The 96728-nt window shown below is 68.3% G+C and carries 88 protein-coding genes, 2 tRNA genes, 4 pseudogenes and 1 riboswitch; of the genes and pseudogenes, 30 read left to right on the forward strand and 64 right to left on the reverse strand.

Annotated features, from left to right (window positions below; genetic code table 11):
- Positions 1 to 62, reverse strand: a 62-nt coding sequence (locus tag PGN37_RS25065; RefSeq protein WP_335333770.1) for a hypothetical protein, incomplete at its 3' end; no start/stop codon positions are given.
- Between the two features lie 289 nt (positions 63 to 351).
- Between PGN37_RS25065 and PGN37_RS25070 the strand changes: the two are divergent.
- Positions 352 to 841 (forward strand): annotated as a pseudogene (locus tag PGN37_RS25070) (M23 family metallopeptidase).
- A gap of 3 nt (positions 842 to 844) precedes the next feature.
- On the opposite strand, the gene PGN37_RS25075 reads toward PGN37_RS25070, so the two are convergent.
- The 3 genes from PGN37_RS25075 to PGN37_RS25085 all read right to left on the reverse strand — a co-directional run bounded on the left by PGN37_RS25075 (position 845) and on the right by PGN37_RS25085 (position 3852).
- A complete protein-coding gene (locus PGN37_RS25075) occupies positions 845 to 1747 on the reverse strand; it encodes a tyrosine recombinase XerC (protein WP_335333686.1) in 903 nt (300 codons plus the stop codon).
- A 33-nt stretch (positions 1748 to 1780) separates the two neighbouring features.
- Positions 1781 to 2941 (reverse strand): lactate 2-monooxygenase, encoded by a 1161-nt coding sequence (locus PGN37_RS25080; protein WP_335333687.1) that lies wholly within the window; start codon positions 2939 to 2941, stop codon positions 1781 to 1783.
- Positions 2942 to 3006: 65 nt separating this feature from the next.
- Positions 3007 to 3852 (reverse strand): siderophore-interacting protein, encoded by an 846-nt coding sequence (locus PGN37_RS25085; protein ID WP_335333688.1) that lies wholly within the window; start codon positions 3850 to 3852, stop codon positions 3007 to 3009.
- Between the two features lie 118 nt (positions 3853 to 3970).
- Between PGN37_RS25085 and PGN37_RS25090 the strand changes: the two genes are divergently transcribed.
- Both PGN37_RS25090 and PGN37_RS25095 read left to right on the forward strand, forming a co-directional pair.
- Entirely contained in the window at positions 3971 to 4603 is a 633-nt protein-coding gene (locus PGN37_RS25090; RefSeq protein WP_335333689.1) for a helix-turn-helix domain-containing protein, read from the forward strand.
- On the forward strand, positions 4600 to 5256 hold the full coding sequence (locus tag PGN37_RS25095; RefSeq protein ID WP_335333690.1) for an enoyl-CoA hydratase/isomerase family protein: 657 nt from the start codon (positions 4600 to 4602) through the stop codon (positions 5254 to 5256). The genes PGN37_RS25090 and PGN37_RS25095 overlap by 4 nt, the downstream gene beginning before the upstream one ends.
- Positions 5257 to 5259: 3 nt before the next feature.
- Here the strand turns inward: PGN37_RS25095 and PGN37_RS25100 are convergent, their stop codons facing one another.
- The 4 genes from PGN37_RS25100 to PGN37_RS25115 form a co-directional block, all read right to left on the reverse strand.
- On the reverse strand, positions 5260 to 5565 hold the full coding sequence (locus PGN37_RS25100; RefSeq protein ID WP_335333691.1) for an MGMT family protein: 306 nt from the start codon (positions 5563 to 5565) through the stop codon (positions 5260 to 5262).
- Positions 5566 to 5631: 66 nt separating this feature from the next.
- Complete coding sequence (gene dprA / locus PGN37_RS25105) at positions 5632 to 6783, reverse strand: DNA-processing protein DprA (RefSeq protein WP_335333692.1); 1152 nt, start codon at positions 6781 to 6783, stop codon at positions 5632 to 5634.
- A complete protein-coding gene (locus PGN37_RS25110; RefSeq protein ID WP_335333693.1) occupies positions 6780 to 8291 on the reverse strand; it encodes a YifB family Mg chelatase-like AAA ATPase in 1512 nt (503 codons plus the stop codon). The genes dprA and PGN37_RS25110 overlap by 4 nt, the downstream gene beginning before the upstream one ends.
- Positions 8291 to 8662, reverse strand: coding sequence for a YraN family protein (locus tag PGN37_RS25115; protein WP_335333694.1), 372 nt, complete (start codon positions 8660 to 8662; stop codon positions 8291 to 8293). Before PGN37_RS25115 ends, PGN37_RS25110 begins: the two co-directional genes overlap by 1 nt.
- A gap of 146 nt (positions 8663 to 8808) precedes the next feature.
- On the opposite strand from PGN37_RS25115, the gene PGN37_RS25120 reads away from it, so the two are divergent.
- Both PGN37_RS25120 and PGN37_RS25125 read left to right on the forward strand, forming a co-directional pair.
- On the forward strand, positions 8809 to 9627 hold the full coding sequence (locus PGN37_RS25120) for a DUF1206 domain-containing protein (RefSeq protein WP_335333695.1): 819 nt from the start codon (positions 8809 to 8811) through the stop codon (positions 9625 to 9627).
- 20 nt (positions 9628 to 9647) lie between these two features.
- Positions 9648 to 12137 (forward strand): non-ribosomal peptide synthetase, encoded by a 2490-nt coding sequence (locus tag PGN37_RS25125; RefSeq protein WP_335333696.1) that lies wholly within the window; start codon positions 9648 to 9650, stop codon positions 12135 to 12137.
- Here the strand turns inward: PGN37_RS25125 and PGN37_RS25130 are convergent.
- The 8 genes from PGN37_RS25130 to rplS are packed head-to-tail and all read right to left on the reverse strand — an operon-like array spanning position 12097 to position 18499.
- Positions 12097 to 12915, reverse strand: coding sequence for an acyl-CoA thioesterase (locus PGN37_RS25130; protein WP_335333697.1), 819 nt, complete (start codon positions 12913 to 12915; stop codon positions 12097 to 12099). The genes PGN37_RS25125 and PGN37_RS25130 overlap by 41 nt on opposite strands.
- Positions 12912 to 14111 (reverse strand): CoA transferase, encoded by a 1200-nt coding sequence (locus PGN37_RS25135; protein ID WP_335333698.1) that lies wholly within the window; start codon positions 14109 to 14111, stop codon positions 12912 to 12914. Before PGN37_RS25135 ends, PGN37_RS25130 begins: the two co-directional genes overlap by 4 nt.
- 22 nt (positions 14112 to 14133) lie before the next feature.
- Complete coding sequence (locus PGN37_RS25140) at positions 14134 to 14907, reverse strand: HAD-IIA family hydrolase (protein WP_335333699.1); 774 nt, start codon at positions 14905 to 14907, stop codon at positions 14134 to 14136.
- Between the two features lie 20 nt (positions 14908 to 14927).
- Entirely contained in the window at positions 14928 to 16202 is a 1275-nt protein-coding gene (locus PGN37_RS25145) for a lipase family protein (protein WP_335333700.1), read from the reverse strand.
- A 2-nt stretch (positions 16203 to 16204) separates the two neighbouring features.
- Positions 16205 to 16510, reverse strand: coding sequence for a DUF2469 domain-containing protein (locus tag PGN37_RS25150; protein ID WP_043407609.1), 306 nt, complete (start codon positions 16508 to 16510; stop codon positions 16205 to 16207).
- 24 nt (positions 16511 to 16534) lie between these two features.
- Entirely contained in the window at positions 16535 to 17311 is a 777-nt protein-coding gene (locus PGN37_RS25155) for a ribonuclease HII (RefSeq protein ID WP_335333771.1), read from the reverse strand.
- Positions 17275 to 18201 (reverse strand): signal peptidase I, encoded by a 927-nt coding sequence (lepB, locus tag PGN37_RS25160; protein ID WP_442933022.1) that lies wholly within the window; start codon positions 18199 to 18201, stop codon positions 17275 to 17277. The genes PGN37_RS25155 and lepB overlap by 37 nt, the downstream gene beginning before the upstream one ends.
- Positions 18158 to 18499, reverse strand: a complete 342-nt coding sequence (gene rplS / locus PGN37_RS25165; RefSeq protein WP_335333702.1) for a 50S ribosomal protein L19 — start codon at positions 18497 to 18499, stop codon at positions 18158 to 18160. Before rplS ends, lepB begins: the two co-directional genes overlap by 44 nt.
- Before the next feature lie 383 nt (positions 18500 to 18882).
- On the opposite strand from rplS, the pseudogene PGN37_RS25170 reads away from it, so the two are divergent.
- Positions 18883 to 19825 (forward strand): annotated as a pseudogene (locus PGN37_RS25170) (serine hydrolase).
- 17 nt (positions 19826 to 19842) lie between these two features.
- Positions 19843 to 20757, forward strand: coding sequence for a serine hydrolase (locus PGN37_RS25175; RefSeq protein WP_335333703.1), 915 nt, complete (start codon positions 19843 to 19845; stop codon positions 20755 to 20757).
- A 14-nt stretch (positions 20758 to 20771) separates the two neighbouring features.
- Here the strand turns inward: PGN37_RS25175 and trmD are convergent, their stop codons facing one another.
- From trmD to PGN37_RS25200, 5 genes are all read right to left on the reverse strand, one after another.
- Positions 20772 to 21458: a tRNA (guanosine(37)-N1)-methyltransferase TrmD gene (trmD, locus tag PGN37_RS25180; RefSeq protein WP_335333704.1), complete on the reverse strand. Its 687-nt coding sequence runs from the start codon at positions 21456 to 21458 to the stop codon at positions 20772 to 20774.
- A 13-nt stretch (positions 21459 to 21471) separates the two neighbouring features.
- Complete coding sequence (gene rimM / locus PGN37_RS25185; RefSeq protein ID WP_335333706.1) at positions 21472 to 21993, reverse strand: ribosome maturation factor RimM; 522 nt, start codon at positions 21991 to 21993, stop codon at positions 21472 to 21474.
- Positions 21994 to 22236, reverse strand: coding sequence for an RNA-binding protein (locus PGN37_RS25190; RefSeq protein ID WP_003928628.1), 243 nt, complete (start codon positions 22234 to 22236; stop codon positions 21994 to 21996).
- An 8-nt stretch (positions 22237 to 22244) separates the two neighbouring features.
- Positions 22245 to 22754: a 30S ribosomal protein S16 gene (gene rpsP, locus PGN37_RS25195; protein WP_335333707.1), complete on the reverse strand. Its 510-nt coding sequence runs from the start codon at positions 22752 to 22754 to the stop codon at positions 22245 to 22247.
- A gap of 155 nt (positions 22755 to 22909) precedes the next feature.
- The gene (locus PGN37_RS25200; protein WP_335333708.1) at positions 22910 to 23329 is read right to left on the reverse strand and encodes a nuclear transport factor 2 family protein; all 420 of its coding nucleotides are present in this window, start codon (positions 23327 to 23329) and stop codon (positions 22910 to 22912) included.
- 97 nt (positions 23330 to 23426) lie between these two features.
- Here PGN37_RS25200 and PGN37_RS25205 point away from each other — a divergent pair, with 97 nt between their 5' ends.
- From PGN37_RS25205 to PGN37_RS25220, 4 genes are all read left to right on the forward strand, one after another.
- Positions 23427 to 24260 carry a D-alanyl-D-alanine carboxypeptidase family protein gene (locus PGN37_RS25205; protein WP_335333709.1) on the forward strand — a complete coding sequence of 278 codons (834 nt, stop codon included), beginning with the start codon at positions 23427 to 23429 and terminating at the stop codon, positions 24258 to 24260.
- A 103-nt stretch (positions 24261 to 24363) separates the two neighbouring features.
- Positions 24364 to 25203, forward strand: coding sequence for a D-alanyl-D-alanine carboxypeptidase family protein (locus PGN37_RS25210; RefSeq protein WP_335333710.1), 840 nt, complete (start codon positions 24364 to 24366; stop codon positions 25201 to 25203).
- Between the two features lie 10 nt (positions 25204 to 25213).
- Positions 25214 to 25771: a hypothetical protein gene (locus tag PGN37_RS25215; RefSeq protein ID WP_335333711.1), complete on the forward strand. Its 558-nt coding sequence runs from the start codon at positions 25214 to 25216 to the stop codon at positions 25769 to 25771.
- A gap of 97 nt (positions 25772 to 25868) precedes the next feature.
- On the forward strand, positions 25869 to 27461 hold the full coding sequence (locus PGN37_RS25220; protein WP_335333712.1) for a diflavin oxidoreductase: 1593 nt from the start codon (positions 25869 to 25871) through the stop codon (positions 27459 to 27461).
- On the opposite strand, the gene PGN37_RS25225 is transcribed toward PGN37_RS25220, so the two are convergent.
- Both PGN37_RS25225 and ffh read right to left on the reverse strand, forming a co-directional pair.
- The gene (locus PGN37_RS25225; RefSeq protein WP_335333713.1) at positions 27458 to 28564 is read right to left on the reverse strand and encodes a metal-dependent hydrolase family protein; all 1107 of its coding nucleotides are present in this window, start codon (positions 28562 to 28564) and stop codon (positions 27458 to 27460) included. The genes PGN37_RS25220 and PGN37_RS25225 overlap by 4 nt on opposite strands.
- Positions 28564 to 30129 (reverse strand): signal recognition particle protein, encoded by a 1566-nt coding sequence (gene ffh / locus PGN37_RS25230; RefSeq protein ID WP_335333714.1) that lies wholly within the window; start codon positions 30127 to 30129, stop codon positions 28564 to 28566. The genes PGN37_RS25225 and ffh overlap by 1 nt, the downstream gene beginning before the upstream one ends.
- Before the next feature lie 112 nt (positions 30130 to 30241).
- On the opposite strand from ffh, the gene PGN37_RS25235 reads away from it, so the two are divergent.
- A complete protein-coding gene (locus tag PGN37_RS25235; protein WP_442933023.1) occupies positions 30242 to 32434 on the forward strand; it encodes a molybdopterin-dependent oxidoreductase in 2193 nt (730 codons plus the stop codon).
- A gap of 4 nt (positions 32435 to 32438) precedes the next feature.
- Here the strand turns inward: PGN37_RS25235 and PGN37_RS25240 are convergent, their stop codons facing one another.
- The 4 genes and pseudogenes from PGN37_RS25240 to ftsY all read right to left on the reverse strand — a co-directional run bounded on the left by PGN37_RS25240 (position 32439) and on the right by ftsY (position 38247).
- The gene (locus PGN37_RS25240) at positions 32439 to 34895 is read right to left on the reverse strand and encodes a [protein-PII] uridylyltransferase (protein ID WP_335333715.1); all 2457 of its coding nucleotides are present in this window, start codon (positions 34893 to 34895) and stop codon (positions 32439 to 32441) included.
- A 76-nt stretch (positions 34896 to 34971) separates the two neighbouring features.
- The gene (locus PGN37_RS25245; protein ID WP_011779408.1) at positions 34972 to 35310 is read right to left on the reverse strand and encodes a P-II family nitrogen regulator; all 339 of its coding nucleotides are present in this window, start codon (positions 35308 to 35310) and stop codon (positions 34972 to 34974) included.
- A 5-nt stretch (positions 35311 to 35315) separates the two neighbouring features.
- Positions 35316 to 36698: an ammonium transporter gene (locus tag PGN37_RS25250; RefSeq protein ID WP_335333718.1), complete on the reverse strand. Its 1383-nt coding sequence runs from the start codon at positions 36696 to 36698 to the stop codon at positions 35316 to 35318.
- A gap of 159 nt (positions 36699 to 36857) precedes the next feature.
- Positions 36858 to 38247 (reverse strand): annotated as a pseudogene (gene ftsY / locus PGN37_RS25255) (signal recognition particle-docking protein FtsY).
- A 39-nt stretch (positions 38248 to 38286) separates the two neighbouring features.
- Between ftsY and fni the strand changes: the two are divergent.
- Positions 38287 to 39348: a type 2 isopentenyl-diphosphate Delta-isomerase gene (fni, locus tag PGN37_RS25260; RefSeq protein ID WP_335333719.1), complete on the forward strand. Its 1062-nt coding sequence runs from the start codon at positions 38287 to 38289 to the stop codon at positions 39346 to 39348.
- Between the two features lie 41 nt (positions 39349 to 39389).
- Here the strand turns inward: fni and smc are convergent, their stop codons facing one another.
- From smc to PGN37_RS25330, 14 genes are all read right to left on the reverse strand, one after another.
- Positions 39390 to 42977 carry a chromosome segregation protein SMC gene (smc, locus tag PGN37_RS25265; protein WP_335333720.1) on the reverse strand — a complete coding sequence of 1196 codons (3588 nt, stop codon included), beginning with the start codon at positions 42975 to 42977 and terminating at the stop codon, positions 39390 to 39392.
- A 26-nt stretch (positions 42978 to 43003) separates the two neighbouring features.
- Complete coding sequence (locus tag PGN37_RS25270) at positions 43004 to 43288, reverse strand: acylphosphatase (RefSeq protein ID WP_335333721.1); 285 nt, start codon at positions 43286 to 43288, stop codon at positions 43004 to 43006.
- On the reverse strand, positions 43272 to 43688 hold the full coding sequence (locus PGN37_RS25275) for an OsmC family protein (protein ID WP_335333722.1): 417 nt from the start codon (positions 43686 to 43688) through the stop codon (positions 43272 to 43274). The genes PGN37_RS25270 and PGN37_RS25275 overlap by 17 nt, the downstream gene beginning before the upstream one ends.
- A gap of 91 nt (positions 43689 to 43779) precedes the next feature.
- Positions 43780 to 44631, reverse strand: a complete 852-nt coding sequence (gene mutM, locus PGN37_RS25280) for a bifunctional DNA-formamidopyrimidine glycosylase/DNA-(apurinic or apyrimidinic site) lyase (RefSeq protein WP_335333723.1) — start codon at positions 44629 to 44631, stop codon at positions 43780 to 43782.
- Positions 44624 to 45325, reverse strand: a complete 702-nt coding sequence (gene rnc, locus PGN37_RS25285; RefSeq protein ID WP_335333724.1) for a ribonuclease III — start codon at positions 45323 to 45325, stop codon at positions 44624 to 44626. The genes mutM and rnc overlap by 8 nt, the downstream gene beginning before the upstream one ends.
- Entirely contained in the window at positions 45322 to 45912 is a 591-nt protein-coding gene (locus tag PGN37_RS25290; RefSeq protein ID WP_335333725.1) for a YceD family protein, read from the reverse strand. Before PGN37_RS25290 ends, rnc begins: the two co-directional genes overlap by 4 nt.
- 68 nt (positions 45913 to 45980) lie before the next feature.
- Entirely contained in the window at positions 45981 to 46718 is a 738-nt protein-coding gene (gene sepIVA / locus PGN37_RS25295) for a cell division protein SepIVA (protein WP_335333726.1), read from the reverse strand.
- Between the two features lie 108 nt (positions 46719 to 46826).
- A complete protein-coding gene (locus PGN37_RS25300; RefSeq protein WP_335333727.1) occupies positions 46827 to 47393 on the reverse strand; it encodes a hemerythrin domain-containing protein in 567 nt (188 codons plus the stop codon).
- Between the two features lie 75 nt (positions 47394 to 47468).
- A complete protein-coding gene (gene coaD, locus PGN37_RS25305; RefSeq protein WP_335333728.1) occupies positions 47469 to 47945 on the reverse strand; it encodes a pantetheine-phosphate adenylyltransferase in 477 nt (158 codons plus the stop codon).
- A 47-nt stretch (positions 47946 to 47992) separates the two neighbouring features.
- The gene (gene rsmD / locus PGN37_RS25310) at positions 47993 to 48559 is read right to left on the reverse strand and encodes a 16S rRNA (guanine(966)-N(2))-methyltransferase RsmD (RefSeq protein ID WP_335333773.1); all 567 of its coding nucleotides are present in this window, start codon (positions 48557 to 48559) and stop codon (positions 47993 to 47995) included.
- Positions 48556 to 51981 (reverse strand): pyruvate carboxylase, encoded by a 3426-nt coding sequence (locus tag PGN37_RS25315; RefSeq protein ID WP_335333774.1) that lies wholly within the window; start codon positions 51979 to 51981, stop codon positions 48556 to 48558. The genes rsmD and PGN37_RS25315 overlap by 4 nt, the downstream gene beginning before the upstream one ends.
- Positions 51982 to 52021: 40 nt before the next feature.
- Entirely contained in the window at positions 52022 to 52660 is a 639-nt protein-coding gene (locus PGN37_RS25320; RefSeq protein WP_335333729.1) for a vitamin K epoxide reductase family protein, read from the reverse strand.
- The gene (locus PGN37_RS25325) at positions 52657 to 53424 is read right to left on the reverse strand and encodes a DsbA family protein (protein ID WP_335333730.1); all 768 of its coding nucleotides are present in this window, start codon (positions 53422 to 53424) and stop codon (positions 52657 to 52659) included. The genes PGN37_RS25320 and PGN37_RS25325 overlap by 4 nt, the downstream gene beginning before the upstream one ends.
- 56 nt (positions 53425 to 53480) lie before the next feature.
- Entirely contained in the window at positions 53481 to 54587 is a 1107-nt protein-coding gene (locus PGN37_RS25330; protein ID WP_335333731.1) for an alpha/beta hydrolase, read from the reverse strand.
- A 134-nt stretch (positions 54588 to 54721) separates the two neighbouring features.
- Here PGN37_RS25330 and PGN37_RS25335 point away from each other — a divergent pair, with 134 nt between their 5' ends.
- From PGN37_RS25335 to PGN37_RS25370, 8 genes are all read left to right on the forward strand, one after another.
- On the forward strand, positions 54722 to 55561 hold the full coding sequence (locus PGN37_RS25335; RefSeq protein ID WP_335333732.1) for an aldo/keto reductase: 840 nt from the start codon (positions 54722 to 54724) through the stop codon (positions 55559 to 55561).
- A 20-nt stretch (positions 55562 to 55581) separates the two neighbouring features.
- Complete coding sequence (locus PGN37_RS25340) at positions 55582 to 56106, forward strand: hypothetical protein (protein ID WP_335333733.1); 525 nt, start codon at positions 55582 to 55584, stop codon at positions 56104 to 56106.
- 127 nt (positions 56107 to 56233) lie between these two features.
- Positions 56234 to 57634 carry a PepSY-associated TM helix domain-containing protein gene (locus PGN37_RS25345; RefSeq protein ID WP_335333734.1) on the forward strand — a complete coding sequence of 467 codons (1401 nt, stop codon included), beginning with the start codon at positions 56234 to 56236 and terminating at the stop codon, positions 57632 to 57634.
- 54 nt (positions 57635 to 57688) lie between these two features.
- Positions 57689 to 57946 (forward strand): hypothetical protein, encoded by a 258-nt coding sequence (locus PGN37_RS25350; RefSeq protein ID WP_335333735.1) that lies wholly within the window; start codon positions 57689 to 57691, stop codon positions 57944 to 57946.
- Positions 57947 to 58095: 149 nt separating this feature from the next.
- Positions 58096 to 58317: riboswitch (cobalamin riboswitch) on the forward strand.
- Positions 58318 to 58434: 117 nt separating this feature from the next.
- Positions 58435 to 60711, forward strand: a complete 2277-nt coding sequence (metE, locus tag PGN37_RS25355) for a 5-methyltetrahydropteroyltriglutamate--homocysteine S-methyltransferase (RefSeq protein WP_335333736.1) — start codon at positions 58435 to 58437, stop codon at positions 60709 to 60711.
- A 67-nt stretch (positions 60712 to 60778) separates the two neighbouring features.
- Positions 60779 to 61669, forward strand: a complete 891-nt coding sequence (locus PGN37_RS25360; RefSeq protein ID WP_335333737.1) for a mycobacterial-type methylenetetrahydrofolate reductase — start codon at positions 60779 to 60781, stop codon at positions 61667 to 61669.
- Between the two features lie 35 nt (positions 61670 to 61704).
- Complete coding sequence (folP, locus tag PGN37_RS25365; protein WP_335333738.1) at positions 61705 to 62454, forward strand: dihydropteroate synthase; 750 nt, start codon at positions 61705 to 61707, stop codon at positions 62452 to 62454.
- 44 nt (positions 62455 to 62498) lie between these two features.
- Positions 62499 to 62864: a (2Fe-2S) ferredoxin domain-containing protein gene (locus tag PGN37_RS25370; RefSeq protein WP_335333739.1), complete on the forward strand. Its 366-nt coding sequence runs from the start codon at positions 62499 to 62501 to the stop codon at positions 62862 to 62864.
- A 79-nt stretch (positions 62865 to 62943) separates the two neighbouring features.
- On the opposite strand, the gene PGN37_RS25375 is transcribed toward PGN37_RS25370, so the two are convergent.
- The 6 genes from PGN37_RS25375 to prpD form a co-directional block, all read right to left on the reverse strand.
- Positions 62944 to 63222 (reverse strand): hypothetical protein, encoded by a 279-nt coding sequence (locus PGN37_RS25375; protein ID WP_335333740.1) that lies wholly within the window; start codon positions 63220 to 63222, stop codon positions 62944 to 62946.
- A 15-nt stretch (positions 63223 to 63237) separates the two neighbouring features.
- On the reverse strand, positions 63238 to 63858 hold the full coding sequence (locus tag PGN37_RS25380) for a superoxide dismutase (protein WP_335333741.1): 621 nt from the start codon (positions 63856 to 63858) through the stop codon (positions 63238 to 63240).
- Positions 63859 to 64097: 239 nt separating this feature from the next.
- Positions 64098 to 67481: a pyruvate carboxylase gene (locus PGN37_RS25385; protein ID WP_335333742.1), complete on the reverse strand. Its 3384-nt coding sequence runs from the start codon at positions 67479 to 67481 to the stop codon at positions 64098 to 64100.
- A 20-nt stretch (positions 67482 to 67501) separates the two neighbouring features.
- Positions 67502 to 68614: a bifunctional 2-methylcitrate synthase/citrate synthase gene (locus PGN37_RS25390; protein ID WP_335333743.1), complete on the reverse strand. Its 1113-nt coding sequence runs from the start codon at positions 68612 to 68614 to the stop codon at positions 67502 to 67504.
- Positions 68611 to 69531, reverse strand: coding sequence for a methylisocitrate lyase (prpB, locus tag PGN37_RS25395; RefSeq protein WP_335333744.1), 921 nt, complete (start codon positions 69529 to 69531; stop codon positions 68611 to 68613). The genes PGN37_RS25390 and prpB overlap by 4 nt, the downstream gene beginning before the upstream one ends.
- Positions 69528 to 71036, reverse strand: coding sequence for a 2-methylcitrate dehydratase PrpD (prpD, locus tag PGN37_RS25400; RefSeq protein WP_335333775.1), 1509 nt, complete (start codon positions 71034 to 71036; stop codon positions 69528 to 69530). The genes prpB and prpD overlap by 4 nt, the downstream gene beginning before the upstream one ends.
- Positions 71037 to 71163: 127 nt before the next feature.
- On the opposite strand from prpD, the gene PGN37_RS25405 reads away from it, so the two are divergent.
- Complete coding sequence (locus tag PGN37_RS25405) at positions 71164 to 72591, forward strand: short-chain fatty acyl-CoA regulator family protein (RefSeq protein WP_335333745.1); 1428 nt, start codon at positions 71164 to 71166, stop codon at positions 72589 to 72591.
- Between the two features lie 2 nt (positions 72592 to 72593).
- Here the strand turns inward: PGN37_RS25405 and PGN37_RS25410 are convergent, their stop codons facing one another.
- From PGN37_RS25410 to PGN37_RS25420, 3 genes are read right to left on the reverse strand one after another with little or no spacing between them, the layout of a single operon-like run.
- Positions 72594 to 73301, reverse strand: a complete 708-nt coding sequence (locus tag PGN37_RS25410) for an HNH endonuclease family protein (protein ID WP_335333746.1) — start codon at positions 73299 to 73301, stop codon at positions 72594 to 72596.
- Positions 73298 to 75535, reverse strand: coding sequence for an ATP-dependent DNA helicase RecG (gene recG, locus PGN37_RS25415; RefSeq protein WP_335333747.1), 2238 nt, complete (start codon positions 75533 to 75535; stop codon positions 73298 to 73300). Before recG ends, PGN37_RS25410 begins: the two co-directional genes overlap by 4 nt.
- Before the next feature lies 1 nt (position 75536).
- Positions 75537 to 77186, reverse strand: a complete 1650-nt coding sequence (locus PGN37_RS25420; protein WP_335333748.1) for a DAK2 domain-containing protein — start codon at positions 77184 to 77186, stop codon at positions 75537 to 75539.
- Positions 77187 to 77399: 213 nt separating this feature from the next.
- On the opposite strand from PGN37_RS25420, the gene rpmB reads away from it, so the two are divergent.
- On the forward strand, positions 77400 to 77594 hold the full coding sequence (gene rpmB, locus PGN37_RS25425; protein WP_014815134.1) for a 50S ribosomal protein L28: 195 nt from the start codon (positions 77400 to 77402) through the stop codon (positions 77592 to 77594).
- Positions 77595 to 77647: 53 nt separating this feature from the next.
- On the opposite strand, the gene PGN37_RS25430 is transcribed toward rpmB, so the two are convergent.
- Both PGN37_RS25430 and PGN37_RS25435 read right to left on the reverse strand, forming a co-directional pair.
- Positions 77648 to 78325, reverse strand: a complete 678-nt coding sequence (locus PGN37_RS25430; protein WP_335333751.1) for a uracil-DNA glycosylase — start codon at positions 78323 to 78325, stop codon at positions 77648 to 77650.
- Positions 78326 to 78352: 27 nt separating this feature from the next.
- Entirely contained in the window at positions 78353 to 79309 is a 957-nt protein-coding gene (locus PGN37_RS25435) for a thiamine-phosphate kinase (RefSeq protein WP_335333752.1), read from the reverse strand.
- A gap of 143 nt (positions 79310 to 79452) precedes the next feature.
- Between PGN37_RS25435 and PGN37_RS25440 the strand changes: the two genes are divergently transcribed.
- Both PGN37_RS25440 and PGN37_RS25445 read left to right on the forward strand, forming a co-directional pair.
- Complete coding sequence (locus tag PGN37_RS25440; protein ID WP_335333754.1) at positions 79453 to 79695, forward strand: Lrp/AsnC ligand binding domain-containing protein; 243 nt, start codon at positions 79453 to 79455, stop codon at positions 79693 to 79695.
- A gap of 9 nt (positions 79696 to 79704) precedes the next feature.
- Entirely contained in the window at positions 79705 to 80253 is a 549-nt protein-coding gene (locus tag PGN37_RS25445; protein WP_335333755.1) for a DUF3515 domain-containing protein, read from the forward strand.
- Positions 80254 to 80256: 3 nt separating this feature from the next.
- Here PGN37_RS25445 and PGN37_RS25450 read toward each other — a convergent pair whose 3' ends face one another.
- The 3 genes from PGN37_RS25450 to PGN37_RS25460 are packed head-to-tail and all read right to left on the reverse strand — an operon-like array spanning position 80257 to position 83480.
- A complete protein-coding gene (locus tag PGN37_RS25450) occupies positions 80257 to 81360 on the reverse strand; it encodes a D-alanine--D-alanine ligase family protein (RefSeq protein ID WP_335333756.1) in 1104 nt (367 codons plus the stop codon).
- Between the two features lie 12 nt (positions 81361 to 81372).
- On the reverse strand, positions 81373 to 82485 hold the full coding sequence (locus tag PGN37_RS25455) for a cystathionine gamma-lyase (RefSeq protein WP_442933024.1): 1113 nt from the start codon (positions 82483 to 82485) through the stop codon (positions 81373 to 81375).
- Positions 82485 to 83480 (reverse strand): NAD(P)H-dependent glycerol-3-phosphate dehydrogenase, encoded by a 996-nt coding sequence (locus PGN37_RS25460; RefSeq protein ID WP_335333758.1) that lies wholly within the window; start codon positions 83478 to 83480, stop codon positions 82485 to 82487. The genes PGN37_RS25455 and PGN37_RS25460 overlap by 1 nt, the downstream gene beginning before the upstream one ends.
- A 53-nt stretch (positions 83481 to 83533) precedes the next feature.
- Here PGN37_RS25460 and cofC point away from each other — a divergent pair, with 53 nt between their 5' ends.
- Genes cofC through PGN37_RS25475 form a run of 3 tightly spaced genes read left to right on the forward strand, consistent with a single transcriptional unit; the run spans position 83534 to position 87439 of the window.
- A complete protein-coding gene (gene cofC / locus PGN37_RS25465) occupies positions 83534 to 84199 on the forward strand; it encodes a 2-phospho-L-lactate guanylyltransferase (RefSeq protein ID WP_442933025.1) in 666 nt (221 codons plus the stop codon).
- A gap of 54 nt (positions 84200 to 84253) precedes the next feature.
- Entirely contained in the window at positions 84254 to 86509 is a 2256-nt protein-coding gene (locus PGN37_RS25470; RefSeq protein WP_335333760.1) for an RNA degradosome polyphosphate kinase, read from the forward strand.
- 33 nt (positions 86510 to 86542) lie between these two features.
- Complete coding sequence (locus PGN37_RS25475) at positions 86543 to 87439, forward strand: NUDIX hydrolase (RefSeq protein WP_335333761.1); 897 nt, start codon at positions 86543 to 86545, stop codon at positions 87437 to 87439.
- Between the two features lie 82 nt (positions 87440 to 87521).
- Here PGN37_RS25475 and PGN37_RS25480 read toward each other — a convergent pair whose 3' ends face one another.
- From PGN37_RS25480 to leuC, 3 genes are all read right to left on the reverse strand, one after another.
- A complete protein-coding gene (locus PGN37_RS25480; RefSeq protein WP_335333762.1) occupies positions 87522 to 88193 on the reverse strand; it encodes an HU family DNA-binding protein in 672 nt (223 codons plus the stop codon).
- Between the two features lie 191 nt (positions 88194 to 88384).
- Positions 88385 to 88978 (reverse strand): 3-isopropylmalate dehydratase small subunit, encoded by a 594-nt coding sequence (gene leuD, locus PGN37_RS25485; RefSeq protein WP_335333763.1) that lies wholly within the window; start codon positions 88976 to 88978, stop codon positions 88385 to 88387.
- A gap of 11 nt (positions 88979 to 88989) precedes the next feature.
- The gene (gene leuC, locus PGN37_RS25490) at positions 88990 to 90435 is read right to left on the reverse strand and encodes a 3-isopropylmalate dehydratase large subunit (protein ID WP_335333764.1); all 1446 of its coding nucleotides are present in this window, start codon (positions 90433 to 90435) and stop codon (positions 88990 to 88992) included.
- A 36-nt stretch (positions 90436 to 90471) separates the two neighbouring features.
- Between leuC and PGN37_RS25495 the strand changes: the two genes are divergently transcribed.
- Positions 90472 to 91173 (forward strand): IclR family transcriptional regulator, encoded by a 702-nt coding sequence (locus PGN37_RS25495; protein WP_335333765.1) that lies wholly within the window; start codon positions 90472 to 90474, stop codon positions 91171 to 91173.
- Positions 91174 to 91223: 50 nt separating this feature from the next.
- Here the strand turns inward: PGN37_RS25495 and PGN37_RS25500 are convergent.
- The 4 genes from PGN37_RS25500 to PGN37_RS25515 form a co-directional block, all read right to left on the reverse strand.
- Positions 91224 to 91296 (reverse strand) — tRNA-Glu (locus PGN37_RS25500).
- Between the two features lie 61 nt (positions 91297 to 91357).
- Positions 91358 to 91432, reverse strand: a tRNA-Gln gene (locus PGN37_RS25505).
- 129 nt (positions 91433 to 91561) lie between these two features.
- Positions 91562 to 93037, reverse strand: coding sequence for a glutamate--tRNA ligase (gltX, locus tag PGN37_RS25510; RefSeq protein WP_335333766.1), 1476 nt, complete (start codon positions 93035 to 93037; stop codon positions 91562 to 91564).
- Complete coding sequence (locus tag PGN37_RS25515) at positions 93034 to 93822, reverse strand: fumarylacetoacetate hydrolase family protein (RefSeq protein ID WP_335333767.1); 789 nt, start codon at positions 93820 to 93822, stop codon at positions 93034 to 93036. Before PGN37_RS25515 ends, gltX begins: the two co-directional genes overlap by 4 nt.
- A gap of 118 nt (positions 93823 to 93940) precedes the next feature.
- Here PGN37_RS25515 and PGN37_RS25520 point away from each other — a divergent pair, with 118 nt between their 5' ends.
- Positions 93941 to 95164: an MFS transporter gene (locus PGN37_RS25520; protein ID WP_335333768.1), complete on the forward strand. Its 1224-nt coding sequence runs from the start codon at positions 93941 to 93943 to the stop codon at positions 95162 to 95164.
- Here PGN37_RS25520 and PGN37_RS25525 read toward each other — a convergent pair.
- Positions 95143 to 95674 (reverse strand): annotated as a pseudogene (locus PGN37_RS25525) (hypothetical protein). The gene PGN37_RS25520 and the pseudogene PGN37_RS25525 overlap by 22 nt on opposite strands.
- A 59-nt stretch (positions 95675 to 95733) precedes the next feature.
- A partial coding sequence (locus tag PGN37_RS25530; protein WP_335333769.1) for a 3-isopropylmalate dehydrogenase occupies positions 95734 to 96728 on the reverse strand: 995 nt, incomplete at its 5' end.

Below are 96728 nucleotides of genomic sequence, written 5' to 3' on the forward strand. Positions count from 1 at the left end.
CGGGTCTGATGCCCGAAGTGGGTGCCGCTGTCGAGCAGCTGCTTCATGGTCACAACAGCCATGGTTGTTCCGTACCTTCAGTTGTCGGTTGTCGTCCGGCATCGGGTGAGCCGGACCCTGGCGACTGCTTCGATGCCGGACCCGATTCATCGGGACCGCCCGGCATACAGGTGACGAACCGCGAGGGGCTCGTGCAGACGCGCGAAGTCAGCCCGCGCAAGCGAGCTGCGGAGAAAAGTTTACACGCTCGGAACGGGTGGTTTGACCACGCCGACCAGGACGCCGAGCGGCCATCCCCAGCCGCTGAACTGGGCCTGGACCATCGGCTCGGCGCCGCGGTGCACTGCTGCGATGCGCGTGCTGGCTGCTCTCGTCCTGTACGCCGTCGCGACGGCCACACCCGCGGCGGCCGATGGTATGCGCCTGGAGTGGCCGCTGCGGCCCCGCCCGGCGGTGGTCCGGGCCTTCGACGCCCCCGAACGGAACTGGCAGCGGGGGCATCGCGGCGTCGACGTCGCCGGTGCGGCGGGCCAGGCCGTGTACGCCGCGGCGCCCGGCACCGTGGTCTTCGCCGGGGTTCTCGCCGGCCGGCCCCTGGTCTCGATCACCCACCCGGGTGGGCTGCGCACCAGCTACGAGCCGGTCCAGGCCGCGGTACGTGTGGGGCAGACGGTCGGTGCGGGCGCCGTGATCGGTGCGCTGCAGCCAGGTCACCCCGGCTGCGCCGTGGCGGCATGCCTGCACTGGGGTGCGATGTGGGGGTCCTGCGGCCCGCGCCGACTACGTCGACCCGGTCGCGCTGGTGGTGACGACGCCGATCCGGCTCAAGCCGCTGCGCTGACCGTCACGCCCGCGGATGTGCCTGGTCGTGCACCGCGCGCAGCCGGGCGACGGTGACGTGGGTGTAGAGCTGAGTGGTGGCCAGCGTGGAATGGCCGAGCAGTTCCTGCACGACGCGCAGGTCGGCGCCGCCCTCGAGCAGGTGGGTGGCCGCGCTGTGCCGCAACCCGTGGGGGCCGATGTCCGGGGCGCCGTGGACGGCGGCCACGGTCTGGTGCACGACGGTGCGGGCCTGTCGCGGGTCGAGACGGCCACCGCGCGCCCCGAGCAGCAACGCCGGGCCCGACGTGGGGGTGGCCAACGCGGGGCGCCCGTCACTCAACCACGACGTCAGCGCCCTGTGCGCCGGACCGCCATAGGGAACGGTGCGCTGCTTGTTTCCCTTGCCGAGGACCCGCAGCACCCGCCGGGAGGTGTCGATGTCGTCGACGTCGAGGCCGCAGAGCTCGCTGACCCGCATCCCGGTGGCGTAGAGCATCTCGACGATCAGCCGGTCCCGCAGAGCGACGGGATCTCCCTGCTCTGCACCGGAGTTCGCGGCGTCCATTGCATCGACCGCCTGGTCCGCACGCAATACCGACGGCAGCGTCCGGCGTGTCTTCGGTGCCTGCAACCGCACCGACGGGTCTTCGTCGAGCAGGCCGCGGCGGGCCGCCCACGCCGTGAACGTCTTGACCGCCGATGCTCGCCGCGCCAGGGTGGTCCGCGCCGCCCCCGCCGACGCCTGCGCGGCCAGCCATGAGCGCAGCACCGGCAGGGTCAGCGCGCGCAGACCCGCGTTGGGGTGGCGACGGTCCAGGAACTCGAACAGCGAGCGCAGGTCACCCAGGTAGGCGCGCCGGGTGTGATCGGAGCGGCCACGCTCCAGCGTCAGGTAGGTGTCGAATTCGGCGAGTATGGCCTCCACGCCGGTCACGGTGGCATCGGACCGGCGCCGGCTCTACAGGACGCGCCGCAGCGTGTCCGGAGTGAGATCTGCCAGGCTCGGATATCCGTCCACTGCCATCGTCAGGTCGGTCTCTGCCAGCAACGAGCGCAGGACGTGGACCACCCCGTCTTCCCCACCGATGGCCAGGCCGTAGGCGTAGGGCCGGCCGACTCCGACTGCCGTCGCACCCAACGCGAGCGCCTTGACGATGTCGGTGCCGCTACGCACGCCTGAGTCGAACAGCACGGGTAGTCCGTCGGCGGCCTCGACGACGTCGGGCAGGCAGTCGATAGCGGGCAGGCCGCCGTTGGCCTGGCGGCCGCCGTGCGTCGAACAGTAGATGCCGTCCACGCCGCCGTCCTTGGCGCGGCGCACGTCGTCGGGGTGGCAGATCCCTTTGAGCACCAGCGGAAGATCGGTGAGCGATCGCAGCCAGGGCAGGTCGTCCCAGGTCAACGGATTGCCGAACAGGCCGACCCACTTGAGCACGGCGGCCTGCATGTTCTCCTCGGGCGGCTGGGCCAGACCGGCGCGGAACACCGGGTCGCTCAGGTAGTTGGCCAGACAACGGCCGCGCAGTTGGGGGAAGTTCGACGTGGAGAGATCGCGCGGACGCCAGCCGGGAATCCAGGTGTCGAGGGTGATGATGATCGCCTTGTACCCGGCCTTTTCGGCACGCTGGACCAGGCTCGCGGCCAGGTCCCGGTCGGTCGGGGTGTAGAGCTGGAAGAAGCCGGGGGTGTCACCGAACGCGGCGGCCACATCCTCGAGGGGGTCTTCGGTGAGGGTGGACACCGCCATCGGCACACCGGTGCGGGCGGCCGCCCGGGCGGCGGCGAGATCACCGTGCCCGTCCTGGCCGCAGATGCCGATGACGCCGACGGGCGCCATGAACAGCGGCGACGGCAGGGTCAGCCCGAAGAGATCGACGGAGAGGTCGCGCTCGGTCGCCCCGACCAGCATGCGCGGCATGAGACCCCAGCGGTCGAACGCGGTGCGGTTGGCGCGCTGGGTGTTCTCGTCACCGGCGCCGCCGGCGACGTAGGACCAGATCGACGGCGGCATGGCGACTTCGGCTTTGGCTTCCCAGCCGGCGTAGTCCATGGGCAGGGTGGGCTGCACGCCCGAGAGGCCCTGCAGATAGATCTCGTACTGGTAGTTGCCGAAGGTCATGGCTCCACCCTGCCATCGGTGTCGGACGAGGACCGCGGTTTCGCGACCCGGTCACCGGTCCTCGCCTACTGGGCTTCGGTGGCGGCGAGGTCGCGCTTCCATTCGCGGAACGTCTCCTCGGTGCGGCCGCGCCGCCAGTACCCGGATATCGACGACGCCCACTTCGGCTCGATACCGCGTTCCTTGCGGATGTAGGGCCGCAGGTTGTGCATCACGGCCTGCGCTTCGCCGTGGATGAACACCTGGACCTGGCCCGGCAGCCAGGGGGCCTCCTTGACGGCAGTGATCAGCGGGGCGTGGTCACCGGCGTTGTCCTCGGGCACGAGGTCAGCTCGTCCACCGCGGTAGACCCACCGGATGTCGACGCCCTCGGGAGCACGCAGTTCGACGATGTCTTCCGGACCGGCCACTTCGATGACAGCTTGCCCGATCGCGCTGTCCGGCAACGCTTCCAGCGCCGCACCGATGGCGGGCAACCCTGCCTCGTCGCCGGCGAACAGGTACCAGTCGGCGGCCGGATCGGGCGCGAAGGCGCCGCTCGGACCCATCACGAACAGCCGTTGACCAGGTTGCGCGGATGCCGCCCAGGGGCCCGCGACCCCGTGTTCGCCGTGCACCACGAAGTCGATCGCGATCTCGCGCCGGTCGGCATCGGCGCGGCGCACGGTGTAGGTCCGCACCGTCGGCCGGTGCTGCGGCGGCAGCGTGGTGAAGCTGTCCAACGTCAGCGGGTGCTCGAGCTCACCGACGTCCACGGTGTCGTCGACGAACACCAACTTGACGTAGGCGTCGGTGTAATCGTTCGGCGTGAACGTGTCGAACCCGTTGCCGCCGAGGATGACTCGCACGATGTGGGGACTGATCTGCTCTGTCCGCACGACCTCGAAGGTGTGCACCGGACGTCCTGCCACCTGACCACCTTTCTGATGTCGCGCGCCGGGTGGCGCCCCATCGACTATACGAGCGGTGCCGACGATGGGGGGCCGTCCGTGGCAGATAACAGAGCGAGCGCTCTGTTATCGTGTCGCCATGCCGCGGCCACGGGTGCACGACCCGGACACCGTTCTCGACGCCGTCGAGCGACTCGCGGCCCGGTCGGGACCCCAGGCGGTCTCCATCCGGGCGGTCAGCTCGGCCGTCGGCGTGTCGAATGGTGCCCTCTATCACACGTTTTCCTCGCGCAACGGGTTGATGGGACACGCATGGCTGCGGGCGGGCCGACGATTTCTCGCGCTGCAGACAACGCTGGTCGACCGCGCACTGCACCCGGACACCGAGGCCTCCGCCGTGGATGCGGTGGTCGCTGCGGCGGACGCGCCGGTTGCGTTCGCCGAGCGTCACCCCGATTCGGCCACGCTGCTGTTGCAGGTGCGGCGCGACGAACTCCTCGCGGGACCCCTCCCGGAGACGATCGGCGATGCCCTGCGCGACCTCGACACCGAGCTGATCGCGTTGATGGTGCGCCTTGCCGACGCGATGTGGAACCGCAGGGACGCCGCCGCCGTGGACGTCATCACCGCCTGCATCGTCGACCTGCCGACGGCGTTGGTACTGAGCCGCGATCGACGTGACAAACCCACGGCACGTGAGCATGTTCGTGCCGCCGTGCGGGCCGTCCTGACCATTCCCCCACCCGAGTACGAACCGAAAGGACGACCATGAGCGTCACCATCACCGTCGACGACAGCATCGCGATCCTCGATCTGGGCGACGGCGAAAACCGTTTCTCTCCAGAGTTTCTGGACGATGTCGACAACGCCATCGATCAAGCGCTGGCTGACGGCGCCCAGGCTCTCGTCACCAGCGCGGGTGCGAAGTTCTACTCGAACGGCCTGGATCTCGACTGGCTGGGTTCCCACAGCGATCAGGGACCGTGGTACGTCGGGCGGGTCCACGGCCTGCTGTCGCGCATCCTCACCCTCGAGGTGCCCACTGCGGCGGCCGTCGTCGGTCACGCGTTCGGTGCGGGAGCGATGCTGGCACTGGCGCACGACTTCCGGATCATGCGGGCCGATCGCGGGTTCTTCTGCCTGCCGGAGGTCGACATCCGCATCCCGTTCCATCCCGGTATGGCGTCGTTGATCCAGGCCAAGCTCACGCCCGCGGCGGCGGTCGCGTCGATGACGACCGGACGCCGTTTCGGAGGCGCCGACGCCCACGCCTACGGCATCGTCGACGCGACCGCCGCCGAGTCCGAGGTCACCAGCAGCGCAGTGGAACTGCTCCGCCCGCTGCTGGGTAAGGACCGCGGCACGCTCGCAGCGATCAAGAACACGATGTTCGGATCGGTGGTGGACGCCCTCGCTGCGGTGTGACCGTCAGCCGGCGTCCGGCCACCAGCGCGCCGCGGCCACGTCAACGATGCCGCGGCGCAGCGGGGTCCCCTCGTGATGCCACTGCGTCTGCGCCTCGATCATCAGGTGCGGCGGCAGCGTCCCGTTGGCACGCACGACGCGCCACCAGGTGACCGCCGCGCCATCGCGTGCCATCACACCACCCACGCCGCGGGGCCCGCCGCGCTGCAGGTACTCAGCGATGTCGCCGTAGGTCATCACCCGCCCCTCCGGGATGCGGTCGACGACCTCGAGGACCTCAGCAGCGAACTGCTCCTGGGCGTCGTTCACCGGCACAGTTTATTGCCGGCGCTCGACGTCAGAGGCGTGTCACAGGCCGGCATTCACCAACGTCGCTCACGGGGCGTGTGACCTGTTGTTCCGCAGGATCTTCCACTCGCCGTCCTGCTGGGTGACCAGACCCCGGATGTCGAGCATGGTCAGCTGCCCGATCACCTCGGTCTCGGGCACACCTGCAGTCAGGGCGATCTGGTCGACCGACCGCGACCCTCGTCCGGGCAACGCCTCGTACACCGCGAGTTCCTCCGGACTCAATCCGTCCACCTCGTTGTGCGGACGCGGCTGCTCGTCCGCGAATTCGCCGTAACTGCCGACCAGCTCGACGATCTCCTCCGCGCGGGTCACCAGATGCACCTCTTCGTCGTTCTTGAGCAGTTCATGACACCCCACTGACGACGCCGACGTGATCGGTCCCGGCACCGCGCACACGTGGCGGCCCAACGCTTTTGCCCACGCCGCGGTGTTGGCCGCCCCGCTTCGGATACCCGCCTCGACGACGACGGTGGCCCCCGACAGCGCCGCGACCAACCGATTGCGCGCCAGGAAGTGACGCCGGCAGGGCCGGCTGCCCGGCGGATACTCCGTCACCACCAGTCCGTGCCGGGCCACCCGATGCAACAGCGCCGAATGCCCCGACGGATACGGCACATCGATCCCCGAGGCCAACACCGCGACCGTCACACCGTCGCACGACAGCACCGCCCGGTGCGCCGCACCGTCGATGCCGTACGCCCCACCTGACACCACGGCCACGTCACGCTCCACCAGTCCGGCCGCCAGGTCGGCAGTGGCGAACTCGCCGTAGCCGCTGGCCGCCCGGGTGCCGACCAACGCCGCCGACCGGCCCGCCACCTCGACCATCGACGACGGACCCACCACCCACAGCACCATCGGTGCATATCCCTGCGGCCGCTTGGCCTTGTCCACCCCGTCGAAGCTCCGGAAGGCCGTGACCGGCCACTCCGCGTCCGTCGAGGTCAGCAAGCGCCCACCGAGCCGATCGAGGGTCTCCAGATCGTCACGAGCACAATCGATCTCGTACCGCGATGCGGTAGAAGACAGCAGCTTCGCATCGGTGAGGTCACGCCGACGGATGCGCTGCTCCGCCTCCACCGGCCCCACCGTCTCAGCCAGCACTGCGATCCTGGGGTTCGGCACCTCCGCCACCCGCGACAGATACGCCCACGCCCGCCTCTCCTCCTCGGTCATGACCGCTCCCCCACCTGCCGGTAGGACAACGCCGAGACCACATGCTCACGAGTCGGCGACATCCCGCCGGCCAGATCACACAACGTCCACGCAACTCGCAGAGTGCGGTCCATGCCTCGGATACTCAGCAATCCGCGGTCGACGGCGGTCTTGACCGGCTTCATCGCGTCAGCGCCGAGGCGAAACCGCTTCCTCAGCAGTGCGCCGCTCACCTCCGCGTTGGTGCTGACTCCGTGCGGATGCCATCGCTCATGCGCGGCCTCGCGTGCCGCCCAGACCCGTTCCCGCACATCTGCTGTCGACTCGCCGGCCTCGTCGGCGAAGGTCCCCGCCCGCGACGCGTGCATCTCGACCCGCAGATCCACGCGATCCAACAGCGGTCCGGACAACCTGCTGCGGTAGCGACGTCGGTCGACGGAGGCGCATATGCAGTCCCGGGGGTCGGGCGGCGCGCACGGGCACAAATTGGCGGCCAGCACGAGTTGGAATCGGCACGGGTAGCTCGCCACACCCTCGCGACGCGCCAGCCGAATCACGCCGTCTTCCAGTGGTGTTCGCAACGCCTCGAGCGCGGAGCTGTTGATCTCGGCGAATTCGTCGAGGAACAGCACGCCGCGGTGGGCCCGGCTCACCGCGCCCGGCCGCGCCATTCCCGACCCGCCCCCGACGAGCGCGGCCACGCTGGAGGTGTGGTGCGGCGCGACGAACGGCGGCCGAGTGATCAACGGTGCCTCACCGGTCAGCAAGCCGGCGACCGAATGTATCGCGGTGACCTCGAGCGCATCGGGTTGCGACAGCGGCGGCAGCAGACCGGGCAACCGCTGCGCGAGCATGGTCTTGCCCACCCCGGGCGGGCCCGTCATCACCAGGTTGTGCCCACCCGCAGCGGCCACCTCGACGGCCCGGCGCGCCTGCGGCTGACCCACGACATCGGCCAGGTCGATCGACACCTCGGGCGCCTGCTCGGGATGGTCGATGCGGGCCTGCAGCTCGCCCTTGCCCGCCAGCCACGCGTGCAACTGACCCAGCGTCGCCACGCCCCACACATCGACACCGTCGATGAGGCTCGCCTCCGCGAGATTCTCGACCGGCACCACCACCGTCGGCCACCCGTGGCGCTGCGCCGCCAGCACCGCAGGCAGCACACCCTTGACGGGCCGCACGCGACCGTCGAGCGCCAATTCCCCCAGCAGGACGGCCTTCTCGAGCTTCGGCCACGCTTTCTTGCCTTCGGCCGCCAGCACTGCGGTGGCCAGCGCCAGATCGTAGACGGACCCCATCTTCGGCAGGGTCGCCGGCGACAGCGCCAACGTCAGCCGGGTCTGGGGCCAGCTGAACCCGCAGTTGTTGATCGCTGCCCGCACCCGGTCCCTGGATTCCTGCAGCGCGGCGTCGGCCAGCCCGACGAGATGCACACCCGGCAGGCCGTTGGAGATGTCGGCCTCGATCTCGACGATGTGCCCCTCCACTCCGCGCACCGCCACCGAGAACGCCCGCCCGAGCGTCATCACCCCACCCCCTGCAGATGGGTGATCTCTGGGGTGCGGGTGCGGCCGATCGTCACCGCGATGACGTCGATCCGCAGCTGCGGCCAGCTGCCACCGCGCGCAGCCAGCCACAGACCGGCGAGCCGGCGCAGGCGCCGCAACTTCGGCGGTGTCACGGCAGCCAGCGCCCCGCCGAACTGATCGCTGGTCCGCGTCTTCACCTCCACGAACACCAGCGCGTGCGCATCCTCATCGGAGGCCACCACGTCGAGCTCCCCGTACCGGCACCGCCAGTTGCGGTCCAGAATCACCCAACCGAGCCCGAGTAGATGGTCGACAGCGAGCTGTTCTCCCAGCGCCCCGATCTCGGCGCGACTGTGTGTCTTCGTCATGTCGCCCACCGTGGCGACGGCCACCGACAGACTCGTCTCTGTCCGCGACGTTCATCCCCAGATCCGGATTCATCCCCAGAAACCGCGGTTTCGTCGGCGTCAAAACCGGGGAACCGGGAGACCAACGCCGCACCCGGAGGACACCCATGACCACACGACCTGCGAACCTGCATGGCGTCGCGCACCGTGCGACCGGCAACGACGCTTTCGAATACGCCGCGCGCGCCGGATTCGCCGCCAGCGGGGTGCTGCACCTGCTGATCGCCTTCATCATCGCCCAGCTCGCCTTCACCGGAGCGGGCGGTAACGCCGACCAGTCCGGTGCGCTGGCCACGTTGGCCGCACAGCCCTTCGGCAAGATCGTGCTGTGGGTCGCAACTGTCGGCCTGGTCGCGCTGGGCCTGTGGCGCGTGGCGGAAGGCGTCATGGGCGCCAAACCGAGCGACGGGTCCCGGGAAGAGCATTCGGGGTGGAAGCGGGCCAAGCCGCTGGCGCTTGCCGTGGTGAGCTTCGCGATCGCGTTCTCGACCGCAAAGTTCGCGATGGGTACCGGCCAGCAGAGCAGCCAGCAGAACTCGGGGATGTCCGCGCAGCTCATGCAGTCCGGCGGGGGCAAGCTGCTTCTGATCGCGATCGGCATCGCGGTCATCGGCGTCGGCGGCTACCACGTCTACAAGGGCGCGACGAAGAAGTTCCTCGAGGAGCTGACCGTTTCCGGCGGTCGCCTGGTCACCGCCACCGGCGTGGCCGGCTACGTGGCCAAGGGCCTGGTGCTCGGCGGTGCCGGCGTTCTCGTCATCATCGCGACGTTGCAGGCCGACCCCGCCAAGGCCAGCGGACTCGACGCCGCGGTCAAGACTCTGGGCCAGGCCCCGTTCGGCAAGTTCCTGCTGATCCTGGCCGCTCTCGGAATCGCCGCGTTCGGTGCCTACAGCTTCATCAGGAGCAAGTACAACCGGATGTGAGCCCAGGTAAGGTCGCCCTTATGCGGCCGCTGATCGACCACCTGCGCCGGTTCGCAGACAACACGGCCGTTCTCACCGCGACAGAAGAGTCGACCTACGGGCAGCTCGCCGATCGGGTCGAGACCTGTGCCCTCACGCTGCCACCCACCCGAGCACTCGTCCTGCTCGAGGCCGACAACGACATCGACACGCTCACGCACTATCTGGCGGCGCTGGCTGTCGGGCACGTCGTGCTTCCCGTGCCCGCCGACGGGGACACCGCCGCGCTGACGGCCACCTACAGGCCCGGCGTCGTCATCGACCGCACGGGCGTCCATCGCCTCGACACGAGCGGCCACGATCTGCATCCGGATCTGATGCTGCTGATGTCAACCTCCGGCAGCACCGGGTCCCCGAAGCTCGTGCGGCTCTCCCGGACCAACGTCACCGCCAACGCCCGGGCCATCGCCGACTATCTCGGCATCCTCGAAACAGACCGGGCCGCAACGACTCTGCCGATGTCGTACTGCTACGGCCTGTCGGTGGTGCACAGCCATCTGCTCGTCGGGGCGGCGCTGATCCTCACCGACCGTTCGGTGTCGGATCAGCAGTTCTGGGATCTGTTCGTCCGGCACCATGGCACTACGTTCGCCGGTGTGCCCTACACGTTCGAACTGCTCGACCGCGTCGGCTTCCCCCACATGACCCTGCCCGACCTGCGCTACATCACCCAGGCCGGCGGACCGATGCCGCCCGATCGGGTGCGACGCTACGCCGCGCTCGGTGAGCGCCGCGGCTGGGCGCTGTTCGTGATGTACGGCGCGACCGAAGCGACCGCTCGGATGGCTTACCTGCCGCCACATCTCGCGCAGACGTACCCGCAGGCCATCGGCGTTCCGATTCCCGGCGCCACTCTGACACTCGAACCGCTCGACGGCTGGTCCGACGACGACGCCGGCGAACTCACCTTCCACGGGCCCAACGTCATGATGGGCTACGCCGAGCGCATCGAGGATCTGACGCTGGGCCCCACGCTCGACGAACTGCGTACCGGGGACGTCGCCCGACGATGCGGGCCCGGGCTCTTCGAGATCATCGGCCGGACAAGCAGATTCGCCAAGATGTTCGGCCTGCGCATCGACCTGCAGCGACTCGAGCGAACCCTGGCTGAGCGCGGCGTGACCGCCCTGTGCACGGAGGCCGACGAGCGGCTCGTCGTCGTCGCCGAAGGCGCCCACGCCCCAGCCGACATACGCCGCCTGGTCGCCGCCGCCGCCAATGTTCCCGTGGGCGCGGTCGACGCCGTCGCCGTGCCCGAACTGCCGCTGCTCACATCGGGTAAGCCTGACTACACGACAGCGCGCACGCTCGTCGCCCCCCGCGCGGAGGCCGACGACGATCTGGCAAGTGTGTTCGCCGACGTGCTGCACCTCGACCCCTCCGAGGTCACCGACGACGCCACGTTCGTCGACCTCGGTGGCAACTCCCTGACCTACGTGACGATGTCGGTCCGGCTGGAGCGGATTCTCGGGCACCTGCCCGCGGATTGGCCACGGCTGCCGATCCGCGAACTCCGGCACCGACCCACCCCGCAGCCACGCTGGTGGCGCTCCTGGGGCAGCACCGTGGAAACCAGTGTCGCGCTGCGCGCACTGGCCATCGTCCTGGTCGTCGCGTCCCATGCCGAGCTGTTCGAGATGTGGGGTGGAGCGCACATCCTGCTCGGTGTCGCCGGCTACAACTTCGCCCGCTTCTGCCTCACGCCGCTCCCCCGCCCGGTACGCGTCCGACACCTTCGGGCCACCATCGGATGGATCGCCCTACCCGCGGTGGCATGGGTCGCCGTCGCGCTCGTGCTCACCGACGACTATCACGCGTCGAACCTGTTGCTGGCCAACAAGTTCCTCGGCCCCCATGACAGCATGACCGCGGGCCGGCTGTGGTTCGTCGAGGTACTGGTGTGGACGTTGGCGGCACTGGCCGTGCTGTTGTGGCTCCCGGTGGTCGACCGGGTGGAGCGTCGGTATCCGTTCGCGTTCGCGGCCGCGTTCCTCGCCGTCGGCATGGCCCTGCGCTACGACGTGCTGGGCATCGGACTGGGCCGTGATGCGTGGTTCACGATGCTCGCGTTCTGGTTCTTCGCCGCCGGTTGGGCAGCAGCGAAGGCGAGCACGCACCTGCAGCGTCTCGCGGTGACCGCGGTGCTGGTCGTCGGCGTGCACGGCTATTTCGGCTCCACCGTGCGTGAACTCCTGGTGACCGTGGGGTTGGTACTGCTGATCTGGCTGCCCGCCGTGCGGTGTCCCGCTGCGGTGGCGGTCGCCGCAGGTGCGGTCGCCGAGGCGTCGCTCTACATCTATCTCACGCACTTCCAGGTGTATCCGTTGTTCGGCACCCACAAGCTCTACGGCGTGATCGCCTCGATCGTCATCGGCATCGCGCTGACCGCGGTGATCACCCAGATCCGGCATCGGATGCGGGACCGCCGCATCACGAAACGGAGTCTGGCGCGGGCTCCCGCTCTGCGATGAGACCTTCCTGGGTCAGGGTGGCGGCGATGGCGCCGTCACCTCGGATCAGTGACGCCGTGACGACACCCCGGCCGCGAGCCGCTGCCGGGGAACGGCATTCGAGCACATTCCACTCGTCGGCCCTCAGCTCGCGATGGAACCACATCGAGGAATCCGTGGTTCCGCTGCGGTGCGTACGTGACCGCATCGAGTACCCGTGGACCCGCAGCGCCGGGTCGATCAGGTACACGTCGGTCACGTAGGCCGCCACCAGCGTGTGCAGCAACGGGTCGTCGCCGAGGTCGACCTCGGCGCGCCACCACAACCGTCGGACGAACTGTTCGCCGGCACCGTCGTCGACGAGTCTGAGGTCGAGTTCGTCGAGCGGCATGGACGGTGCCGGGCCGGCAGGTCCGGTGCGCGGCAACGCCTCTGAACCCTCGCCTACATCCCCGTACCCGTGCTCGGGGCCCGGCAGTGCCGCCGCGAACGAGACCGTCGCCGTCGTCAGCAGCCGCCCGTCCTGGGTGGCGTCCACCCGTCGCGAGGCGGCGGTGCGGCCGTCGAACACGCGGTGCACCGCGTAGTCCACGGTGGCGCCCGCGTCCCCGCCGCGGAGGAACTGCAGGTGCAGGGCGGTCGGCGCCTTCGCAGTCTCGACGGTGCGCGCGGCAGCGGCCAGGCTCTGCGCGACCAGCTGGCCGCCGTAGGCGCGCTTGCCGTCCGGGCCGCTCGCGCGGCCGCGCCAGTGGTCGTCGTCGACGGCGGTGACATCGAGCAGATCCAACAGCCGGCTCATGCGACGGCTCCCGCGGCGCGCAGTGCGGCGACCCGGTCCGCGTCGAGGCCCAACCAGTCGCCCAGCACCGTCGCGGTGTCGTCCCCGAGCGCCGGCGCGACGCCAGGCGGCGGATACGTCCCGTCGATCGCCATGGGCACGCCCGTCGCGGCGTATCGCCCGATGCGTGGCTGGTCGAGCACGGTGAAGAGCGGATTGGCCGTGACCAGTTCCGACGCGGCGGTCTCAGCGAACGTGCGGTAGCGCTCCCACAACACCGAGGTTGCCGCGAGCGCCGCAGCGATCTGCTCACCGGTGTGGCGGGCGAACCACCCGGCGAACAGCGCGTTCAGCGCGTCCCGGTGGGTGTAGCGCTGCCCCTCGTCGGTGAAGTCGGCGCCCAGCGAATCAGCAAGCGCGGCAACATCATCGGCGGTCCCGGTGAGTGCGGTGAGGTCACGGAAATGCCGGTTGGTCAACGCCACGATCATGAAGGCCGAGCCGTCGCTCCCGATGAAGTCACGCCCGTAGGTGCCGTAGACGGCATTACCGATCCGGCCCCGTGACGTGCCGCTGACCATCGCTTCGGTGAGAAGGCTGAGGTTGCTGGCCGTGGCCAGCGCGACGTTCTCCAGCGGGATCGTGACGTGCTGCCCCTCGCCCGTCATGTCACGGTGACGCAGGGCGGTGACCACAGCCAGCGCGGCGTAGAGCCCGCAGGTGACGTCCCAGGCCGGCAGCACGTGGTTGACCGGGGCCGCAGCATCGGGTGCACCCGTGACGAGCGGGAAGCCGATCCCGGCGTTGACCGTGTAGTCGACCCCGGTGCCGCCGTCGGCGCGTCCGGACACCTCGACCTGGATCAGGTCGGCTCGGAGGTCGCGCAGCGTCGCATAGGTATGCCAGTCGCGGCCGGTGACATTGGTGAGGAACACCCCGCTGTCGGCGATCAGGCGGGTCACGACGTCGTGCCCCGCGTCGGAACGCATGTCGACGGCCAGTGAGCGCTTGCCCTTGTTCAGCCCGGCCCAGTAGATGCTCTCGCCCGCGTCGGTCAGCGGCCAGCGGTGATAGTCGGCGGCGCCGCCGATCGGGTCGATCCGGACCACCTCGGCGCCCAGCTGGGCCAGCGTCATACCGGCCAGCGGCACCGCGACGAAGCTGGAGATCTCGACGATCCGCACCCCGGCCAGCGGCCGGTCAACAGTGACAGTCACGGCAGCCAAGTGTAGGGAGCGCTCAGACGAGCTCGATCGCCTCGGCGATCGACGGCAGCACCCGGCTGGGCCGGAAGGGGTAGCGTTCGACGTCCTCGATGGTCGTCGAGCCGGTGAGCACCAGGATGGTCTCCAGTCCCGCTTCGATGCCGGCCACGACGTCGGTGTCCATCCGATCCCCGACCATCACGGTGTTCTCCGAGTGCGCCTCGATCTGGTTGAGCGCGCTGCGGAACATCATCGGATTGGGTTTGCCCACGAAGTACGGCTCGCGGCCGGTCGCCTTGGTGATCATCGCAGCGACCGAGCCCGTGGCCGGTAGCGGACCCTCGGCCGACGGGCCACTGACGTCGGGATTGGTCGCGATGAAACGAGCGCCGCCCAGGATGAGCCGCACCGCTTTGGTGATCGCCTCGAAGGAGTAGGTGCGGGTCTCACCGAGCACCACGAAGTCGGGCTCGACATCGGTCATCGTGTAGCCGGCCTCGTGCAGAGCCGTGGTCAGGCCGGCCTCGCCGATGACATAGGCCGAACCGCCGGGCAATTGATCGGCCAGGAATGTGGCGGTCGCCAGCGCGGACGTCCAGATCGCGGACTCCGGGACGACCAGACCGGATCTCGCCAGCCGGGCTGCGAGGTCGCGTGGAGTGAAGATCGAGTTGTTGGTCAGGACGAGAAACGGTCGCTCGCGGTCGGCGAGGGTCTGCAGGAATTCAGCGGCCCCGGGGAGCGCGTGTTCCTCACGGACCAGCACGCCGTCCATGTCGGTCAGCCAGCACTGCGGTGCGGAGCGCATGCCCCCAGTCTGTCAGGCGCTCAGTGGCGGCGTCGACGCCCCAGTCGCGGCAGCGCGCCGGCGAGATCGCGGTAGGTGCCGGTGTCGAGGACCGCGGGCCAGGTGCTGCGGCCGCCACGATGCTCCCTGTCCAGCCGATGGCCCAACCACCGCAAGCTCATCGGCACCGCAAAGGCGTACAGCAGCAGATGCTCAGCCAGCGGGTCGCGGTGATAGCGCACCGTCGCACCACCGTCGGTGTAGCGGCGCACCAACCCGTCGACGTCCGCGACGTCGACGATCCGGTCGTGCAGCCCTTGGATCACCAGGATCGGCATGCTCGGGATCGCCTGTCCGAGACGCGTCATGTCGAAGATGTACCGCAGTTCGGGAAGGGCGAACAGTTCGTCGAAGGTGAGGTCGACGTAGTCGGCGATGTCCTTGTTACGGAGCCGGCGAATGGCCGAGCCCGTCGACATCTCCTCGATCTCGCGCAGCAGCGCCTTGCCCTCGTCGGTGGCGTGCCTGTCGACCACGGCACGCGCCTCCGGGAACACGTGCACCAGAGACGCGATCATCAGCGCAGCCAGACCCGCCCAGGGCGTCGAGTTCAGCCGTCGCGCAACGTTTTCGGGGTCCACGACGGGCGAGCCCAGCACCGCGCCGGCCACGTCGAGTTCAGGGGCGTAGTCCGAAGCCGCCTCGGCGGCCCATCCTGTGGCCAGCCCTCCGCCCGAATATCCCCACATCGCCATGCGGGCGTCCGGCGCCAAACCGAGCGCCTCATGGGACACGGCGGCGCGGAGCCCGTCGAGCACACGGAAGCCCGCCTCGTAGGGGGCGCCCCACATGCCCTCCAGCCCTTCGTGATCGGGGATCGAGACGGCCCATCCGCGCGCGAGTGCCGAGGAGATCGCGAGGAACTCGGCCTGCACGGATGCCCCGACGAGCTGCGAACCGAGACGCAGGGCATAGGACGGAAAGCAGCGTGCGGCGACGGCGTCGATGGCGCACTGATAGGACAGCACCGGGCAGGTCGATGCGTCCCGGCCTTTCGGCACCACGACCGTCGTCACCGCGACCTCGGGCCGGCCGTGCGCGTCGGTGCTCCGGTACATCAGCTGGGTCGCCGCCCCACGACGGATGCGACCGAAGAAGGCCAGCTGCACACGCCGCGAGCGAACCACCGTGCCCGGCTTCAGTTCGTCGATATCGGGCGGCGGATCGTAGAACGGGTCGTCACCCGGTTGTGGCACCGACGAGGACGAGCCCGTGCGGTCTGTCACGTCCTGCCCGTCGTCCACGCGTCGATCCATCCCTACTCCGGCAGCCGCAGCTCCGGCTTGTCGACCTCTTCGATGTTGACGTCCTTGAACGTGATGACGCGGACCTGCTTGACGAACCGGGCTGGTCGGTACATGTCCCATACCCACGCATCGCCGAGCCGCAGCTCGAAGTACACCTCGCCGTCGGCGTTGCGGGGCACCATCTCGACGCTGTTGGCCAGGTAGAACCGGCGCTCGGTCTCCACGACGTAGCTGAACTGCCCGACGATGTCCTTGTACTCGCGGTAGAGCGAGAGCTCCATCTCGGTTTCGTACTTCTCGAGATCTTCGGCACTCATCGGCTCAGCTGTCCTTCGCGTAGGTCATACAACTCCCGAGTCCACTGAACCCAGTGAACTCATCCTGTCAAAATCGTCGTCGCTGTGCCCCGCGGGTTCCCCCACGACGAGGCGTCGAACGTTGATGAACGAATAGCGGTGTTGGGTCGACGGCCCCAGCCGGGCCAGCGCCGCCCCGTGGGCCTGTGTGCTGTAGCCCTTGTGTTCGGCGAACCCGTAACCGGGATGCTCGTCGTCCATCGCGACCATCAACCGATCGCGACTGACCTTGGCCAGCACGCTCGCCGCCGCGATGCATGCCGCAGCAGCGTCGCCGCGGATCACCGGCAGCGACGGCGTCGGCAACCCGGGCACCCGGAAACCGTCGCTGAGCACGTAGCCCGGACGCAGCGGCAGGCCGGCCACCGCCCGTCGCATGCCCTCGATGTTCGCCACGTGCACGCCGCGCCTGTCGACCTCCACCGACGGGATGAACACGACGTGATAAGCGAGGGCGTAGCGCTTGATCAGCGGGAAGAGCCGTTCCCGCTCGGCCTCGCCCAGCTTCTTAGAGTCGTCGAGCGCGGCCAAGCTCTCCATGCGGTTGGGCCCGAGCACGCAGGCCGCCACGACCAGCGGGCCGGCACATGCACCTCGGCCCACCTCGTCGACGCCGGCCACCGGGCCGAGTCCGGCCCGGTACAGCGCCGATTCCAGGGTGCGCAGACCAGACGACCTGCGGATCACCATCCTCGGAGGCCACGCCGGCACTGTCGAGCCTCCCGCTAGCTCTGCGGATCCACCGAGCTCACGCCACCCCATCGCGACGGCGGCCACGCGATGAAGCGGGCCTTGCCGATCACGTTCTCGACGGGGATCGTGCCCGCGACCGGGTCGCCGGTGCACAGAACGCCGCGCTGCACGTCGGCAGGCTCGTTGGAGCAGTGTGCGCGGGAGTCCGCCGAGTGGGTGCGGTTGTCGCCCATCACCCACAGCCTGCCCTCGGGCACCGTCACCGGGCCGAACTCGTTGCCCAGGCACGGGTACACCGCCGGGTCGGCGTTCATCGTGTTCGGGTCGAGGTAGGGCTCGTTGAGCTTCTTGCCGTCAACCGTCAATCCCGTGGTCACGCGGCATTCGACGGTCTGCCCGCCGACCGCGATGATCCGCTTGACCAGGTCGTTTTCGTCGGGCGGGACGAAACCGATGAACGACAGCGCGTTCTGCACGGTGCGGATGGCCGGGTTCTCGGAACGGATCGACTTGTAGCCGATGCTCCAGTTGGGCGGACCTTTGAACACGACGACATCGCCGGGTTCGGGCTGGGAGAAGCGATAGGTCAGCTTGTCGACCATGATCCGATCGCCGACGCATCCGTTGCAGCCGTGCAACGTCGGCTCCATCGACTCCGAGGGAATCAGATAGGGCCGGGCGATGAACGTCAGCATGACGTAGTAGAGGACCACCGCAACGGTGATCAGGATCGCCGCTTCGCGCAGCGCTCCCCGCTTCTTCTTCTCCGGCTTGTCCTCGCCGGACTCCGGCGGGTCGAGCGTCTCGTCGGCGGACGTGTCGTCGGTCTCGGGGGTGTCCCTGGGTCCGGTCACGAGATCAGCGTAGCCACGAGCGAGCGTGACGCCGCGCTGATCACGGTCCGCCGAAGCGGTGTCAGCGCTTCTCCTTGATCTTCGCCTTCTTGCCGCGCAGCTCACGCAGGTAGTACAGCTTGGCCCGGCGCACATCACCGCGGGTGACGACATCGATGTGGTCGATGTTGGGCGAGTGCACCGGGAAGGTGCGCTCGACGCCGACGCCGTAGCTCTCCTTGCGGACGGTGAACGTCTCGCGGACACCGCCGCCCTGGCGTCGCAGCACGACACCCTTGAAGACCTGGATGCGCTCCTTGGAGCCCTCGATGACCTTCACGTGGACGTTGATGGTGTCACCGGGACCGAAATCCGGGACGTCGTCGCGCAGCGACGTCTGGTCGACGAAATCCAGCGTGTTCATCGGTCACACTTCCTCGGTGTCGGGCGGCTGCTGGCGGCGTCGCGGTGACGCGCGCAGAGCCTGGTGGTTCGGGCGTCTGGGGCCTGTCGTGCAGCGCGGCGACGGAGTACCGGCCGTGCACAGACAACTGCCCAATTGTGCCAGACGGGGCCCCGATCTCCGAAATCGGCGCCGATCCGGGCGGTGCGGACCCGTCACCCACGCTCGACGGGCGCGATGACACGGCGATGACCCAACCATGACCCAGCGGTGACGCCGTACCGTCGGCGAGCTTGCCAAGCAATGCCCAGCGGGTACACAGCCGTTACCCTGGACGGCACGGGTGTGCCGAGCGCCGACCCGTTCCAGGCACCAGGGTAGGCCCACACTCGGGAGGACGAGCGATGCGACCGCGGCCGTGGCAGCTGGCCAAGACCGCAGCTGGCCTGGGCGTTGTCACCGTAGCCCTGGGCGGCTGCCAGGCAGAACTGTACGGGTCGCGCGCGCACCCGGACGGTCCGCAACTGACGGTGATCGCGCCGGCGGGCACCGCCGAAGAGCTTCCCGAGCAGCCCGTCGACCAACCTGCCGCCGCCTTCCGCGGCCTTGCCGACCGTGAGCGGCAGGCGACGGCGACGGCGGCCGATGAGGGTGCCGACATCACCGCCGCGGTGTTGGACCGCAACACCGGCGAGCTGGTGACCAACGGCAACGACCGGCCCATCGCGATCGCCTCGGTGGTCAAGCTGTTCATCGCCGACGATCTCCTCCTCCAGGTGGCCAGAGGTCAGACGACGCTGTCAGCGGACGACCGCGACCTGCTCGACGTCATGCTGCGCTCCTCCGACGACAGCGCAGCCGAGGTGTTCTGGAACCGCAGTGGCGGTACCCGCGATCATCAACCGCGTGGTCAGCCGGTATGGGCTCACCTCGACGCGCCCACCCACCAACGGCCGCTGGTTCAACACGATGAGCACGACCACCGACCTGGTGCGCTATTACGACAAGCTCCTGGCGGGGACGGGCGGCCTGCCCGGCGAACAGGCCAGTGTCATCCTGTCGAATCTCGCCGCATCGACGCCCACCGCGCCCGACGGCATGGTGCCCGGCGGCGTGTATCCGCAACGATTCGGGATACCCGAAGGGCTGCCCGGCGATCCGGTCGCCGTCAAGCAGGGATGGATGTGCTGTGTGAACTCGGACTGGATGCATCTGTCCACCGGCGTGATCGGTCCCGACCGTCGCTATGTGATGGCCATCGGGTCGATGCAGGCATCGGACGCCGCGACGGCCCGCAAGACCATCACCGAGGCGGTCCGCACGATGTTCCCGGACGGCCGGATATGACGACCTCGAGGAGAGACATGCAGAGCTGGCCCCGGCATCGCGTGACGGCCTCGGCGCTGTGCGCCGCCGCGCTCGTGGTCGGCGGCTGCCAGGCGCAGTCGTCGGCACCCGAGCGCACCCAGTCGTCGGCGGTGGCGCCGCAGAGCAAATCGGTACCGCTGCCTGCCGCTCCCCCGACGCAGCCGTCGGCCGGCCTCGTCGATCTGGACGCCCGTATGCAGAAGGCCACCGATGACGCCGCGTCGGCCACGGGTGCAGACATCCGGACCGTGGTTCTTGACCGGACGACGGGGCAGGTGGTCTCCGATGGCGGTGATCGTCCCTTCCCGATCGCGTCGGTGGTGAAGTTGTTCATCGCCGACGACCTTCTCCTGCAGGTGGCCCAGGGCGAGACAACCCTGACACCGGCCGACCGGCAGCAGCTCGACATCATGCTGCGGTCCTCGGATGACAGTGCCGCACAGAACTTCTGGGATCGCAGCGGCGGTAACGCGGTCATCGGGCGAGTGGTGGCCCGGTACGGGTTGACCGGCACGACGGCGCCGTACAACGGGCACTGGGACGTGACGCAGAGTACGGCGAACGACCTCGTGCGCTACTACGCCAAGCTGCTCGACGGCAGCGGTGGGCTGCCCCGCGAGCAGGCCGACATCATCCTCGGCAATCTGGCGCAGTCCACACCGACCGGCACAGACGGATATCCGCAGCGCTTCGGCATCCCCGAGGGCCTCGACGCCGAACCCGTCGCAGTCAAGCAGGGTTGGTTCTGCTGTTGGAACGGCGGCAACCAACTCCATGTGTCGACCGGGGTGATCGGTGCCGACCGCCGCTATGTGATGGCGATCGGTTCGCTGGACCCGACGAGCGAGGCGGGCGCCCGTAAGGACATCACCGAGGCCGTCGAGACGATGTTCCCCGGCGGCAGGATCTAGACCGCCGTCCGCGCTCAGTCCAGCAGGTCGGGCCGTCGTTCCCGGGTGCGTTCGAGGCCCTGCTCCCGTCGCCACGCGGCAATGCGGGCGTGATCACCTGAGCGCAGGACGTCCGGCACCTCGAGATCGCGCCACACAGCAGGCCGGGTGTAGCTCGGCCCCTCGAGAAGGCCGCCGACCGATTCGGAATGCGAGTCGTCCCGGTGGGACTCGGGATTGCCGAGCACCTCGGGCAGCAGCCGCAGAACGGCTTCGATCATCACCACAGCCGCCGACTCACCGCCCGGCAGGACGTAGTCACCGATGGACACTTCTTCGACCCGCATGCGCCGGGCAGCGTCGTCCATCACCCGCTGATCGATGCCCTCGTACCGGCCGCACGCGAACACGAGATGCTTCTCCGCCGTCCAGCGCTGCGCTACCTTCTGCGTGAACAGCCGACCTGCCGGGCTGGGTACCACGAGAAGTGTTTCAGCAGAACAGATCTCGTCGAGCGCCTCACCCCACACGGGGGCTCGCATGACCATGCCGGGACCGCCACCGTAGGGGGCGTCGTCGACGGAGCGGTGGACGTCGTGGGTCCAGCGGCGCAGATCGTGCACCGCCACGTCGACGATGCCGGCGTCGATTGCGCGCCCGGGCAGGGACTGCCGCAGCGGATCGAGGAATTGCGGGAAGATCGAGATCACGTCGATGCGCATGCGGGGTGCCTCTTCAGCTCAGGTCGAGAAGACCTTCGGGCGGGTCGATCACCACGGACTGCTCGGCGAGTGCCACCGACACCACGATCGCGGATACGAACGGCACGAGCAGCTCGCCGCCGTCCTCCCGCGTCACCGCCAGCAATTCGCCTGCGGCAGTGTGCAATACCTCAGCGACCCGGCCGACGATCACGCCGGCGACGGTCGACACGGTGAGCCCCTCGAGTTGGTGGTCGTAGAACTCGTCGGGGTCGTCGATCGGCGGCAACGTCTTCGCGTCGACGAGGAACAGCGTGCCCCGCAACGCATCTGCGGCGTCGCGATCGCCGACACCGTCGAGCCGGATGAGGAGCCGATCGCCGTGACTGCGCACCGACTCGATCCGATACTCGCGCTCGCCTCCCCCGCGCGGCGCCCGGCCGCGCAGGGTGGCGCCGGAGACGAACCGGCCGTCCGGGTCATCGGTACGGACGTCGACGGCGATCTCACCGGTCACGCCGTGGGCCTTGACCACGCGCCCGACCACGAGGTCCATCTACTGGTCGGTGTCCACCACGTCGACGCGGATACCGCGGCCGCCGATACCGGCGACCAGGGTGCGCAGCGCGGTCGCGGTGCGTCCGCCACGGCCGATGACCTTGCCCAGGTCATCGGGGTGCACGTGCACCTCGACCGTGCGTCCGCGGCGGTTGGTCACCATGTCGACCCGCACATCGTCGGGGTTGTCGACGATCCCGCGAACAAGATGTTCGACGGCGTCGACGACGACTGAACTCACGGCTTCGCTCAGCTTTCAGTGGCGCCGGCGACGGTGGCGTCTTCGCCCTCGGCGGCGGCCTCGGACTTGTCGGCCGATCCGGACGGATCCGCGGTGGCCTCGATGTCAGAGGCTTCCTTCTTGGCGGCCGGCGCCTTCTTCTTCTTCGGCGTGGTGGCCTCGGTGGACGGGCCGCCGTCGGCCTCGGCCAGCGCGGCGTTGAACAGGTCCAGCTTGGAAGGCTTGGGCTCCTTGACCTTCAGCGTGCCCTCGGCGCCCGGGAGGCCCTTGAACTTCTGCCAGTCACCGGTGATCTTCAGCAGCGCGAGCACGGGCTCGGTGGGCTGAGCGCCCACACCCAGCCAGTACTGGGCGCGCTCGGAGTCGACCTGGATGAGGCTCGGCTCTTCCTTGGGGTGGTACCGGCCGATCACCTCGATGGCGCGACCGTCGCGGCGGGTGCGCGCGTCGGCGACGATGATGCGGTACTGCGGATTGCGGATCTTGCCCAGACGGGTCAGCTTGATCTTGACAGCCATGAAGAAACACTCCTACTGAGGTGCCACGCTGCAATTCGGCGATACAGGCGGGTTGCCTGATCCGGTTTTGCCTTACGTGTGTGACCGTCGCGGGGCCGGAGTCCCGGACAGACAACCGCTCATTGTGCCAGAGGGCAGGGCGCGAACAGAAATCGTCACAGGAGCTTGTCGAAGCACTTCTCTTCGACCCGCTTGCTCATCCGCCACCCGTCTTCGGTGCGGACGAACTCGTCGACGTACCAGATGCCGACGAAGTAGATCTGACCAGAATCGCCGCCCATCATCATCGGGTTGAAGCAGATCGCGCGCGAGGTGGCGGTGTCACCCGAGATGCGGATGTCGACGTTGCCCAGCATGTGGTAGTAGATCGGGAAGTTCGGCAGCACCTCCTTCAGCCAGGCCTTGACCTCGGGGAAGCTCCCCTCGATACCGCCGGCGACGCTGTAGTCGATGTACGCGTCGGGAGTGAACACCGCGTCGAGATCGTCGAAGCGCTTCTGGTCGATCGCAGTCGAATAGTCGACCAGCAATTGTTGGATCTCCAGCCGATCGGAGATCTCCTCGAGGCTCAACATTCTTCGATTGAACACGATCGAGATGTCCGGTTAGGCTCGGCCGCCATGATGAGGCTTCTTGCGTGCCTGACGGTGATCGTGGGTGCGGTCGGGGGGTGTGAGCGCTCCTCATGCCGCCGCGACGCCGATCGCCGGGGTGAGCCAGCCCGCGGGCAGCGTTCCGATCCCGGCCGGCCCCGCCGAGGCGTGGATCGTCGCCGATATGGACACCGGCGCAGTGCTCGCGGGCCGCGAGGAGAACACGCGGTTCGCACCCGCCAGCACGATCAAGGTGCTGCTGGCGCTGACTGTGCTCGACGAGTTGCCGCTGGACGCGACGATCGTCGCCAACGAGGCCGACACCGCGGTCGAGTGCAACTGCGCGGGCGTGACACCGGGGATGACGTACACGGCTCGCCAGCTGCTGGAGGCGCTGCTGCTCGTCTCGGGCAATGATGCCGCCAACACGCTGGCGACCATGCTGGGCGGCCGCGAGGTGGCGACGGCGAAGATGACCGCGAAGGCCGTCAGCCTCGGCGCGCTGGGCACCACTGCCGGTTCGCCGTCGGGGATCGACGGTCCCGGGATCGACATCTGGTCCACACCGCACGATCTCGCGGTGATCTTCCGCGCCGCGATGGCCAACCCGGTGTTCGCCCAGATCACCTCCCAGCCCACCGCGGTCTTCCCCACCCGCACCGGCAACGTCGTGCTGGTCAACCAGGACGAGTTGCTGCATCGCTACCCGGGCACCTTCGGCGGCAAGACCGGTTACACCGACCTCGCGCAGAAGACGTTCGTCGGCGGCGCAGAGCGCGGCGGGCGGCATCTGGTCGTCGCGCTGATGCACGGGCTCGTCAGGGAAGGCGGACCGACGTACTGGGATCAGGCAGCCGCGCTGCTCGACTGGGGTTTCGCCCTGGGCCCGAACGCGGGCGTCGGCACGCTGTAGCGCGATTTCGGCGTGGTTGCCGTCGCTCAGCGTCGATCAGCACGCCGAAATCGCTACCCGACGGTGACCTGACCGAGTCCTCCCGTGGGTAGCGTCGCCCATCGTGCGGCGTGGATTCGCGGGGCTGGTGTGCGCCCTCGGTACGACGGTGGCCGCGGTGACGCTCGTCGTACCCGCCGCCCCGGTTGGTGCCCAGCCCAGTGCCGAACCCGCAGCGGCACAAGCGCTTCCACAAGGCCCGGCGCAAGCGTGGCTGGTCGCTGATCTGGACACCGGCCGGGTGCTGGCCAGTCGCGATCCGTACGGCCGCTACGCACCGGCCAGCACGATCAAGCCCCTGCTCGCGATGGTGGTGCTCGATCACCTGCGACCGGACAACTTCGCCCGGGCCAACTCGTCACACGACGACGTCGAATGCTCGTGCGTGGGGCTCAAACCCGGGCAGGCCTACACCACCACGCAGTTGCTCTCGGCGCTGCTGATGGTGTCGGGCAATGATGCGGCGAACATGCTCGCGGACATGCTCGGCGGGCAACAGGCGGCGGTGGCGGCGATGAACCGCAAGGCCGCGCTCGTCGGCGCCCGCAGCACGAAGGCCTCGTCACCGTCGGGCCTGGACGGACCCGGCTGGGAGTCGATCACCTCGCCCCACGATCTCGCGGTGATCTACCGTGCGGCGCTGCAGTACCCGCTCATCGCCCAGATCATGCGATCGCCCACCGCGCCGTTCCCGGGCAAGACCCTGCACAACCAGAATGAGCTGCTGAGCCGCTACCCCGGCGATCTGGCGGGCAAGACCGGCTTCACGAACCTGGCCCGCAAGACCTACGTCGGAGTCGCCCAGCGTGGCAGCAAGCGGCTGGTCGTGGTCCAGATGTACGGCAGCGGTGACCTCTACGGACAAGCCATCGACCTGTTCGACTACGGCTTCCGCCAGCCCTAGGCTGACCGGGGTGGACACCGGTGCCGCCGAGCAGATCGATCGGCGCCTCGCGCCGTGGACCGCCCACCTCGGCGCCGACCTGACGGCCTACCGCAACCACGTGCTGCGGGTCCTTGCGTATTGCGATGCGCTGCATGCCATCTCCCCCGCCGCCGGCACCGAGCCCGTGCCCTCGTCCACCGAGACGTATCTGACCGCGGCCGCGTTCCACGATCTCGGCATCTGGTCGGCAGGCACCTTCGACTATCTGGCGCCGTCGGCCGAGCTGGCCCGCACCTGGCTCGCCGAGCACGGCGCGGAGGAGCTCACCCCGCTCGTCACCGAGATGATCGTCGAACACCATCGGATACGGCGCGCCGGACCGCCGACCGCCCCGGTGGAGATCTTCCGCCGCGCCGATGCCGTCGACGTGTCGTTTGCAGTGGTGCGCTTCGGTATCCCCCGTTCGTCCTGCCGCGCCGTCCGCAGACAGTGCCCGGACGCGGGCTTCCACGCGCGGCTCGTCTCGCTGACGCTGGCCCACGCCCGACGTCACCCCAGCTCTCCGCTGCCGATGTTCAGGTGGTGACACCCGGCGAAGGGAGGCCCCCATCGCGCGCTGCCAGCAAGTAAGGTCGCCCTAACTTGCGCCGCGTGGTGTGGTGCGCCGACCGAGGGAGCAGTCGTTGGCCGTCCAGCCCGAGTTCTCGCTGATCGTCGGATATGGCACCGACATGGGCAACGCCGAAGACGCCGCGTTGTCTTTTGCGGAGGCTTGTGTCGCCGCAGGTATCGGCGCCGAGGCTCGCGAACTCAACCAGATCGACATCGACGAACTGGGTGCGGTCAGCCATTTCGTCGCGGTCACCTCGACCTTCGGCGACGGCGAGTTCCCCGACAACGCCGCGCTGTTCTGGGAGTCACTCGCAGTCAGCGACACCCCGCTCGGTCACCTGAGCTTCGCGGTACTGGCTCTCGGCGACATCGGCTACGACCTGTTCTGCAACGCCGGCAAACTGCTCGACGAGAGGCTCGAAGCGCTGGGCGCCACTCGGCTGACCGCACGTATCGACATCGACGGCCCCTATGAGCGCCACGCCGCAGCGTGGACCACCGACGTCGTCAAGCTGCTGCACGCCGCACACACCCCGGCCGCCGCGCCGCCGCCGCCCGGCGAGCTCGCCGGCCGAGATCGGCACCACCCTGTGGCGACCCGGTGCAGGGTCAATCGCGTTCTCTCAGCGGCCGATCCGGACCGCGAGGTCCGCCACTACGAGGTCGACATCACCGGGTCGGGCATCACGTACTGCGCCGGTGACTCTCTGGCGGTGTACGCCCCCAACGATCCCGTGCTCGTCGACGCGCTGCTCGCCGCACTCGCCGCCGGGCCCGATCACCTCGTCGCAGGCTACGACGAACCACTGGGCACCCTGCTCACCGAACGCCTCGAGATCCGGACCCCATCGCGCGCACTGCAGGCCCTCGTCGCCGCGCGCACCCACGACGCGCGGGCGGCCGCGGAACTGCGCGCCGAGCCGACCGCGGCACCGGGCTCGTGGTGCTACGGCAAAGACGTGCTCGACCTGGTGCGGCTGGCCGATCTCGACGTCGACGACGTGGTCGACACCCTGCGCCCCTTGCAGTTTCGCGACTACTCGATCGCGTCGAGTCCGTCGGTGCATGCCGACAGCGTGCACCTGACCGTCGCCACCCTCCGCTACACCTGCGACGGCCGCCGCCACGGAGGTGTCGCGTCGACCTTCCTGGCCGACCGGGGAGACCGGCTCACGGTGCAGCTACGGCCCAATCACGCGTTCCGCCTGCCGGATCCGGACGTTCCCATCATCATGGTCGGTCCCGGAACGGGTGTCGCACCGTTTCGAGGCTTCCTCCAGGAGCGCCAGGCCACGGGTGCGTCCGGTGGGTCGTGGCTGTTCTTCGGAGATCGCAGACGCGCCACCCACTACCTCTACGGCGAGGAACTGGAGGCGTTCGTTCAGGCCGGCACGCTGACCCGGCTCGATCTGGCGTTCTCCCGGGACACGGACACGAAAGTCTACGTGCAGCACCGTATGCGAGAGCGCGGTGCAGACCTCTTCGCGTGGTTGAGCGAGGGGGCGCATCTGTACGTGTGCGGCGACGCCGATCGGATGGCCCGCGACGTGGACGCCGCGCTGCACGAGATCGTCGCCGAACACGGCGGGCTCGACGCCGAGGGCGCCCACGCATTCGTCAACGACCTGGTGAAGTCGCACCGCTACGTGCGCGACGTGTACTAGCGCGTGACGCGCCCGCGCAGCACGACGCGATCAGGCGCCGCTAGCACGCCGGCACCTGTTCTCGGATCGTCTGTGTAACAGACGAAGTCGGCGGACGCACCGTGTTCCAGGCCAGGCCGGCGCAGCCATTCCCTGGCATCCCAACAGGCCGCGCCCAGCGCCTCGGTCGGCGTCATACCGATGCCCTTGAGCGCTTCCACTTCCTCGGCGATACGACCGTGCGCCACGGCGCTGCCCGCATCCGAGCCCGCGTAGATGGGCACGCCCGCCTCCCGTGCGGCCGCGATGCGCTCGCCGCACGTGGCGTAGAGGGCGCGCATGTGCCGCTGATAGCGCGGGTACTTGTAGGCGGCAGCGGCGATGTCAGGAAAGTTCTCGATGTTGATCAGCGTCGGCACCAGTGCCGTGCTGTACTCGACCATCAGGTCGATCGTGTCCTCGGTGAGCCCCGTGCCGTGTTCGATACAGTCGATGCCTGCGCGGATCAGACCGGGCAGCGCGTCCTCACTGAACACGTGAGCCGTCACCCGGGCGCCGTGGGCGTGCGCGGCGTCGATCGCCTCCTCGAGAACATCGTCAGACCACAGCGGCGCCAGATCGCCGGTGTCGCGGTCGATCCAGTCGCCCACGATCTTCACCCACCCGTCCCCGCGGCGCGCCTGCTCGGCGACCGCCTGGGGCAGCTGGTCTTCGTCGGCCAGTTCGGCGGCGAAGCCCCGCTGGTAGCGCTTGGGTCGGGCGATGTGACGCCCGGCTCTGATGATCCGCGGCAGGTCGTCACGCTCGTCGAGAATTCGCGTGTCCGTGGGGGATCCGGCGTCGCGCAGCAGCAGGGCGCCAACCTCACGCTCGACGAGCGCCTGCTCGATCGCCTCGTCGAGCGGGATCTCACCCTCGGGCCCGAGCCCGACGTGGCAGTGCGCGTCGACGAGGCCGGGCAGGATCCAGCCTCCGTCGAAGACCGTCTCGGCGCCGGCGACCGGTTCAGCGGACAGGCGCCCGCGCCGCCCACCCCCTTCGGGCGAGCCCTCATCGACGATCCACCACTCGACGGGTTCCCCGTCAGGCAGCCCACGCCCGCGGACGTGCAGCGCCGCGGCCATCAGTTCTTCGGGAACTTCAGCTTCGACAGGTCGATGTCGGCCAGGCCCGGCGGTAGTTCGTCGAGGCCCTTGGGCATGTTGGACAGGTCGGGGAAGCCGGCGGGCAGGCCGCCCATCCCCGCACCGAGCGGGTTGCGGTTCTTGGCCGGCGTCGGCCCGCGACCACCCTTCTTCTTACCCGCCTGCTTGTTCTTGCCCTTGCCCGCTTTGCGGGTGTTCTTGCGGCCGAACGGCATTCCCATCTGGCCGGCCATCTGCGACATCATCTTGCGCGCCTCGAAGAAGCGGTCCACCAGCTGATTGACCTCGGCAACGGTGACGCCGGAGCCGTTGGCGATGCGCAGCCGCCGGGAGGCGTTGATGATCTTCGGGTCGGTGCGCTCAGCCGGTGTCATGCCGCGGATGATGGCCTGCACCCGGTCGAGCTGGCTGTCGTCGACGGCGGCCAGCGCGTCCTTCATCTGGCCGGCACCGGGCAGCATGCCCAGCAGATTGCCGATCGGGCCCATCTTGCGGATCATCAGCATCTGCTCGAGGAAATCCTCCAGCGTCAGCTCGCCGCTGCCGATCTTGGCGGCCGTCGCCTCGGCTTGCTCCGCGTCGAAATGCTGCTCGGCCGCCTCGATCAGACTGAGCACGTCGCCCATGCCGAGGATGCGGCTGGCCATCCGGTCCGGGTGGAAGACGTCGAAGTCCTCGAGCTTCTCGCCGCTGGACGCGAACAGGATCGGCACACCGGTGACTTCGCGCACCGAGAGCGCGGCGCCACCGCGGGCGTCACCGTCGAGCTTGGTCAGCACGACGCCGGTGAAGCCGACACCCTCGCGGAAGGCATCAGCGGTGGTGACGGCATCCTGGCCGATCATCGCATCGAGGACGAACAGGGTCTCGTCGGGCGTCACGGCGTCGCGGATCGCGGCGGCCTGACTCATCAGCTCCTCGTCGATACCGAGGCGGCCCGCGGTGTCGACGATCACCACGTCGTAGTGCTTGGCCTTGGCTTCGGCCAGACCGGCGGCGGCCACCGCGACCGGATCGGCTGTGCCCTTGACCTCGGCGGCGCCGGGCGCGGTACCCGGATGCGGCGCGAACACACCGACCCCGGCGCGTTCGCCGACGATCTGCAGCTGATTGACCGCACCGGGACGCTGCAGGTCACAGGCCACGAGCAGCGGCGTGTGCCCCTGGCCCTTGAGCCACTTGGCGAGCTTGCCCGCCAGCGTGGTCTTACCCGAACCCTGCAGGCCCGCCAGCATGATCACCGTCGGAGGGTTGCGCGCGAACGCGAGCTGGCGCGTCTGACCGCCGAGGATCGCGATGAGCTCCTCGTTGACGATCTTGACGACCTGCTGGGCGGGGTTCAGCGCACCCGAGACCTCGGCGCCCTTGGCGCGGTCTTTGATGTGGGAGACGAACTGACGCACGACGGGCAACGACACGTCGGCTTCGAGCAGGGCCAGCCGGATCTCGCGGGCCGTCGCGTCGATGTCGGCATCGGTCAGCCGGCCCTTGCCGCGCAGGCCCGACAGGGCACCGGTCAACCGGTCGGACAGGGATTCAAACACCTCGTCAGCCTAACGGTCGCCCGGTCGCTGCGAGAAAGCCGCGCTGAGCTCTGGTCGCGCGCGACCCCCACCCGTTACCGTGAGGGCCATCCGACAAGCCCGCGGAGGTTCTGTGACAGCGATCGACGTGCCCCTCACCACAGCGCCCCGGGACGCCGGCGCCCCCCGGGGCGAGGTCACCCACATCAGCCAGTGCACATTGTGTGAGGCGCACTGCGGGCTGCACGTCACCGTCACCGACGGGCAGGTCACCCGCATCGAGGGCAACCCCGACGACGTCCTGTCCCACGGCTACATCTGTCCCAAGGCCACCGCGATGGGTGGACTGCACCACGATCCCGATCGGGTGCGCACCCCGCTGCGCCGCGTCGGGGACGGCTTCGTGCCGGTCGGCTGGGACGAGGCGTTCGCCGAGATCGGCCGCCGGCTTCGTGCGGTGCGAGCCAGGAGCGGTAGCCACGCGCTGGGCATGTACCTGGGCAACCCGGCCGCCCACAGCTCCGGCTCGGCCTACGGCTTCCTCCTGAGCCGTGCGCTGCGCACCCCCAACTTCTTCACCGCATCGTCGATCGACCAGATGCCGCACGAATTCGCGGCGTGGAAGGTGTTCGGTTCCAACGCACTGATCCCGGTCACCGATATCGACCGCACTCAGCGCCTGGTGATCCTCGGCGCCAATCCCGCGGTCTCCAACGGGTCGCTGTCGATCATGCCGGGCGCCAAACGACGGATCCGGGCGATCCGCGAACGCGGCGGCACGGTCGTCGTCGTCGACCCGCGCCGCACCGAGACCGCGCGCCTGGCCGACCAGCACGTCGCGGTCCGCCCCGGCGGCGACCTGTTCCTCCTGCTGGGGATGCTGCACGTGTTGCTTGCCGAAAAGCTCTGCGACACAACCGCCGTCGCTGTGCAGGCGACGGGGATCGCCGAGCTGGCCGACCTCGTCGCGGAGGCGACGCCGGAGGCGATGGCCCCGCGGGCCGGGGTCGACGCGGAGGTGATCCGCACGCTGGCCCGCGAGCACGCCGCGGCGGAATCGGCGGCGATCTACGCCCGCATCGGCATCTGCCAGCAGCCGACGGGCACTCTGGTCAGTTGGCTGGTGATGGTGCTGAACGCAGTGACCGGCAACCTCGATCGCGCGGGCGGCACCATGTTCACCACCCCCGTCGCGGACGTGCCGAGGCTGGCCAAACGGATACCGTTTCGGCCTGGCAGCTACACCGACCGGTCGGGTCGCTATCGTTCGTTCCGCTCGGAGCTGCCCGCCGTCGTGATGGCCGACGAGATCCTCACCCCCGGCCCCGGTCAGATCCGCGCCATGATCACCTACGCCGGCAATCCGGTGTCGTCGATCCCGCAGCGCGGCCGGCTCGACGATGCGCTGGACTCGCTGGACTTCTACGTGGCGGTCGACATGTACGTCACCGAGACCACCCGGCACGCCGACTTCATCCTGCCGCCGGTGTCGCCGCTCGAGCGTGACGACGTCAGCCTGCTCACACCGGTGTTCCAGGTGCGCAACACCGTTCGCTTCCAACACCGTTCGTTCGACGCGCCGTCCGATGGCATCGAGGACTGGGAGATCCTGACACGCCTGACGCTCGAGCTGCTGCCGCGGCCGCTGCGGTCACTGCCCGGCTCTCTGCGGTCACGGCTGATCTCGGCGATCAACCCGTTGCGCCTGGCGGCAGTCGCCGTGGCGACCGGGCCGCACGGCCGACTCCGCAAGGGCCGCAAGGGCATCACGATGCGGCAGATCCGCTCCAGCTCCGGCGGTGTCGATCTCGGCCCGCTGCGGCCGCGGTTGCGTGAGGTGATCGCCACGGACGACCGTCGCGTGCATCTGGCCCCAGCCGAGTTCGTGACGGCGGCGCGCGCCCACCTGTCGGATACCGACCCGGCGCCCACCGACGGTTACGACCTGCAGTTGATCGGTCGCCGGCAGCTGCGGAGCAACAATTCCTGGCTGCACAACGTGCCGTCGATGACGGGCGGCAGCAACCGGTGCACGGTCCTGATGAACCCCGACGACGCGGCGGCCCGCGGCCTGGCCGACGGCGACACCGTGAGCGTCGCCTCCGCGGTCGGCAGCATCGAGGTCCCGATCGACGTCACGGCCGACATCCGCGCCGGAACCGTTGCGATACCGCATGGTTGGGGCCATCGCGATACCGGGTGGCGCCACGCGCGTACGTTGGCCGGCGCCAACGTCAACGCCCTGCACGACCCCGCTCTCGTCGACACCTTCACCGGCACCGCGGCAGTCAACGGCACGTGGGTGTCGGTGACCACCGCGGGGTGACGGCCTAGCTGGCTTCCTCGACGGCAGGCGGCGGCGCGGGCAGCACCGCGAACAGCTCCCGGTCCAGTGTCTGCCGCACCGCGCCGTCGGGTGGCAGCACGACGCCGAACGCGTCGACGACCGAGGAACCCAGCGTCGTCACCTTCGCCCAGGCGATGTCCACCCCGTTGCGCTCGAACACCGCGGTCAGCGCGCTCAACAGCCCGGCGCGATCGGTGGTCCGGATCTCCAGCACCGTGCGCCCGGCCTCGTCGGTGTCGTGCCACAGCACCCGCGACGGCGCGGCAGGAGCGTGGATGGGCACAGCCGGCCGAATCTCACCGGCACGACCCGCCGCCTGCGGATCACCCTTCTTCTCCAGCGAGGAGACCACGTCGAGATCGCCGTCGAGGGCCAGGATCAACTGCTGGCGCAGCAGCTCGGCGGCCGGCGGCGAACCGAAATGAGGCGAGACGACGAACGTGTTGACCGCAGATCCGTTGTGCCCGTTGACTGACGCCGAATGCACCCGTAGCGAATTCAGCGCCAGCACACCAGCGGCCTTCGACAACAGTCCGCGCTGATCCGTTGCGATCATCGTGACGGTAAAGATGTGCGGACTGTCGCCGGGTGCCAGCTCCACGTGCACCCCGGGTTGGCCGGCCATCTCCAGGAAGCGAGGATCGATCGGATCCGGTTGCGGCAGAGGCTCCCCCGCCATGACCAGTCGGCACCGCCGGACCAGGTCTCCCAGCAGCGAAGCCTTCCAATCACCCCACACGCCGGGACCGGTGGCCAGGGAATCGGCTTCGGCCAATGCATGCAGGAGCTCCAGCACCGTCAGATCCCCGCCCATCGCGTCGACGACGGCCGAGATCGTCGCTGGGTCCTGCAGGTCGCGTCGGGTCGCGGTGTGCGGCAACAGCAGGTGATACCGGACGACGGCAGACAGGATCGTGATGTCCGACGGCCACAACCCCAGCCTCGTGCCGATCTGATGCGCCAGCTCGGCACCGATCACGCTGTGGTCGCCGCCGCGCCCCTTGCCGATGTCGTGGATCAGCGCACCGAGAACCAGCAGGTCGGGCCGGGCGACGCGGGTGGTCAAAGCGCTTGCCCGCGATACGGTTTCGACAAGATGACGATCCACGGTCCAGATGTGCACGACGTCACGTGGCGGCAGGTCGCGCACCGCTCCCCACTCCGGGAAGAGCCGGCCCCACAGCCCCGTACGGTCGAGGGCCTCGATGGTGCCGACCGCCGAGGGTCCTGCGGCGAGCATCACCAGCAGGTCCTTGAGCGCCTGGCGCGGCCACGGTGTGCGCAGTTCTGGCGCTGTTTCCACCAGCCGGCTCAGCGTCGAGGCCGCCATGGGCAGGCCGGTGGTCGCCGACGCGGCCGCCACCCGCAGGATGAGCCCGGGATCGCGTTCCGGACGCGCGTCTCTGGCGAGGATGACTTCGCCGTTGAACTCGATGACTCCCTCGTCGAGCGGCCGGCGCACCGGGCGGCGCAGTGCCGACAGGCCGCGGCGTGGCAGCGCGTTGCCTGCGGTGCGGATGCCGGCGTCGACGTAGTAGCTGACCGTGCGGGCGGCGTCGGACAGCATGCGGGCCAGATCGAATCGGTCCCCGATGCGCAGCGACGCCCCGATCTCGTCGGCGTGCTGGGCCAGCAGCAGCTCCCGGCCGCGTCCGGCGACGCGATGCAGTTCGGTGCGCACGTTCAGAAGAGCTAAGTGCGCTTCGCCCAGGGTCTCGGTGGGTGAAGCCAGTGATCGGCTGGGATACACGTCGGCCAGCTGCGCGATGGCCAGTGCGTTGAGCAGCTGGACGTCGCGCAGACCTCCGCGACCGCACTTGAGGTCGGGTTCGGCACGGTGTGCGATCTGGCCGCTGCGCTGCCACCGGGCCCGGGTGTGTTCGACGAGTTCCTCGAAGCGCGAACCGATCCCCGTCCGCCACTGCCTGCGGGCGCCGCCGATCAGCAGTGCTGAGAGGTCGGCGTCGCCGGCGATGTGACGCGCCTCGAGCATCGCCAGCCCGGCCGACATGTCGTCGGCGGCGACGCGCAGGGCTTCGGGCACCGTGCGCACGCTGTGGTCGAGGCGAATGTTGGCGTCCCACAACGGATACCACAGCAACTCGGCGACTTCGCCCACGATGTCGGCCGGCATGTTGTCGTGCAGCAGCATCAGATCGAGATCGGAGTACGGGAGGACTTCACCGCGGCCCAGACCCCCGGTGGCGACGATGGCGAATCCGCTGCTGGCGGTGATCCCGATGTCGTTCGCCTTGGTGGTGAGCCAGAAATCGTAGAGATCGAGCAGGGCGTCGCGCAGCGCCGCCGAGTCCAAGCGGGCTCCCCCGGCCCGCAGTTGCTCGACGGCCGCTGTCAGATCGGTTGCGGGACTTGACGATCCCGCCGCCGGACGCACCCAACGGGGTGCGCCGGCGGCGGGTCGCGGTGTCTGTTCTGTCATGAGTTGTCCTCCCGGCACTTGACGATCCAGCGCACCCGGCGCAGGCCGGGAGACGACTCGGTGTTCGACTGCTCTGTCAGAGAGCGTCGGCTCCCCTCTCGCCGGTGCGCACCCGCACCACGGTCTCGACCGGGCTCACCCAGACCTTGCCGTCACCGATCTTTCCGGTGCGCGCGGCCTGCACGATGACGTCGACGACCTTGTCCACGGCGGCGTCGTCGACGACGACCTCGACGCGGACCTTCGGCACGAAGTCCACCGAGTACTCCGCCCCGCGGTACACCTCGGTGTGGCCCTTCTGCCGACCGTAGCCCTGAACTTCGCTGACGGTCATGCCGAGGATGCCCGTCTGTTCCAAACCGGTCTTGACATCTTCGAGTGTGAACGGCTTGACGATCGCAGTTATCAGCTTCATATCCCTTATCCCTCCACGCCTGGGTGACGACCGAGTGCCGAGCCTCCGCCGACCGATGCGAAGTCGTAGGCGGTTTCAGCGTGCTCCGATTCGTCAGCCCCGGTGGATTCATCCTCCTCGCTGAGCCGAAGTCCGACGGTGTACTTCACTATCAGAGCCAAGATAGCTGTCCCGATGGCCGAGTAGAGCAGAACCGCTCCCGCACCGACGGCCTGACGCCACAGCTGGTCGAAGCCGCCACCGTAGAAGAGTCCGGCCACACCAGCGCCGGTCTCCGGCGCGGCGACCAGCCCGACGAGCAGGGTGCCGACGATGCCGCCGACCAGGTGGACGCCCACCACGTCGAGCGAGTCGTCATATCCCAGTTTGTATTTCAGGCCGACAGCCAAGGCGCACAGGGCACCGGCGACGGCGCCGATCACGAGAGCCCCGACCACGTTCACCGAGGAGCACGACGGGGTGATCGCGACCAGGCCGGCCACGATGCCCGAGGCGGCACCCAGCGAGGTGGCCTTGCCGTCACGGATGCGCTCGGTGAGCAACCAGGCCAGCATCGCAGCGCCCGTGGCCACCGTCGTGGTGACGAAGGTCGAACCCGCCAGACCACCCGAGGACGTCGCCGACCCGGCGTTGAAGCCGTACCAGCCGAACCACAGCAGACCGGCACCGAGCATCACGAACGGCAGGTTGTGCGGGCGCATCGGGGTGCCCGGCCAGCCGCGGCGCTTACCGAGGATGAGCGCGAGAACCAGGCCGGCGGTACCGGCGTTGATGTGCACCGCGGTGCCACCGGCGAAGTCGACTGCGGCGAGCTTGTTGGCGATCCAGCCGCCCGTCTCGGCGGTGACGCCGTCGAAGGAGAAGACCCAGTGCGCGACCGGGAAGTACACGACGGTGACCCAGAGGGCGGTGAACAGCAGCCATCCACCGAACTTGATGCGGTCGGCGACCGCGCCCGAGATCAGCGCGACGGTGATGATCGCGAACATCAGCTGGAAGGCGACGAACACCGTGGCCGGCAGCGTGCCCACCAGCGGGATGTTCACTGCGTCCACGGCTTCCACGCCGGCGGCCGGGTCGGCCACGACAGCTGCCGCCGCGTTGCCCCCGATCAGCCCCTTGAGTCCGAAGAACTGGGCGGGGTTGCCGAACAGGTTGCCCACGTCGTTACCGAAGGCGAGCGAGTAGCCGTAGAGCACCCACAGCACGGTGACGACACCCATGGCCGAGACGCTCATCATGATCATGTTGAGCACGCTCTTGGCGCGCACCATGCCGCCATAGAAGAACGCCAGGCCGGGCGTCATCAGCAACACCAGCGCGGCGCTGGCGAGCATCCACGCGGTATCACCGGTGTCCGGTATACCCATCGTCGGGAATTGGTCCACTCGCAGATTCCTCCTTCGTCATGCCACGGCCGCGCGAAAATGACGACCGTTGCCTGGGACATGACAATGCGCAGTGGTTGTTTCGGCGAAGACGCGCCGGTGTTTCGCTCGTGTGAACGGATGGACCGGTCAGGTTTCGCTGCTGTTACATCAGGCGATTCAGCCGAGAAGCGCGTCGACGAAGGCCGCCGGCTCGAACGGGGCGAGGTCATCGGCGCCCTCACCCAGCCCCACGAGCTTCACCGGAACGCCGAGCTCCTGCTGCACCCGGAACACGATGCCGCCCTTGGCGGTGCCGTCCAGTTTGGTGAGCACGACGCCGGTGATGTCGACCACTTCGGCGAACACCCGGGCCTGCGGGAGACTGTTCTGACCGATGGTCGCGTCGAGGACCAGGAGCACCTCGTCGACCGCGGCACGTTTGCTGACCACCCGCTTGACCTTGCCGAGCTCGTCCATCAGGCCGGTCTTGGTGTGCAGCCGGCCCGCGGTGTCGATCACCACGACGTCGGCGCCCGACGCGATGCCGGTGTCGACGGCGTCGAAGGCCACCGAGGCCGGATCGGCCCCCTCGGCGCCGCGGACCACCTGGGCACCGACCCGTGACGCCCATGTCTCCAGCTGATCGGCGGCGGCGGCACGGAACGTGTCCGCGGCGCCCAGCACGACACGGCGGCCGTCGGCCACCAGCACGCGCGCCAGCTTGCCCACCGTGGTCGTCTTGCCCGTGCCGTTGACGCCGACGACCAGCAGCACCGACGGCTTGTCCTCGTGGGGCAGTGCCCTGATCGAGCGATCCATGTCGGTCTTGAGCTCGGTGATCAGCACGTCGCGCAGCACCGCCCGGGCGTCGGCCTCGGTGCGAACGTTGGCCGATGCCATTCGGGTGCGCAGCGCGCTCACCACCGATTCGGTGACCACGGGACCGAGATCGGCGATCAGCAGCGTGTCCTCGATCTCCTCCCACGAGTCTTCGTCGAGGTCACCCCCCGCCGAGCAGGCCCAGCATGCTGCGGCCCAGCGTGTTCTGCGACTTCGCCAAGCGGCCACGCAGCCGGTCCAGACGGCCTTCCGCCGGCGCGATGGCGTCGATCTCGGGGGTGACATCCGGGGCCGGGGCGGGCGGCTCGTCGGGAACCACCACGTCCGGTGCCGGAGCGGGCGGCGGGGTCTCCGCACGCGGTGCCGGGGCCTCGGTGACCGGATCGGGCAGCCGGACGTCGGAGATGCGCCGTTTGGGTGCATCCCGCGGGATGGTGGCATCATCGCCGACAGCGGGCAGTCCGGTGGTGTCGATGCGCTCGGGCGCCTTCGGAGCGCGCGGCGCGGGCGTGGCGGTGGGCGGCTGAGGAGGCGCCTGGGTGGGCGCTGACGCCGAGAACGTGATGCCCGAGGCGGCCTTGTAGCCGCCCGACCGATCGACAGGAGTAGCAGTGTCTGGAGCGGACAGGCTGATACGACGCCGGCGGTACCGCACCAGGCCCACCACGAGCGCGACGAGCAGCAGGACGGCGATGACCGCGATGGCGATCCAGAGACCCTCACTCACCCGGCCATTGTCGCAGGGGCGTGGATCGAGCCACAGCCGGTGAGCTTCAACCCGGGCTCGGCCCTGCATCAACGCAAACGTCGCCACATCGACGTTTGCCTCAACGAGGCGGTCGACTACCAGACCGTCACCACCGGCTTCGAGCGCTACCAGCTGCCCTACAACGCGCTGACCCAGACTGACCTGCGCTCCATCGATCTGGGCACCGACTTCCTCGGCCGCCGGTTGCAGGCTCCGGTGCTGATCGGCGCGATGACCGGCGGCGCGGAGCTCTCGGGGATCATCAACCGCAATCTGGCCGCGGCAGCGCAACAACTGGGCATCGGCATGATGCTGGGCTCGCAGCGGGTGATGATCGACGACGAGGGCGCCGCGGCCAGCTTCGCGGTCCGCGAGGTGGCCCCCGACGTGCTGGTGATCGGCAACATGGGGCTGGCGCAGGTGTCCCCGGACATGGTGCCCGGGCTGGCGGCTGCGCTGCGCCGTGTCGGCGCCGATGCCGTGGCGGTGCACACCAACCCGCTGCAGGAGGCGATGCAGCACATGGGCGACACGGATTTCTCCGGGTCACTGCGTCGGCTGGGCGACGTGATCGGCGCACTCGACTATCCGGTGATGATCAAGGAGGTCGGGCACGGAATCGGGGCCGTCGCAGCGGCCGAGCTGGCGCACTATCCCGTCGCCGCCGTCGACGTCGCCGGTGCGGGCGGCACGTCGTGGGCGCGCATCGAGCAGTTCGTCCGGTACGGGGAGATCCGCCACCCCGCGCTGGCCGAGTGGGGCATCCCGACCGCGCAGGCGCTGCAGGAGGTGCGCCGGACGCTGCCGGACCTGCCGCTGGTGGCCTCGGGCGGGATCCGCACCGGCATGGATGCCGCCAAGGCGCTCGCCATGGGCGCCCAGGTCGTCGCCGTCGCCAGACCGCTGCTCGCACCGGCCATCGAATCCGTTGCCGCCGTGGTCGATTGGCTCGAAATCTTCCTCGAGGAGCTGCTGATCTGCCTGCACGGCAGCGGCGCGGCCGACCTCGCAGCACTCCGCGCCGCCGGCGTCACCCCCACCCCCGCCCACACCGACGTTCGGGCGGGAAAGAGCGAGTAGAACCCGCCATCACGTCGATCTCGACGCAGATCAGGACAGCCTCACGACGGGCTGGTGACCAGCTCCTGTCCTCGCATCCGCTGCGAGATGACCGTGGTGATGCCGTCGCCGCGCATCGTGACGCCGTAGAGCGCGTCGGCGACCTCCATCGTCGGCTTCTGGTGGGTGATGACGATCAGCTGGGAGCGCTCACGCAGCTGCTCGAACAGACTGATCAACCGACGCAGGTTGACGTCGTCGAGCGCGGCCTCCACCTCGTCCATCACGTAGAACGGTGACGGTCGGGCCCGGAAGATGGCCACCAGCATCGCGACCGCGGTCAGCGACTTCTCACCACCCGAGAGCAGTGAGAGACGCTTGATCTTCTTGCCCGGCGGCCGGGCTTCCACCTCGATACCGGTGGTCAGCATGTCGCTGGGATCGGTGAGCAGCAGGCGGCCTTCACCGCCCGGGAACAGCGTCGAGAACACCCCCGTGAACTCGCGTTCCACGTCCATGTAGGCCTCGGTGAACACCTGCAGGATGCGGGCGTCGACTTCGGCGACCACATCGAGCAGATCCTTGCGAGCGGCTTTGACGTCCTCGAGCTGAGTGGACAGGAAGTTGTAGCGCTCCTCCAGTGCGGCGAACTCCTCGAGCGCCAGCGGGTTCACCCGGCCCAGTTCGGCCAGCTCGCGTTCGGCTCTCTTGGCACGCCGCTGCTGGGTGGGCCGGTCGTACGGCATCGGCGCCGGCGCAGTGACCTGCTCGCCGCGCTCGCGTGCCTGCTCGTACTCGGCCATCTCGAGCTCGGTGGGCGGCAGCGCCACATCGGGTCCGTACTCGGCGACCAGATCGGCCGCCGCCATCCCGAACTGTTCGAGGACCTGCGACTCGAGCTGCTCGATGCGCAGGGCCGCCTGCGCCTTGGCGACCTCGTCGCGGTGCAGTGCGTCGGTCAGCGCGGCGATCCGGGCGGTGAGTTCGGAGACCTCTTCGCGAGCCTTGCCCAGCGCGGCAGCGCGGACCTGGCGTTCGGCGGCGATCTCGTCACGCACCCGCGAGGCCACGCCCACAGCGCTACTCAGCCGTGCCGCGACCAGTCGGCCCGACTCGGCGACCGCAGCCGCCACGGCGGCAGTACGTACCCGCGCCTCGCGCGCATGCTGAGCGCGCACGCGGGCCTCCCGCTCGGCGGTGGCTGCCCGACGGAGCGAATCCGCCCGTCCGCGAACAGCATTGGCGCGTTCCTCGGCGGTGCGGACCGCGAGACGGGCTTCCACCTCCGCGGCCCGCGCGGCCTCGGCCGCGGCCGTCCATTCCTGGCGGTCGACGGGCTCGGCGTCGAACATCGGCTCCTGCTGGGCGTGGTGCAGCCGAGCCTCGAGCTCGCTCAGTTCAGCGATGGTGCGAGTACGCCCGGCCTCCAGCTCGTCGCGCTGGGTGATCAGCCGCTGCCATTCGTCGTCGGCGGTGCGGGCTTCCTGCCCGAGCCGCCCGAGCTGCTCGTAGATGGCGGAGATCGCGGTGTCCGACTCGTTGAGCGCGGCGAGCGCCTGTTCGGCCGCATCCTGGCGGCTGGCCTGCTCGGCGAGCGCCCCGGACAGCGCTGCGGACAGTTCGGCGACCTGCCGTTCGGCGTCGACGAGTTCGGCGCGCGCCTTGTCGACCTCTGACTGGATTTCCAGCGTGCTGGGTTTGCGGTCCGACCCGCCACTCACCCAGCCCGCCCCCACGAGGTCGCCGTCGGCGGTCACGGCGCGCAGATCTGGTTGTGCGGCAACGACGTCCAGCGCCGTACGCAGATCGTCGACCACCGCGACCCCGGCGAGCATCGCCGTGACCGCACCGTGCAGGCGAGGCGCGGGCTCCACCACGTCACGAGCCCACACCGCGCCGGCAGGCAGTGATCCGGGCACGCCTCCCGCCGGCTGCGGCCAGTCGCCCAGCACCAGCGCCGCCCGGCCGCCGTCGGAGTCCTTCAGGGCGCGCAACGCATCTGCCGCGCTGCCGATCCCGTCGACCGCGAGGGCGTCGGCCGCCGCACCGAGCACGGCGGCGATCGCCGACTCGTGACCGGGCGCCACCTTGACCATCGCGGCCAGAGAGCCCAAAAGCCCAGTGCCGCTGTGGTTCTGCTGCAACCAGGCGGCTCCGTCCTTGCGATCGAGCCCGACGGAGAGCGCATCGATGCGCGCCTGCAGGGAGGCGACCAGACGTTCGGCGGCCCGCTCCGCGGTCTGCAGTTCGGCGACACGCTCGTCAGCGAGCCGCAGTGCGGTCACGGTCCTGTCGTGGTGTTCGTCGAGGCCGACCTCGCCGGCGTCGAGTTCACTGACGCGGGCTTGCACCGTCTCGAACTCAGCCTGGGCCTGCTGCGCTCGGGTGGCAGCCTCGTCGATGCCGGCACTGAGGCGCGCGACGGTCTCGTCGACGGACTCGACGCGGGTGCGCATGGTGTCGACCTGGCCGGCGAGCCGCGCGAGACCCTCGCGGCGGTCGGCTTCGGCGCGCGCTGCCGCCATGTGGGCGCGCTCGGCGTCGGCGGCGACGCGTTCGCGCTCAGCGAGCTCGGCACGGGCGCCGTCCAGCCGTTCGCGTGATTCCTCCAGCTGCTCGAGCAGGGCCCTCTCCTGCTCCGCGATCTCGTCGGCCTGCGCCTCGAGCTCGTCGGGGTCCGGCCCGCTGGACCGCTCGGGTTCGGCGTCGAGGTACTGGGCGCGTTCGCCTGCGATGCGCACCGTGGCGGCCACCCGCTCGGCGAGCGCCGAGAGCCGGAACCACCGCTGCTGAGCACTGTCGGCACGCTCGCTGAGGTCGGCCACCGCGCTCTCGTGGGCGTCCAGTTCGAGGGTGCGGGTCTGCAAGCGCGCGCTGAGTTCGTCGTATTCGCGGCGCAGCGTCGTCTCGGCCTGGTTGGTGTCGTCGAACTCTGACTTGCGGGCGACCAGGTCGTCGGCGGCCAGCCGGAGCCGGGCATCGCGCAGGTCGGCCTGGATGGTCTGCGCGCGCCGGGCCATCTCGGCTTGGCGGCCGAGCGGTTTGAGTTGGCGACGCAGTTCGGTGGTGAGGTCGGTGAGCCGGGCCAGGTTAGCCGCCATCGAGTCGAGCTTGCGGACTGCTTTTTCCCGGCGCTTGCGGTGCTTGAGGACCCCGGCGGCTTCCTCGATGAACGCCCGGCGGTCCTCGGGCCGCGATTCGAGGATCTCCGAGAGCTTGCCCTGGCCGACGATCACGTGCATCTCGCGGCCGATGCCGGAGTCGCTGAGCAGTTCCTGCACATCGGTCAAACGGCAACGGCTGCCGTTGATCTCGTATTCACCCGCGCCGTCGCGGAACATCCGGCGGGTGATCGACACCTCGGAGTACTCGATCGGCAGCGCGTTGTCGGAGTTGTCGATCGTCAGCGTCACCTCGGCGCGCCCGAGGGGCGCCCGCGACGACGTGCCGGCGAAGATGACGTCTTCCATCTTGCCGCCGCGCAGCGTCTTGGCGCCCTGCTCGCCCATCACCCAGGTCAGCGCGTCGACGACGTTGGACTTGCCCGACCCGTTGGGGCCCACGACGCACGTGATGCCCGGCTCGAAGCGAAGAGTCGTCGGCGAGGCGAAGGACTTGAAGCCCTTCAGCGTCAGACTCTTCAAGTGCATGACGCGTTACCCTACCGTCGCTGACCTCAGCGCTCGGTGAAGCCGGGGAGCGCGTCGGACGCCGCAGACCATTCGGTGACGACGGTGTCGACGTGCCCGGGCGTGTCACCGTGTTCGAGCAGGTCAAGGAGCTTTTCGCAGGCTTCCCGCGAGCCCTGTGCGACCACGTGGACGCGTCCGTCGGCCTTGTTCGCGGCGTAGCCGGTCAGCCCCAGTTCGAGCGCGCGTGAGCGCGTCCACCAGCGGAAACCCACCCCCTGGACGTGACCGTGCACCCAGGCGGTGAGGCGGACCTCACTCTCCTCCAACATCTTTCACCTCAAATGTCACGTCAGTCCCGGATTTCAACGTGCGTCCCACTGTGCACACCGAATCGATGGCCCGCTCGACGACGGTGAGCAGCCGGGCTTTCTCCTCGGGCGACAGAGTGGAGAGGTCGATCTCGAGCGACTCCGCGAGGTGCGGGTACCGCTCCTGGTCGCGGTCGGCCGCTCCGGCCACCCGGATCGTGGTGCGGTAGTCGTCACCCAGCCGGCGCCGCAGCGGCTGGTCACTGGACATTCCGCTGCAGGCCGCCAGCGCGATCTTCATCAATTCGCCCGGTGTGAAGACGCCGTCGACGTCCTCGGAGCCGACGAAGACTTCCGCGCCGCGCGTGCTGCGACCCGTGTAGCGCCGCACGCCGGTGCGCTCCACCCACAGTTCTGTCATGCCCTATTTCTACAACCCCGCGCGGAAGAGCATTCCTGGTCGCTCCCGGCGGCCCGGAGCAGCCATGCCTTCTCAACGGCGCAGAACAGCGTCAGCGGGTGCGCGGGCGCGGTTGACACCGCGGGCAGTAGCACGAGGAGCGGTTCATGAACTTCTCCCGCCGCATGATCGCCCCGCACCGCCGGCACGGCTCACCATCTCGGCCGTACGCGTCCAGAGACCGGTCGAAGTACCCCGACTCCCCGTTGACGTTCACATAGAGCGAGTCGAACGAGGTGCCGCCCTGGCCCAGCGCATCGGTCATCACTGCCGTGGCAGCGTCGAGCACCTCGGCCAGCTTGGCCTTCGGCAGGCCGGACGCCAGCCGGGCCCCGTTGACCTTCGCCCGCCACAGGGCTTCGTCGGCGTAGATGTTGCCGATCCCCGACACCACTGTCTGATCGAGCAGTTGCCGTTTGATCTCGGAATGCTTGCGCCGCAACACCGCAACCACACCGTCGCGATCGAAGTCCGGGTCGAGCGGGTCCCGCGCGATGTGCGCGACAGGTACGGGCACCTCCGTCCCGTCGACGGTCACCATGTCGGCGAGCATCCATCCGCCGAACGTGCGCTGGTCGACGAAGCTCAGCGTGGTCCCGTCGTCGAGTAGCGCGGCGATGCGCAGATGGTTCTCGTTGGGCACCGGGCCCAGCAGCATCTGACCACTCATGCCGAGGTGCACGACGACCGCCGAGCCGTCAGAGAGTGTGAGCCACAGGTACTTTCCCCGCCGGCCGGTGCCAGTGATCGTCATGTCGAGCAGGCGTGCGGTCAGGTCGGCCGGGCCGGCCTCGTGGCGGCGCACCGCACGCGGATGGTGCACGCGCACGCCGGTGAGGGTCTTGCCGGTGACGTGCGCGGCCAAACCGCGACGGACCACCTCGACCTCGGGAAGTTCAGGCATTCCGCTCTTCGGTCAGCGCGTTCCATGCAGCGGCAGCGGCTTTGAGCTCGGCTTCTTTTTTCGTCTTGCCGATTCCGGTGCCGTATTCCTTGCCGGCGATCACGACCGTGGCGGTGAACTCTTTGTCGTGGTCGGGCCCGGTGGATGACACGACGTAGGCCGGCGCTCCGAGCCCTCGGGCCGCCGTGAGCTCCTGCAGGCTGCTCTTCCAGTCCAGGCCGGCACCCAAAGTCGGTGCCGTGTCCAGTAATTCACTGAACAGCCGCAGGATCGCCTCACGGGCGACCACCGCACCGTGCTCGAGATAGATGGCGCCCAGCAGAGATTCGACACCATCGGCGAGGATGCTGGACTTGTCCGCACCACCCGAGTTCTCTTCACCCTTGCCGAGCAGCAGATAATTTCCCAGGCCCTTGTCCGAGAGTCGGCGGCCGACATCGGCGAGCGCCTGGGTGTTGACGATGCTCGCCCGCAACTTGGCAAGGTCGCCTTCGGACCGTTCGGGGTGGCGGTGGTAGAGCTCCTCGGTGATGGTGAGGCCGAGCACGGAGTCGCCGAGGAACTCCAGTCGTTCGTTGGTCGGCAGGCCGCCGTTCTCGTAGGAGTAGCTGCGGTGGGTCAGCGCGACGGTGAGCAGATCCGGGGCCAGCCGCACGCCGAGGGCTTCGAGCAGTGGTTCGCGGTCGACCGTCACTGCTCGTCTCCGGTCGGCTTGCGGAACTGGGCGAGTTTGGCCCACCGCGGGTCGATCTGGTCGTGGTGGTGCCCGGGTTCGGCGTCGGAAACCCTGACCCCGCATTCCGGACAGAGGCCGGCACAGTCGGGGGTGCAGGCCGGGGAGAACGGCAGCGCGAGCCCCACCGCGTCGATGATCGGCTGCTCGAGGTCGACGGTGTCGGTGCCGCCGTCGCGGCCGACCCTGGGGATCTCGTCCTCCTCAGTGGTGGCCTCGGTGGTGCTGTCGGGATAGGCGTACAACTCGGTCAGGTCGATTGCGACATCGCCGGTGACCGGTATCAGACAGCGGGCACACTCCCCCTCGGTGGGCCCAGAGACCGTGCCGGTGACCAGCACGCCTTCGGACACCGACTCTAGCCGGAGCTGCAGGTGCAGGGGCGCGCCCTCGGGGATCGCGATCAGGTCCAGCCCGATACGAAAGGGGCTGGACACCGTGTCGTCGACGGTGATCATCGAGCCGGGCCGCCGGCCGAGCCGGGAGATGTCGATGACCAACGGCGACCGCGATCCCCGGCGCGCCGCGGTGTCAACGCGCGTCGCCATGCCTGCATCGTAGACGCGCCGCCGAACCGCAATACAGGTGTATGCCGCGACGGCGGGCGGACGACGGGTTAGCGGGATACGTAGTCGTGCGTCCCGGCGGCGGTGCGCAGCTGATGCCGGCCGCGGCCGACCGATCGGATGGTGCCGTTGAGGAAGTCCTCGAACTCGGCGAGCTTGCTGTCGACGTAGATGTCGCATTCGCCGCGCAGCCGGTCGGCCTCGGCATGGGCGGAGTCGATCATCCGGGTGGCTTCCGCGGTGGCCGTTGCGACGATCTCGGTCTGGCTGACCAGCCGTTGCTGTTCCTTGATGCCTTCCTGGACGGCCTTCTCGTAGGCCATGTTGCCGCTCTCGAGCAGGCGGTCGGCCTCCGACTTGGCCCGACCGGTGCTCGCCTCGTACTCGCGCTTGGCGGTGGCCGAGATGCGGGCGGCTTCCTCGCGGGCCTCGGCGACCATGCGCTCGCTGTGCTGGCGCGCCTCGGCGACCATCCGGTCGGCTTGCGCTTTGGCATCAGCCAGCAACCGGTCGGCCTCGGCGCGGGCATGGTTGACCATCGAATCGGCCTCGGCGTTGGCCGTCGACACCGTCGACTCGGCATGGTCCTTGGCTTCTCGCAGCATCGCGTCACGGGCATCGAGCACGTCCTGCGCGTCGTCGAGTTCGCCGGGGATGGCGTCCTTGATGTCGTCGATCAGTTCCAGCACGTCCCCGCGGGGCACGACGCAGCCGGCCGTCATCGGCACGCCGCGGGCCTCTTCGACGATGGCACCCAATTCATCGAGCGCTTCAAAAACTCGGTACACGGCGACACCCTCCAGGCGTAGTTGTTAGTGACCAGTGTGCCTGGTGTTACGCCTGTGACTCGGCTTTCGCGTTCGGTGTGTCGTCGTCGAATCAGCCTCGTCGTCGAATCAGCGCAGCGCGGCGCCGATCGCGTCCCTGGCGCGGTCGAGCATCGAGGCGAACGGACCTACCGCGAAGTTGAGCTTGGCCGACTCGACACCCGGGTGCGGGCGCGTCGGCGCGATCGCCTCGGCGGCGCGCACCGCGGCCGCGAGGCTTTTGAGCTCGTCCTCGTCGAGATCACGCCGGAGCGTGGTGAACTCTTCGGTCTCCTCACGCTCGGCGTGCTCGAGCACGGCCTCGCGGAACGCGGTCAGTTCGGTGATGAACTCGTCGGAGGCGATGTCGAGCGACTCCAGCTTCGACAGCTGCTGCTTGGCGTCGTGCTCCTCGCGCAGCCGCGCGTCGACGACCGCGTCCCCAGCCGCTCCGTCATTGCGGGCGCGTGGGTGAACGACCATCTCCTCAGCGGTCTCGTGCACGGCGAGGAGCTGGCGCAGTTCGACGAACGCCGTCTCGCGGGCCTTCGATCCCGAGGCGTGCAGCACCTCCTCGAACAAGTCCTTGATCAGATTGTGCTGGTCGCGCAGGAACGCCACGACGTCGTCGGTCGATTGCACGAATGTCTCAACCACGGCAGATACCTCCGTCATCGGGATGGGGCGCGCGGGCTGTCGCGCCTGCGCTCTCCCTACCCGGCGGGCTCGGCCTCAACCGCGCAGTTTTGCCTGCAATCGGGTGTTCACGGCCTCGGGCAGCAGATCGGAGACGTCGCCGCCCAGTTGGGCGACCTCTTTGGCCAGCGACGACGACACGAACGAGTACCGCGGCGTCGTGGCCACGAAGAACGTGTCGACCCCGGCGACGTGCTTGTTCATCTGCGCCATCTGCAGCTCGTATTCGAAGTCGGTGCCCGTGCGCAGACCTTTCACGATCGCGGTCAACCCACGGTCCTTGACGAAGTCGACCACCAGGCCGCTCCCTGACTCCACGCGCAGATTCGGCAGATGCGACGTCGATTCGGCGATCATCTCGATGCGTTCCTCGACGGCGAACATGCCCTTCTTCGCCGGGTTCACCAGAACCGCGACGACGACCTCGTCGAATTGGGCGGCGGCGCGTTCGAAGATGTCGACGTGACCCAGCGTGACGGGATCGAAAGACCCGGGGCAGACAGCTCCGCTCATGGACGACGACGCTAGCAGGGGCATGGCATGTCCAGCCGCGGCCGATGTCAGTCCGCCGTGCCGATTTCCAGACGGGTGTCGCCGTAGCGGCGCGGCGAATCAGCCGACCATCCGGCGGGCCAGACGATTTCGGCCGCACCGGTGGGACGTTCGACCACGGCGACCGCACCGGGAGCCGTCCAGCCGTGGGAGAGCAGGTCGGAGAGCAGCGCCGCCACCGTGGCGGTCGACACCTCGTAGGGCGGGTCGGCCAGCACCAGGTCGACGGGCCGTGGGGCAGGAGCCGCCACCACAGTGGCGACCGGCGCGCGCCGCACCTGCGCTCCCCGCGCCCCCAGCGTGGCGATGTTCTGCTCGATGGCCGCGACCGCACGGGCGTCCGATTCGACGAACACCGCCGAGCGCGCCCCGCGCGAGAGCGCTTCGAGCCCCAGGGCGCCCGAACCCGCGAACAGGTCGAGGACGTCCAGCCCCTCGAAATCCAGACGCGCGGCGAGCACGTTGAACAACGACTCCCGCACACGGTCGGTGGTCGGCCGCGTCCCGCGGCCCGACTTCTGTTGCGGCACAGCGATTCGGCGCCCGCCGTATGCGCCGGCGATGATCCGGGTCAGCTGGCTTCCTCGGTGTTCCCGCGACCCGCCGATCCGACGACCACGAGCAGGTCACCGCCCTCGACCTGCGCGGTGGCCGAAACAGCAACGCGCGCAACGGTTCCAGCCTTGGGCGCGGTGATCGCGGCCTCCATCTTCATCGCCTCGATCGTCGCGATCGTCTGGCCGGCCTCGACGGCGTCTCCCTCGGCCACACCGACGGTCACCACGCCCGCGAACGGGGCCGCGACATGGTCGGGGTTGGTGCGATCCGCCTTCTCCGCCGCGGGGACATCGCTGGCCACGCTGCGGTCGCGGACGACGACGGGACGCAGCTGACCGTTGATGATGCACATGACGGTGCGCATTCCGCGCTCGTCGGGATCGGAGATCGCCTCGAGCCCGATGAGCAGCTGCACCCCGCGCTCGAGCGTGACGCGGTGCTCGTCACCGTGGCGCAGTCCGTAGAAGAACTGATTGGCCGACAGGCTGGACGTGTCACCGAACTGCTCGCGGTGCGCCTCGAATTCCTTTGTGGGGCCGGGGAACAACAACCGGTTCAGAGTCGCCTGCCGCTCCGAGCCCTCCTGACCGAGCGCTTTCTCGTCCTCGGCGCTGAGTTCTTCGGCCGGCTTGGCGGCGGCGCGTCCGGCCAGGGCCTTGGTGCGCAATGGCTCCGGCCAACCGCCCGGGGGGTCGCCGAGCTCACCGCGCAAGAAGCCGATGACGGAGTCGGGGATGTCGAAACGGTCGGGCTCGGCGGCGAATTCGTCGGCCGTCACACCGGCACCCACGAGCGCCAGGGCGAGATCGCCGACCACCTTCGACGACGGCGTCACCTTCACCAGCCGCCCCAGGATCCGGTCGGCACCGGCGTATGCGGCCTCGATCTCCTCGAAGCGATCGCCCAGACCCAGCGCGGTGGCCTGCTGGCGCAGGTTCGAGAGCTGACCGCCGGGGATCTCGTGGGTGTACACCCGCCCCGTCGGCGTCGTCGGCCCGGCCTTGGCGACGTCGAACGGCGAGTAGACCTTTCGCAGCGCCTCCCAGTAGGGCTCCAGCTCACAGACCGCCGCGAGTGAGAGTCCGCTGTCGTACTCGGTGTGTGCGGTCGCCGCCACGATCGAGCTCAGGGCCGGCTGACTGGTGGTGCCCGCCAGCGGCGCCGAGGCGCCGTCGACCGCGCTGGCGCCCGCCTGCCATGCGGCGAGGTAGGTGGCCAGCTGTCCACCGGGCGTGTCATGGGTGTGCACGTGCACCGGCAGGTCGAAGCGACTGCGCAGGGCACGGACCAACATCGAGGCCGCCTGCGGCCGTAGCAGTCCGGCCATGTCCTTGATCGCGAGCACGTGCGCACCGGCGTCGACGATCTGCTCGGCGAGCTTGAGGTAGTAGTCCAGCGTGTAGAAGTTCTCCCCCGGGTCGGACAGGTCGCCGGTGTAGCTCATCGCGACTTCTGCGACGGCGGTACCCGTTTCGCGCACCGCGTCGATGGCCGGTCGCATCGAGTCGACGTTGTTCAGAGCGTCGAAGATCCGGTAGATGTCGATGCCCGTTGCGGTCGCCTCCTGCACGAAGGCGTGCGTCACCGACTCCGGATAGGGGGTGTATCCCACCGTGTTCCGGCCGCGCAGCAGCATCTGCAGGCAGATGTTCGGCACCGCTTCGCGCAGGGCCGCCAGCCGCTCCCAAGGATCTTCTTTCAGGAATCGCAGCGCCACGTCGTAGGTGGCGCCGCCCCAGCATTCGATCGAGAGCAGCTGCGGGGTCAGCCGCGCGATGTAGGGCGCCACCATGAGCAGGCCGGAGGTGCGGATGCGGGTGGCGAGCAACGACTGGTGCGCGTCGCGGAACGTGGTGTCGGTGATGCCGACCGACTTCGACTCGCGCATCCACCGCGCGAACCCCTCGGGCCCGACTTCGGTCAGCAGGTGCTTGCTGCCCCGTGGCGGCATCGTGTCGAGGTCGATGGACGGCAGCTTGTCGTTCGGATACACCGACGACGTCCGCGGCCCGTGGGGCTGGTTGACCGTGACGTCGGCCAGATAGTTGAGGATCTTGGTGCCGCGATCGGCGGGAGCACGTGCGGTGAGCAGATAGGGCCGTTCGTCGATGAACGAGGTCGTGACGCGGCCGGCACGGAAATCGGGATCGTCGACCACAGCCTGCAGGAACGGAATGTTGGTCGACACCCCGCGCACGCGGAACTCGGCGAGTGCGCGGTGAGCACGGGCCACCGCGGTGTCGAAATCCCTTCCGCGACAGGTCAATTTGACCAGCATTGAGTCGAAGTGGGCGCCGATCTCGGCGCCGAGCACGGCCCCGCCGTCGAGGCGGATGCCCGCACCGCCGGGCGACCGGTAGGCCGTGATGCGGCCCGTGTCGGGCCGGAAGCCGTTGGCGGGATCCTCGGTGGTGATCCGGCACTGCATCGCGAAACCGCGAGGCGCGGTGAGCATGTCCTGGCTCAGCCCGAGATCGGCGAGGGACATGCCGGAGGCGATGCGCAGCTGGCTGGCCACCAGGTCCACGTCGGTGATCTCCTCGGTCACCGTGTGCTCTACCTGGATTCGCGGATTGCACTCGATGAACACGTGATGGCCGCGCTCGTCGAGTAGGAACTCCACGGTGCCCGCACACGAATATCCGATTCCTCGGGCGAACGCGACTGCGTCGTCGCAGATACGCTGCCGCAGCTCGGCCGGCATGTTCGGGGCCGGCGCCAGCTCGATCACCTTCTGGTGGCGACGCTGCACGCTGCAGTCCCGCTCGAACAGATGCATGACGTTGCCGTCATTGTCGGCGAGGATCTGCACCTCGATGTGGCGGGGATTGAGCACCGCCTGCTCCAGGTACACCGTCGGATCGCCGAACGCCGACTCGGCTTCGCGGCTGGCGGCGTCGACCGCTTCGGCCAGCGTGTCGAACTCGGTGACCCGCCGCATGCCGCGGCCGCCGCCACCCGAGACGGCCTTCACGAAGAGCGGGAACTCCATGTCGCGCGCAGCGGCCACCAACTCGTCGACCGACGACGAGGGCGCGGACGACGACAGCACCGGCAGACCGGCGGCCCGCGCGGCTTCGATGGCCCGTGCCTTGTTGCCGGTCAGCTCGAGGACGTCGGCACTGGGCCCGACGAAGGTGATGCCTGCGGCCGCACACGCTGCGGCCAGTTCGGGGTTCTCCGAGAGGAATCCGTACCCGGGGTAGACCGCGTCGGCGCCGGCCTCCTGCGCGACCCGCATGATCTCGTCGACCGAGAGATAGGCCCGCACGGGGTGCCCGGTATCCCCGATCTGATAGGACTCGTCGGCCTTGAGCCGGTGCAGGGAATTGCGGTCTTCGTACGGATACACCGCCACCGTGGCGATGCCCATCTCGTAGGCGGCACGGAACGCCCGAATGGCGATCTCACCACGGTTGGCGACGAGGACTTTGGTTATCTGGCCGGGCACGGTTCACCTTAACCCGCTCTGGTGCAGGTCAGATCAGTGTCGACCAGTAGTTCCAGAACCGTTCCAGGATCAACAGCACGACCGCGGTGAACCACAGGGCCACCAGCGACCAGCGCCAGGTGTAGATGCCCCGCACCACCGCGTTGTCGCTGCGCTGCGGCGCCAGGGCGATCGAGGTGGCGACCACGAGAAGAGGGATCGTCACGCTCCAGACCACCATGCAGTACGGGCACAGGGCCCCGATGCGGTAGAGGCTCTGGAAGATCAACCAGTGCACGAACACCGTGCCCAGCGCAGCGCCGACGGCCAGCCCCGCCCAGTACCAGCGAGGCAGCGCCACCCGGGCGACGGCCAGCACACCGGTCACCACGACCACGGTGAAACCGACGATGCCGAGCAGAGGGTTGGGGAATCCGAACACCGAGGCCTGCGGGGTGATCATCACAGAACCGCAGGACAGGACCGGATTGATGCTGCAGGACGGCACGTAGTCCGGGTTGATCAGGATCTCGATCTTCTCGATCGTCAGCGTCAGCGCGGACGCGAGCCCGATGACACCGGCGATGAGGACCCACCACGCGCTGAGGCGCGATACCGCGACACCACCCGTCCCGCCGTCCGACGACGGTTCGGCTCGGTCGACGGGTCCTGCCGCGGTGACGGTCATGACGCGGGGGCCGGGGCGGGCGCGGGCGGTGCCGCTGCCAGGCCGGGGACGTCACCGACGATGGTGCGCAGCTTCGTGATCAGCTCGTCAGGGGTGCTGTACTGGTAGTCCTCGCCGTTGATCCGGACGGTCGGCGTGGCCTTGATGTTGGTGGCGCCCGCCAACCCCTTCACCATGTCGACGAAGCGACCCTTGCTGATGCACTCGGGAACGGTGCCCGCCGCGCCGGCCTGCCGGGCCACCTCGGTGAGGCGGGCGTTGTCGGGGTAGCTCGACCCGGTCTCGCTGGGCTGCTGGGCGTACAGCGCGGCATGGAATCTGCGGAAGGCGTCGTTGGACTCCGCGGCCACGCAGTACGCGGCCCCACCGGAGCGTGAGGAGTAGTTCTGGTTCTGCGGCCGGTCGAGAATGCTGACCATGTAGTAGTCGGCGGCGATCACGCCGGCGTCGACGAGCTTGTTGATCGTCGGACCGAACTGCTGCTCGAATGCGCCGCAGTGCGGGCAGAGGAAGTCTTCGTACATCGACACCACGGCCTTCGGCTCGTCGGTGCCCTCTTTCTTGATGACGCTCGCCGACGCCACCCGGATGGACTGCGCCTCGCCGGCGGTGGGCTGGTCGTCGGCGGACATCACGATGTAGAGCACCAAGACGACCGCGAAGATGACGACGACCGAGGTCAGACCGATCTGCACGAACAGGTTGCGCTTGCGATCGGCCGCCTTCAGGTCGTACCGCGCGTTCTTCTTGGGTTTCGTCGCCACGTGGACAGACTACCGGCGGCTCGATGGACGGGGCGGTGGCCTCATCAGACGCGACATCAGACGCGACTCAGATGTGCCCGCATCGCCGAGATCACATCGGCGGTGGCCGTGGCGCTGGCCCCGCCGAGTGTGAAGAAGTTCGCGAACCCGTGCACGACGGCGCCGTACTCGCGGTAGTCGACCGGGGTGCCGGCCACCCGCAGAGTGTCGGCATAGAGCCGGCCCTCGTCGCGCAGCGGATCGAAGCCGGCCGTTGCGATGAGCGCGGGAGCGAGCCCGGAGTGGTCGGCGGCGAGCAGCGGGGACACATCAGGGTGGTCTCCGCCGACCGACGCACCGTCGAGGAACCGGGCGGTGAACCAGTCCATGTCGCGCTGGGTGAGGAAGAACCCGTTGGAGAACAGGGTCCGCGACCGGGTCTGGGCACCGTGGTCGGTGACGGGATAGAGCAGCACCTGCAGAGCGGGCTGCGGCGCGTCATCGGCGCGGGCGCGCAGAGCGACCACCGCCGACAAGTTGCCCCCTGCACTGTCGCCTCCCACGGCGACCCGCTTCGGATCGGCGCCGAGTTCTGCGGCGTGGTCTCGGGCCCACAGGTATGCCGCGTACGCGTCGTCGGCTCCGGAGGGCGCCGGGTGTTCCGGCGCCAGCCGATAGTCCACCGACAGCACGTGGACCGCTCCGGACCTGCAGATCTCCCGGCACAGGTCGTCGTGAGTGTCCAGGCTGCCGATGGCGTGGCCGCCGCCGTGGAAGAAGACCAGGAGCGGGGCGTCGGGCTCGGCGGTGCGGTAGTGACGGGCGCGGATCGGCCCGACCGCGCCGCTGATCGTCAGATCGCGCACCTGGGTCACCGGGATGCGGCGCGCGAAACTGGCGGACAGAAGTTCGAGCTGGGCCCGGGCCGCGGCGACGTCGTCTCCATTGACCAGGCCATCGAGGCCAAGGGCTTTCTGCCCGGCCAGCATCAACTGCAGGGTGGTGTCCAGGGTGTTGCCGTCGAGGACGATCGATCGCCCACCCAGCATCGCTCGCTTCACGGGTTCCGGGACGCGGGGCAGGGCGCGAAGGGTCAGACCCGCGATCGCGTTGGCGGCCACATGGGTATCGAAGCGGCGACGGCGGGCGCGCGGCTCTGCGGTCGTGGTGAGCGTCTCGGTCATGCGGTGGCCCTTTCGCCGGCGGAACCCGATGAGCGCAGGCCGTACGGCATGGCGCTGATTATGCGGGGTAATACTGCGGCAATATAGTCAGGCATCACGCATCGCTTGCCCACCACTTCAGCAGAGAAGGTGACATGACTTCGGCGGCCGCAATCCCCACCGTCACGCTCAACGACGACAACACGATGCCGGTCATCGGGCTCGGTGTGGGCGAGCTGACGGATTCCGAGACCGAACGCTCCGTTCGCACCGCGCTCGACGCCGGCTACCGCCTCATCGACACCGCGGCGGCGTACGGCAACGAGGAGGCGGTCGGTCGCGCGATCGCTGCCTCCGGCGTTCCGCGCGACGAGGTGTTCGTCACCACCAAGCTGTCCCCCGAGCACTTCGGCTTCCAGTCGTCGCAGGACACGCTCAAGGCCAGCCTGGCGCGGCTCGGGCTCGATTACGTCGACCTCTACCTGCTCCACTGGCCTGCCGGTGACGAGGGCAAGTACGTCGACAGCTGGGGTGGCCTGATGAAGGCCAAAGAGGTCGGCGACACCCGGTCGATCGGCGTGTGCAACTTCCACGCGCATCACCTCGACGACATCATCAGCCTGTCCTTCTTCACCCCGGCGGTGAATCAGATCGAGTTGCATCCGCTGCTCAACCAGGCCGAGTTGCGCGCGGTCAACGCCGAGCACGGCATCGCGACCGAGGCCTACGGGCCGCTCGGCGTCGGCCGGCTCCTGGAGCACCCCGCGGTAGCGGCGGTCGCCGAAACCCACGGCCGGACACCGGCCCAGGTGCTGATCCGCTGGAGCATCCAGCTGGGCAACGTCGTCATCCCTCGCTCGTCGTCGCCCGAGCGCATCGAATCCAACTTCGACGTGTTCGGGTTCGAGCTCACCGACGAGCAGATGGCCTCGTTGAACGGACTCGACGACGGCACCCGGTTCCGGCCGGATCCGGAGAGCTACACCGGTTCCTAGCCCGCGATAGGGTGCGTGGCATGACCAGGCCCGCAGCGCGTGCGCGCCAGCTGCGTGGCGCGCTCGTCGGGGTCACCTCGGCCATGATGACGACGGGAGCGCACGCCGCCGGTGGCGGCGGAGTGCCGCGGGGTCCCGCGTTGGTCGTCGTCCTGCTGATCTGCGTGACCGCCGGCGCTCTCGCCACCTGCCTCCGGTCTAACCGCGCGTCGTACGCCGTGACCGCGGCGGCCCTGTGCGGTGCGCAACTGTCGGGTCACCTCGCGATGACGATGGCGGCACACCGCCACGGCGGCGGACTCGGTTGGTCGATGGCCGCCGCGCATCTCGGCGCTGCCCTGCTGCTGGCCGCCGCGATCACCTCCGTCGAATTCCTCTACGCCGTATGTGTTTCCGTCCTGTGCTGGGTGCGCCTGTTCGCACGACGCGCACTGCGACCGTCGGCACCCCGCACTCGCTATCGCGTGACGACGGCTCGGCCTCGTCCGGTTCCGATCGGCGGGACGGGCATGAGGGCCCCGCCGGTGCTCTCGCCGGCCTGCTAGCGGCCCCCTCACTTCCGTCATCGACGCGCAGCGTGTGCTGCGCTCGTTTGCCTGCTGCGCCCCGATCACCGGCGCGGCCATGTGTTCGTCTCCCGCGCGTCCGCGCGCTCATTCCGAAAGCTCTGTCATGACTTTGTCCGACGACACCGTCGAACCCCTGTCCCCCGCCGTCCCGTCACCTCCTCATCGACGCGATGGGCGGCCCCTCCTCGTGCGCCTGCACTTCTATGCGGGCGTTCTCGTCGGGCCGTTCCTGATCGTCGCCGCGCTCACCGGCGCCCTCTACGCCCTGGCTCCGAGCATCGAGGGCGTCGTCTATCGCGACCTGCTGTCCGTCGATGCCCGGCCTCCCATCCCCCTCGACGAGCAGGTGCAGCGCGCCCGCGCCGACCACCCGGATCTGCAGGTCAGCTCCATCCGCCCAGCACCCTCGATGGGTGACACCACCCGCGTCTCGTTCGCCGATCCGGCACTGCCGCAGGATCACTCACGCACGGTGTTCGTCGACCCGGGCACCGGCCGGATCCTCGGCGAGGAGAACACGTGGTTGGGATATCTACCCGTCAGCACCTGGCTCGACGGCCTGCACCGCCATCTGAACCTCGGCGAACCCGGCCGGATCTACAGCGAGATCGCCGCCTCCTGGCTGTGGGTGGTCGCACTCGGCGGTACCGCACTGTGGGTGAGCAAGGCCACCCGGGACCGCCGCCGCGGGCGCCGCGGCCGCATCGTCAGCGTGGACCGGAGTGCCACCGGACGGACACGCACGATGAACTGGCATGGGGCGACCGGCATCTGGCTCCTGGCCGGGCTGCTGTTCCTGTCCGCCACCGGCATCACCTGGTCCACCTACGCCGGCGCGCACGTCACCGAGATCCGATCGGCATTCAATTGGCAACGGCCACAGGTGAACACGGAGTCGCTCGATCCGCACGCCGCGCATCACGCCGGTGCGACGGCAGATGCCGGCACGGTCGACTACTCCGGGCTCGTGGCTGCCGCGGCAGCGCACGGTGTGCACGCTCCCGTCGAGATCACGATGCCCGCCGAGCCGGGTCAGGCCGCCATCGTCTCGGAGATCGACGCACCCTTCCGCCTCACCACGAATGTGGCCGCGGTGAACCCCGGTGACCTCTCGATCGCCGGCGTCGTCGACTACTGGCGGGACTACTCGACGATGGCCAAGCTCGCCGACTGGGGAATCCGGGCGCACATGGGCTTCCTGTTCGGCCTGCTCAACCAGCTCCTGTTGCTGGCCGTCGCGGCAGGTCTGCTGACGGTCATCGTGCGTGGCTACCGAATGTGGTGGCAGCGCAGGCCAACTCGCGGGTCGGCGTGGGCGCTCGGGCGGCCACCCGCCCGGGGCGGTCTGCGCTCGGTGGGTCCCTCGGTCGCTGCGCTCGTGGTGGTCGGCGCGGTCGCGGTGGGATGGTTCCTCCCCCTGCTGGGCTGGACCCTGGCCGGTTTCGTTCTGCTCGACGTCCTCGTCGGATGGCGGAAACGCCGAACGGAGAGCAGAAGCCTCTAGCGCGAGTGGCCGCGACGGGGTGCAATGAGAGCACGCATTCGGAAAGGGATGACCATGTCGGCACGGGTTCTCATCACCGCGGCGCTTGCTGCGCTCACGATCGGTGCGGCGCTGTCGACCGCCTCGGCAACTGAACACGCCGTGGCCCAGCAGCCGTGGGACCCCGGCTGCTGGGGACCGTTCGCCTGGGGGGCCAATGGCTGCGACTGGTCGCCGACCTCGGGCCCCTCGTCGAGCGGACCCTGGGATCCGTCGGTGACCGGACCCGGTCAGTTCAACCGCGCCGGAACCGGTTCGGGCTCGACGTCCTGACGTCAGCTCGTCGGACAGGTCGCTGCGGGATCCCGCAGCACCGGCACCGCGGGTGCAGCTGCGCAGACTTGATCCAGCCGCGTATCCGGCCCGTACCCCGGCAGTTCTTGTGCGCAGTTGGCCGAAGAGTAGTCTCATCAGCGCAACTGGTTCTGTGGCGGCCGCTTGGTCGCCACGTCGAACGGCACATGCTGAGCTAGATGTGAACGTGAGAGGGAACCCGGTGAGAATCCGGGACTGTCCCGCAGCGGTATGCAGGAACGACCGCCGTCAACGGCACTGGTCATCACGACTGGGAAGCGACGGCTATTAGGAGCACCGAAAGGTGCGCGCCTGCGAGTCCGAAGACCTGCCAGTCGTGCTGGGTGCGCCGCACCCAGCGGCACATCGCCTCGTGGAATGGGCGGAGTCCACCTGCGGTCGTCGGCGACCGCATTTGGTAGACGTCCTATGGCGATGAGCATTCCGCCGTTCGAAGGACGCTGTCTGTGTCTCGTACTGCTTCACCTTTCTCCGCAACAGTGTTGGGGTCGCCACGTATCGGCCCCAGCCGGGAACTCAAACGTGCCATCGAGGGTTACTGGGCCGGTCGACTCGACAAAGCCCAACTCGAGTCCGTCGCCGCGGACCTGCGCACGCAGACGTGGAACCAATTGACTTCAGCCGGCCTGGATTCGATTCCAGTCAACACGTTCTCGTATTACGACCAGATGCTGGACACCGCGGTACTCGTGGGCGCCGTACCCGCCCGGTACAACGCGGTCGGCGACGAGTTGGACCGCTACTTCGCGGCCGCGAGAGGTACCGCAGAGATCGCGCCGCTGGAAATGACCAAATGGTTCGACACCAACTACCACTACATCGTTCCCGAGATCGGACCCGCGACGAAGTTCGCTCTCGATCCCGCGAAAGTCGTCGCCGAGGTGGAGGAAGCGCAGAAGCTCGGCATCGCGGCCCGGCCGGTCATCATCGGGCCCATCACGTTCCTCGCACTGTCGAAGGCAGTCGACGGCGCCGCGGCGCCGATCGGTCGTCTGGACGACCTGATCCCGGTGTATGCGACCCTGCTCGCGACGTTGGCGAACCACGGCGCGGAGTGGGTGCAGATCGACGAGCCGATCCTGGCCACCGACGTACTCGACAACGCCGCCGATCTCGCCCGCCACACCTATGGTGTACTCGGCGACCTCTCACACCGCCCGGCCGTCGTCGTGGCGACCTACTTCGGCGAACTCGCCAACGCTCTGCCGGCGCTGGCCGCGGCTCCCGTCGAGGCGATCGGCGTCGACCTGGTAGCAGGCTCCGCCTCCGCTGTCGCGGCCGTGCCTGAACTTGCGGACAAGGTCGTCGTCGCGGGAATCGTTGATGGGCGCAATATCTGGAGAACTGATCTCCAGTCGGCGCTGGCAACGTTGGCATCGCTGCTGGGCTCGGCGGGTCGTTTGGCGGTGTCGACATCGTGCTCGACGCTGCATGTTCCCTACACGCTCGACGCGGAGTCCGACATCGATCCGGTGCTGCGGAGTTGGCTGGCTTTCGGTGTCGAGAAAGTCGCGGAGGTCGTTGCACTGGCGAAGGGCCTCGAATACGGCAGGGACGCAATTGCCGGTGAGGTGGCGGCGTCCAACGCCGCAGTGGAGTCGCGGAAATCGGACCCGCGCCTGAAGAACAACGATGTCCGGGAACGGTTGGCCACGATCCTCGCCTCCGGTCACAGCCGTGGCGCCGCATCGGATCGCCGCAAACGCCAGGATGCGCGACTCAACCTACCCACGCTGCCGACCACGACTATCGGGTCATACCCACAGACCGTCGAAATCCGAAAGGCCCGCGCCGCCCTGGTGGCCGGTGACATCGACGAGACCGAATACACCACCCGAATGAAAGCCGAAGTGGAGTCGGTGATTCGACTGCAGGAGCGACTCGGCATCGACGTGCTGGTGCACGGCGAGCCGGAACGCAACGACATGGTGCAGTACTTCGCCGAGCAGCTCGACGGATTCTTCGCCACGGCCAACGGCTGGGTACAGTCCTACGGCACCCGGTGCGTGCGGCCACCGATCCTGTACGGCGATGTCGCCCGGCCCAATCCGATGACCGTGGACTGGGCAACCTACGCCCAGTCCCTGACCGACAAACCGGTCAAGGGCATGCTGACCGGTCCGGTGACGATCCTTGCGTGGTCGTTCGTCCGCGACGATCAGCCGCTCGCCGATTCTGCGAATCAGGTGGCACTGGCCATCCGGGACGAGACAGTGGACCTGGAAGCCGCCGGTATCGCCATCATCCAGGTCGACGAGCCGGCGCTGCGCGAGTTGCTTCCGTTGCGACGCAAGGACAAAGAGGCATACCTGGACTGGGCGGTGTCTGCGTTCCGGTTGTCGACCTCGGGTGTCGCTGATTCCACCCAGATTCACACGCACCTGTGCTACTCGGAGTTCGGTGAGGTGATCGGCGCGATCGCCGACTTGGACGCCGATGTCACGTCGGTAGAAGCCGCCCGCTCCCACATGGAGATTGTCGGCGATCTCACGGCGGCGGGCTTCGCGAACAGCATCGGTCCGGGGGTCTACGACATCCACTCCCCTCGGGTGCCCGACGCCGGCGAGATCGCCGAGGGCTTGCGTGCGGCGTTGTCAGCCGTGGGTCCGGATCGGTTGTGGGTCAACCCCGACTGCGGCCTGAAGACCCGCAAGACCGATGAGGTCGAAGCCGCGCTGCGCAATATGGTCGAAGCCGCACGGCAAGTCCGCGCTGACGCCTGATCTCTGACACGTTGCGCCCCAGCATCTTCCTGGGGCGCAACGTGCCCAACTCACGATCGGAGGGCGCGTGCCCCTGAACACCATCGCGTTGGAGCTCGTGCCCTCCAACATCGAGCTCGGTCCTGATCATGCCCGTGACGAAGCCGCAAAAGTTGTGCAGTTGTCGGCCCACGCGGGCATCGCTGGGCGAATCGGCCACGTCATGATTCCCGGGATGATCCCCGAGGACGACGATCGTCCGGTCGAGATGAAGCCCAAACTCGACGTCGCTGACTTCTGGTCGCTCCTTCAATCGGACCTTCCCCGTGTGCGCGGGTTATGCACGCAAGTAACCCCTTTTCTCGACGAGCCGGCATTGCGGAAGCGGCTGACTGAACTCGGGCAGGCCGGCTTTGACGGCATCATCTTCGTGGGTGTGCCCCGCACGATGAACGACGGCGACGGCCAAGGAGTCCCACCTACCGACGCGCTCTCGAAATTCGACGATCTCGTCGACAATCGCGGCGTCATCCTGATTCCGACGCGTGACAGCGAGCAGAGTCGCTTCGACTTCAAGTGTGATCAAGGCGCCACGTTCGGCATGACGCAGCTGCTCTACTCGGAGGCTATCGTCACATTCCTCCGCGAGTTTGCAGAGTTCAGCGAGCACCGCCCCGAGGTACTGCTGTCTTTCGGGTTCGTGCCCAAGATGGAGAGCAAGGTCGGTCTGATCGACTGGCTGATCCAGGATCCTGGCAATGACGCCGTCGCAGCAGAGCAGGATTTCGTCCGTGCCCTCGCAGCGAGCGAGCCGGACAACAAGCGCCGCCTGTTGATCGACTTATACAAGCGGGTCATCGACGGCGTGGCAGACCTCGGTTATCCGCTGAGCCTGCACTTCGAGGCGCCCTACGGTGTCTCCGCCGCGGCGTTCGACACGTTCGCCGAAATGCTCGCCTATTGGGCGCCGGACAGGTGACGGGGGCACGGGCTCGCGCGACTCCGCTTCGCGTGATGGGGATTCTGAACGCCACGCCCGACTCCTTCTGGGCGAGCAGCAGATTCGCGACCGTGGAGCATGCAGTTGCCGCGGGACGACAGATGTTCGGCGCCGGCGCATGGGCGGTCGACGTCGGCGGCGAATCGACCAGGCCCGACGCCGACCCGGTCTCGGTCGCCGAGGAACTCGATCGTGTCGTGCCCGTGGTGACCGAACTGGTTCGGTACGGCGTCGTGTCGGTCGACACCCGGCATGCCGAGGTCGCCGAGGCGGCCGTCGTTGCTGGCGCCCGCATCGTCAACGATGTTTCGGGCAAGCTGTACGAGGTCGCGGGTAGCCTGGGCGTCGGATATGTCAGCATGCACGCACACACGGTGCCGGTGGTGGCCGGTGTCTATCCCCGCTACAGCGACATCTGCACCGACATCGGGACCTTTGTGACGGAGACCGCGGCGGCCGCCGTTGACAACGGGGCTTCCCGGGTGTGGATCGATCCGGGCATCGGCTTCGGCAAATCTCCCGCGGACAACCTGCGTCTTCTGCGACACCTCCCGGAATTGTGCAGCGGACCATTTCCAGTGCTGCTGGGTGTGAGTCGAAAGTCGTTCCTGGGAGCGGTGACCGGACGGCAGGTTGACGGTCGTCTCGCGGCCTCGCTAGCGGTGATCGCGCCCGCCTGGTCGGCTGGTGTAGACATCATCCGCGTCCACGACGTGTCCGAGACGATCGACGTCATCGCGGTGTTGGAGGCGATCTGGCACTGACCGACCTCGGCGCAAACAATTGACCTCAAAGAAGGATCGGAACCATGGCTCTGGACCGAACGCGACCCACGGTCACCGTATGCCGGGGATGCTGCTGCGGCACTACGAAGAAGCACCCTGACACCGACCATCAGGCGCAGCTCACCCTGCTGCGCGATCAGATGCAGGACGTGGCCGATGTTCGGGTCACCGACTGCCTCGGGCCCTGCGAGCGGTCCAACGTCTTGGTGGTTACACCGTCACAGGGCGGACATCGTCAGGGTGGACGGTCGACCTGGCTCGGCTACGTCTTCACCGAGGACGCAGGATCAGCCATCGCCGACTGGCTGCGCGAGGGTGGCCCGGGTGTGGCCGACTTCCCTCGCAGCCTTCGTCGGTATCGCTTCACGAAGCTGAGAAAGCGTCGATGAGAGCCGATTCGGCCAGCGGACAACGCCTGCGCAGCCTTTGTCGAAAAGAACAGGTGATGTTCACCGGAGTTCGACGGTGTCAGGAGTCCGGTCCGGTGTCCGGGAGATCAGGCGGTTGCCCGTTTCGGGCGATGGTCGACGCAATCGCCTGCAGGATGTCAGAAGGGGTTTTGCCCGTGGTCAGTTCCATGCCCGACAGCAACAAGCCGTTGAGGTTGACCAGGCCCACGATCAGTCCTGCGTCGCCACGGTGCTCCTCGAGGTAGGCGTCGACGCGCTCGTGAAAAAAGGCGCGGTCGTCCTGATTCCAGGCTGTCATGACATCGATCGCCCACCGCGTCTTCTCGTCGTCGGCCATCACGTGTCACGCGTATCAGAAGATCAGACCCGGGGTCTTGGTAGTGGCAGCGGTGAACCGATTCTGCACGTCCTCCCAGTTCACGACGTTCCAGAAGGCGGTGACATAGTCGGCCTTGACGTTCTTGTATTGCAGGTAATAGGCGTGTTCCCACATGTCGACCTGCAGCAACGGGATGATGCCCAGCGGCACGTTGGCCTGCTGGTCATAGAGCTGAAAGGTCAACAGTCGGCGTCCGAGACTGTCGTATCCCAGCACCGCCCAACCCGAGCCCTGCAACCCGTTGGCTGCTGCGGCGAATTGGGCGCGAAAGCCGTCGAATGACCCGAACTGGTCGTCGAGGGCCGCCGCGAGGTCGCCGGTGGGCTTGTCACCGCCGTGCGGGGACAGGTTCTTCCACCAGATCGAATGGTTGACATGTCCACCGAGGTGAAAAGCGAGGTTCTTCTCGTTGAGGAAGATGGCGGCGTGGTCGCCCGCGGCTCGGGCTTCTTCGAGCTTGGTGACGGCGTCGTTGACGCCCTTGACGTAGGTGGCGTGGTGCTTGCCGTGGTGAACCTCGTTGATCTGCCCGGAGATATGGGGTTCCAGGGCTCCGTAGTCGTAGTCCAGCTCGGGCAGGGTGTATTCAGCCATGAAGGTTCCTCCACTGTGAGATGGTCGCGGCACCGCGGCGACCGCTGGGCACGGCCATGTGCGACACAACACCAACTTATCTGTTCATCTGTTCAGATGGTAGATCGGTGAGAGGTCGCCCTGGGGCGCAGGCGATTCGACCCGTCGGCCGTCCTGTGGATTTCCCGCGAGTTGGCAAGCCACCGGTCCAACACCACGGCCTTCTTGCGGACTCGGGCATGGGGTCGTCGCGCGCCGTTCTACCTGACGACCAGGACCAGGTCGCCTCCCTCGACCTGTTCGGTGATGGCGACCGCGATCCGATCGACGGTGCCGGCCTTGGTGGCGGTGATGGCGGCTTCCATCTTCATCGCCTCGATCGTCGCCACCGTCTGCCCCGCCGCCACCGCGTCTCCCTGAGCCACGGTCACAGTCACCACGCCGGCGAACGGTGCCGCCACGTGATCGGGATTGGTCTTGTCAGCCCTCTCCGATGCCGGGATGTCGGCGGCGATGGAGAGATCGCGAACCATCACGGGTCGCAGTTGTCCGTTGATGATGCACATCACCGTCCGCATGCCGCGCTCGTCGGCGTCGCTGATCGCCTCCAACCCGATCAACAGCTCCACTCCGGGCTCCAACGCCACTCGGTGCTCGTCGCCGTGGCGCAGCCCATAGAAGAACTGGTTCGCCGAGAGCCGTGAGGTGTCGCCGAACTCCTCACGGTGCGCCTCGAACTCCGCCGTCGGACCCGGGAACAACAGATGGTTGAGCATCGCCCGCCTCTGGGGACCCGGCGCCGCCAACACCGCCTCCTGCTCACCGGTCAATTCCTGCTCGGGTTTCGCTGGACCACGACCGTCGAGAGCTCTTGTGCGCAACGGTTCCGGCCAACCGCCCGGCGGATCGCCCAGCTCTCCACGCAGGAATCCGATCACGCTGTCCGGGATGTCGTAGCGCGCTGGATCGTCGGCGAACTCCTCCGCGCTGGCCCCAGCACCGACCAATGACAACGCCAGGTCCCCCACCACCTTGCTCGTCGGAGTGACCTTGACGAGCCGGCCCAGCACGCGATCGGCGCCCGCGTAGGCGCCCTCGATGTCCTCGAACCGGTCCCCCAACCCCAACGCGGCGGCCTGTTGCCGCAGGTTGCTCAACTGCCCGCCGGGAATCTCATGCGTGTAGACCCGTCCGGTGGGGGCTGACAATCCCGATTCGAACGGCGCGTACACCTTTCGCAGGGCCTCCCAGTACGGCTCCAGGTCACAGATCGCGGCCAAATCCAGTCCGGTGTCGAACTCGGTGTGCGCAGCTGCCGCCACGATCGACGACAACGCCGGCTGGCTGGTGGTACCGGCCAGCGGTGCGGCCGCCCCGTCGACGGCATCGGCACCCGCGGTCCACGCCGCGACATAGGTCGCCAACTGCCCGCCGGGCGTGTCATGGGTGTGAACGTGGACCGGTAGGTCGAAGCGTGACTTCAGCGCCGCCACCAGCGTCGCCGCACTCGGTGCGCGTAACAGTCCAGCCATGTCTTTGATCGCCAGTACGTGTGCGCCGGCATCCACGATCGACTCCGCCAACCGCAGGTAATAGTCCAGTGTGTAGAGGTTCTCGCCCGGATCGGACAGGTCCCCGGTGTAGGACATCGCCACCTCGGCGACCGCCGTCTCGGTCTCCCGCACCGCGTCGATCGCCGGACGCATGGCGTCAATGTTGTTCAGCGAGTCGAAGATTCGAAAGATATCCACACCGGTCTGCGCGGCCTCGTCGACGAAGGCACGCGTCACCTGCAGCGGGTACGGCGTGTAGCCGACGGTGTTGCGGCCGCGGAGCAACATCTGCAGGCAGATGTTGGGTAAGGCTATCCGCAGCGCGGCGAGGCGATCCCAAGGATCCTGCTTCAGAAAGCGCAGGGCGACATCGTAGGTAGCACCGCCCCAGCACTCGACGGAGAGCAATTGCGGTGTCATGCGCGCGATGTACGGCGCGACCCGTATCAGCCCGCTGGTGCGTACGCGGGTCGCCAGCAGGGACTGGTGCGCGTCGCGGAAAGTGGTGTCAGTGACACCGACAGCCGAAGAATCCCTCAGCCAGTCGGCGAAGCCTTCCGGGCCGAGTTCGGTGAGCCGCTGCTTGGAACCGGGCGGCGGAGCCGTACTCAGGTCGAGTTCGGGCAGCTTGTCCCGAGGGTAGACCGCCGACGGGCGCAGCCCGTGGGGCTGGTTGACGGTGACGCCCGCCAGATAGGTGAGGATCTTGGTGCCTCGGTCGGCACTGGAGCGCGATGTCAGGAGCTGAGGGCGCTCCTCGATGAACGAGGTCGTGGCCCGGCCCGCCTGGAATGCCGGGTCGTCCAAAACAGCTTGGAGGAACGGGATGTTGGTGGACACGCCACGAATACGGAACTCGGCCACTGCGCGCCGCGCACGCCGGACCGCAGTGGCGAAATCACGCCCACGACAGGTGAGCTTGACCAGCATGGAGTCGAAGTGGGCGGTGACGTCGGCGCCGATGTTCGTGCCACCATCGAGCCTGATGCCTGCGCCGCCCGGGGACCGGTAGCCAGTGATGCGCCCGGTGTCGGGCCGAAATTCGTTGGCGGGGTCCTCCGTGGTGATCCGGCACTGGATCGCCGCGCCATGCATGGTGAGGGTGTCTTGCGACAAGCCAAGTTCGGCCAGCGTCGCACCGGCTGCGATCCGCAGCTGCGCCGACACCAGATCCACATCGGTGATCTCCTCGGTCACCGTGTGCTCGACCTGAATTCGCGGGTTCATCTCGATGAAGACATGGTGGCCTCGTTCGTCGAGCAGGAACTCCACGGTGCCCGCACACGAATAGCCGATCTGCCGTGCGAACGCGACCGCATCTGCGCAGATGCGTTCCCGCAATTCGGGATTCAGATTCGGCGCCGGCGCCAGCTCGATGACCTTCTGGTGGCGACGCTGCACACTACAATCCCGCTCGAACAGGTGAATGACCTCACCGGTGTGATCAGCAAGAATCTGAACCTCGATGTGGCGAGGGTTGATGACCGCCTGCTCCAGGAACACCGTCGCATCGCCGAATGCCGATTCCGCCTCGCGTGACGCGGACTCGATGGCCTCGCGTAGCTCCCCCACCTCGGCGACCCGGCGCATGCCGCGGCCTCCACCACCGGCCACCGCTTTCACGAACAGAGGGAAGTCCATACCGGCCGCAGCCGCCACCAATTCGTCGATGTCCGCTGATGGCCCCGACGACGCCAGCACCGGTAAACCCGCGGCACGGGCAGCGGCGACAGCGCGTGCTTTGTTACCCGTGAGCTCCAGGACTTCCGATGGCGGACCTACGAAGGTGATACCCGCCGCTGCACAGGCCGCAGCCAGTTGGGGATTCTCCGAGAGGAAGCCGTAGCCCGGATAGATTGCATCGGCTCCGCAGGCCAGCGCAGTCGACACGATCTGCGCGACGTTGAGGTAGGCGCGTACCGGATGGCCCTCGGCACCGATCTGATACGACTCATCAGCTTTCAACCGGTGCAACGAGTTGCGGTCTTCGTAGGGGTAGACCGCAACCGTGGATGCCCCCAACTCGTAGGCGGCGCGAAAGGCGCGGATCGCGATCTCACCGCGATTGGCAACCAGAACCTTGGCGAACACACTTCCCTTTCGAATTGGCGCTAGGCGAGGGCGCGTTGCGGCTGGCCCGAGTACTCACTGAGCGGACGGATCAACGAGTTCGATCCCGCCTGCTCCATGATGTGCGCGGTCCAGCCGGTGATTCGGCTCATCACGAACAGCGGGGTGAAGCTGGGGATGTCGAAACCCATCAGGTAGTAGGCAGGTCCGGTCGGGAAGTCGAGGTTGGGCCTGATTGTGGTGGTGGCGTACATCGCGCTCTCGAGCGCGTTGTAGATGTCCATCCAGCGCTGACCGTTGCGCGCCGCGACCACCCGGGTCAATGCGGCTTTCATGGTGGGCACGCGGGAATCACCGTTCTTGTAGACGCGGTGTCCGAAGCCCATGACCTTTTCTTTATGGAGAAGCTTGCCGTGCAGCCATTCCGGTGCCCTATCAGCGGAGCCGATCTGGATCATGTCGTGCATGACGGCCTCGTTGGCGCCGCCGTGTAGTGAACCCTTCAGCGCGCCGATGGCGGCTGTGACGGCGCTGTAGATGTCGGACTGGGTCGAGGTGACCACGCGGGCGGCGAAAGTGGAGGCGTTGAAGCTGTGCTCGGCGTACAGGATCATCGACTGCTCGAAGGCCTTGACGATGACGGGTTCGGGCACCTCGCCGAGGCTCATCGTCAGGAAGTTCTCCGCATAGCTCAGATGGCTTTGCGGGGCAATGGGTTCCAGTCCACGGCGACGCCGGATATCGGCGGCGACGATCGTCGGCAGGACCGCGAACATTCGCAGCGATTTGGCGAAGTTGGCGGCCTGGGTGCTGTTGTCCTCCTCGGGATCCTCGGCGCCGAGATAGCTGATCGCGGTGCGCACCACGTCCATGGGGTGGCAGTTGTCAGGAAGCTTGGTCAGCAGGGAGTGCATCGACCGGTCGATTCGCCGCGAGGCGCGCTCGCGCTGGGTGAACAGCGCCAGTTCATGTTCGGTAGGAAGTTCACCGTGCCACAACAGGTAGGCGACCTGCTCGAAGCTGCAGTGCTCGGCCAGGTCCTGCACCGGATAGCCCCGGTAGGTCAGTGAGTTGGTCTCGGGCACCACTTTGGAGATCGCGGTGGTATCGACCACGACACCGGCCAGTCCTTTGTGGATGGAGGGAGCAGTCATCGGGGTACTCCTTGCAGCGCGAAGTTGTAGATGTCGGTGTCGAACTGGTTGTACTCGGAGTAGCGCAGCAATTCATAGAGCCGGCTGCGGTGTTGCATCTGGTCGAGCAGTCCGGATTGGGTTCCGACGGAATCGATCTCGCGCAAGCCGACTTCGACGGCGTGCATGGCCAGCCGCAGCGTCGTCACCGGGTAGATGACGACGTTGTAGCCGATGTCGGACAGCTGGGCGGCGGTGAGGAGCTCCGACTTGCCAAACTCCGTCATGTTGGCCAGCAGTGGTGTGGTCACGGCGCCCCGGAATTGCTCGAAATCCATTGGCGTGTGCAGCGCCTCGGTGAAGATCAGGTCTGCCCCGGCGTCGGCGTAGGCCTTGGCGCGGTCGACGGCGGCGGGCACGCCTTCGATTCCGGCGGCGTCGGTCCTGGCGCAGATGACGAAGTTCGGGTCGCGGCGCGCCGCGACCGCCGCGCGAATCCGCTTGACCATCTCCGAGGTCGGCACGACCGCCTTGCCGTCGAGATGTCCGCACCGCTTGGGATTCACTTGATCCTCCAGGTGGCAGCCGGCCAGGCCGGCATCCTCCAGGACTGTCACGGTGCGCGCCGCGCTCATCGGCTCACCGAATCCGGTGTCGGCATCGATCAACGTCGGCAGATCGGTGACACCCGCGATCTGGCCGCCGCGCGAGGTGACTTCGGTCAGGGTGGTCAGGCCGATGTCCGGCAACCCAAGGTCGGCCGAGAGCACCGCACCGGAGACGTACACTCCGTCGAAGCCGATCTCGGTGACGAGTTTGGCGACCAGCGGCGAGAAGGCCCCTGGAAAGCGCAGCAGCCGACCGGAATCCAGTCCTCGTCGAAACCTGACACGCTTGTCGGCCGGCGACGCCACCGCGCCGATCAGACCGCCGGTCACGAGAAGATCCCCGACGAGATCGTCGGCGCCTTGTCGAGCACCCGCGGATCGACCAACACGTTGAGGCGGTCCAGCTCGCCGGGCTTGAGGCCGGCGAGTTCACCGACCGTCCCCAGGAAGCGCTGCTGCTCAGCCTCGTCGACGACACCCTCGGCCAGTTCGGTGAACTTGGCAACGTACTGATCACGTTCGAAGGGCCGCGCGCCCAACGGATGCGCATCGGCGACAGCCAGCTCGTCGGTGATCACGTCACCGTTCTTGAGGGTGACGACGGCCTTGGCGCCGAACGCCTTCTCCGCCGGATCGGTGGAGTGATAGCGACGGGTCCACTCCGGGTCTTCGACTGTGGAGATCTTGCGCCACAGCTCGATCGTGTCCGGTCGGTGTGCGCGCTCGGGCGCGTAGGACCGTTCGTGATGCCAGGTGCCGTCCTGCAGCGCGACAGCGAAGATGTACATCACCGAGTGGTCCAGCGTCTCGCGCGACGCGTCGGGATCGAACTTCTGCGGATCGTTGGACCCGGTGCCGATCACCACATGGGTGTGATGACTGGTGTGCAGTGTGATCGTGGCGATCTGGTCGAGATCACCGATCCGATCACGCAACCGGCGTGCCAGGTCGATCGGCGCCTGACTCTGGTATTCGGCGGAATGTTCTTTCGTGTAGCTGTCCAGGATGGCGCGCTTGGGCTCCCCCGGCCTCGGCAAAGGCACCTGGTAGGTGTGCTCGGGCCCCGACAGCAGCCAGGCGATGACGCCGTCCTCGCCCTCCCAGATCGGGGCGGGAGATCCCTCGCCGCGCATGGCGCGGTCGACAGCCTCGATGGCGACCTTGCCGGCCAGCGCCGGTGCGTATGCCTTCCAGCTGGAGATCAAGCCTTTTCGGGACTGCCGGGTCGCGGTGGTCAGGTGCAGTGCCTGCCCGATCGCGTTGTAGATGGTGTCGGGGTCCAATCGCAACATGGTTCCCAGGCCGGCGGCCACCGCAGGCCCGAGGTGCGCGACGTGGTCGATCTTGTGCTCGTGCAGGCAGATTCCTTTGACCAGGTCGATCTGAACCTCGTAGGCGGTGGCGATGCCGCGAATGAGGTCGGCACCACGGACATCGAGGTGCTGCGCGACGGCGACCAATGCCGGGATGTTGTCCCCTGGGTGCGAGTACTCGGCCGCGAGGAACGTGTCATGAAAATCGAGCTCGCGGACGGCGACCCCGTTGGCCCACGCCGCCCACTCCGGCGAGACGCTACCGGGGACACCGAAGACCCTCGCGCCGCTGCGCGGGGTGCGGTGCGCCAACGCCTGCGTGCGCGCCACGGTGACAGGCCGCCTGATGACCGAGGCCGCCGACACGGCCGCGTTGTCGATGATGCGGTTGATGACCATCGCCTCGGTTTCGGCCGGCACGGCGACGGGGTCGGCGGCCAGTTCGGCGATCTTCCACGCGAGGTGTTCAGAGCGCGGGAAATCCTCGGCACTGCGCCGGGTACGGACGTCATGGAACTCCAAGCTCGACATGATTCGCACGGTACGCAGAAGCAGCATCCTGCAAAACCCACTGTAAATGCGTAATTTTGCGTCCTTCGCTCGGCTACTTTGCAAACATTGCGAACTCTGCTCGCGGTACGCTCTCCAGGTGGCCGGGGCGCCGAACAAAACGTTCGCGGGGGCGCGTTTGCGCCGCCTGCGAGAGGAACACTGCCTCACTCAGGTGGCGCTGGCCAGGACGCTCGACCTGTCGACCAGCTACGTCAACCAACTGGAGAACGATCAGCGGCCCATCACGGTGCCGGTGCTTCTCACACTGACCGAACGCTTCAACCTGCCCGCACACTTCTTCGCCACCGACTCAGACGCCCGACTGGTGGCAGACCTGCGGGAAAGCCTCGCCGAGAACCAGGCCACCACGACGCAGATCGAGGAACTGGCCGCCCGCATGCCTGACGTCGGACAGGCCATCGTCAGCCTGCATCGCCGGATGATCAACGCGACCGCTGAAGTCGAGGCACTCCGTAGCCGAGCCACCCTCGACATCCCCGACGATCCGGCACGACCGATGCCTTTCGAAGAGGTCCGCGACTTCTTCTACGACCGCAAGAACTACATCGATGAACTCGACCGGGCCGCCGAAGATCTCTTCAACGCTCACCAGCTTCGCGTCGGAGAACTCGACGTCCAGCTGATCAGCGTGCTGGCCGACGAGCTCGGCATCACCGCGGTTCTCGATGACGAAAAGACATTGGGCCCCAATGTCAAAAGGCGCTTTCGTCCGGACACCGCAACGCTGCACATCGCCCGCTGGCTGCATCCCGGCCAGCGGGCCTTTCAGATGGCCACACAGCTGGCGCTGCTGACCCAGGCCGACGCGTTCGACGCGATCCTGGCCACTGACGATCAACTCACGCCAGAGGCCCGCGAGGTTGCACGCATCGGGCTGGCCAACTATTTCGCCGGCGCCCTGTTGCTGCCCTACCGTCGTTTCCTGCAGTCGGCCAACGAACTTCGCTACGACATCGACCAGTTGGCCCGGCGCTTCGAAGTCGGGTTCGAGACTGTCTGCCACCGACTCTCCACGTTGCAGCGTCCCGATGCTCGCGGGGTGCCATTCATCTTCGTCCGCGCCGACGCCGCCGGCAACATCTCGAAACGGCAGTCTGCAACCGCGTTTCACTTCTCCCGGGTGGGCGGCAGCTGCCCGCTGTGGGTGGTTCACCACGCCTTCAACCGGCCCGGCGAATTCATCACCCAAGTAGCCCAGATGCCCGACGGGCGGTCCTATTTCTGGATTGCCCGGACCACCGACTCGCCCCCGAGCCACTATCTCGGTCAGCGCAAGACATTCGCCGTCGGGCTCGGCTGCGAACTCAACCACGCCGACAAGTTGATCTATTCCGCCGGTGTCGATCTCACCGACGCCGAGACCAGCGTCGCCATCGGCGCGGGCTGCAAGGTGTGCGATCGACCGGCCTGCGCGCAGCGGGCATTCCCTTATATCGGCAGGACGGTGCATATCGATCCTCACACCAGCACCGATCTGCCCTATCCGTCGGCAGCGACGTCCTGACGTCAGCCCGTCGGACAGGTCGCAGCGGCATCCCGCAGCACCGGCACCGACGGCGCGTCGACGGGTAACCCGTAGCCACGCAGGACGGCGATGAACTGCATCGCGTACTGGCAGTGGAACGCGGTGTTGGGCGGCATCCAGAGCGCGGGCTCCTTGTCGCCCTTGTCCTGGTTCGCCTGGCCCTCGACCGCGAGCAGGTTGGCGGGATCGTTGGCGAACCGGGTGCGCAGATCGTCCGGCCAGCCGCGCGCACCGAGATCCCAGGCCAGTGCCAGCGGCACGATGTGGTCGATCTGCACCGCCGCTCCCACCTGGTTGCCGCGGGTGAACGCCACCACGACGCTGGTGTACGGGTCGAGCAGGGTGCCGGTGGCCACCGCGGTGGGACACCGCTTGATCGCGACGTAGGTCTTCTCCTGCAAGTCCCGATCGAGGACGTCGTTGCGGGTGTCGCAGCCGTTGTGTCCGCCGGGGGCCGTGGTGTCGTCGGTCCACGACTCGCCGAACGCGTCGCGGCGGTAGTCGTGACTGCGGACACGTGCGGGGATCTCGGCGACGCCGGCGAGGACGTCGACGCCCGGTGCGACAGTGGGGATGTCGGCCTGGGCGATGAAGCGCGTGGCCCCGCGCGGTGACGTGCCGACCTGGACGGCGACGATGACGGCCAATGCGGTGGCGACCGTGAGCCACAGCAGCTGCCGACGGTTCACGACATGTCCAGGTACTGAACGCGATCGGAATCGACGAACGGCGCCGACAGCGTCGCCATCCCGGGATCCTGAGGGTCGAGTTCGAACACTCTCTCGCACAACTCTTTTGCGGATTCGATGATCTCGCGGTGGCTGGCCAGAGACAGGAAGCGCAGCGTGATCGCCCGCCCGGACTGGTGCAGACCCAGCACGTCGCCTTCGCTGCGCTCGCGAAGGTCGAGGTCGGCGAGGGCGAACCCGTCCAGCGTGCCGGCCACGGCGGTGAGACGCTGCCCCGCCTTCGAGGTCTCCGGCAGGTTGGTGGCCAGCAGGCACAGGCTGGGATGCTGCCCGCGCCCGATCCGGCCGCGCAGCTGGTGCAGCTGGCTGATGCCGAATCGGTCGGCGTCCATCACCACCATCACGGTGGCGTTCGGGACGTCGACGCCCACCTCGATCACCGTCGTGCACACCAGCACGTCGATGTCGCCGGCGCGGAACGCCGACATCACCGCGTCCTTGTCCTCGGCGGCGAGCCGGCCGTGCATCAGGCCGAGCCGCAGCCCCGCCAGCGGACCGTCGGACAACCGCTCGAACATCTGGACCACCGTGACGGGCGGGGGCCCACCCTGCGCGGCGTCCCCGGTGTTCGTGCCGCCCTTACCCTTGGCCGGTTTGTCGTTCTCGTCGATGCGGGAGGCCACCACATAGGCCTGCCGGCCGGCGCGGACCTCTTCGACGACCCGCTGCCAGGCCCGCTGCAGCCACGCCGGCTTCTCCCTGACGAAGATCGCGGTCGTGGTGATCGGCTGACGGCCGCGCGGCAGCTCCCGCAACGTGGAAGTCTCGAGGTCCCCGTAGACGGTCAGCGCCACGGTCCTCGGGATGGGCGTCGCAGTCATCACCAGAAGATGCGGCGTGATGCCCTCAGGAGCTTTGGCGCGCAACCGATCTCGTTGCTGAACCCCGAACCGGTGCTGTTCGTCGACGACGACCATGCCGAGGTTGTCGAATTCCACCGCGTCCTGCAGCAGCGCGTGTGTCCCGATCACGATGCCCGCGGTCCCGCTCGCCACCTCCCGGCGCGCATCGCGCTTCTGCTGCGCCGACATCGAGCCGGTCAGCAGCGTCACCGCCGTTGCCTGATCGGTCGCACCGAGCTGGCCGGCCGTCGCCAGTGGGCCCAGCATGGCGCGGATCGACTGGGCGTGCTGGGCGGCGAGCACCTCGGTCGGCGCGAGCAGCGCGCACTGATAGCCGGCGTCGATCATCTGCAGCATCGCCAGCAGCGCGACAACCGTTTTCCCGGAACCGACTTCGCCCTGCAGCATCCGGTTCATCGGGTGCACGCCGGTCAGCTCGGCGGAGATCACGTCGAGGACTTCGCGCTGCCCGGCGGTGAGGTCGAACGGCAGCTGCTTCGCCATCGCCGCAGCCAGACCGTCGTCGCGGGCGCCGGCTGCGGGCCCGGTTCCGGAGAGCTCGCTGTGCCGGCGCACCACCAGACCCCACTGCAGCCCGATCGCCTCGTCGTAGGTGAGGCGTTCGATCGCCCGTTCGCGCTCGCGGGTGTCCTCGGAGATGTGCACCGCACGCAACGCCGCGTCTTCGGGCATCAGATCGTGTTCTCGCACAACCCATTCCGGCAGCGGATCGGGCACCGGGTCGAGCACCGCGAGCATCTGTCGCATGCAGGCGTAGATGTCCCACGTCTGCACCTTGGACGTCGCCGGATAGATCGGGAAGTACTCCTTCTCGAACGCGGCCAGCACGTCGGTGCCGCCTGCGGCATCGGCGATCGCCGACAGGGATTTGGTGCCCTTGGCGGTGCCGTCGTCGCGCAGGATCAGGAACGCCGGATGGGTGAGCTGCATGACGCCGCGGAAGTATCCGACCTCGCCGGACAACATCACTCTGGCGCCCTTGACCAGTGAGTGCTTCAGGTACTTGGCGTTGAAGAACGTAGCGGTGACCTTGGGTCTGCGCTGCCCCAGCGTCACGACCAGGAATTCCCGCTTCGGTTGCCGGTTGGTGTAGCGCAGAGTGGCCTCGGTGATGACGTCGACGAACGTGACGTGCTCACCTTCCTCGAGGTCGAGCTCCTCGCCCTCGTCGCGCACGCTCATCGCGTCGCTGTACTTGCGAGGGAAATATCGGACCAGGTCCCCGCAGGTCCGCAGCCCCAGATGCTCCTCGAGCGGCTCGGCCGCCTTGCGGCCCAGCACGAAGTCGAGCCGATCACTCAGTGTCGCCACGTCATTCGACTCCGATCAGCAGCACGTCGCCGCCGTGGCCGGTGCGGAAGCTCACGATGTCGGTTCCCGGGTGTTCGCGCCGCACGTGCTCGGCCAGCGCGTCGGCGACGTCGGGCTCCACACCGGCACCGGTGAGCACTGTCACCAGCTCGCCTCCGGCGGCCAGGAGCAGGTCGATCAGCCCCGCGCCCACGTCGGCCACGCTGTCGCCCACCAGGACCACCTCGTCGCCGGCGATGCCCAGCCCGTCGCCCGGCCGGCACGCGCCCGCCCACGTGAGGGCCTCTTCGGCGGCCACGCGCACCGATCCGCAGCGAGCCCCCGCCGCGGCCCTGGCCATCGTGTAGCTGTCGTCGACGAGCTGGTGATCGGGGTCGTGGACGGCCAGCGCCGCCAGACCCTGCACCATCGAACCGGAGTACACGGGCACCATCGTGATCCCCCAGTCCGACGCCACCGCCCACCCGGCGAGCAGTTCTTCGGCGGCGACGTACCCGTTGGGCAACACCATGACCTGCTCTGCGCCGGTGTTCACCAGCGCGTGCAGCAGGTGGTGGGCGCTCACGGGCAGTCCGGGTTCCGGGCGCAGGATCTGGGCGCCCTCGCTGGTGAAGAGCTCCTCGGCGCCGTCGCCGTCGACGACGGCCAGCACCGCGCGTTCCCGGGCCCACCCGCCGGCGGGATGACGGTCGGCGCCGCCGGTCAGCGACGTGATCTGGATGCGGCTGGGCGTTCCGACCGCCAGCGCGGCCTCCACGGCGGCACCCGCGTCGTCGACGTGGACGTGGACCGAGTACCGGCCGGCCTCGGCCGAGGCCGCGATGGCGACGGACTCGCCGAGCTCGTCCAGGCGCGCGCGCAGCACCTCCACGCCCGCCTGCTCGGCGCCGCTGAGCAGGTACATGACTTCGAACTGCGGGGTCGACCCCTTCGACACAGCGGTCGCCGGGTGCCCCGCCTCGCCCGCCGGTGTGTCGACGGGTTCGGGCCGGTAGCGCGGCCGCGGCTGCGCGTGCCCGGTGAGCGTGGTGGTCAGCGCGTCGAGCAGCACCAGCAACCCGCGCCCGCCCGCGTCCACCACACCGGCGTCGGCGAGCACGTCGAGCTGGGTGGGCGTGCGGTCCAGCGCAGCGACAGCCGCCTGAGCGGCAGCAGCCACGACCGGGGCAACGTCGTCCTGTTCGTCGGCCTCGCGGCCTGCCGCGTCGGCAGCGTCCTGCAGCACCGAGGTGATGGTGCCGGGAACGGCCTCGCCCATCGAGGTGACGACCAGGGTGACGGCGTGCCGCAGCGCGGCGGCCAGCAGCGGGCCGTCGATGTCGGCGATCACCCGGTCCTCGGTGGCGGTGGCGGTGACGTCGGCCATCGCGCGGAGGATCTGGGACAGGATCACCCCGGAGTTGCCGCGGGCGCCGCGCAGTGCTCCGTCGGCGAGCGCGGCCGCGACCGCGGTCACGTCGTCCCCGGGGGCGCCGGAGTCGGCCTGCGCCCACGCGGAGCGCATCGTGAACAGCATGTTGGTGCCGGTGTCGGCGTCGGCGACCGGGAACACGTTCAGTGCGTTGATCTCGTCGGTTTGGCTGATCAGGTCGGACACCGCGGTGTGTGCCCAGCGCCGCAGCGTCGACGCATCGAGCCGCCGAGCCGACATCCTCACCTCCGAACGCCTGGGCGCCGGTGCATGCGCGCGCCGGCGCCAGCCTAGCCACTGCGTCGGACAGGGAAGAGAGGGTGAGTTCGGTCCTGTTGACAGCCGTGTACGCCGTTTTGGCGAACCTCGGGGCGGCCCGGTAGTCTGATCGGGTTGTCGGGTCACCCGTCAGGTCGTTGACCCCCAAGCGCTGACTTATGAGGAGTTCTCACTATGGCTGCCGTGTGCGATATCTGCGGGAAGGGCCCCGGCTTCGGTAAGTCGGTGTCGCACTCCCATCGCCGGACGAGCCGTCGGTGGAATCCGAACATCCAGTCGGTGCGTGCGGTGGCCCGTCCGGGCGGAAACAAGCAGCGCGTCAACGTGTGCACGTCGTGCCTGAAGGCCGGCAAGGTCACCCGCGGCTGATCAGCCGGCGCGACCATTCGCCCCTCCGGGGCACATGACCCTGGCCCCCCACCTCAGGGCAGGCGCCAGTTCACCGGTTCGGCCCCCCTCTGCGCCAGCAGCTCGTTGGCGCGGCTGAACGGCCGCGACCCGAAGAATCCCCGCGACGCCGACAGCGGCGACGGATGCGCCGACTCGATGACGGCGGTATCGCCGAGCATCGGCTTCAGCGTCGCGGCGTCTCGCCCCCACAGCACCGCCACCAACGGCCGGTCCCGGGCCACCAGGGCCCGGATGGCGCATTCGGTGACGGCCTCCCACCCCTTGCCCCGATGCGAGGCCGGAGTGCCGGGCCGCACGGTCAGCACCCTGTTCAGCAGCATGACGCCCTGCTCAGACCACGGGGTCAGGTCACCGTTGGTCGGCGCCGGGTAACCGAGGTCCTGTTGGTACTCGGTGTAGATGTTGGCCAGGCTCCGCGGCAGGGGACGCACGTCGGCGCCGACGGAGAAGCTCAGTCCGACAGCATGACCGGGGGTCGGGTAAGGGTCCTGTCCGACGATGAGGACACGCACCTCGTCGAAGGGATAGGTGAAGGCCCGCAGCACCTGCGCGCCTGTCGGCAGGTATCGGTGTCCGGCGGCCATTTCGGAGCGGAGGAACTCCCCCATCTCGGCGACGCGGGCGTGCACGGGGTCCAGGGCAGCAGCCCAGGACTCGTCGATCAACTGCTGCAGTGGGCGTGCGGTCACGACAGGCCAACTTAGTGCCCCGGCTGTTCAGTAGGACTGCCAGCCCGCGCTGCCCGCCCATACCGCCCCGTCGACGGTGACGTCTCCCGCGCCGAATCCCGCCGAATGACCGTCGACCCGCCCGATGGTCCGCCAGCCCGGCGGAGGATCAGCCGGGAAAGTGGCCACCAGAGCGTGATCTTCACCACCACCGAGCACCCACTGCTGGGCGTCGGTCCCCACGGCTTCTGCCGCCGGCCCCAGGGCGTCGAGGTCAGCACCCAACAACTCCAGGGACAGCTCGATGTGGACACCCGATGCAGCCGCGACGTGCCCGAGGTCAGCGAGCAGCCCGTCGGAGACATCGGTCATCGCGGTGGCACCCGCCCGGGCTGCGACGACGCCCTGCCCGTACGGCGGAGCCGGCACCAGATGGCGCCGCCGCAATGCATCGAATCCGTCGATGTCGTTGTGCCACAACGCATACCCAGCCCCCGACCAACCGACGTCCCCCGCCACCGCGACCACGTCGCCGGGGCTGGCGCCGCTGCGCAGCACGGGTGGGTGGCCATCGAGGGCACCCAGCACCGTCACCGAGATCACCCACTGCGGGGCGGCGACCATGTCACCACCGATGATGCCCGCCCCCAGTCGCGCCGCCTCCTCCCACAGCCCGTCAGCCAGCGCGACGGCCTGCGCGGTGACGGTGTCACCCGGCGCGCCGAACCCGACGACGAACGCGGTGACCCGGCCACCCATCGCCTCGATGTCGGAAGCGTTCTGCGCGATGGCTTTTCGGCCCACATCGTGCGGTGTCGACCAATCGAGGCGAAAGTGCCTGTCCTGCACCAACATGTCGGTACTCACCGCTGTCGCGCCGCCGCCGGCGAGTACGGCGGCGTCGTCGCCCGGGCCGACGGAGACGAACGGTGGTTGCCGGCGCCCGGCGACCAGACGGTCGATGACCGCGAACTCACCGTCGCTGGCCAGCGTGCCGTCGGCCATGTCTGCTCCCTCGCCTGGTGGATCGCCCCGTCGGAAATGCTGGCCTGAACCCTGGGCTCACCTGCGGTACGGTCCCCACAGAGCTTATGCGGCGCCGTCGACGCCGCCGGCGATGAGTACAGACCGAACGGAGGGATCGCGGCGTGGTCGAGGCTTTCGTGCTCATCCAGACCGAAGTCGGCCGTGCCGAGATCGTTGCCAAACAGCTCGCCGGTCTGCCCGGTGTGCTGTCGTCGGAGTCCGTGACCGGACCCTACGACGTGATCGTGCGGGTGGGGGCGCCGACGCTGGCCGAGCTGACGTCGGGTGTGGTGCCTGCCGTTCAGCAGGTGGCGGGCATCACCCGGACGTTGACGTGCCCCATCGCTGAGGTGGCCCGCCCGTAGAGTGTCGCCATGACCGACACGACCCGCGACGGTCCGCCCCGCGCTGCGCTGATCGCGGCGATCGTGCTGGCAGTCGGAGCGGCTGTCGGCTTCCTGGTGTTCGCGGCGGTCACGCAGCACCGACAGGGCCCTGCACCCGTGGCACTCTCGACCGTGCCCGCCCCCCGAGCTGACGGCCCCGAGTGCGCCACTCTGGTGGAGAAGCTGCCCGACCAGCTCGGCGACTACCGGCGCGCGCCACTGGTCGATCCCGCGCCGGCGGGGGCGGTCGCGTGGCAGCGAGACGACGGCGGCGAACCGCTCGTGCTGCGGTGCGGTGTGGAACGCCCGACCGATTTCGTGGTGGGAGCCCCACTCACCGTGGTCGACGCGGTGTCGTGGTTCGAGGTGCAGGATTCAGCCGATACCGAGCGAGCCACGTGGTTCGCGGTGGACCGGCCCGTCTACGTGGCGTTGACCCTCCCCTCCGGTTCGGGGCCCGACGCCATCCAGACGGTGTCGAAGACCCTGGCCGACGCGTTGTCGGCACGACCGGTCGATCCCGGCCCGGCCAGGTAGCGGTCAGCGCAGGCCGGTACCGCGCGCGACCGCGGTGTCCACCATCGTGGCGAGCAGGGTCGGGTAGTCGAGGCCGCTGGCCGCCCACATGCGGGGATACATCGAGATCGTGGTGAAGCCCGGCATGGTGTTGATCTCGTTGATGACCGGGCCGTCGTCGGTGAGGAAGAAGTCGACGCGGGCCAGTCCCTGGCAGTCGATGGCCTGGAAGGCCCGGATCGACAGTGCGCGGATCTCGTCGGCGACGTCGTCGTCCACTTTGGCCGGGACGTCCAGTTCGGCCGCGTCGTCGAGGTATTTGGTCTCGAAGTCGTAGAAGCCGTCGTCGCGGCCACGCACGCCGGCCACGCGGATCTCCCCGACGGTGCTGGCGCCGAGGCGGCCGTCGGGAAATTCGAGGACTCCGCACTCGAGTTCGCGGCCCAGCACGGCGGCTTCGACGATCACCTTCGGGTCATGGCGCCGCGCCAGGTCGATCGCGGCCGGCAGCAGATCCCAGTAGGTGACGCGGCTGACCCCGATCGACGAGCCGCCGCGGGCGGGCTTGACGAAGACCGGCAGCCCGAGCCGCTCGCGGTCGGTCAGCGACACCGTGCTGTCCTGGGGCCGCAGCACGATCTGGTCCCCGATGGGCAGGTCGGCGGCGGCCAACAGCTTCTTGGTGAACTCCTTGTCCATCCCCACCGCGCTCGCGAGGACGCCGGCGCCGACGTACGGCACTCCGGCCAACTCGAGCAGACCCTGGATGGTGCCGTCCTCGCCGTAGGGGCCGTGCAGCACCGGGAACACGACGTCGACCGAGGCCAGCACCTCGCCGGCGGCCTCCCCCATGGACAGCAGCTGCCCGCGACGGGCCGGGTCGGGCGAGAGCGCCAGCGCGGTTCCCGACGACTCGCTGACACCGGGCAGCGCGCCGTCGGTGATGGCCAAGCTCTCGGGGCGGCCGTCGCCGAGCACCCAGGATCCGTGCGGGGTGATCCCGACGGCGACCACCTCGAACCGCTGGGGGTCGAGGTTGCGCAGGATGCTGCCTGCGGAGACACACGAGATCGCGTGCTCAGAACTCCGTCCGCCATAGACGACGGCAACGCGGGTGCGGGCAGTCACAGTCTGGAGAGGCTACCGGCCGACCCCGGCAAGGGCCGACTCGATATCGGCGAGCAGGTCGTCGGTGTCCTCGATTCCACACGAGATGCGGGCGAAGCCGGGCGGCACCGGATCGCCCCATCGCGCCCTGCGGTCGACCGAGGTGTGCACGCCGCCGAAGCTCGTCGCGCCGACGAGCAGCGCGCTGCGGCGCACCAGCTCGTGGACGGCGGGGGCATCGGCCAGCTCGACCGAGACGATGCCTCCGAAGCGACGCATCTGCCGCGCCGCGACGGCGTGGGAAGGATCGTCGGGCAGACCGGGATAGCGCACTGCCGAGACCGCGGGATGGGAGCGCAGCATCATCGCCAGCGCGGCGGCGTTCTGACATTGCCGTTCGAAGCGCAGGCCCAGCGTGCTGAGGCCGCGCAGCACCAGCCACGCCTCGAACGCGCCGAGGATGGGCCCGGCGAGGAGCCGCTCGCGGTGCAGCCGCTCCATCACATCGGCGCGATTACCGGCGACGTATCCGGCGAGCAGATCGTGATGGCCGGCGAGCGCCTTGGTGGCGCTGGCCACCACGAAGTCCGCGCCGAGCGAAAGCGGTTGCTGTCCAAGAGGTGTCGCTGTCGTGTTGTCGACCACGAGCAGTGCGCCGCGCGGCCGGCACTGCATCGCGAGGTGATGCAGGTCCACGACATCCAGGTTCGGATTCGACGGCGTCTCGGCCAGCACCACGTCCGCGTCGCGGGCCGCCTCGCACATGTCCTCGCTGCGGGCTTGGACGACGGTGACCCCACGGGGGGCGAGGTACTCGGTGGCGTACGCCCGAACCTGGTAGTAGCCGTCGGCCGGCACGACGAGCGTGACGCCCGGTCCTGTGACGACCCGCAGCAGGGCCGTGATAGCCGCCATGCCCGATCCGAACGAGACCGCTTCGGCGGCGCCTTCGAGCTGCGCGAGGGCCGATTCCAGCTGCCGCCACGTGGGATTGTGCCGCCGGCCGTAGCTGTCCAGCGTGTCGTCCTCGTCCGCGCCGAGGTGGTAGGCGGCCGCAGGTACCGGTACCGGGCCCACCGGTTGACCCGGAAGATGTTCGCCGGCAACGGCTTTCAAGCTGCGGGTGGAGTCACCGTACGTCATCATCACTCCGGCTTCGTCGAACGGCCGAGCAACAGTGACACCGCGTCCTCCACCGACAGACCCTTGTGGCACACCCCGTGGACGGCCTCGGTCAGCGGCATCTCGACGTCGTAGCTCGCCGAGAGCGCCAGCACGGACCGGCACGAGGTCACACCTTCGGCGACGTGGCCTCCGGTGGCGGCCAGCGCCGCCTCCATCGTGCCGCCCTGCCCCAGCCGTTCTCCGAAGGAACGATTGCGCGAACGAGGGGACATGCACGTCGCGACGAGATCCCCGATGCCGGCCAAACCCGCCAGTGTCGCCGGTTTGGCGCCCAACGCGATTCCCAGCCGCATGATCTCGGCCAGTCCGCGGGTGATGATGGCCGCCGCGGTGTTCTCCCCCAGCCCCGCACCCGCAGCCATCCCCGACGCGAGCGCGATCACGTTCTTGCACGCACCGCCGATCTCGGCACCGATGACATCAGCGTTGGTGTAAGGCCGGAAGTACCCGGTGGCCAGCGCCCGCTGCAGCGCCACCGCCCGACCGGAGTCACTGCACGCGATGACGGTCGCGGCGGGCTGTTCGGCGGCGACCTCGCTGGCGAGGTTGGGACCGGTCACCACGGCGACGCGGGCAGCGTCGGCGCCGGTCACCTGCACCACGACCTGGCTCATCCGCATCAAGGTGTCCAGCTCGATGCCCTTGGCGAGGCTCACCAGGGTGGTGTCCGCACCCAGGTGCGGCGTCCACTGGGTCAGATTGACGCGCAGCGTCTGCGACGGCACGGCGAGCAACACGGTGCACGCGCCACTGAGCGCCTCGGCGTAGTCGCCGGTGGCCCGGATAGAAGTGGGCAGGGGGCCGTCGACGTACCCGGGATTGCAGTGCGTCCGGTTGATCTCGGCGGCTCGCTCCGGATCACGCGCCCACAATCTCACCCCGTTGCCGGCATCGGCCAGCACCTTCGCCAGGGCCGTGCCCCACGCTCCTGCACCCATCACCGCAGCCTCGACCACGGCTGCAACACTAGTCGGGAATAACTGCTGGCAGGATGGCGCTCGTGACCGGCATGAACACCTTCCCGGGCGCGCGCGTGCGAAACAGGGACGCGGGCGTCAGTGTGGTGATCGCGGTCAAGCGGTTGACGGCGGCCAAGACGCGCCTCGCGCCGGCGTTCCCGCCGGCCACTCGCGGCGGTGTCGTTCTCGCGATGCTCGAGGACACGATCGCCGCTGCCATCGCGGTGCCGGCGGTCCGATCGGTCATCGTGGTCACACCCGACGCCGATGCCGCGGCCGCTGCGAGCCGCCTGGGTGCGCTGACCCTGGAGGATCCGACATCCGCGGGTCATCACGATCCGCTCAACAACGCGCTGGCTGCCGGTGAAACGCTTGCGCGCCGGGGTACCACCAATGTGGTTGCGTTACAAGGAGATCTGCCCGCACTGCGTGAGGCGGAACTGACCGAGGCGATCACCGCCGCAGCTGCGCACCGGCGAAGTTATGTGGCCGACCGTCATGGCACGGGGACAGCCGCCCTGTTCGCGTTCGGCGTACCGCTTCGTCCTCTGTTCGGTGCCGACTCCGCCGCGCGCCATCGTCGTTCGGGTGCTGTCGAATTGACCGGCGACTGGCCCGGGCTGCGCTGCGACATCGACACCGCGCAGGACCTCACCGACGCCCGCCATCTGGGGCTCGGGTCAGCGACCTCACAGGTGATCGGCGCGCTGCGGTGAGCGCGAGTCCCTTCTGCTAGCCGCGGCGCCGGTGGATAGGGAATCATCGGGGGCATGACCGAAGCGCAGACCCGGCCGGACCCCGCAGAAACACCGGCGGACACCCCGGCAGACTCGGCGGCGGACACCCCGGCAGACACAGTGGCGGACACCCCGGCAGACACGGGGGCAGACTCGGTGGCGGACACCACGGAAGCGGCCGTACCCGATACCGCACCCGAGGCGCCACCGGCCGCGACAGCGCCCGCGGTCGACAATCCGCTTCCCGAAGACCGTTACCTCAACCGCGAGTTGAGCTGGCTCGACTTCAACGCCAGGGTGCTGGCGCTGGCAGCCGATCCGTCACTGCCGCTGTTGGAACGCGCGAAGTTCCTCGCCATCTTCGCGTCCAACCTCGACGAGTTCTACATGGTTCGTGTCGCCGGCCTCAAACGCCGCGACGAGATGGGGCTGTCAGTCCGCTCGGCCGACGGCCTGTCTCCGCGTGAGCAACTCCGCCGGATCAGCGAGCGCACCCAGCAGCTCGCCAGTCGGCACGCGCACGTTTTCCTCGACGCGGTGCGCCCGGCGCTGGCCGACGAAGGCATCGTGATCGTGACGTGGGCCGAACTCGACGACGACGAACGCAGCCGCCTGTCGACGTACTTCCACGAGCAGGTGTTCCCGGTCCTGACACCATTGGCCGTCGATCCCGCGCACCCGTTCCCGTTCGTGAGCGGTCTGAGCCTGAACCTCGCGATCACCGTGAAGCATCCCGACGGTGGACAGCACTTCGCGCGAATCAAGGTGCCCGACAACGTGGACCGCTTCGTCGAACTCGCCGCCCGTGAGGGCACGTCCGACGTCGCACGCTTCCTCCCGATGGAGGAACTGATCGCCGCGTTCCTCCCGGTGCTGTTCCCCGGCCTGGAAATCGTGGAGCACCATGCGTTCCGGATCACCCGCAACGCCGACTTCGAGGTGGAAGAGGACCGCGACGAAGACCTGCTCAAAGCCCTCGAGCGAGAGCTCGCGCGACGCAGGTTCGGGTCTCCGGTGCGGCTCGAGGTCTCCGACGACATGACCGAGGGCATGCTGGAGCTGTTGCTTCGCGAACTCGACGTGGCCGCCGGCGACGTCGTGGAAGTGCCGGGACTGCTGGACCTCTCGTCGCTGTGGCAGGTCTACGGCGTCGACAGGCCGGCCCTCAAGGACCGCCCGTTCGTCCCGGCGACACCGCCGGCGTTCGGCGAACGAGAGACCCCCAAGAGCATCTTCGCGACGCTGCGCGACGGTGACGTGCTGGTGCACCATCCCTATGACTCGTTCTCCACCACGGTGCAACGTTTCATCGAGCAGGCGGCCGCCGACCCCAATGTGCTCGCCATCAAGCAGACGCTCTACCGCACCTCGGGTGACTCACCGATCGTCAATGCGCTCATCGATGCCGCCGAGGCCGGCAAGCAGGTCGTGGCGCTGGTCGAGATCAAGGCCCGGTTCGACGAACAGGCCAACATCAAGTGGGCGCGTGCACTCGAGCAGGCCGGTGTACACGTGGTGTACGGGCTCATCGGACTCAAAACCCATTGCAAGACATGCCTGGTGGTGCGCCGCGAAGGGTCGATGATCCGTCGTTACTGCCACATCGGGACCGGCAACTACAACCCGAAGACGGCCCGGCTGTACGAGGACGTGGGTCTGCTGACGGCCGCCCCGGACATCGGGGCCGACCTCACCGACCTGTTCAACTCGCTCACCGGATACTCCCGCAAGGAGTCCTACCGCAACCTGCTCGTCGCTCCCTTCGGCGTGCGCCGCGGCATCATCGAGCGTATCGACCGCGAGATCGCCGCCACGCGTGACGGCGCCGAGGGCCGGATCCGGTTGAAGGCCAACGCATTGGTCGACGAGCAGGTCATCGACGCGCTCTACCGGGCCTCTCAGGCCGGCGTCCGGGTCGAGGTCGTCGTGCGCGGTATCTGCGCGTTGCGGCCCGGCGGGGAAGGATTCTCGGAGAACATCGTGGTGCGCTCGATCCTCGGTCGATTCCTCGAGCATTCACGGATCATTCACTTCCGCGCCATCGACGAATACTGGATCGGCAGCGCCGACATGATGCATCGTAATCTGGACCGCCGCGTGGAGGTCATGGCGCAGGTCAAGGATCCGCGATTGACGACCTCGCTGAACGACATCTTCGAATCCGCCCTGGATCCGGGGACGCGCTGCTGGCAACTCGGCGCCGACGGTAAATGGACGGCATTGCCTCAGGAGGGACAGACCGTGCGCGATCATCAGGTTTCGATGATGGAAAGCCACCGTCATCCGTAATCGGCCGATTCATCCGAGCGGGCTCGTGACGCCGTGAAGACCGAACCCATTCTCGCCGCCGGCGCGGTGCTGTGGCGTCCGCACGAGTCCACGGGTCATCCGGAGATCGCGGTGATCCACCGGCCGCGGTATGACGACTGGTCCCTGCCGAAGGGGAAACTCGAGCGCGGAGAGATCGAGCCCGTCGCGGCGGTGCGAGAAATAGAGGAGGAGACGGGTTTCCGCGCCCATCTCGGGCGTCGTCTGATGACGGTCGGTTACCCCGTCAAGGACACCACCAAGAAGGTCCGGTACTGGGCTGCCCGCACGGTCACAGGTGAGTTCGCGCCCAACGACGAGGTGGACGAACTGAAGTGGCTGCCGCTGGAACAGGCGATGAGCCAGGTGGACTACGCCCTGGATCGCAAGGTGCTGCGACGATTCGGCAAGTCTCCGGTCGACACGACCACGGTGCTCGTCGTCCGGCACGCCACCGCGGGAAGCAAGAGGCGGTACTCCGGCGACGATCGCAAACGCCCGCTGGACAAGAACGGCCGCGCCCAGGCCGAGGCGCTGGTGGATCTCCTGATGGCGTTCGGGGCCGGCCAGCTGTTCGCCGCCGACCGGGTCCGCTGCCATCAGACCCTCGGACCTCTCGCCGAGGAGTTGGGTGTCCCGGTCGTCAGCGAAACCGCTTTGACCGCAGAGGCATACGCGGAGAAGCCGAAGAGGGGCCGGCAGCGGGTGCTGGAGATCGCCGAGACCGCGTCTCACCCCGTGATCTGCACGCAGGGTGAGGTCATCCCCGATCTGATCGCGTGGTGGTGCGAGCGCGACGGTGTGCGCCCCGACAAGTCACGCAACCGCAAGGGCAGCACTTGGGTCCTGACGCTGGCCGGCGAACGGCTCGTCAGTGCCGACCACCTCAGCTCACCGCTGGCATCCCACTAGCCCGACACGCAGCGACGCCGTGGGCCTCGGCCCACGGCGTCGTCTGGAACTGCGGTGTCTTTACAACCGGTGTCGAAATCGGTTACTTGCGACCGCGCTTGGCCGGAGCCTTCTTGGCCGGAGCCTTCTTCGCGGGAGCGGCCTTCTTGGCGGGAGCCTTGGTGGCGGCCTTCTTGGCCGGAGCCTTGGTGGCGGCCTTCTTGGCCGGAGCCTTGGTCGCAGCCTTCTTGGCCGGAGCCTTCGTGGCAGCCTTCTTGGCCGGAGCCTTGGTCGCAGCCTTCTTGGCCGGAGCCTTCGTGGCAGCCTTCTTGGCCGGAGCCTTGGTCGCAGCCTTCTTGGCCGGAGCCTTCGTGGCAGCCTTCTTGGCCGGAGCCTTGGTCGCAGCCTTCTTGGCCGGAGCCTTCTTCGCCGCCTTGCGGGCAGTGCTCGATGCCGTCACTCCACGCTTGACGGCGGGACCCTCGGCCGGAAGCTTTTGCGCGCCCGAGACAACGGCTTTGAACTGAGCGCCGGGGCGGAAGGCCGGAACGGACGTGGGCTTGACCTTGACCGTCTCACCCGTGCGCGGGTTGCGGGCGACGCGGGCGGCGCGGCGGCGCTGCTCGAAGACACCGAAGCCGGTGATCGTCACGCTGTCACCCTTGTGCACGGCGCGCACGATGGTGTCGACGACGTTCTCCACCGCGGCGGTCGCTTGCCGACGATCCGAGCCCAATTTCTCCGTGAGTACGTCGATGAGCTCTGCCTTGTTCATGCAAAACCTCCGGGAACTGTGGTCCTCTTTGGACCGACTAGAGGACACGGTAAACCCATTACCCGTTGATTTCCAAGAGCCACGCGCAATTTCAGGCCGACTCAGCGAACTTTTTTCAATCCGCTTGGCCCCCTTCGGGTCCTACGGGGCGGCTGCAGAAGTGGATTGCAGAGCGTCTATTTCACTGCCGCTCAGGGCGTGACAGTGCGCGGCTTCCACTCCGGGCGGCGCGCTTCGTAATCCTCGATCTGGTCGAGTTTCCGCAGCGTAAGGCCTATATCGTCGAGCCCTTCGAGCAGGCGCCACGCGGTGTAGTCATCAATCTTGAAGGGCACCACCATCGTTTCTGCGGAGATGGTCCGATCTTGAAGATTGACAGTGATTTCCGTGCCCGGCCGCTGCTCGATGATTTTCCACAACAATTCCACATCGTCTTGTGCGACTTCGGCCGCCAACAGTCCGGCCTTGCCGGCGTTGCCCCGGAAAATGTCAGCGAATCGTGACGAGATGACCACCCGGAAGCCGAAGTCCATCAGCGCCCACACGGCATGTTCGCGCGACGAACCGGTGCCGAAGTCGGGCCCTGCCACCAGAACCGAACCACGGTCGAAGGGCGGCTGATTGAGCACGAACGAGGGATCGTTGCGCCAGGCCGCGAACAAGCCGTCCTCGAATCCCGTGCGGGTCACGCGTTTCAGGTAGACCGCCGGAATGATCTGGTCGGTGTCGACATTGGTGCGGCGCAGCGGCACGCCGATCCCGGTGTGGGTGGTGAAGGCTTCCATGGCAGCGTCTCCTAGTGAGTGTTCGCGGGGATCAGGTCGGCCGGGGACGACAGCGTGCCGCGGACCGCGGTCGCGGCAGCGACTGCGGGCGACACCAGGTGTGTGCGACCACCTTTGCCTTGTCTGCCCTCGAAATTGCGGTTCGACGTCGAGGCGCAGCGCTCACCGGGGGCCAGCTGATCGGGGTTCATGCCCAGGCACATCGAGCAGCCGGCCTGGCGCCACTCCGCGCCTGCGGCTGTGAAGATCTCACCGAGGCCTTCTGATTCGGCCTGGGCGCGTACGCGCATCGAGCCGGGCACGATCAGCATCCGAACGCCGTCGGCGACGGAGCGACCGCGGAGCACATCGGCCACCACGCGCAGATCCTCGATCCGCCCGTTGGTGCACGAGCCGACGAACACCGCGTCGACCGCGATGTCGCGCATGGGGGTACCCGCGTCGAGACCCATGTATGTCAACGCCTTTTCGGCGGTCTCCCGCTGGCCGTCGTCGAACATCGCTTCCGGATCGGGTACCGCGGCCGACAGCGGCACCCCTTGGCCGGGGTTGGTGCCCCAGGTGACGAACGGGCTCAGCGTCGAGGCGTCGATGTGGACCTCGGTGTCGAATTCAGCGCCCTCGTCGGTGCGCAGTTGACTCCACGCAGCCACCGCGTCGTCCCATGCGGCGCCCGTCGGCGCGTGCGCTCGCCCCTTCAGGAACGCGAAGGTGGTGTCGTCCGGCGCCACCATGCCGGCGCGGGCGCCTGCCTCGATGCTCATGTTGCAGATCGTCATCCGACCCTCCATGGACAGCGATTCGATGGCGCTGCCCCGGTATTCGATGACATACCCCTGCCCGCCGCCGGTTCCGATCTGTGCGATCACTGCCAGGATGATGTCCTTGGCGCTGACGCCGGGCGGCAGCTCACCGTCGACGTTGACGGCCATGGTCTTGAACGGCCGCAACGGAAGTGTCTGGGTGGCCAGCACGTGTTCGACCTCTGACGTACCGATGCCCATGGCCAGAGCGCCGAACGCGCCATGGGTCGAGGTGTGGCTGTCACCGCAGACGACTGTCGTGCCGGGCTGCGTGAGACCCAGCTGCGGTCCGATGATGTGGACGATGCCCTGCTCGACATCCCCCATCGGATACAGGCGGACCCCGAACTCGGCGCAGTTGCGGCGCAACGTCTCCACCTGAGTCCGAGACACCGGGTCGGCGATCGGCTTGTCGATGTCGACGGTGGGCACGTTGTGGTCTTCGGTGGCGATCGTCAGGTCCGGCCGCCGCACCGGCCGGCCCGCCATCCGCAGCCCGTCGAATGCCTGGGGGCTGGTCACCTCGTGCACGAGATGCAGATCGATGTAGATGAGATCAGGTTCGCGGGCATCACCCTCGCCGTTGCCGGCGACGACGACGTGATCGCTCCACACCTTCTCGGCGAGAGTCCGCGGCTTGTTCGCGATGTCCATTGACCATCTCACAATCTGGGAAGCTAGTATCTCCTTGTGAGACAGGATAGCGGTATCGGCGTGCTCGACAAAGCGGTGGCCGTCCTCCACGCGGTCGCCGAGTCCCCCTGCGGTCTGGCCGATCTGTGTGACCGCACCGCCCTGCCCCGCGCGACCGCACACCGGCTGGCCGTCGGACTGGAGACGCACCGGCTGCTTGCGCGCGACGCCGACGGGCAGTGGCGCCTGGGCCCCGCGCTGGCCGAACTCGGCAGCCACGTCCGCGACCCTCTCGTGTCGGCAGGCGCCGTGGTTCTCCCCCGGCTGCGCGAACTCACCGGCGAGAGTGTGCAGCTCTACCGCAGGGACGGCACCGCGCGCATCTGCATCGCCGCGCTGGAACCGCCTGCCGGTCTTCGGGATACGGTGCCGATCGGCGCTCGCCTGCCGATGACCGCCGGCTCTGGGGCCAAGGTGCTGCTGGCCTACGCCGACCCGGCCACGCAGCGCACCGTTCTGGCCGACGCGGCATTCACCGATCGTGCGCTTGCCGAGGTGCGCAAGCGCGGCTGGGCGCAGAGCGCGGCTGAACGGGAACCCGGGGTGGCGAGCGTGTCGGCACCGGTCCGCGACGGCCGCGGCGCAGTCGTGGCCGCGGTGTCGGTGTCCGGACCCATCGACCGGATGGGACGGCGCCCGGGTGCGCGCTGGGCAGCCGATCTGGTGGCCGCCGCCGACGCCCTGACCCGGCGACTCTGAACTCCGCGACATGAAAAAACTCGCAGGCCTCGAGGACCTGCGAGTAGATGTACCCCCGATGGGATTCGAACCCACGCTACCGCCGTGAGAGGGCGGCGTCCTAGGCCGCTAGACGACGGGGGCTAGAACATGTTCCGGACGGTCAGCATAGCCGAACACTGGAGTGCTGACCTAATCCGCACATTGGCTGGGGTACCAGGACTCGAACCTAGAATGGCTGAACCAGAATCAGCTGTGTTGCCAATTACACCATACCCCATTGGCAGCCTATCACCGCAGGTCACAGGCTATTTTTCGACCCTAGCGCCTCGCGGTGGTGCCGCGCGGTGCCGTTGTTCGGGCCGACGAGCAGACTACCAAAGATTTCCGGGTGCTTTCTCCACCCCCGTCACACCGCCGCTGCGGCATGGTCCCGGCCTGCTCGCAGCCGCGCGAGCGTACGGTCACGCCCCAGCAGTTCCAGCGATTCGTAGAGCGGCGGGCTCACCGACGAGCCCGTCACCGCGACGCGCACGGGTCCGAACGCCTTGCGGGGCTTGAGTTCGAGCCCGTCGATCAGTGCGAGCCTGAGTGCCTCGTCGATCTGCGGACTGCTCCAGTCCCCGAGCGCCACCAGGGCGCCCAGGGCGGCGTCGAGGACCGGCACCGCCTCGGGTCGCAGTTCCTTGCCCGCGGACTTCTCGTCGAGCGCGAACGAGCCGTCGTCGAAGAACTTGAGGAGCCCCCATGCGTCGCCGAGAACCACGATGCGCGTCTGCACCAGAGCGGCCGCTTCGGCGAACGCCTCGTCGTCGAGCCCGGTGTCGTGGCCGTGGGTGCGGAAGTACTCGCCGAGGCGGCGGGTGAACTCGTCGGTCTCGAGCATCCGGATGTGCTCGGCGTTGAGTGCGTCGGCCTTCTTCTGGTCGAATCGCGCCGGATTGGAGTTCACGTCGACGACGTCGAACGCCGCCACCATCTCGTCGATACCGAACACGTCGCGATCGTCGGCGATCGACCACCCCAGCAGCGCAAGGTAGTTGAGCAGGCCTTCGGGAATGAAGCCCCGGTCACGGTGCAGGAAGAGATTCGACTGGGGATCGCGTTTGGACAACTTCTTGTTGCCGTCGCCGAGGACGGGCGGCAAGTGGGCGAAGCGCGGTGTGCCGTCGGCGATGCCGAGCCGCTCGAGTGCGCCGTAGAGCGCCAGCTGTCGCGGAGTCGAGGGCAGCAGATCCTCGCCGCGCAGCACATGGGTGATCTTCATCAGCGCGTCGTCGACCGGATTGACCAACGTGTACAACGGTTCTCCGTTGCCTCGGGTCAGCGCGAAGTCGGGGATCGAGCCCGCGGGGAAGGTCGTCTCACCACGCACCAGGTCGTCCCACGTCATGTCCTCATCTGGCATGCGCAACCGGATGACCGGCGACCGACCCTCCGCGCGCAGCGCCGCGCGCTGCTCATCGGTGAGGTCGCGGTCGAAATTGTCGTACCCGAGCTTGGGATTGCGTCCCGCCGCGAGATGGCGGGCCTCCACCTCCTCGGCGGTGGAGAACGCCTCGTAGGCCTCCCCCGCCTCCAGCAGGCGCGCCAGCACATCGGTGTAGAGGTCCCGACGGCCCGACTGACGGTACGGCTCATACGGTCCCCCGACCTCGGGGCCCTCGTCCCAGTCGAGGCCGAGCCAGCGCAGCGCATCGAGCAGCGCCCGATAGCTGTCCTCACTGTCGCGTGCCGCGTCGGTGTCTTCGATGCGGAAGACGAACGTGCCGCCGGTGTGACGGGCATAGGCCCAGTTGAACAACGCCGTACGGATCAACCCGACATGGGGGGTGCCCGTCGGAGACGGACAGAACCTTACTCTGACACTGGACGGGGCTGTCACGATTTTCCTTTGCGCACAACGGGATTGGTGAGTGTTCCGATGCCTTCGACACTGATGCTGACGGTGTCGCCGTGTTCGAGGGGTCCCACGCCCTCGGGCGTTCCGGTCAGGATCAGGTCCCCCGGCAGCAGGGTCATGACTGCCGAGATCCACTCGATGATCGCGCCGATGTCGTGGATCATCAACGACGTTCGGCTGCGCTGTTTCACCTCACCGTTGACCTCTGTACGGATCTCCAGATCGGAGGCGTCGACATCGGTGACGATCCAGGGGCCCACCGGACAGAACGTGTCGTGGCCCTTGGCGCGCATCCACTGGCCGTCCTTCTTCTGCTGATCCCGTGCCGACACGTCGTTGGCGATCGTGTAGCCGAGGATGTTCTCCGCGGCCCGCGAGGCGGGAACGTCTTTGCACGGACGGCCGATGACCGCGGCCAGCTCGCCCTCGAAGTGCACCGGGTTGGCGTCGGCGGGGAGCTGGATCGGCGTGTGGGGTCCGATGATCGCGGTGTTCGGCTTGAGGAAGATGATGGGGTCCTCGAAGGTGCCGCCACCCATTTCCTCGATGTGAGCGGCGTAGTTCTTGCCCATGCAGACGACCTTGCTGGCCAGGATCGGCGCCAGCAGGCGCACGTCGGCCAGCGGCCACTGCCTGCCGGTGAATGTCGGTGTGCCGAAGGGGTGCTCGGCGATCTCACGGGCGATCGCCTCCCCGGGCTCGTCGACCGGCCCTTCGATGGAGACGAAAGCCACACCATCAGGGCTGGCGATTCGACCAAGACGCATGGCAGTCAGCCTAGCCGCAGCACCTGACGCTCCGGCGAGCGCACAGTCGACACACAGGTTGTCTCACTATATGAGATACCAGTTCAATATTGTGAGATGCCCGTGTCACCATGACGGTATGGACACCTCCTCCATCGGCACCGCGCGGCGCTGGTCCATGTTGGTCGTCGCTCTGGCCGCCACGTTGTGCGCCAACGTGTTCATCAACGGTGTGGCCTTCCTCATCCCGACGCTGCATCGTGAGCGCGGCCTGGACCTCGCGCAGGCCGGACTGATGTCCGCGCTGCCCAGCCTGGGGATGGTCGTGACCCTGATCGCCTGGGGTTACGTCGTCGACCGCGTCGGAGAGCGGAAGGTGTTGACGCTGGGTTCGGCGCTGACCGCCGCCGCCGGCTTCGGTGCGGCATCGGCGGACTCGCTGCCCACGGTCGGAGTCTTCCTCTTCCTGGGCGGAATGGCGGCAGCGAGCAGCAACACTGCCAGCGGCCGCTTGGTGGTCGGCTGGTTCGACGCGGACAAGCGCGGCCTGGTGATGGGAATCCGTCAGACCGCCCAGCCGTTGGGCGTCGGTGTCGGCGCGCTGGTGATTCCCCGACTGGCGGAATCGAGCGGGGTGTCGGGCGCGCTGCTGTTCCCGGCCGCTGTCTGTGCGGTCTCGGCGGTCGTGTGCGCTGTTGCGGTGCTGGATCCGCCGAGACCGGCGCGCGCCGAGGCCAGCGAGGCGGACCTCGCCAACCCCTACCGCGGGTCCTCACTGCTGGTTCGCATCCATCTCACCTCTCTGCTGCTGGTGGCGCCGCAGGCGATGGTGTGGACCTTCACGCTGGCCTGGTTGATCACCGACCGGGGGTGGTCCGCCGGCTCCGCGGGTGCGATGGTCACCGTCGCCCAATTGCTGGGCGCGGGCGGGCGAATCGCGGCCGGGCGGTGGTCGGACTCCGTCCTGCGGCGTTCCGGAGACGCGTTGAGTTCGCGGATGAGACCCGTACGCACGATTGCCGCCGCCGCGGCGGTGTCGATGGGATTGCTGGCGCTCACCGATTGGCTGGACTCCCCCGTCAGCATCGCGCTGATGGTCGTCGCGTCGGTGGTCACGGTGTCGGACAACGGGTTGGCTTTCACCGCGATCGCCGAGGTCGCCGGACCGTTCTGGAGCGGGCGCGCACTGGGCACGCAGAACACCACGCAATTGCTCACCGCCGGCGTCACTCCGCCGCTGTTCGGTGCCTTGATCAGTGCCGCCGGCTACCCGGTTGCGTTCGCAGTGTGCGCCGTGATCCCGCTGCTGGCGATTCCGTCGGTACCCGCGACCTCCCCAGCTCAGGCTGAGCGCACGGCCTGACGCGGAAGCAGCGCCAGGGCGGCAGCCAGGAAACACAGCGCACCTATGAACGTGCCGAAGTTGGCCAGCCACTCGTCCTCGGTGACACCTGTCGTCCGCACGAACGCCGCACCGGCCGACACGGCGAATGCCACGCACCCGATCAGATTGACCGCCGCGGCCACCCAGTCACGCGACGTCAGATCGATCAGCGCGCCCACCGCCACCATGCCGAGGATGCCGCTGACCAGAAACGCGGCAGACCCGAAGACGTCGGGGACCCAGACATAACGCCGCTCACTGGCCACGGCATGTGCCACCACCGACGCCCCGGTGCTCAGATTGAACAGCACGGCCCCGACGAATTGCACTGCTGCACTGGACCATTCCGCGCGGTCGGCGCGGTCGCTGCGGAACAGCTGAATCCAGGCAGCGGTCGTGAAGAACCACGACCCCCGAAAAGCAGAGCACATTCGCCCCGCCCGCACCCAGCCACGCCGGGACACCGGGCGCGGTCGCCAGCGCGAACAGTGCCGAGCCGACGACGAACAGCCAGCACTGCGCAGACAGCGTGGCCAGCCGCCGGATGACTACAGCTTTCCGAGGATGCGCTCGCCGACCTCGGCAGTGGTCAACGATTGATCGCCGCGGGTCGCGAGATGTTCCGCGACAGCCGCGTCGACACGGGCCGCGGCATCGAGCTCACCGAGGTGGGCCAGGAGCAACGACACACTCATGATCGCCGCCGTGGGATCCGCAATGCCCTGTCCGGCGATGTCGGGCGCGCTGCCGTGCACCGGCTCGAACATCGACGGATTGGTCAGCGTCGCATCGATGTTGCCGCTGGCCGCCAGCCCGATGCCACCGCACACCGCCGCGGCCAGGTCGGTGATGATGTCCCCGAACAGGTTGTCGGTGACGATGACGTCGAAGCGGCCGGGATCGGTGACCATGTGGATGGTCGCGGCGTCGACGTGCTGGTAGGCCACCTCGACGTCGGGATACTCCGCGGCCACGGACTGCACGGTGCGCCACCACAGCGAGCCGGCGTGGGTCAGCACGTTGTTCTTGTGCACCAGGGTCAGATGCTTACGGCGGCCCTGCGCACGGTGGAACGCGTCGAGCACCACGCGGCGCACGCCGTATGCGGTGTTGACGCTGACCTCGGTCGCGATCTCGTGGGGGGTGTTGACCCGGATCGCACCGCCGTTGCCGGTGTAGGGGCCCTCGGTCCCCTCGCGCACCACGACGAAGTCGATCTCGGGATCGCCGGCCAGCGGACTGCGCACCCCGGGGTACAGACGCCCCGGGCGCAGGTTGACGTGGTGGTCGAGCTCGAAGCGGATACGCAGCAGCAGACCGCGTTCGAGCACCCCGCTGGGCACCGACGGGTCACCGATCGCGCCGAGCAGGATCGCGTTGTGCTCCTTCAGTTCGCCCAGAACCGACTCGGGCAGCACCTCGCCTGTCTTGTGGTACTGGCGCGCGCCGAGCTCGTATTCGGTCTTCTCGACGCCCGGCCGGACGGCGTCGAGCACCGTGAGCGCCTGGCCGATCACCTCCGGACCGATCCCGTCGCCACCGA

The organism is Mycobacterium kyogaense, from assembly GCF_036946525.1.
Classification (GTDB): domain Bacteria; phylum Actinomycetota; class Actinomycetes; order Mycobacteriales; family Mycobacteriaceae; genus Mycobacterium; species Mycobacterium kyogaense_A.

Excerpts from the sequence above, each read along its gene's own strand:
- PGN37_RS25270 (WP_335333721.1), bottom strand. The coding sequence starts at position 43,288 with ATGTTGGAGGAGAGTGAGGTCCGCCTCACCGCCTGGGTGCACGGTCAC.
- PGN37_RS25390 (WP_335333743.1), bottom strand. The coding sequence starts at position 68,614 with ATGACTGCTCCCTCCATCCACAAAGGACTGGCCGGTGTCGTGGTCGAT.
- cofC (WP_442933025.1), top strand. The coding sequence starts at position 83,534 with ATGAACACCTTCCCGGGCGCGCGCGTGCGAAACAGGGACGCGGGCGTC.
- coaD (WP_335333728.1), bottom strand. The coding sequence starts at position 47,945 with ATGAGCGGAGCTGTCTGCCCCGGGTCTTTCGATCCCGTCACGCTGGGT.
- PGN37_RS25095 (WP_335333690.1), top strand. The coding sequence starts at position 4,600 with ATGAGCGTCACCATCACCGTCGACGACAGCATCGCGATCCTCGATCTG.
- PGN37_RS25145 (WP_335333700.1), bottom strand. The coding sequence starts at position 16,202 with ATGGATCGACGCGTGGACGACGGGCAGGACGTGACAGACCGCACGGGC.
- leuC (WP_335333764.1), bottom strand. The coding sequence starts at position 90,435 with ATGGACATCGCGAACAAGCCGCGGACTCTCGCCGAGAAGGTGTGGAGC.
- PGN37_RS25480 (WP_335333762.1), bottom strand. The coding sequence starts at position 88,193 with ATGAACAAGGCAGAGCTCATCGACGTACTCACGGAGAAATTGGGCTCG.
- PGN37_RS25420 (WP_335333748.1), bottom strand. The coding sequence starts at position 77,186 with ATGTCGGCTCGGCGGCTCGATGCGTCGACGCTGCGGCGCTGGGCACAC.
- PGN37_RS25375 (WP_335333740.1), bottom strand. The coding sequence starts at position 63,222 with ATGGCCGACGACGAGAAGACGCGGTGGGCGATCGATGTCATGACAGCC.
- dprA (WP_335333692.1), bottom strand. The coding sequence starts at position 6,783 with ATGACCGAGGAGGAGAGGCGGGCGTGGGCGTATCTGTCGCGGGTGGCG.
- PGN37_RS25175 (WP_335333703.1), top strand. The coding sequence starts at position 19,843 with ATGCAGAGCTGGCCCCGGCATCGCGTGACGGCCTCGGCGCTGTGCGCC.
- trmD (WP_335333704.1), bottom strand. The coding sequence starts at position 21,458 with ATGCGCATCGACGTGATCTCGATCTTCCCGCAATTCCTCGATCCGCTG.
- rpsP (WP_335333707.1), bottom strand. The coding sequence starts at position 22,754 with ATGGCTGTCAAGATCAAGCTGACCCGTCTGGGCAAGATCCGCAATCCG.
- PGN37_RS25090 (WP_335333689.1), top strand. The coding sequence starts at position 3,971 with ATGCCGCGGCCACGGGTGCACGACCCGGACACCGTTCTCGACGCCGTC.
- leuD (WP_335333763.1), bottom strand. The coding sequence starts at position 88,978 with ATGGAAGCCTTCACCACCCACACCGGGATCGGCGTGCCGCTGCGCCGC.
- PGN37_RS25080 (WP_335333687.1), bottom strand. The coding sequence starts at position 2,941 with ATGACCTTCGGCAACTACCAGTACGAGATCTATCTGCAGGGCCTCTCG.
- PGN37_RS25345 (WP_335333734.1), top strand. The coding sequence starts at position 56,234 with ATGACTTTGTCCGACGACACCGTCGAACCCCTGTCCCCCGCCGTCCCG.
- PGN37_RS25120 (WP_335333695.1), top strand. The coding sequence starts at position 8,809 with ATGACCACACGACCTGCGAACCTGCATGGCGTCGCGCACCGTGCGACC.
- PGN37_RS25455 (WP_442933024.1), bottom strand. The coding sequence starts at position 82,485 with ATGATGACGTACGGTGACTCCACCCGCAGCTTGAAAGCCGTTGCCGGC.
- PGN37_RS25155 (WP_335333771.1), bottom strand. The coding sequence starts at position 17,311 with ATGGGGTGGCGTGAGCTCGGTGGATCCGCAGAGCTAGCGGGAGGCTCG.
- PGN37_RS25350 (WP_335333735.1), top strand. The coding sequence starts at position 57,689 with ATGTCGGCACGGGTTCTCATCACCGCGGCGCTTGCTGCGCTCACGATC.
- PGN37_RS25320 (WP_335333729.1), bottom strand. The coding sequence starts at position 52,660 with ATGACCGTCACCGCGGCAGGACCCGTCGACCGAGCCGAACCGTCGTCG.
- PGN37_RS25445 (WP_335333755.1), top strand. The coding sequence starts at position 79,705 with ATGACCGACACGACCCGCGACGGTCCGCCCCGCGCTGCGCTGATCGCG.
- mutM (WP_335333723.1), bottom strand. The coding sequence starts at position 44,631 with ATGCCTGAACTTCCCGAGGTCGAGGTGGTCCGTCGCGGTTTGGCCGCG.
- PGN37_RS25470 (WP_335333760.1), top strand. The coding sequence starts at position 84,254 with ATGACCGAAGCGCAGACCCGGCCGGACCCCGCAGAAACACCGGCGGAC.
- PGN37_RS25110 (WP_335333693.1), bottom strand. The coding sequence starts at position 8,291 with ATGACGCTCGGGCGGGCGTTCTCGGTGGCGGTGCGCGGAGTGGAGGGG.
- PGN37_RS25115 (WP_335333694.1), bottom strand. The coding sequence starts at position 8,662 with ATGACGAAGACACACAGTCGCGCCGAGATCGGGGCGCTGGGAGAACAG.
- PGN37_RS25380 (WP_335333741.1), bottom strand. The coding sequence starts at position 63,858 with ATGGCTGAATACACCCTGCCCGAGCTGGACTACGACTACGGAGCCCTG.
- smc (WP_335333720.1), bottom strand. The coding sequence starts at position 42,977 with ATGCACTTGAAGAGTCTGACGCTGAAGGGCTTCAAGTCCTTCGCCTCG.
- PGN37_RS25240 (WP_335333715.1), bottom strand. The coding sequence starts at position 34,895 with ATGACAGAACAGACACCGCGACCCGCCGCCGGCGCACCCCGTTGGGTG.
- folP (WP_335333738.1), top strand. The coding sequence starts at position 61,705 with ATGGGGATTCTGAACGCCACGCCCGACTCCTTCTGGGCGAGCAGCAGA.
- PGN37_RS25140 (WP_335333699.1), bottom strand. The coding sequence starts at position 14,907 with ATGCGCTCCGCACCGCAGTGCTGGCTGACCGACATGGACGGCGTGCTG.
- PGN37_RS25275 (WP_335333722.1), bottom strand. The coding sequence starts at position 43,688 with ATGACAGAACTGTGGGTGGAGCGCACCGGCGTGCGGCGCTACACGGGT.
- PGN37_RS25125 (WP_335333696.1), top strand. The coding sequence starts at position 9,648 with ATGCGGCCGCTGATCGACCACCTGCGCCGGTTCGCAGACAACACGGCC.
- PGN37_RS25520 (WP_335333768.1), top strand. The coding sequence starts at position 93,941 with ATGGACACCTCCTCCATCGGCACCGCGCGGCGCTGGTCCATGTTGGTC.
- PGN37_RS25370 (WP_335333739.1), top strand. The coding sequence starts at position 62,499 with ATGGCTCTGGACCGAACGCGACCCACGGTCACCGTATGCCGGGGATGC.
- PGN37_RS25335 (WP_335333732.1), top strand. The coding sequence starts at position 54,722 with ATGACTTCGGCGGCCGCAATCCCCACCGTCACGCTCAACGACGACAAC.
- rpmB (WP_014815134.1), top strand. The coding sequence starts at position 77,400 with ATGGCTGCCGTGTGCGATATCTGCGGGAAGGGCCCCGGCTTCGGTAAG.
- PGN37_RS25515 (WP_335333767.1), bottom strand. The coding sequence starts at position 93,822 with ATGCGTCTTGGTCGAATCGCCAGCCCTGATGGTGTGGCTTTCGTCTCC.
- PGN37_RS25245 (WP_011779408.1), bottom strand. The coding sequence starts at position 35,310 with ATGAAGCTGATAACTGCGATCGTCAAGCCGTTCACACTCGAAGATGTC.
- PGN37_RS25330 (WP_335333731.1), bottom strand. The coding sequence starts at position 54,587 with ATGACCGAGACGCTCACCACGACCGCAGAGCCGCGCGCCCGCCGTCGC.
- PGN37_RS25290 (WP_335333725.1), bottom strand. The coding sequence starts at position 45,912 with ATGGCGACGCGCGTTGACACCGCGGCGCGCCGGGGATCGCGGTCGCCG.
- rplS (WP_335333702.1), bottom strand. The coding sequence starts at position 18,499 with ATGAACACGCTGGATTTCGTCGACCAGACGTCGCTGCGCGACGACGTC.
- rimM (WP_335333706.1), bottom strand. The coding sequence starts at position 21,993 with ATGGACCTCGTGGTCGGGCGCGTGGTCAAGGCCCACGGCGTGACCGGT.
- PGN37_RS25200 (WP_335333708.1), bottom strand. The coding sequence starts at position 23,329 with ATGTTGAGCCTCGAGGAGATCTCCGATCGGCTGGAGATCCAACAATTG.
- PGN37_RS25130 (WP_335333697.1), bottom strand. The coding sequence starts at position 12,915 with ATGAGCCGGCTGTTGGATCTGCTCGATGTCACCGCCGTCGACGACGAC.
- PGN37_RS25435 (WP_335333752.1), bottom strand. The coding sequence starts at position 79,309 with ATGGCCGACGGCACGCTGGCCAGCGACGGTGAGTTCGCGGTCATCGAC.
- PGN37_RS25225 (WP_335333713.1), bottom strand. The coding sequence starts at position 28,564 with ATGGCCGCGGCGCTGCACGTCCGCGGGCGTGGGCTGCCTGACGGGGAA.
- PGN37_RS25150 (WP_043407609.1), bottom strand. The coding sequence starts at position 16,510 with ATGAGTGCCGAAGATCTCGAGAAGTACGAAACCGAGATGGAGCTCTCG.
- PGN37_RS25340 (WP_335333733.1), top strand. The coding sequence starts at position 55,582 with ATGACCAGGCCCGCAGCGCGTGCGCGCCAGCTGCGTGGCGCGCTCGTC.